The 110,402-nt window shown below is 45.3% G+C and carries 83 protein-coding genes, 2 tRNA genes and 2 pseudogenes; 40 read left to right on the top strand and 47 right to left on the bottom strand.

The features are described from left to right. Positions 1–129 precede the first annotated feature (129 nt). From AACR75_RS06435 to AACR75_RS06415, 5 genes and pseudogenes are all read left to right on the top strand, one after another. Positions 130–948: pseudogene (locus tag AACR75_RS06435) on the top strand (DDE-type integrase/transposase/recombinase); the annotation flags it as partial. 227 nt (positions 949–1,175) lie between these two features. Further along, on the top strand, positions 1,176–2,630 hold the full coding sequence (locus tag AACR75_RS06430) for an HD domain-containing phosphohydrolase (protein ID WP_047691856.1): 1,455 nt from the start codon (positions 1,176–1,178) through the stop codon (positions 2,628–2,630). Between the two features lie 291 nt (positions 2,631–2,921). Then, complete coding sequence (locus tag AACR75_RS06425; RefSeq protein ID WP_156117152.1) at positions 2,922–4,112, top strand: amino acid aminotransferase; 1,191 nt, start codon at positions 2,922–2,924, stop codon at positions 4,110–4,112. Positions 4,113–4,381: 269 nt separating this feature from the next. Continuing rightward, complete coding sequence (locus AACR75_RS06420; RefSeq protein WP_047691851.1) at positions 4,382–6,271, top strand: putative nucleotidyltransferase substrate binding domain-containing protein; 1,890 nt, start codon at positions 4,382–4,384, stop codon at positions 6,269–6,271. A gap of 5 nt (positions 6,272–6,276) precedes the next feature. Next, positions 6,277–6,996 (top strand): 3'-5' exonuclease, encoded by a 720-nt coding sequence (locus AACR75_RS06415; RefSeq protein WP_069571721.1) that lies wholly within the window; start codon positions 6,277–6,279, stop codon positions 6,994–6,996. A gap of 125 nt (positions 6,997–7,121) precedes the next feature. Here the strand turns inward: AACR75_RS06415 and AACR75_RS06410 are convergent, their stop codons facing one another. Continuing rightward, on the bottom strand, positions 7,122–9,005 hold the full coding sequence (locus AACR75_RS06410; RefSeq protein WP_047691848.1) for a methyl-accepting chemotaxis protein: 1,884 nt from the start codon (positions 9,003–9,005) through the stop codon (positions 7,122–7,124). A 235-nt stretch (positions 9,006–9,240) separates the two neighbouring features. Further along, positions 9,241–10,818, bottom strand: a complete 1,578-nt coding sequence (locus AACR75_RS06405) for a BCCT family transporter (RefSeq protein WP_047691845.1) — start codon at positions 10,816–10,818, stop codon at positions 9,241–9,243. A gap of 392 nt (positions 10,819–11,210) precedes the next feature. On the opposite strand from AACR75_RS06405, the gene AACR75_RS06400 reads away from it, so the two are divergent. Continuing rightward, entirely contained in the window at positions 11,211–11,687 is a 477-nt protein-coding gene (locus AACR75_RS06400; RefSeq protein ID WP_047691862.1) for a MarR family winged helix-turn-helix transcriptional regulator, read from the top strand. A 78-nt stretch (positions 11,688–11,765) separates the two neighbouring features. On the opposite strand, the gene AACR75_RS06395 is transcribed toward AACR75_RS06400, so the two are convergent. Next, positions 11,766–12,155, bottom strand: a complete 390-nt coding sequence (locus tag AACR75_RS06395; protein ID WP_026028296.1) for a hypothetical protein — start codon at positions 12,153–12,155, stop codon at positions 11,766–11,768. Positions 12,156–12,354: 199 nt separating this feature from the next. Here AACR75_RS06395 and AACR75_RS06390 point away from each other — a divergent pair, with 199 nt between their 5' ends. After that, positions 12,355–13,020: a DUF2982 domain-containing protein gene (locus AACR75_RS06390; RefSeq protein ID WP_047691842.1), complete on the top strand. Its 666-nt coding sequence runs from the start codon at positions 12,355–12,357 to the stop codon at positions 13,018–13,020. 47 nt (positions 13,021–13,067) lie between these two features. Here AACR75_RS06390 and AACR75_RS06385 read toward each other — a convergent pair whose 3' ends face one another. From AACR75_RS06385 to AACR75_RS06350, 8 genes are all read right to left on the bottom strand, one after another. Further along, on the bottom strand, positions 13,068–13,724 hold the full coding sequence (locus tag AACR75_RS06385; protein WP_013856747.1) for an MBL fold metallo-hydrolase: 657 nt from the start codon (positions 13,722–13,724) through the stop codon (positions 13,068–13,070). A gap of 75 nt (positions 13,725–13,799) precedes the next feature. Beyond that, positions 13,800–14,342, bottom strand: coding sequence for a YcbK family protein (locus AACR75_RS06380; protein WP_047691839.1), 543 nt, complete (start codon positions 14,340–14,342; stop codon positions 13,800–13,802). 220 nt (positions 14,343–14,562) lie between these two features. After that, entirely contained in the window at positions 14,563–16,116 is a 1,554-nt protein-coding gene (locus tag AACR75_RS06375) for a L,D-transpeptidase family protein (protein WP_047691836.1), read from the bottom strand. Between the two features lie 143 nt (positions 16,117–16,259). Next, positions 16,260–17,357: a DUF1513 domain-containing protein gene (locus tag AACR75_RS06370; RefSeq protein WP_197056825.1), complete on the bottom strand. Its 1,098-nt coding sequence runs from the start codon at positions 17,355–17,357 to the stop codon at positions 16,260–16,262. Beyond that, positions 17,347–18,384, bottom strand: a complete 1,038-nt coding sequence (locus AACR75_RS06365) for an imelysin family protein (RefSeq protein WP_047691830.1) — start codon at positions 18,382–18,384, stop codon at positions 17,347–17,349. The genes AACR75_RS06370 and AACR75_RS06365 overlap by 11 nt, the downstream gene beginning before the upstream one ends. Positions 18,385–18,393: 9 nt before the next feature. Then, positions 18,394–19,776 (bottom strand): di-heme oxidoreductase family protein, encoded by a 1,383-nt coding sequence (locus AACR75_RS06360; protein WP_047691827.1) that lies wholly within the window; start codon positions 19,774–19,776, stop codon positions 18,394–18,396. A 78-nt stretch (positions 19,777–19,854) separates the two neighbouring features. Then, on the bottom strand, positions 19,855–21,117 hold the full coding sequence (locus tag AACR75_RS06355; protein ID WP_047691824.1) for an imelysin family protein: 1,263 nt from the start codon (positions 21,115–21,117) through the stop codon (positions 19,855–19,857). A 166-nt stretch (positions 21,118–21,283) separates the two neighbouring features. Then, a complete protein-coding gene (locus AACR75_RS06350; protein ID WP_013856740.1) occupies positions 21,284–21,931 on the bottom strand; it encodes a GTP cyclohydrolase II in 648 nt (215 codons plus the stop codon). 223 nt (positions 21,932–22,154) lie between these two features. Between AACR75_RS06350 and AACR75_RS06345 the strand changes: the two genes are divergently transcribed. Further along, positions 22,155–23,051: an ROK family protein gene (locus AACR75_RS06345; protein WP_047691821.1), complete on the top strand. Its 897-nt coding sequence runs from the start codon at positions 22,155–22,157 to the stop codon at positions 23,049–23,051. Between the two features lie 212 nt (positions 23,052–23,263). Next, a complete protein-coding gene (locus AACR75_RS06340; RefSeq protein ID WP_047691818.1) occupies positions 23,264–25,402 on the top strand; it encodes a TonB-dependent hemoglobin/transferrin/lactoferrin family receptor in 2,139 nt (712 codons plus the stop codon). Between the two features lie 191 nt (positions 25,403–25,593). Here the strand turns inward: AACR75_RS06340 and hutZ are convergent, their stop codons facing one another. Both hutZ and hutX read right to left on the bottom strand, forming a co-directional pair. Then, positions 25,594–26,124: a heme utilization protein HutZ gene (gene hutZ, locus AACR75_RS06335; RefSeq protein WP_017044790.1), complete on the bottom strand. Its 531-nt coding sequence runs from the start codon at positions 26,122–26,124 to the stop codon at positions 25,594–25,596. 54 nt (positions 26,125–26,178) lie between these two features. Continuing rightward, positions 26,179–26,688 carry a heme utilization cystosolic carrier protein HutX gene (gene hutX / locus AACR75_RS06330; protein WP_047691815.1) on the bottom strand — a complete coding sequence of 170 codons (510 nt, stop codon included), beginning with the start codon at positions 26,686–26,688 and terminating at the stop codon, positions 26,179–26,181. A gap of 300 nt (positions 26,689–26,988) precedes the next feature. Here hutX and AACR75_RS06325 point away from each other — a divergent pair, with 300 nt between their 5' ends. From AACR75_RS06325 to trhO, 7 genes are all read left to right on the top strand, one after another. Next, positions 26,989–27,699: an energy transducer TonB gene (locus AACR75_RS06325; protein ID WP_026028299.1), complete on the top strand. Its 711-nt coding sequence runs from the start codon at positions 26,989–26,991 to the stop codon at positions 27,697–27,699. Beyond that, positions 27,699–28,406: a MotA/TolQ/ExbB proton channel family protein gene (locus AACR75_RS06320; RefSeq protein WP_047691812.1), complete on the top strand. Its 708-nt coding sequence runs from the start codon at positions 27,699–27,701 to the stop codon at positions 28,404–28,406. Before AACR75_RS06325 ends, AACR75_RS06320 begins: the two co-directional genes overlap by 1 nt. Then, positions 28,403–28,813 carry an ExbD/TolR family protein gene (locus AACR75_RS06315; RefSeq protein ID WP_017048630.1) on the top strand — a complete coding sequence of 137 codons (411 nt, stop codon included), beginning with the start codon at positions 28,403–28,405 and terminating at the stop codon, positions 28,811–28,813. The genes AACR75_RS06320 and AACR75_RS06315 overlap by 4 nt, the downstream gene beginning before the upstream one ends. A 51-nt stretch (positions 28,814–28,864) precedes the next feature. Further along, the gene (locus tag AACR75_RS06310) at positions 28,865–29,713 is read left to right on the top strand and encodes a heme/hemin ABC transporter substrate-binding protein (RefSeq protein ID WP_047691809.1); all 849 of its coding nucleotides are present in this window, start codon (positions 28,865–28,867) and stop codon (positions 29,711–29,713) included. A 10-nt stretch (positions 29,714–29,723) separates the two neighbouring features. Further along, a complete protein-coding gene (locus tag AACR75_RS06305; protein ID WP_081989915.1) occupies positions 29,724–30,758 on the top strand; it encodes a FecCD family ABC transporter permease in 1,035 nt (344 codons plus the stop codon). Then, positions 30,755–31,537, top strand: coding sequence for a heme ABC transporter ATP-binding protein (locus AACR75_RS06300; RefSeq protein ID WP_047691804.1), 783 nt, complete (start codon positions 30,755–30,757; stop codon positions 31,535–31,537). The genes AACR75_RS06305 and AACR75_RS06300 overlap by 4 nt, the downstream gene beginning before the upstream one ends. 90 nt (positions 31,538–31,627) lie before the next feature. Then, positions 31,628–32,611 carry an oxygen-dependent tRNA uridine(34) hydroxylase TrhO gene (trhO, locus tag AACR75_RS06295; RefSeq protein ID WP_047691801.1) on the top strand — a complete coding sequence of 328 codons (984 nt, stop codon included), beginning with the start codon at positions 31,628–31,630 and terminating at the stop codon, positions 32,609–32,611. Between the two features lie 92 nt (positions 32,612–32,703). On the opposite strand, the gene AACR75_RS06290 is transcribed toward trhO, so the two are convergent. The 4 genes from AACR75_RS06290 to AACR75_RS06275 form a co-directional block, all read right to left on the bottom strand. After that, entirely contained in the window at positions 32,704–33,435 is a 732-nt protein-coding gene (locus tag AACR75_RS06290) for a transporter substrate-binding domain-containing protein (RefSeq protein WP_013856728.1), read from the bottom strand. Between the two features lie 25 nt (positions 33,436–33,460). Then, the gene (locus AACR75_RS06285; protein WP_017044797.1) at positions 33,461–34,999 is read right to left on the bottom strand and encodes a methyl-accepting chemotaxis protein; all 1,539 of its coding nucleotides are present in this window, start codon (positions 34,997–34,999) and stop codon (positions 33,461–33,463) included. A 249-nt stretch (positions 35,000–35,248) separates the two neighbouring features. Then, entirely contained in the window at positions 35,249–36,928 is a 1,680-nt protein-coding gene (locus AACR75_RS06280; protein ID WP_047691798.1) for a glycoside hydrolase family 32 protein, read from the bottom strand. 118 nt (positions 36,929–37,046) lie between these two features. Continuing rightward, positions 37,047–38,033: a LacI family DNA-binding transcriptional regulator gene (locus tag AACR75_RS06275; protein WP_010319758.1), complete on the bottom strand. Its 987-nt coding sequence runs from the start codon at positions 38,031–38,033 to the stop codon at positions 37,047–37,049. A 273-nt stretch (positions 38,034–38,306) separates the two neighbouring features. Between AACR75_RS06275 and AACR75_RS06270 the strand changes: the two genes are divergently transcribed. From AACR75_RS06270 to AACR75_RS06260, 3 genes are all read left to right on the top strand, one after another. Beyond that, positions 38,307–39,746, top strand: a complete 1,440-nt coding sequence (locus AACR75_RS06270; protein WP_026028729.1) for a sucrose-specific PTS transporter subunit IIBC — start codon at positions 38,307–38,309, stop codon at positions 39,744–39,746. Between the two features lie 84 nt (positions 39,747–39,830). After that, entirely contained in the window at positions 39,831–40,751 is a 921-nt protein-coding gene (locus tag AACR75_RS06265) for an aminoimidazole riboside kinase (protein WP_047691794.1), read from the top strand. Positions 40,752–41,005: 254 nt separating this feature from the next. After that, complete coding sequence (locus tag AACR75_RS06260) at positions 41,006–42,394, top strand: EAL domain-containing protein (protein ID WP_231564236.1); 1,389 nt, start codon at positions 41,006–41,008, stop codon at positions 42,392–42,394. 46 nt (positions 42,395–42,440) lie between these two features. Here the strand turns inward: AACR75_RS06260 and AACR75_RS06255 are convergent, their stop codons facing one another. Continuing rightward, complete coding sequence (locus AACR75_RS06255) at positions 42,441–43,208, bottom strand: potassium channel family protein (protein ID WP_017044802.1); 768 nt, start codon at positions 43,206–43,208, stop codon at positions 42,441–42,443. Between the two features lie 463 nt (positions 43,209–43,671). On the opposite strand from AACR75_RS06255, the gene AACR75_RS06250 reads away from it, so the two are divergent. After that, a complete protein-coding gene (locus AACR75_RS06250; RefSeq protein WP_047691785.1) occupies positions 43,672–45,303 on the top strand; it encodes a methyl-accepting chemotaxis protein in 1,632 nt (543 codons plus the stop codon). 68 nt (positions 45,304–45,371) lie between these two features. On the opposite strand, the gene AACR75_RS06245 is transcribed toward AACR75_RS06250, so the two are convergent. From AACR75_RS06245 to AACR75_RS06235, 3 genes are all read right to left on the bottom strand, one after another. Beyond that, positions 45,372–46,364 carry a cytochrome d ubiquinol oxidase subunit II gene (locus AACR75_RS06245; protein ID WP_017042970.1) on the bottom strand — a complete coding sequence of 331 codons (993 nt, stop codon included), beginning with the start codon at positions 46,362–46,364 and terminating at the stop codon, positions 45,372–45,374. After that, the gene (locus tag AACR75_RS06240) at positions 46,361–47,701 is read right to left on the bottom strand and encodes a cytochrome ubiquinol oxidase subunit I (RefSeq protein ID WP_047691782.1); all 1,341 of its coding nucleotides are present in this window, start codon (positions 47,699–47,701) and stop codon (positions 46,361–46,363) included. The genes AACR75_RS06245 and AACR75_RS06240 overlap by 4 nt, the downstream gene beginning before the upstream one ends. 354 nt (positions 47,702–48,055) lie before the next feature. Continuing rightward, entirely contained in the window at positions 48,056–50,860 is a 2,805-nt protein-coding gene (locus AACR75_RS06235) for a BamA/TamA family outer membrane protein (RefSeq protein WP_047691779.1), read from the bottom strand. A gap of 309 nt (positions 50,861–51,169) precedes the next feature. Between AACR75_RS06235 and AACR75_RS06230 the strand changes: the two genes are divergently transcribed. The 3 genes and pseudogenes from AACR75_RS06230 to cydX all read left to right on the top strand — a co-directional run bounded on the left by AACR75_RS06230 (position 51,170) and on the right by cydX (position 51,762). Next, on the top strand, positions 51,170–51,361 hold the full coding sequence (locus AACR75_RS06230) for a hypothetical protein (protein WP_047691776.1): 192 nt from the start codon (positions 51,170–51,172) through the stop codon (positions 51,359–51,361). After that, a pseudogene (locus AACR75_RS06225) lies at positions 51,319–51,648 on the top strand (cytochrome d ubiquinol oxidase subunit II); the annotation flags it as partial. The gene AACR75_RS06230 and the pseudogene AACR75_RS06225, both read left to right, overlap by 43 nt. Positions 51,649–51,660: 12 nt before the next feature. Then, a complete protein-coding gene (gene cydX, locus AACR75_RS06220; protein ID WP_013856710.1) occupies positions 51,661–51,762 on the top strand; it encodes a cytochrome bd-I oxidase subunit CydX in 102 nt (33 codons plus the stop codon). Between the two features lie 113 nt (positions 51,763–51,875). Here cydX and AACR75_RS06215 read toward each other — a convergent pair whose 3' ends face one another. The 4 genes from AACR75_RS06215 to AACR75_RS06200 form a co-directional block, all read right to left on the bottom strand. Continuing rightward, a complete protein-coding gene (locus AACR75_RS06215; RefSeq protein ID WP_047691770.1) occupies positions 51,876–52,238 on the bottom strand; it encodes a RidA family protein in 363 nt (120 codons plus the stop codon). 12 nt (positions 52,239–52,250) lie between these two features. Further along, positions 52,251–53,303, bottom strand: a complete 1,053-nt coding sequence (locus AACR75_RS06210; protein WP_047691768.1) for a lactonase family protein — start codon at positions 53,301–53,303, stop codon at positions 52,251–52,253. A gap of 309 nt (positions 53,304–53,612) precedes the next feature. After that, positions 53,613–53,689 (bottom strand) — tRNA-Val (locus AACR75_RS06205). A 37-nt stretch (positions 53,690–53,726) separates the two neighbouring features. Continuing rightward, positions 53,727–53,803: transfer RNA gene (locus AACR75_RS06200), tRNA-Val, on the bottom strand. 272 nt (positions 53,804–54,075) lie between these two features. Here AACR75_RS06200 and AACR75_RS06195 point away from each other — a divergent pair. Beyond that, a complete protein-coding gene (locus AACR75_RS06195) occupies positions 54,076–55,137 on the top strand; it encodes a GGDEF domain-containing protein (protein WP_047691766.1) in 1,062 nt (353 codons plus the stop codon). On the opposite strand, the gene AACR75_RS06190 is transcribed toward AACR75_RS06195, so the two are convergent. The 6 genes from AACR75_RS06190 to AACR75_RS06165 form a co-directional block, all read right to left on the bottom strand. After that, a complete protein-coding gene (locus AACR75_RS06190; protein ID WP_013856668.1) occupies positions 55,125–55,796 on the bottom strand; it encodes a DUF2726 domain-containing protein in 672 nt (223 codons plus the stop codon). The genes AACR75_RS06195 and AACR75_RS06190 overlap by 13 nt on opposite strands. Positions 55,797–56,115: 319 nt before the next feature. Then, positions 56,116–62,157: a pullulanase-type alpha-1,6-glucosidase gene (gene pulA, locus AACR75_RS06185; RefSeq protein WP_047691764.1), complete on the bottom strand. Its 6,042-nt coding sequence runs from the start codon at positions 62,155–62,157 to the stop codon at positions 56,116–56,118. A 488-nt stretch (positions 62,158–62,645) separates the two neighbouring features. Then, positions 62,646–63,620 carry a chemotaxis protein gene (locus AACR75_RS06180; protein WP_026027355.1) on the bottom strand — a complete coding sequence of 325 codons (975 nt, stop codon included), beginning with the start codon at positions 63,618–63,620 and terminating at the stop codon, positions 62,646–62,648. Between the two features lie 24 nt (positions 63,621–63,644). Next, positions 63,645–64,424, bottom strand: coding sequence for a substrate-binding periplasmic protein (locus tag AACR75_RS06175; RefSeq protein WP_013856665.1), 780 nt, complete (start codon positions 64,422–64,424; stop codon positions 63,645–63,647). 157 nt (positions 64,425–64,581) lie between these two features. Next, entirely contained in the window at positions 64,582–65,262 is a 681-nt protein-coding gene (locus tag AACR75_RS06170) for a response regulator (RefSeq protein ID WP_013856664.1), read from the bottom strand. Beyond that, a complete protein-coding gene (locus AACR75_RS06165; RefSeq protein ID WP_017044817.1) occupies positions 65,259–66,878 on the bottom strand; it encodes an ATP-binding protein in 1,620 nt (539 codons plus the stop codon). Before AACR75_RS06165 ends, AACR75_RS06170 begins: the two co-directional genes overlap by 4 nt. Before the next feature lie 360 nt (positions 66,879–67,238). On the opposite strand from AACR75_RS06165, the gene AACR75_RS06160 reads away from it, so the two are divergent. From AACR75_RS06160 to AACR75_RS06140, 5 genes are all read left to right on the top strand, one after another. Then, a complete protein-coding gene (locus tag AACR75_RS06160) occupies positions 67,239–67,493 on the top strand; it encodes a hypothetical protein (protein WP_013856662.1) in 255 nt (84 codons plus the stop codon). Between the two features lie 144 nt (positions 67,494–67,637). Then, positions 67,638–69,074, top strand: coding sequence for a TolC family protein (locus AACR75_RS06155; RefSeq protein WP_047691761.1), 1,437 nt, complete (start codon positions 67,638–67,640; stop codon positions 69,072–69,074). Beyond that, complete coding sequence (locus AACR75_RS06150) at positions 69,071–70,045, top strand: HlyD family secretion protein (RefSeq protein WP_017042989.1); 975 nt, start codon at positions 69,071–69,073, stop codon at positions 70,043–70,045. The genes AACR75_RS06155 and AACR75_RS06150 overlap by 4 nt, the downstream gene beginning before the upstream one ends. A 5-nt stretch (positions 70,046–70,050) precedes the next feature. Beyond that, positions 70,051–71,199: an ABC transporter permease gene (locus tag AACR75_RS06145; RefSeq protein WP_047691759.1), complete on the top strand. Its 1,149-nt coding sequence runs from the start codon at positions 70,051–70,053 to the stop codon at positions 71,197–71,199. Next, positions 71,192–72,328 (top strand): ABC transporter permease, encoded by a 1,137-nt coding sequence (locus AACR75_RS06140; protein ID WP_013856658.1) that lies wholly within the window; start codon positions 71,192–71,194, stop codon positions 72,326–72,328. Before AACR75_RS06145 ends, AACR75_RS06140 begins: the two co-directional genes overlap by 8 nt. A gap of 4 nt (positions 72,329–72,332) precedes the next feature. Here the strand turns inward: AACR75_RS06140 and AACR75_RS06135 are convergent, their stop codons facing one another. Beyond that, positions 72,333–72,707, bottom strand: a complete 375-nt coding sequence (locus AACR75_RS06135) for an ATP-binding protein (RefSeq protein ID WP_047691756.1) — start codon at positions 72,705–72,707, stop codon at positions 72,333–72,335. Positions 72,708–72,844: 137 nt separating this feature from the next. Between AACR75_RS06135 and metA the strand changes: the two genes are divergently transcribed. Both metA and pilW read left to right on the top strand, forming a co-directional pair. Further along, positions 72,845–73,786: a homoserine O-acetyltransferase MetA gene (gene metA, locus AACR75_RS06130; protein ID WP_013856656.1), complete on the top strand. Its 942-nt coding sequence runs from the start codon at positions 72,845–72,847 to the stop codon at positions 73,784–73,786. A gap of 145 nt (positions 73,787–73,931) precedes the next feature. Further along, positions 73,932–74,645: a type IV pilus biogenesis/stability protein PilW gene (pilW, locus tag AACR75_RS06125; RefSeq protein WP_017048652.1), complete on the top strand. Its 714-nt coding sequence runs from the start codon at positions 73,932–73,934 to the stop codon at positions 74,643–74,645. A gap of 22 nt (positions 74,646–74,667) precedes the next feature. Here the strand turns inward: pilW and AACR75_RS06120 are convergent, their stop codons facing one another. The 3 genes from AACR75_RS06120 to AACR75_RS06110 form a co-directional block, all read right to left on the bottom strand. Further along, on the bottom strand, positions 74,668–74,889 hold the full coding sequence (locus AACR75_RS06120) for a hypothetical protein (RefSeq protein ID WP_017042994.1): 222 nt from the start codon (positions 74,887–74,889) through the stop codon (positions 74,668–74,670). Positions 74,890–74,951: 62 nt separating this feature from the next. Then, positions 74,952–75,986, bottom strand: coding sequence for a 23S rRNA (adenine(1618)-N(6))-methyltransferase RlmF (rlmF, locus tag AACR75_RS06115; protein WP_047691753.1), 1,035 nt, complete (start codon positions 75,984–75,986; stop codon positions 74,952–74,954). After that, positions 75,986–76,489, bottom strand: a complete 504-nt coding sequence (locus AACR75_RS06110) for a M48 metallopeptidase family protein (protein WP_047691750.1) — start codon at positions 76,487–76,489, stop codon at positions 75,986–75,988. Before AACR75_RS06110 ends, rlmF begins: the two co-directional genes overlap by 1 nt. 165 nt (positions 76,490–76,654) lie before the next feature. Here AACR75_RS06110 and AACR75_RS06105 point away from each other — a divergent pair, with 165 nt between their 5' ends. Then, positions 76,655–76,882, top strand: coding sequence for a glutaredoxin family protein (locus AACR75_RS06105; protein ID WP_010318599.1), 228 nt, complete (start codon positions 76,655–76,657; stop codon positions 76,880–76,882). A gap of 23 nt (positions 76,883–76,905) precedes the next feature. Here the strand turns inward: AACR75_RS06105 and AACR75_RS06100 are convergent, their stop codons facing one another. Beyond that, complete coding sequence (locus AACR75_RS06100) at positions 76,906–77,775, bottom strand: LysR family transcriptional regulator (RefSeq protein WP_026027359.1); 870 nt, start codon at positions 77,773–77,775, stop codon at positions 76,906–76,908. A 154-nt stretch (positions 77,776–77,929) separates the two neighbouring features. Here AACR75_RS06100 and AACR75_RS06095 point away from each other — a divergent pair, with 154 nt between their 5' ends. The 3 genes from AACR75_RS06095 (at position 77,930) to AACR75_RS06085 (ending at position 80,499) form a co-directional block, all read left to right on the top strand. Beyond that, complete coding sequence (locus tag AACR75_RS06095) at positions 77,930–79,144, top strand: MFS transporter (RefSeq protein WP_047691747.1); 1,215 nt, start codon at positions 77,930–77,932, stop codon at positions 79,142–79,144. Between the two features lie 69 nt (positions 79,145–79,213). Continuing rightward, positions 79,214–79,780, top strand: coding sequence for a DUF1415 domain-containing protein (locus AACR75_RS06090; protein ID WP_026027360.1), 567 nt, complete (start codon positions 79,214–79,216; stop codon positions 79,778–79,780). A 143-nt stretch (positions 79,781–79,923) separates the two neighbouring features. Continuing rightward, the gene (locus tag AACR75_RS06085; protein WP_010318603.1) at positions 79,924–80,499 is read left to right on the top strand and encodes a nucleoside triphosphate pyrophosphohydrolase family protein; all 576 of its coding nucleotides are present in this window, start codon (positions 79,924–79,926) and stop codon (positions 80,497–80,499) included. A gap of 228 nt (positions 80,500–80,727) precedes the next feature. On the opposite strand, the gene btuD is transcribed toward AACR75_RS06085, so the two are convergent. The 10 genes from btuD to rtxH all read right to left on the bottom strand — a co-directional run bounded on the left by btuD (position 80,728) and on the right by rtxH (position 101,022). Then, a complete protein-coding gene (gene btuD, locus AACR75_RS06080; RefSeq protein WP_047691744.1) occupies positions 80,728–81,483 on the bottom strand; it encodes a vitamin B12 ABC transporter ATP-binding protein BtuD in 756 nt (251 codons plus the stop codon). Continuing rightward, a complete protein-coding gene (btuC, locus tag AACR75_RS06075; RefSeq protein ID WP_047691741.1) occupies positions 81,470–82,465 on the bottom strand; it encodes a vitamin B12 ABC transporter permease BtuC in 996 nt (331 codons plus the stop codon). The genes btuD and btuC overlap by 14 nt, the downstream gene beginning before the upstream one ends. A 139-nt stretch (positions 82,466–82,604) precedes the next feature. After that, the gene (locus tag AACR75_RS06070; RefSeq protein ID WP_047691738.1) at positions 82,605–83,633 is read right to left on the bottom strand and encodes a succinylglutamate desuccinylase; all 1,029 of its coding nucleotides are present in this window, start codon (positions 83,631–83,633) and stop codon (positions 82,605–82,607) included. A gap of 222 nt (positions 83,634–83,855) precedes the next feature. Beyond that, on the bottom strand, positions 83,856–84,458 hold the full coding sequence (locus AACR75_RS06065) for a histidine phosphatase family protein (RefSeq protein ID WP_047691735.1): 603 nt from the start codon (positions 84,456–84,458) through the stop codon (positions 83,856–83,858). Next, on the bottom strand, positions 84,455–85,054 hold the full coding sequence (cobU, locus tag AACR75_RS06060; protein ID WP_019282573.1) for a bifunctional adenosylcobinamide kinase/adenosylcobinamide-phosphate guanylyltransferase: 600 nt from the start codon (positions 85,052–85,054) through the stop codon (positions 84,455–84,457). The genes AACR75_RS06065 and cobU overlap by 4 nt, the downstream gene beginning before the upstream one ends. Next, positions 85,054–85,854 (bottom strand): adenosylcobinamide-GDP ribazoletransferase, encoded by an 801-nt coding sequence (locus tag AACR75_RS06055; protein ID WP_013856643.1) that lies wholly within the window; start codon positions 85,852–85,854, stop codon positions 85,054–85,056. The genes cobU and AACR75_RS06055 overlap by 1 nt, the downstream gene beginning before the upstream one ends. Beyond that, positions 85,854–86,882 carry a nicotinate-nucleotide--dimethylbenzimidazole phosphoribosyltransferase gene (gene cobT, locus AACR75_RS06050; protein WP_047691732.1) on the bottom strand — a complete coding sequence of 343 codons (1,029 nt, stop codon included), beginning with the start codon at positions 86,880–86,882 and terminating at the stop codon, positions 85,854–85,856. Before cobT ends, AACR75_RS06055 begins: the two co-directional genes overlap by 1 nt. 192 nt (positions 86,883–87,074) lie before the next feature. Beyond that, entirely contained in the window at positions 87,075–100,187 is a 13,113-nt protein-coding gene (gene rtxA / locus AACR75_RS06045) for an MARTX multifunctional-autoprocessing repeats-in-toxin holotoxin RtxA (RefSeq protein ID WP_047691729.1), read from the bottom strand. 22 nt (positions 100,188–100,209) lie between these two features. Then, positions 100,210–100,671 (bottom strand): RTX toxin-activating lysine-acyltransferase RtxC, encoded by a 462-nt coding sequence (rtxC, locus tag AACR75_RS06040; RefSeq protein ID WP_047691727.1) that lies wholly within the window; start codon positions 100,669–100,671, stop codon positions 100,210–100,212. Between the two features lie 15 nt (positions 100,672–100,686). Beyond that, positions 100,687–101,022: a protein RtxH gene (gene rtxH / locus AACR75_RS06035; RefSeq protein ID WP_013856638.1), complete on the bottom strand. Its 336-nt coding sequence runs from the start codon at positions 101,020–101,022 to the stop codon at positions 100,687–100,689. A 303-nt stretch (positions 101,023–101,325) separates the two neighbouring features. Here rtxH and AACR75_RS06030 point away from each other — a divergent pair, with 303 nt between their 5' ends. From AACR75_RS06030 to AACR75_RS06020, 3 genes are read left to right on the top strand one after another with little or no spacing between them, the layout of a single operon-like run. Further along, positions 101,326–103,434 (top strand): peptidase domain-containing ABC transporter, encoded by a 2,109-nt coding sequence (locus tag AACR75_RS06030; protein ID WP_047691724.1) that lies wholly within the window; start codon positions 101,326–101,328, stop codon positions 103,432–103,434. Continuing rightward, positions 103,431–104,783: an HlyD family type I secretion periplasmic adaptor subunit gene (locus AACR75_RS06025; RefSeq protein ID WP_010319619.1), complete on the top strand. Its 1,353-nt coding sequence runs from the start codon at positions 103,431–103,433 to the stop codon at positions 104,781–104,783. The genes AACR75_RS06030 and AACR75_RS06025 overlap by 4 nt, the downstream gene beginning before the upstream one ends. 1 nt (position 104,784) lies before the next feature. Continuing rightward, entirely contained in the window at positions 104,785–106,920 is a 2,136-nt protein-coding gene (locus tag AACR75_RS06020) for a type I secretion system permease/ATPase (RefSeq protein WP_047691721.1), read from the top strand. A gap of 46 nt (positions 106,921–106,966) precedes the next feature. Here the strand turns inward: AACR75_RS06020 and AACR75_RS06015 are convergent, their stop codons facing one another. Further along, positions 106,967–108,925: a methyl-accepting chemotaxis protein gene (locus AACR75_RS06015; protein ID WP_047691718.1), complete on the bottom strand. Its 1,959-nt coding sequence runs from the start codon at positions 108,923–108,925 to the stop codon at positions 106,967–106,969. Positions 108,926–109,141: 216 nt separating this feature from the next. Between AACR75_RS06015 and AACR75_RS06010 the strand changes: the two genes are divergently transcribed. Both AACR75_RS06010 and AACR75_RS06005 read left to right on the top strand, forming a co-directional pair. Next, positions 109,142–109,825, top strand: coding sequence for an NAD(P)H-binding protein (locus tag AACR75_RS06010; protein WP_047691715.1), 684 nt, complete (start codon positions 109,142–109,144; stop codon positions 109,823–109,825). Positions 109,826–110,045: 220 nt separating this feature from the next. Then, positions 110,046–110,402: cation:dicarboxylate symporter family transporter (locus AACR75_RS06005; protein WP_047691712.1), on the top strand; the 357-nt coding region annotated here is incomplete at its 3' end.

The following is a 110,402-nucleotide window of genomic DNA, read 5'->3' as shown; positions in this document are numbered from 1 at the left end:
TCTATGCAATGAGTGGGAGCTTAATACTTGAGCCAAGGCGAGAAAGAGCCTTCCCTAGAGTCGTGAAGAAAAAGCCAAGCTGATACCCTAGAAAATACAATACCGCTCACTTTAAGTGAACGGTATTAGAGCAAACGCTCTCATTCTTCTCCAGATGCCAAGATCACTGATGAACTAAGAGTATTGATCCTTGAGATGCGTGAGAAACGCAATTTAGGGGCGAGGCGTTTACAAACAGAGTTAATCCGACTTCACCAAGTACACCTAAGCACAACGACACTCCATAAAGTTTTGTCCGAAGCATCAGTCAAACCCATCGTAACTTACCGACGCCAAAAAGATTTCCAAAGATACGAGCGCCCAATCCCTGGTGATAGAGTCCAGATGGACACCTGTAAAATAGCACCTGGAGTCTACCAGTACACAGCTATCGATGACTGCTCTCGCTATCGAGTTCTGAGGTGCTACTCTCGGCGCACAGCAGCAAATACAGTCGACTTTATTGAATGCGTAGTAGAGGAGATGCCATTTCCTATCCAGCGCATTCAGACGGACAGAGGGCGTGAATTCTTTGCAGAGAAAGTCCAGAAAGAACTTATGACTTATGGAATCAAGTTTCGCCCCAACAAGCCAGGTTCGCCTCATTTGAATAGCAAAGTTGAACGCTCACAGAAAACAGATAAAAGTGAGTTCTATCCAACTATAGATGTTTCTGTGAGGCTGGAAGAGCTGGATCTGCTACTAGCTGAATGGCAACACTACTACAACTGGGAACGGCCTCACTGCTCGTTAAAGGGTCTAACACCGATAGACAGGATTACTGAGACCTCTGATCAAACACCTCTGTCTGAAGAGGTATCTCAGCACTACCAGATCAGAAAAGAGAGGTTTCAAGAGCAGAATTACAAGCTCGATCTCCAGCTAAGAAAATTGAAACCATCTCTATGAATCACACAACTGAGTAACGTCATTGAGCCCTCTCCTCTGTTCTCATAACATGACGCACTGATCGGATCACATGGGCTTCATTTAATTTAGCTATCTTTCCTAGAAATACATCACTAGAATCCATCGCTTTTCTGATCCTCCGCACATCGGTTAATCACGAAAACACAACATCGAACAAATTTAATCACCTAAACTTAAGCATCACATACTGTAATGAAATCAAATTCATGAATAATACCAAGCGAAACAACAGCCAACTCACCGCACTGCTCTACCTCTTAGCTGCGCTGCTATTTGCCACCTATGGCGGACGAATCTGTCCGATGTTGTCCAGTTTAAGCGCATTAGAAATCACAGCCCATGTGACGATTAGTGTATTTTGTGCATGGGTAATGCGTCGATATCTCTTTATTCACCACCAGTGGGCAAAAACAGAACAGTATGCGAAACTCGATAGTGTTTTGTTTTTTCTTGTCAGTATTCCACTCGCTCTTTATTACAATCAGCACTATCAATTCACTATCGATAGCAATGTAAAAATTCTATTTGGTTTAACACTGTTTGGTTTCTTTACCGGAAGCTTATTACAACTCATCGCTAAACGAGCTCAATATCGCCAGCACGCAGTACAATTGAATCGTCAACAACTCCAAGGTGAAAGGCATTCGATTGTTAAGCAGATGATCGGGTTAATGATGCTGATGATCATCACTCTGACAGCCACACTCACGATGGTCGCGGTGAAAGATCTTTTTTGGCTTGAACATAACCCTGCCAGTTTAATCAATGGGCATGGCAAGATAAGTATTATTAAAGAGTTTATTTATGTTTCTTTGGTTTTGGGCGGTTATGTGATCGCTATCCTCTGGCAGTGGGGAAAGCTAATGAAGCAAATATTGCACGCTCAAGAGCATTCGCTATGCCAAGTAACTCAAGGTGATATAGCGCAACGCTTACCGATTTTTGAAAATAACGAGTTAGGTTCTGTAGCTTGGTTGACCAATCAAATGTTGGATAGCCTACAAAACTCACAGGATGAAGTAAAAACCACGCGTGATGTCGCCATCGTCAGCCTAGCCGCTTTAGCTGAATCTCGCGATAATGAAACTGGCGCTCATATTTTACGTACTCAAGAATATGTCAAAGTACTCGCGCAATATCTAAGCCAAAAACCGAAATATCAGCCTTTATTAACGCCCACTTATATTGATTTACTCTACAAATCAGCCCCATTACACGACGTCGGCAAAGTCGGTATCCCTGATACCGTCCTACTGAAACCCGGCAAGCTCACCGATGATGAGTTCATTATTATGAAGGGGCACCCAGAGATCGGCGCACAAGCACTGTCGATTGCCGAGCAGCACCTTGGCACAAGTTCCTTTTTAGCAATCGCGAAAGAAATCGCCCTCACTCACCATGAAAAATGGGATGGTTCGGGCTATCCAAAACAACTCAAAGGGGAAGAGATTCCACTCTCAGGCCGTTTAATGGCACTGGCTGATGTATATGATGCGCTCATCTCAAAGCGCGTTTACAAACCCGCGTTTTCTCATGATGAAGCAAAAGCCATCATCCTACAGGGCGAAGCGACACATTTTGACCCACAAGTCGTAGAGGCTTTTTTGAGTGTTGAACAACAATTTGTCGCCATTGCCTCTCGCCATCAGGATAAACATTAATCTCTTGTTACAGTAACTCCTCCGCTCAATGGCAAAATATCGTATTTGATGATGAATTTTGCCGTTGAGCTGACTACTTCTCAAAGTAAAACCTATTTAATCTCCCCGCCTGAAAACGGTGGATGATAGAGTTTTTTTAAAAAAATCGCCTTTTTGTTCATGATTCTTAGCCAACACAAATTATTTTCAGTTTTTCTGTTTTGTGTGTTGTAACGGATATTTCATAAAGGTATAAATACCTTAATTTTATGTTTCTAAAATCCCTTCTAACACTTTACATGGATGATGATTATGTTTGAAAAAGTTGTCGCAGCTCCGGCTGACCCTATTCTTGGTTTAACCGAAGAGTTTAAAAAAGATCCTCGCACTGAAAAAATTAACCTCGGTGTTGGTATCTACAAAAATGAAGCAGGTGAAACACCTGTTCTTGCGACAGTAAAGAAAGCGGAAGCGGCGTTGCTTGAGTCTGAAAAGACCAAATCTTATCTCACCATTGAAGGTACTGCTGAATATGGGCTCGCGGTACAAAAACTCCTGTTTGGCGATGAATCTGAGATTGTGACGCAAAAGCTCGCAAAAACGGCGCAAGCGCCGGGTGGTACTGGTGCACTGCGTATAGCTGGTGAATTTATTAAGCGTCAAATCGGCAACGTGAAAGTGTGGATCAGCAACCCAACATGGGCAAACCATCACGGTGTTTTTAATGCGGCTGGTTTAGAAACCACGCAGTATTCGTACTACAATGCCGAAACGAAAGATAAAGATTTCGCAGCGATGCTTACCGATCTTGAGCAAGCTCAAGCGGGTGATATTGTTCTTCTACACGGGTGCTGCCACAACCCAACTGGCATTGATCCAACCGATAAAGAGTGGGAAACGTTAGCAAAATTAGTCGCTGATAAAGGGCTTCTTCCTCTGTTTGACTTTGCTTATCAAGGTTTTGCGAAAGGTGTTGAAGAAGACGCACAGGGCCTACGTACTTTTGCGAAATACAATAAAGAGATCTTAGTGGCGAGCTCATTCTCTAAAAACTTCGGTTTGTACAATGAGCGCGTGGGTGCGTTTACTATCGTTGCTGGCTCAACAGATGTCGCTGAAACAGCTTTCTCACAAATCAAAGCGATCATTCGTTCTATTTATTCAAACCCACCAGCGCACGGTGCTGCGGTCGTTACTTATATCCTCAACAACGCCGAACTGCGCGCGGAATGGGAAAACGAAGTGACAGAAATGCGTGAACGTATTCAAGAGATGCGTGAGCTGTTTGTTACCACCCTAAAAGCCGAAGGTGTGAAGGCTGATTTTAGCTTTATTGAACGTCAAAATGGCATGTTCTCTTTTTCTGGTTTGAACAAGGAACAAGTTGCTCGTCTGAAAGATGAATTAGCAATTTACATCGTCGGTTCCGGCCGTATCAGTGTGGCAGGCATGACGAAATCGAATATGGGCCCACTGTGCAAAGGTATTGCAGCGGTTCTATAATCGATAATGATAAGAAATAGACAACAATAGCCGCCACTTGTCGGCTATTTTTTTATCTTCAATTCACTGAAATGGCACTTGATTCACATCGAAGCGCGTACACTTTCCCCTCTTGCCTGCAAAGCACGTTCTTTTCATGTACTATAACTCTCTGAATCCTATGTCCAATGCCACCGATCTAACCGGATCCCTTTGACAAGTTACATCGTTTAGCTGGCTCACGACGTCAGAATCCCACAATATGAACTCCGAAACACAAGGAAGCCTCCATGGAAGCAGAATTAATTGAAATCAAGAACTTCCTTGCTCAGTATCCACCGTTCAATGAACTACCTGAAGAAACACTGATCGAAGTGACGCAGAGCGTAGAAATCTCCTATTTTCGACAAGGTACACCCATCATTCATTTTGGTGATCATATCCAGGACTTGTATTTGATCCGCAGCGGCGTCGTCGAGGTGTACCGTCGCAAAGGCGAATTATACAACCGCCTAACCGAAGGCGGTTTATTTGGTCAAATGGGGCTATTGACCAATAACCGTGTTCGTTTTCCGGTCACAGCGATTGAAGATACGCTGGTTTATTGTATTCCAGAGGCAAGGTTTCAGGATTTATATGACAACTATGATTCCTTTGCTGATTTCGTTGAAGTGCAAGATAACGCACGCCTTCGCCAAGCCGTACTGAGTAAAACAGAACAGAATGATCTCACCACCTCGAAAGTGCGAACCTTACTCAGCCGAGAAGCCCCTTTCGTTTACAAAACAGAAACCATTCAACATGCGGCGATCAAGATGGCGGAAGAGAGTATCTCTTCGCTGCTGGTGATTGACCCTGATATTTTGCAAGAGAGTGACGACGATAACAGCCCGGTAATCGGCATCCTGACTGACCGAGATCTCTGCACGCGTGTATTAGCCGTTGGCATCGATCCTAATCACCTCGTCACGGAAGTGATGACAACGGAGGTTATCTCATTAGATCATAATGCTTATGTCTATGAGGCCATGCTGAAAATGCTTCGGTACAATGTTCATCATCTTCCTATACTCAAAGAAAAAAAGCCGATCGGTATCATTGAAGCGACCGACATTGTTCGCTACGAATCACAAAACTCATTGCTGCTCGTCAGTCGCATCTTCCAGCAACAAAGCGTTGAAGAGTTAGCCACACTGTCGCACCAAGTCAAAGACAGTTTTGTTCGTTTAGTCAATGAAGATGCGAACTCACACATGATCGGCACGGCGATGTCAGTGATTGGCCGTAGCTTTAAACAAAGAATCATTGAACTTGCCGAAGAATTACTAGGCTCACCGCCTATTCCATACTGCTTTTTAGCCTTGGGTTCTATGGGCCGTGACGAACAGTTAATTGTCACGGACCAAGATAACGCTTTAATTTTGGACGATAGCTATGAAGAAACACAACATGGTGCTTATTTCGAAGCGTTCGCCAAATTTGTCTGCGACAGCTTAGATCAATGCGGTTACAGCTACTGTACGGGGGACATTATGGCCAGCAACCCGATGTGGCGTATGACTCGTAAAGAATGGGAAGCCTGCTTTGCCGATTGGATAGATGACCCTAACCCTAAAGCGCTATTGAATGCATCCATCTTTTTTGACTTATACGGAGTGTGTGGCAGGACCAAATGGGCAGAACAACTGAATGGGTTTATTGTACGGCGAGCACGCAAAAATAATCGATTTCTTGCATGCCTTGCACGAAATGCACTGAACCGCACGCCACCATTGGGGTTTTTCAAAGACTTTGTGATGGAAAAAGATGGACGACACAATAACACCATCAATTTAAAACGTCGCGGCACTGCACCGTTAGCGGATTTAATCCGTGTGCATGCATTGGCTGTCGGTTCACGTTCTACCAACTCGTTTGAACGTTTAGATGACATCATTGAAGCCGGAATTCTACCCAAAGGACGGGCGCAAGATCTGCGTGACGCAATGGAGTTTATCGCGATGGTACGCATTCGCCACCAAGCGGCTGACGTTGAACAAGAAATAGAGCCAGATAACAATATCGAGCCAGAAAACCTATCTGATTTTGAAAGACGTAACTTAAAAGATGCGTTTCAAATCCTAAGCAATGCGCAAAATTTCTTGAAATTCCGTTATCAAGCCAGCAATAACTTTAAGTGAGAGTGATGATTAAACAATGGTTTCAAAAACCGAGCATCGATTGGGTAGCAAAATATGCCAATAAGCAGTCGTTGGTTAACCATCCGTTACTCAAAGATTTTTATTCAAGGCCGATTGCTAAGGGTAGCACGCCAATCGATGAAATAGAGTTTGTCGCTTTAGATTTGGAAACAACGGGTTTAAGTGCGCAGCATGATGACATTATCACCATTGGCTTGGTGCCTTTTACCTTAAACCGTATCTATCTCAACCGCTCTAAACATTGGATAGTTCGGCCGCGCCAAGCGTTAAAAGAGGATTCGGTGGTTATCCATGGCATCACACACAACGATATTTTAGATGCGCCAGATTTGGCAGAAGTGCAGGAGTCGATACTGAAGGCCTTATCTGGAAAAATTGTTGTGGTTCATTACCGTCATATTGAACGTAGCTTTCTCAATCAAGCATTAAAAGTGCGATTGGGTGAAGGTATTGAGTTCCCTGTGATCGATACTTTGCAATTGGAGACGGAAATTCAACAACGGTTGCATGGAGGTTTATGGAACCAGTTAAAAGGGCAAAAACCACAATCAGTGCGTTTAGGGCAAGCGCGGGCGCGTTATGGGCTACCAGCGTATACTCCACACCACGCTTTAGTTGATGCTATTGCCACCGCGGAATTATTCCAAGCACAAATCGCTCATCATTTTGATCGGCAGCAAAGTGTCCGAACGTTGTGGCTATAAACTTTTTGATTATCCTTTCAAGGGATTCTTTCAAGGTTTAGTACCGTGATCGACACGAGCAAAAAAAGAGGAACCCATGTTAGGTTCCTCTTTTTTAATCACATCTCGGCTTTTACGCTTAGAACTTACAGCTTAAAGCGACGAATTTCATTTTCTAACTGATGCGAAAGCTCAGAAAGTTGTGATGCTTGTGCTGCTGCTTCATGCGCTTCTTGTGCAAGATCGTTAGACACATCGCGGATCCCTTCCGTGTTGCGAGTAATTTCCGACGTCACAGAAGCTTGCTCTTCAGCGGCCGAGGCAATTTGCGTCGCCATGTCACTGATGCGCTCAACTGAATTATGAATTTGCATCAAACTTGCTGCAGCGGCGTTCGCATCATCTACGCTGGTTCCAGCAAGCATACGGCTATCACCCATAATGCCAACCGCTTTACCCGTCGTTGATTGCAACGTTTCGATCATCTGCTGAATTTCTTTTGTCGAAGCATGTGTACGTTGGCTAAGCACACGAACTTCATCGGCAACCACGGCAAAGCCACGACCTTGCTCACCAGCACGTGCAGCTTCAATCGCCGCATTCAATGCTAGCAGGTTAGTTTGCTCTGCTATGTTTTGAATAGTCGCCAGAATCGTATTGATATGTTTACCGTGTGCTTCCAGCTCAAGGATAACATCAGTGGCCACTTGAACTTCTTGAGCCAGATTTTGAATCGAACCTTGTGTTTGTGAAACTTGATTCGAACCATGTACGCAAGCCGTTACCGCTTCGCCAGAGTTTTGAGCTGTATGATCCGCGTTACCGGCAATCTCTTGTGTAGCTGCGGCCATTTCATTGATGGCCGTAGCCACCATATTAATTTCATCTTGTTGTAAACGGATACGCGCACTACGCTCTTTGGCTTGAGCGGCCGTCTGTTTTGACTGTTCAGACAACGCAGCAGAAACAAAGCTGAGTTTAGAAACCATAGTGTGCATGTTACCGACAAAGGTATTGAAGTTTTGTGCTAATTGCCCAACTTCATCATCGCTTCTTGGTTCAAGACGTTGAGTTAAATCACCGTCTCCGGAAGCAATTTCCTCTAAGGCTTTGGATACTCGGCTAAGATCTCTAAACAAAAAGCTCACTAACCAAGAGACGATTACAATCACAGCAATAGTAATCACAAGTGCAGTCACAATTAGGTCAATGAGCAAGGATGTATGCGCTGCTTCTTCCGTTGCACGATCCATTTGGATAGCGAAAATCCAATCGGTTTGCGGCACTTTGACGAAGTAAAATAGCTTATCAACACCTTGTAATGACGCGTCTTCAACGGTACCTGAAGCCACTGCTTGCTCTATCATGTTCATCGTCAACGTCTTCGACAATGACGACACTGGTTTTAATAAGAAATTTTTATCTGGATGCGCTAAAAAGGTTCCATCTTGCGCATCAATTAACATCGCGTAGGCGTTTTTGCCCGCATCTAAACTGATGACATCTTGGATGAGCTGATCGATTAACACATCGGCACCAACGACGCCGACAAATTGCCCATTGCGACGCACAGGCTCTGCAATTGTCACCAACAGTGCATTGGTGATCGCGTCTTTATAAGCGGGGGTGATAATTTGTTTATTCGCTGAAACGGCATCTTTATACCAAGGGCGTTGGCGAGGATCATAGTCAGCACGGTTACGCTCAGGGTGTGAACGATACATCTCACCTTGCGGTGTACCAAAGAAAATATCATCAAAGCCACCCGCTTTGCGAGCTTGCTGTAAGAAAGGGACGACATCATCTTGAGCGGTGTAGTCATTAAAAGCAGTTGAGATCTCTTTACGGACCACAATCCAGTCCGAAATGCCTTTCGCAGCGGCAGCTGACAAGCTTTCTGCCCGCGAATATACGCCATTTCGAGTTTGTTCAAAGAGTTGATCAGCGGCTAGCCAAGTCAACGCGCTCGCCATAACGACGACGGCAGAAAGACTGGCACCGATTAGCTTTTGCTTTAAGGTTAATTTCATTGGTTTGCAGAATGTTAGATACAGGAACGGAGGCGAATATTAACCAGATTTAATACAAGATGCACGAAATATATGTCGAATTCTGACACAAGATAACCATTTGCTTTTCTTAGTATTTTAGTCAAACAATCTAATGACGATCGTCAAAAAAACATCAAAAAAGGCGACTAAAAGTCGCCTTGATGATTGAACGTCCATACCCTTCCCACTTAAAGCAGCCTTGGGTGTATCTGAATTAGTGCTTAGATAATTCGGTTCGCATACCTAACAGTAGGCTCACACACATCAATAGTAAGACGATGGTAAATGGCAGCGCCGTTGATATTGCAGCAGCCTGCAACGCTTCAATAGCATTGGTGCCACCAATCCATAACAAGGCTACGGCGATAGCGCCTTCCATCAACGCCCAGAAAATACGCTGTAGGACAGGGGCATCCACTTTGCCTCCAGCAGTAATACTATCAATAACCAGTGACCCTGAATCTGATGAGGTGATAAAAAATACCAACACTAACACAACCGCAATCACTGAAAGTAAGGTGCCATAAGGCAGCGCATCAAACATTTGGAACATCGCCAGTGGCACTTCGGTCAAACCATTCGCGCCTAATTGGCCAACATTGTTGATGACTTGATCAATCGCCAAACCACCAAATACAGACATCCAAATCAAAGTAACAGCAGTAGGTACTAATAATACGGCGGTAAGGAACTCACGGATAGTACGGCCTTTTGATACTCGCGCAATGAACATTCCAACAAATGGTGACCATGAAATCCACCAAGCCCAATAGAACACTGTCCAACCTTGGAACCAAGCCTCATCAGTTCGACCGTGCGGGTTACTGAGTGGGATGATATTTTCAATATACGCCATTAATGTGGTTGGAATGGATGAAAAGGTTACGGTATAGCCAATCAGTGCAACCAAAATCAGCAGCAAGAACGCAACGATCATATTGATGTTACTGATGACTTTGACACCACCATCAATACCACGCACCACGGAGACCACCGCTAATAAAGTAACGACGGTAATCACGACAATTTGTAAGCCCATTCCGGCATCAATGCCAAACACATGATGGATACCACTAGCCGCTTGTTGCGCACCCAGCCCTAATGACGTTGCTAAGCCAAATAATGTTGCTAATACAGCCAGAATATCAATGATATGCCCTGCCCAGCCCCAAGCACGATCGCCAAGCAACGGGTAAAAAATAGAGCGAATAGAAAGCGGAAGCCCTTTGTTGTAAGTAAAGAACGCAAGGGAAAGCGCTACCACACCGTAAATGGCCCAAGGGTGTAGACCCCAATGGTACATGGTTGCACCTAATGCTAGTTTAGCCGCTTCGGGTGTGTTGGCTGCAACACCTAAGGGCGTCTCATACCAATCGGTAAAATACGCCACAGGTTCAGCGACACTCCAGAACATGAGACCAATACCCATCCCTGCGGCAAACAGCATAGAGAGCCAAGAAATAAAAGAGTAGTCTGCTGTCGCCTCTTGGCCACCTAAACGTATTTTACCAAAGGGAGAAACAATCAAGCCTAAGCAAAACAGCACAAAAAGATTACCCGACCAAATAAACAGCCAGTCAAAAGTACCAATAATTTTCCATTTAACGCCATCAAGCACGCTCTTCGCAACCTCAGGATCAACGACTAAAGCGGCGACTAAAAATAGCGCAATAAATCCGGCGCTAAAGCCAAACACTGGGTTATGAACATCAAACCCCCACTTTTGCACGTTATCTTGCCCGACAGTGTAGTCAGTACTGTCGATACTGTACTTATCAATACCTTTTGTCATTTTACCTCTCTAGAAATCTAGACATGATTTTTCAGTTGAGATTAATAACCATGAGAACGAAACAATTTTAAGACAAAAACCAAAAATAACTTCGTACTCATAGCAATTTATTTTTCAATATGCTGAATACCCTACCAAAATCACAGAAAAAATCCACTAAAAAGCAACATGAAATGCCATGAAAGGCAAAAAATAAGCCTTAAAGGTTAAACTTCAACCAATTTAGGGTAAAAATCGAAAACAAAAACATTCGAGCACTAATCATTTTACATCTCAGTTTATACACTCATCATCTTAGACCAAAACAAAAGAGGTCGAATGCTACTTTTCAAGTGAAAAGAACTGCGCTATGGTCCCCGCTTATTAATAACTTTCTTTTTGGGACAATGAGTTTGGAAAAACATGAAGAAGTTTTGATCTCAATTCGACAAATTATTCGCGCAATTGATCTGCACTCTAAAAAACTTAATAGAGACGCTGGGCTTACTGGTCCCCAGCTTATTTTAATGCGCTCAATTCAAACCCTTGGTGAGGTGACTATCCGCACATTGTCGGATCATACGAACATGAGCCAGGCCACTGCCACCACCATTTTGGATAGATTAGAGCGCAACGGATACGTACAGCGAATTCGCAGCAATACCGATAAACGAAAAGTGCACGCCCATTTAACGGTCGAAGGTAAGAAGCTGCTAGAAAAGGCACCGCAACCATTGCAAGAAAGCTTTGTCGAACAATTTAGGCAGCTTCAAGAGTGGGAGCAAAGCTTGTTGCTCTCATCAGTACAACGTTTATCTTCTATGATGAATGCTGAAAACATTGATGTCGCACCGATGCTCGAAATTGGCTCTATTACCAAAGAAGAGTAGCTTTGATTGCATTTTAAAATTTGATCGTAAAAAAGCCTCGGGGCTACCGAGGCTAATTCATTCACAACGAACAGCAGATTAAATGGCTTTATAGATAACTTTGTTGCCTGCTAACTGCTCTTTCACTACCAGATTTTCTTCTACTAGTTTCTTGAGTGCGCCAGCGGCCCAAGCAGCGGCTTTCGCATCTTCTTGACCAGCACTTAAGCCGATCGATTTAGGATTCATACCTTCTGCGTGGTTAGCGACGATATCTAAAACCTGTTGCTGTTTTGGCGTTAACGCGACATCCACTTTTTTAGAGTTCGCCGCAGCTTTCTCCACAACTACTTTTGTTGCAGCGGTTTTTGCTACGGTCGATTGCGCTGTTACAGGCTTTGCTGATTGAGAGGCGATCAAGTTTGCAACAGTCGCTTTAATACGCTTTTGCAATTTTGCCTGCACCTTACGCTTATGAGCAAGTCTCATCGAATATTTCTCCATTTCACTGCGTTTCAAGCAGTGGTGAAAATTTGAAGCGCGTTTTATATCAAAAATCGTCCTCGATTTGTAGGGCATAACACAGATTGAGGGGCAAAAACGCATTTTGATGCGGTAACTGACTACAATTTATACAGGTCTCAACAGCCAACAACGATGCTGTAGCTCGAAGGAGTTTCACTGTTTTATGCACACCCAACATTTGTCTAATACGCGCTTTTCTCTGCAATCACCTGTGGTTAAATGGATCAATACGACTTGTATCATCGCTTCAATTTGCATTGTCATGTTCTCATCCAACATTATTCATGCGCTGCTGTTAGTAAGTGCACTGGCAGTGACTCTAATCACCTTCTATCTTTTGATTTTGAAAGGAAAAGTTAGCTACACCCTAACCGCTACCCATTTTCAGCAGCATCTCTTTAAAGGAGGTTGGGTCGTAAAATGGAACAATATCAGCCGCATTGGGGTATGCAGTTATGAATATCATGGTTGGCACCAACCTTTGCCTTGGATTGGGATCAAACTGAAGGATTATTCACCTTACCTTGAGAGTGTGTGTCCCAGAATCGCTAGTGAGATCTTGCTCAGCCAGCGCGCGCTGCTCTACTTAGGAGCAAAACAACAGCGCAAAGAGACTCAATTTGAAGATTTGGTACTCGACAGCGCACCTTACACTGCGCCAAACGGTAATTACTATCATGGCCTTATGGCAATGTTAGCCAATCGGATGCGCTATCAACGGCAATTTTTTGATTATGATATTTTTATCTCAGCGCACGATCTGGATCGTGACGCCGAAGCGTTTGTGGGGCTGATTCGGCGCTACCTCGCGGCGGCCGAACCAGACTAAGACATGGTTTAATGAGCGCAGAAGGAACACTCTGAGCCTAATCAAGATCAATACAGGGGCATTTCATCTGCGACATAAGGGTTATTGGCACGTTCACGGCCAAAAGTCGATTGCGGACCATGGCCGGGCACAAACGTCACATCGTTGCCAAGTGGCCATAGCTTAGTTTTGATCGAGTGAATAAGGGTATTGAAATCACCTTGCGGGAAATCCGTACGGCCGATACTACCGTTAAACAATACATCACCAACAAACGCCAATTTCGCCTGCTGGCTAAACAGCACTACGTGGCCGGGCGTGTGGCCGGGCGTGTGTAATACTTGTAGAGTTTGAAGGCCAAACTTCACTTCATCACCGTCATTAAGCCATTGGGTAGGTTCAAAGGCTTCCGTCAGTGGAAAACCAAACATTTTGCTTTGACCTTCGAGGCCTTGTAGCCAGAAGTTGTCCGCTTTGTGTGGTCCAATAATATCGACGCCGCCCAATTGCTGCGCCAGCGGTTCGGTTCCACCGACATGATCTAAATGACCATGAGTAAGAACCAAACTGACCACTTTTACCCCGAGTTCATTGATTAACATCACGAGCTGTTTCACATCACCGCCAGGGTCAACCACGATCCCTTCCATGGTGTCATCACACCAAACGATAGAGCAGTTTTGAGAGAAGGAAGTCACGGGCACCACTTGATACTTTAACGACATACTAAAACCTTGTTCGAATTCGCAGTTGGCCGAACTATGACATTGACACTTTCATTTGACAAGTCACGAACAGCCTTATGACCAATGACGTACAGGCCCAGTATCAATGTGCACAAAATCACTGCTAGGATAATAACCAACACCGCCAGCGCCCAATTCGATCGCCGCTTCGCGTACTTGACTCAACTGAATACCATCTAACCGAAAATCAATTGCTTGGCCTAGCATATGGAAACTTTTCTTAGCAACCCCAGAGGAGTGAGTGCGCAACCTTTCATTGGTGGCAGGAGATCGATAACCAGAGATGATTTGTACTTCCGCTTGAGTGCCAAGTAGAGATTGAATTTTCGATATTTGGTCAAATAGATTTTTGTCCATTGGATGGACTTCGTTGCGGCGGAAATCACGGCAAATATGGTTGAGCCGATCAAGCTCAGATCGAACATAGCGAACACCGTTGAAATAACAGGTTTCAAGTGTTTCACCGGTATGTAAATTATTCATCGCGAGTATGCGAGAGGTTTCAGGGTACGATGCCAATACTATCTGGGGAGCACACGCCGCTACAACTACACCACTACCAGCCAATTTTATAAAATGACGACGAGAAACTAACAAGGTTGGATACCTTCACAACTGAATTTATTTTCAACAAGCCCGGACACTACCGGACTCCATTGTGAAGATCAAATGCATAAATTGTGCTCGAAATGCTCAAGAGAGAGCTACAGCATCGTTACTCTTTGAACATAAAAGAGATCTTTATTAAGTCATTTTTTGGTAAATTGAGAGACGCATCCCTGCTTACTTAGGTGACCACTGTTTTAGCGGTATCCATTCACCCATTACTGGTGCTGAATGCATCATAACGATAGATATCATCTCGGTAGTGCAGTTCCCCACCTTCATACCAAACGGTTTGATAGATGATGTGTACGGGGATGCGCTGCTTTAATGGGATCGTGCCATTCGCAGGCCCTTCTTTACCCGTTAATTTATCACCATTAATACCTTGGGTTTCTAATATCATCGAAGCAAACTTATCGGCATTTTGTACTCGAATACAACCCGAACTAAAGGCTCGCGACGTATTATTGAATAGGTATTTACTCGGCGTATCATGTAGGTAAATCGCTCTACGATTGGGCGTATTAAATTTATACAGACCTAATGCATTATCTTGCCCGGCTTGCTGACGCATTCGGTAGGGAAAAGAGGCCGGATTCACTGCAGACCAGTTGATGTTGCTTGGGTCAATTTGATCGTTCGAGCGCCAGCTCGAAACAATATCAATATTGTGTTGACGCAAATAGTTTTGATCTTTTTTTACCATCGGCAGAATATCTTCAACCATGATTTTGTGTGGCACATTCCACGTCGGGTTTAGGATCAAAGAATCTAATTTAGTGCTCATGAGTGGCGTTTTGCGTGAAACTCGGCCCACCACCACTTTAGACTGAAAGACTTCTTTACCTAAATACCAGTAGCGCATATCAAAACTGGGAACGTTGACTACGATCTGTGTCTCTTTTGATTCTGGCCACAAACGAGTTCGCTCTGCATTTAATGCCAACATAGACAGGCGTGCCTGCAAAGACAAATTTAACCACTTTAAGGTCTCGGGGCCAATCATGCCGTCAGCTTTTAAACCGTGCATCGCTTGAAACTCTTTCACAGGTTTGACCAAGCTGTTGTCATACCAAGTTACGTCGTCACGCACTGTGCTAACATCGATATTAACTAATGATAAGCGGGCAATAAGCACACTACGTTGTGAGAGCTTATCGCCAGGTTTTTTTAACCCTTTTTGGGTGTACAACGAGAGCGCTGCATTTTCAGTACTGAGCAGAAAATCATAGGCGTGTAGCAGTTGATCATAAGCCGCGTTGTTGGGCGCATAGCCATTGAGCAGATCTCCGATACTGTTAACTTCCACCGCAACATGAAGGGCGAACAAGGCTTCTTGGCTTGGTGGAGCAATGGCAGAGTTGAGCTTACGTTCAAAGAACCAAGCCATACCGACTTTGGGAGCTTGCTCGGCGTAACTCAAATACAAAAGTAAAGTATCGGTCGCCAGCAGATCGTATTCGTTGAACGCTTGCTGATTCCGGTACGCTTTCATTTGCGCTAACTGGCGTGAAAATAAAGGGCTAAACCCCGCTCGGCGAATCACTTCCAATTGATGTTCAAATTGACGAACAATCTGCTCATCTTGCCAAATGCGCCGATTCTCATTCTCTTGGTAAATTCGTTCGACTAAATGCGGATATTGGATAAAAGATTGCAACGAGGCATTCTCTTGCGAGACAGCAAAAAGCTGTACCTTCTCGGCAGAGTAAAGAGAAAAGCTACTAAAAATCAATAATAAAGCAAATAGGATGCTTTTACTCATTCCGATCTATCCAACAACGCTGATTCACGTTTCAGTATGGCAAAAGAAACGGCTATCTGCTAAACGTTGTTGTCGATATCAACAATATATTCATAAACTCTCATGCAATGAGAATTATCATTAAACAAATTTAGTTCGCTTACTCAGCTTTTTTGGCGAGAGTAATTAATGGCAGACCAGTGATTGTCCCATTGGACATTACTACGCGTGCGCATTTCAGGTTGAGGATAGGGTGAATTAACGACCAAGCCAGCTCCTGAGCTGACTTGGAAGTGCTGATCTTGCACTACCACGCCAGAAGCATCCGGCAAAGAGGCCAACTCAACCAGTTGCAGTGTCTCTTTTGACCAAATCCCGTAACAGTTACCTCGTGGAGAAGTCGCTAAAATCCATTGGTCGGTCGCCGCAACACTGGCAATGTAATGGTTGAATCTTGCCCATTGTTCAGGCTCTGCAAAGAGCGGAATTAGTTCGCCACCTTGGTGATGTAGCGCTACCAAAGGTGGGTACTCTTCCGGCTGACCTCGGTATTGTTGGCCACACAGCACAGTATCTGCACCATCATGAGCAAGATGGCGGATGCTCAAGTGGTGGTCGTTCAATATCCGTTGCTCAAGCACTTCTCCTTGATGAGAAAGGTAGGTCAAGCTTGGCATCATGCTCTCTACGTTGAGTGGCTCGCGGCCGAAGGTATGCACCCCACCCACCCCAATCGCGAGCCTGCCACCTGGCATCACAATGACTTCGTGAGGGCCAATACCAAAACCACTGAACTCAGCCACTTTTTGGTAACTGTGCTGCACATCATACACACCAATAATGCCGCGACTTGTCGCTTTCTCGCCTTCAGTTGCATAAAGCCACGCACCATCATTTGAGTAAACGCCGTGCCCATAAAAATGTCGCGTGGGTTGCGCCAGTTGCAATTTGATGAGTTCTCCATTTTGATAGTTAAACACCATCAAAAACTCACCGGGACGACGGGCAAAAGCGACCGCATGCGTCAAGGTGGGATGAATAGCAACACCGTGTCCCCTTGCAGGCAAAGGTAATTGGTGAATCGCTTGACCTTGGGCGTCGGCTACAACGGCGCGAAACTGCGAGCCTTTATGAATAGCGCAACCAATCAAAGCGGGTTGTGGGCCACGGCGCGTAGTGGCGCACCCCAGTGGCAGCAGAGGCGCTGATGTGCTCAATAACGCCGCTTTCAGCAGCGTACGTCTTGTTAGATCAGTCACCATCGGTTGCATTAAACCCTATCACTACGCCTAGCTCTACCGCAACTTCATCATGCAGTAAATAATTGAGTTGTTGGAACTTGTTATAGAGCGCAAGCACTTCACGATAGCCTGCTTTCGTTTGCAATAAATCAAATAAGCTGGCTGTTTGCGGCCACGTTTCCAACATCGAGGATAAATGTGCTTTTACGCGCTCGGCCATAGCGACTTGATCTCTTTCCCGCAACATCTGATCTAAACCGTTTTTTGCTAAATAGAGTGCTTGCATCGCTTGCACATTCTTTTGCAGGTTATTCAAAGAGACTTTGGCGCGCCACGATTCTGAAAAATAAGGGCGTGGCTGGCCGATATTGGCTAAGGGGCGGCTCAGTTTTTTCATGCTGTAATCAAGCTGGTTGGAGAGCAGCGCAATGTATTCGGCTTGCCAAGCGCTCAGATCCAGCATCAACCATGGATTCTGTTGCCATTGCTCAGCAATCAAATGAGATTTCGTCGCCAAATTCGCGCTGATCGCTTGTCCAATCATACAGCCCGTTTCTAATTGCTGGTTTTTCAGAAGCGGCGATTGAGCATCGTAGAGTAACCATTCCAATGCGCCAATCCCCTGCACTGTGACACTCTGGTTTGCAATCTGCTCCTCACTCCAGTGCTTGCCACTGCTCGCTAACAGGCTCATTTTTCGCCCGGTAGTGTCTTTTTTATCTGGCCAAAATTGTACGTTCCAACTTTGCTCTAGTGCTTTAGCTGGCCCTCTCTCTTGCCCTTGTAAAAACATCCACGCCCCAATAGTTTGCTGCCACTGTTCTTTCAGCAAGGGCAATGCAACATCGCCCAGCTGACATTGCTGATCAAATAATTGAGCAAGCTGGTGCGATTGTTGAGCAAAACGCTGCGCCGCAGCAAATTCAACCTCATAAACACCTTGGCTAACATGATTGGTCTTTTGCGGCTCAAGCGCTGATTTCGGCGTGGGTTGGCAAGCCGAAAGTACGCTGGTAACTGCTATCGAAAATAACAGAGGAAATTTCATGCTCGCACCCTATAAAGAATTAAGAAAAGCGATCAACGCGTTGCGTTCGCTGGCATTGAATTGACGTACTTTCTCTTTGGCACTTTGCGCTTCACCACCATGCCAAAGTACCGCTTCCATGAGATTACGTGCTCGGCCATCATGTAAAAAATAAGTATGGCCGCTTACCTCTTGCGTATAGCCGATCCCCCACAAAGGCGGGGTACGCCACTCTTGTCCATTAGCTAAGGCTTCTGGACGATTATCGGCTAACCCTTCGCCCATATCATGCAGTAGTAAATCACTGTAAGGATGAATTTCTTGCTCTGACAAGGCTGGGCGATCCATTCTTTTTACCGTTTTAAGGTCAGCGCGGTGGCAACTCTCACAGCCAACTTGTTTGAACAATGATTGACCCAGCTTCACTTGTGGATCGTCGACATTGCGACGCACTGGAACGGCTAAATGCTGAGAATAGAATTCGACAAAATCAAGAATGTTGTCACTGACCTCAGGGTTGCCGCCGTTAGGTAAGGTTTGACAGAGTGTTTGCTTCTCGGTGCAGTTCTCTTTTGGGAATAAACGGCTGGTCAATCCTAAATCGCCGTTGAACGCCGCGGCATTCTGCTGCATTAAACTAGGCTGCCCGGCTTTCCAACCAAAACGCCCGATGGCAAAATCTTTTTTTTCTACATCCCAAACACGGTTCACTTTGCCAGAGATACCATCGCCATCACTATCTTCAGGGTCTGCCATTGCTAATAAGCTGGCATCCGCGATGCTTTCAAGCAGGCCAAGGCCAATCATTGGCGGAGCGACACGCGCCGAAAACTGAGTGTCAGGATGCATATCGCCATAACCAAGTTCAGTAATTTTTAAATTGGGTTTGCGTAACATCACTTGGTGGCCATCCGTAAAAGCAACCGCAATCTCTTGATAAGTGATGTGGATTTGCCCTTCTGCTTTTTGATCGGGCAAAGCGAAATCTTGTAACTGTCCACCATAAACGGGTTCGGGGATCCCCCCTTCTTTGGCGTAGATCGCTTTTTGTCCATCCGTAACCGCTGGAATACTCAGGCGAACCAACATCGAAACGGCATGCGTGTCATTTTTTTCTGGCGGATGGCCGCGACCATCTTTGATGTGACAATTTTGGCAACCATTGGTGTTAAAAAGCGGCCCTAAACCATCTCTTGCATCGGTAGATGATGGCGCTGGCACCCAAGGGTTACGAAAGAAACTGTTTCCCACGCTAAAATCGAGCCGTTTGCTCATCGGCAAATTGGCCGCAGGAAGCGAGTAAGCATTCGGCCCAGCTTTGGTTGTACTGGTTTTGCCACCCGATTTCACCTCATCGGCATAAACGGGGTTGGTAAGCAAGGCTAGGAGCGCGACGGTAAAAAACGATCTCATTGGGCTTTTCTCAACATCTTTATTCAGTGTAAACGTGGAAAAGGGCTCATCTGAGCCCTTGGATCTTTCATCTTATTATTAGAATTCGTGGTCTGCAGTATCTGGATTAAGGTTATCAATCCCAATCACTGAAGCGGTACGTTCTATCGAAGCGGTTTGAGCCACTAAAGCCATAATGGCTCCATTGACTATCGCGTTGCCTTGAGGATTGTTAGCCGCGATCAATTGATCGAAATGCTGATTATCTTTTTCAGCCGACGTGACTAATTTACCGACTTCAGCGCGCGCACTGTCAAACTGCTTTTGAATCTCTTTGGCTGCTTGTGCATCCTTTTGTGCCACTAAATCATTCAGGCTTGGGCCTGTTAGTACCTTTCCGTCTTGACGCTGGTAAGAACCCGTATAAAGGTTGTAAATACCTTGTTCATTATAATAATGAGAGTTATGAGTATTATCCGAGAAACAATCGTGCTCATCTTCAGTTGAGTTTGCTTCTAGCGCCACTTTCATACGCTCGCCCGCTAATTCGCCCAGTGATAAAGACCCCATACCAAATAACATCTTACGCAAACCATTGTCTGCTGATTCCGCAAGTAATTCGTGACGGTAATTGGCTTTTTCATCCGCAGACCACTGTTTTTCCATCCATGCCAAATCTTGCACGAGCAGCTGAGCTGCCGCTTTTAAGTATTGAGCACGGCGATCACAATGGTTATTGGTGCATTCGCTACCCACGACAAAATCCGTGTAAGCACGAGCACCAGCTCCCGCATTGGTGCCATTTAAATCTTGGCCCCACAGTAGAAACTCAATGGCATGATAACCTGAAGCGACGTTAGCTTCAGAGCCACCGATTTCGTTTAAGCTGGCAATCAGCTCTGGTGTGATAGTGGAGACATCAATCGTTGTCGCACCAATTTTCAACGTTTGGTTGGCAATGATGTTAGCGCTGGCGCCTTCATTGCCCAGTTCATATTGGTAATCAGTAGCGACGTAGTCAATCAGCCCTTCATCAAGAGGCCAAGCATTGAGTTGCCCTTCCCAATCGTCAACAACGGCATTGCCAAAACGGAAGACTTCGGACTGCTGGTAAGGCACTCGCGATGCTAACCACGCTTGTTTCACCTCTTCCAATTTAGCCGCCGAGGGAGTCATCAAGAACTGATCGATTGATTTTTCTAATGATTGAGCGGTCGTCAGCGAATCAGCAAACACGGCATGGGCAATATTGGCATAATGTTCAACCACCTGCTCCTTAGTGACGGTAGCCGCAAATGACGCACTACTTGCGATGGCAAGTGAGGCAGCAATTGACTGAATAAGAAGCGTGTTAACTTTCATGGGAGCATCCTTGTTGAGGCGATTTGAGCGTTATTTTATGGTAGTGCTAATTATTATCATTTGCACTTTTAGTCGCCGATAATACAAATTATCCATTTTTTTGCAAGGTAAAAACGCCAAAAACCTCACCGAAATGAGGTTTTTGGCTGTCATCTATAAGTCTGAATTATAGTTTTAAGTTGTGTTTGCCATGGGAAACTTTGGCCTTGAGGTAATTTTCATTACCCGACTTAATATGTGCCGCGGTATTCACGACCTCTACAATTTCAATACCATGCTCCTTCAGCTCACGACTTTTTTTAGGGTTATTAGTGACTAAACGAATCTTGGTCACATTTAACGCTTTCAACATCTGCGCCGCTTCAGTGAAATCACGCAAGTCGTCACCAAAGCCAAGATGATTGTTGGCTTCATAGGTATTCATCCCCGCACTTTGTAAGCGATAGGCATCAATTTTGTTGTACAGACCAATGCCTCGACCTTCTTGACGCAAATAGAGGATAATGCCGCCAACTTCGCCCATTTTATTAATGGTTTCTTCTAATTGTTCACCACAATCACAGCGTGATGAGTGAAAAACATCGCCCGTTAAACACTCTGAATGCATACGGACTAAAGGAGTTTCCTGAGTAACATCAGCGGATTTAAAAATGACCGCAACATGTTCTTTGTCTGTTTTCAGTCCTCTAAAAGAGAGTATTTCGGCGTCAATATTGCTTTTTAGACCGACTTTGAAATCCACTCTGGCTCGTACTTCCGCCATATCTACACTCACTTGAATAATTGCTTGTTGCAATGCTGAATTGATTTGCATTCGAATTGACCCATTGATGACCTAACTATGGGGATAGATACTCCCCTTTTCAATAAAAAGATCACTTGCTGAGAAATGTTATAATATAACAATTTTCAGCAATCAAAAGAAAAAATCTCACCACTTCACGTTATCTTGTTCGGTTCAAAGACAAAACACGTTGATTATTAGACTATATTCCATAGTCAGGACTCACACTCAACATCCAAAATAAGGAAAAATCATGCTGATAGGTTTCGACATTGGTGGCACCAAAATTGAAATTTGCGTACTGGATAAATCAGGAAACACCCTCTTTAAACACCGAACCCCTACCCCACATGAGTACGAGCTTTTTCTAAGCACCTTATGTCAACTGGTTGCAATGGCCGAAAGCGAAACGCAAACTCACTGCCAAATCGGGATTGGACTTCCCGGAGCCATCAGCCCAGCGACAGGGCTTATCAAAAATGCCAATTGCACTTTTTTAAATGGTCGAGATTTAAAAGCCGATCTGTGCGCTCGCCTGCAACGCAATGTTGTTATTGCCAATGATGCCAATTGCTTTGCGCTGTCTGAAGCGGTCGATGGAGCCGCCAAAGATGGCAACGTAGTCTTTGGCGCGATTTTGGGCACAGGTTGCGGTGGCGGTATTGTGATCAACAAACAGGTATTGGTCGGTGCTAACGCCGTATGCGGTGAGTGGGGGCACAATCCGCTGCCAAGTTTTACCAGTGAACGGGATGGGCCTACTCGCCACTGTTATTGCGGACGCGATAACTGCATTGAACTCTTTATCTCCGGTTCTGGCTTAACAAAGAGTGCTCAGTTGATTGGTCAACAAGAGTGGAATGCAGCCGAAATAATCACTCGCTACCAGCAGCAAGACCCACAAGCAACAAAGCTTTATCAACAATTGATTGATCAAATGGCGCGCAGCTTTGCTTGCATCGTCAATGTGTTGGATCCTGATGTGATAGTGCTTGGCGGAGGATTATCAAACGTAGCATCGCTGTATGTTGATCTACCTCGGGCAACAGCGAACTACGTTTTTTCTGATAGTGCACAGATTGTGTTTACCCAAGCGAAATATGGTGACAGCAGCGGCATCCGTGGTGCAGCTTGGCTAGGTTTGAACTAGCAGAAAGTGATTAAAGTCACAACTTTAGTCATCGAAAAATTAAGTAAAGCAAGTGTTTTACATATTAACTAACTGATATTTAAAACATACACTCCTAATTCTGTTTATATTTCACATCAAAACACAAATACAAATGATAGTAATTACCATTTAGATCCAATATCATTGCGCACAGCTTAAATCTGTTATTGATGAATAAGGTAATAACTCAGATGTACACTAAAACACTACTATCAGCCTCCATATTACTAGCGCTTTCCCCTGCAGCTCTCGCAGAAGAAGTTTCTCGATTCGATGAGGTTGTTGTTTCGGCAACGCGAACCGAGCAGAGTAAAAAAGATGTATCGTCATCCATTGAAAGTATCTCCTCTTCTGAGATTGCAGAAGTAATGGCTGATAATATTCAGCAAGCTCTAAATTCCACCCCAGGTGTTGAAGCGGAAGGTAATGGCCGCTTTGGAATAGCAGGATTTAATATTCGCGGCATGGATGGAAGCCGTGTCAAAATGATGGTTGATGGTGTACAGCAACCTGTACCTTATAACCCTGGCGCAACTGAGCAACGAAAATATCCAAACGCAATAGAGATTGACACTCTACAAGCTATTGAAGTGAACAAAGGTGCGTCATCTACACTGTATGGATCTGACGCTTTAGGTGGTGTGGTATTGCTACGCACTAAAAATCCAGAAGACGTTCTCGTCACAGAAGAAAATGAGCAACGCTTCGGTATCAAGTCTGGTTATACGTCCGCCAACGAGCAATTTAAAACGACATTAACGTGGGCAATGCGTCAAGATAAACTGGAAACCTTACTGATGGCAACTTATGCCAATGGCAGTGAGACCCAAACTCATGGCTCAGGTTCAGAAATCGAAGGCCCTGATCGCGGCGCTCAAAACCCGGCTGACTCCAAACTTGGCAACCTGTTGGCAAAAGCATTTTATCAAGCCAATGATAACCATCGACTTGGGCTAACCGCCGAGTATTATAACAAACGGTATGATGAAGACGAGCTAAACTATAACGGTTATTCCATTATGCCCGGCTTTACCTATACCGATAACTACAACCAAGATACCAATGAGCGTCTTCGTGTCGGTATAGAGCATCAATGGTTGATGAATACCCTGCTTGCTGACTCTTTAGATTGGTCATTGAATTTCCAAGATTCTAGCGCTCTCGCTAAGAACTACGACACAACGCCATCTAATGGCCGCCGGTTACGTGAACGGGAATCATCAGATCAATCGATTCAATTTGATGGACAGCTCTCCAAAGCCGTAGATCTCAATGGCAACCTTCATGAATTTACCTATGGTGCCAGCTACATCAACAACGACTTCGACCTCGATAATACTGACTATAAATTAGATGCAGGTACATCGACCCCGGGTAGCTCTGGCATTCCTGATGCGACTATCGTGCAATGGGGGCTATTCCTACAAGACCAAGCCTACTTCATCCAAGACCGTTTAATATTAACCGCTGGTCTTCGATACGATTCTTTTGAAGCGACACCCAGCGTTGATGCTGGCTACACTCAGTCTTATGAAGCCAATAAAGACAGCGCATTCACTGCTCGATTGGGTTCTGTTTTCCACGTCAATCCTAACCTAGCGGTATTTGGTCAAATTAGCCAAGGATTCAAGGCACCAACTGTTTACGACCTTTACTACTTCTATAATCAGGGGGCAATCATTGATGCGAATCCAGATCTTAAAGCAGAGAAAAGTTTGTCCTATGAACTTGGGCTACGTGGTCAAAATGACTCAACTAATTTTGAAATCACCACCTTCTATAACGAGTACACCGATTTTATTACTCAGTCAAAGACAGGCAAACAAGGTGGCAAGGATATCTTTACCAAAGAGAACTTGGATGAAGTCACGATTTATGGTGCGGAATTTAGCTCTCGAATTGATTTAGATAAAGCGTTTAATGCCCCACAAGGGACTTACACCCGTCTAGCCATTGCTTATGCAGAGGGAGAAGATAAGAAAACAGGTGATGCTTTAGATTCAGTCGCGCCTCTAACCAGTAATGTAGGCTTAGGGCTGGATCGCGACCAATACGGAGCACTGCTTAATGTTAAGATGGTTGCAAGTAAGACGGACTGGCAATCAAATACAAATGCAGATACCGCTGGTTATACACTTATCGATTTAACGGCCTACTATAAACCAATGCAAGACCTAACCATCCGCGCTGGTCTATTCAATGCACTCGATAAAAAATATTGGCTGTATAGCGATCTCACGGGCCGAGATGCTACTGGCGAAACCTTTAACATCGATAGCAAATCACAGCCTGGGCGTAACTGGGGTTTAAATGTAGATTATCAATTCTAACGTTCTCTCATCCAAGCCACAAAGCCAAGCTCTACGCTTGGCTTTGTTTTATCTACATTTCTCATACTCGATTAACGATCCCACGAAGTCACAGATAAATCATTAACTCGTAACAACGGTAAATCACGATCAAAAAAGGCTAGATAACTAGCCTTTTCTTCCAATGTCCAATGTATCTTGAGCGATTAAGATTACGCGTTGGAAATTTTCTTATGCCCTTCATCAAGGTGCACAAAATCAACCATGTCATCACCAGACACTTGATACGCCTGGCCAAAGCCTTTCACATAAAGACCTTTTTCTACTTTCAATTGGAATAAAGCAAAGTCTTGCAGCTGGCTTAAGCCGTCAATGATCTCGCCAAAACGAGCTTGCATTTGACCAATGACTTGCTGCCATAATGCCGTTTCACGTGGTACGACACTCGCAACGGCGTCAAACGTCAGCCGTTGACGTGCAAAAATCTGTTTTGATGAGCCTTCGTCTGCAATCATCATCAAGGAGACGTGTGGGTTCACCTCCAAGTTACGCGCATGACGAGCGATGTGCGAAATCAGCACAAAGTAACCTTCTTGGTTTTGTACAAATGGCGCGTAGCTCACATTCGGACGGCCTTCAGCGTCCACTGTAGCCAATTGCAATGTACGACGTTCTTGACGAAACTCTTGGATTTCAGGTTCCAATCGTCCTTGTAATCGCTCTTGTTTGATCTGCTGATCCATGACTTTCTCCTCGACCCTTTCGCACTGCGTTCAGGGCTTATCGTTATATCAATATTATTGGTTGGAATGAACGTCTTGTTGTAATGCTCTAAAACGTGCGACTTGCTCTGCAATCAGTTCGCGCTTTTCATCTCGGCCTAGATAAATTTTAAAAATGTTATCGCCTTGCTCACTAAAGAAACCAAAGTAATGACTTTCACGTCCCATAAAAGGCTTGCTGACTAAAGCAACGTGTTGGATGGATTCCAACTTTAAGTGGCCGTGTAACTCGCCCTCTTTACCCATCAAGTTATAATAGCCACGAGCCAACTTCCCTTTTGGAAAAGGCGCTTTCACTTCAAATATAGAGCCAAAAGAGTGGACAATCGTTGTGACCATTCCCCAATCCGCTAATGATTCCAACAGCGATTGAGCTTGAGCTCCATCAACAATCGCAACCATCTCTTTAGGCAATGCCTGCACCACTTCAAATTCAGTCACATTCAACTCTTGCGCCATCGCTGCCGGCAATAAGGTCGGTTGTTGCTCTAATAAAGAGGCCACTTTCTGTTCAAGTAAATCCATATTCATTTCCAGTTCGTTCTTCGCTTTAAATCGCCTTACGCTGGCTCAGTACATCACATTAATCGCCACTAAAAACCCGATCTAGTAAGTAAAGTTATGGCAAGGGTGAATTAATTCAGATTGTTTATGATTAATTGTGGTTGATGGAAAACCCTGTGCTAACAAGGCATTTCTAACCCAGCTTTTAAATTCGTAAAATCATAATTTGATGCAAATGATAATGCAATTGATAATTGATCTTATTTGAATGATAAGTAATAATCCTCTCTCTGAACGCTTTGTTTTTATATGGAGTACAACGTGAATTTCACTAGATATCTTGTCGCTGGCAGTCTATCTCTCGCGATTCACGCGGCGATCTTGTTTGTTGATGACGAATCAAAAGTGTTTGCCATGCCTGCGGGAAATCAATCCACCTCAGTGTCGATTAACTTTGTGGCTCAACCTCAAGCTCAGGTAGTACAAGAGCAAGCAACAAAAACCCCACCTCCAGAAAAGAGAGCCAACAAACCCAAACCAGCAAAAAAAGAGCCGCAAAAAGTGGTGCAGAAAAAGAGCCTGTCAAAACCGGTAAAAGACAAGCCGGCTCCTAAAATACCGACAAAATCAGCACAAGTGCAAACTCCTGTAAAGGAAGCTGTGACATCCTCTGTAGAGAATGAAAATAGCGCTGAATCGACACCGAAAACCGCCGCCGCCCCAAGCAGCAGCGGCGCAACTAATCAACCGAAATTAGTCGATGCGCCGTCTTTTGTTACTCGCCCAGCCCCTCCTGTTTATCCAAGGCTTGCACAAAAACGAGGAATTGAAGGGGTCGCTATGTATGAGGTGTGGTTAGACGAAAACGGCCGCCAAATCAAACAGGTTTTGCTCTCTTCGTCGGGCGCGGCGCTGCTGGATGAATCGGCTCTTAATGCCATCAAACAATGGAAATTCTCTCCTCAAGTGGTGAACGGTGAAAAAATAGCCCACCGAGTGCAAATCCCAGTACGTTTTAAATTGGAAGGATAATGGAACTACTTACTCAACTAGAACAACAACTTGGCCTGATGGCCTGGCCTCTTTTTGTCTGCTCAGCACTTGCGACCATGATCATTACTGAACGGCTTTTCCAAGTACTGCTTAGCCTTGGTGTTGGAAAAGGTGCGATCGGTAGTGCGCTCAACCAAATATCACCGACCCATACAGCGCAAATTGAGGCGTTAGCCAGTGAATTTTCCAGCAAGCGCCCATTGCTTTATAAAGGGGTTGCCATGCTACTTGCTCATCACGATTTCTCTAAAGGATTACGTGAAGATGCGGCGGGCATTTGGTTGCAAGAAAAGCGTCATCAACTGCATTCAGGACTGCGTATTTTATCTTTGATTGGTGTGATCAGCCCGCTGCTAGGCTTACTTGGCACTGTGTTAGGTTTGATTGAAATGTTCAAAGGGGTGGCGCTCTCTTCTGGCAATATTACGCCAAACGACCTTGCGGATGGCCTAGGCATTGCGATGCGAACCACGGCTGCAGGTTTGCTGATCGCGCTTCCCGCAATTACCGGCGCTCAATTGCTTGGCGTATGGGCTGACAGAGTGATGGCAAAACTTGAGCACACACTAAATTATGTCAACTTATGGCTCGAAGGTGTTTCTTTACAGCATGATTGCACCACCAAACAAGAGCGTGTAGCTAAGTATGAAGACGTCTCTGACAATGATGTGGTTAATGCATCATGATTAAGACACCGCACTCTAACTCATCCTCATTAATGCCAGATTTAACGCCATTGTTGGATATCATTTTTATTGTCATGGTGTTTTTACTGCTTACAGCCGCAGTTAAATTTGAGTCATTAGACGTTTCACTGCCAACAACCGACTCACCCACCGTGAGTGAAGTGAACAAGCAGTCAATCACAGTGAATCTTCTGGCGCACGAACCTTACTGGGCTATCGATGGCAAACAGTATATCGATTGGAATAACTTCACATTGGCGTTGTTAGAACAAAGCAAAGCGAGTGATCGCCCCATCGTGATTGGCGCAGACAAAACCGCTGAAGTGCAGCAGTTGGTTAAATTGCTGGCGTTCTTGCAAGACAATGGCATCGCTGCCACGCAGTTATTAACCGATCATCCCCAATAGCCTATTCATACGCGCTTTTAAAAACCGTATGATTTTCATGAGTACAACACGATGACACACAACTCTCTTTCTCATTGGCTTGTTGCCATAACGCTCTTCATCTTCTCACCTTGGCTCTGCGCGCAAGAACGGATTATCAGTGCGGGCAGCGCGGTGACCGAAATCCTCGTTGCGTTAGGCGCACAAAATAAACTTGTTGCGGTCGATGTCACCAGTGAAATTCCAAACGATCTTGCTCTCCCAAAAATCGGTTATCATCGCCAATTATCCGCAGAAGGATTATTAGCCTTAGCACCAACACAATTGATTGGTTCTAGTGAAATGGGGCCAGAAAGCACATTGCAACAGCTTAAAGGCGCTGGCGTTAACGTCGAGGTGGTGAATGATGAATCCACACCACAGGGGTTGTTGGCACGCATTGACCAAATCGCGACGCTCACTGATGCAAAGCCTCAAGCTAAAGCGCTCAAACAGCAAGTTCAAAGCACAATAGCGGCGTTAATCCACCATCAATCTACCCACAAGACTCCGAAAAAGGTGCTATTTCTTCTTATCCACGAAGGAAGAGCAGCTAACGTGGCGGGCAGTGACACCACGCCAAACAGCATTATTGAGTTGGCTGGCGCGGTTAACCCAGCCGCTGAACAAGTGACGTCTTATAAACCACTGTCGATGGAAGCGATAATTGAGATGCAACCAGACGTGATTTTAGTCAGTGGCCGCAGTTATGAAAAACTCGGAGGAGCAGACGCCATTTTGCAATCCATACCGACGTTAGTAGCAACTCCGGCTGGGATAAATAAGCAGATCATCACCATCGATGGCCACGCTCTCGTCGGCGGGTTAGGCCTTAAAAGCTTGGCTGAAGCGCAACGTCTAAACGCATTGCTCTATCCTTAAGGAGCTTATTTTGTTACGTCATCTCTCAAAAAATGTGGTGAATGCGACGCTGTTAGTTTTGGTAATCTTAGTGAGCCTTTATTCTGTCACCGTTGGTCCAATGAATATCAGCTTCAGTGACAGCATAAAAAGTCTCGTGCTGCACTCCAATGACATTGCCGCGCACATCAATTTAGTCATCCACGAAATACGCTTTCCGCGTACCCTGCTCTGCTTGTTGGTCGGCGCAATTTTGGCGCTGTGCGGAACGGTGATGCAAGGCTTGTTTCGTAATCCATTAGCTGAGCCTGGCATTATCGGTGTTTCGGCAGGTTCAGCCCTCGGAGCCGCACTTGCGATTGTGCTATTCGCCAATTTAGCGCTGTTTTCCAACCCGTGGATGAGCGCTGTGGTGGTACCTATTTTTGCCTTTTTAGGCGGTGCATTGACTACCTTGTTGGTTTATCGATTAGGCACCAGTAAATTTGGTACTTCCGTCACCATCATGCTACTCGCAGGCGTCGCCATCAGCGCGCTATCGGGGGCGGGTATTGGCTATTTGAATTATGTTGCAGACGATCAAATGCTACGCGATCTCTCATTGTGGTCAATGGGATCACTGGCGGGTGCAAACTGGCAAAATATTCTCTTGTGCGCTGTGACCTTACTGCTGCTGCTCGTCTGTTTCTCCCGTCAAGCGATGGCGCTCAACGCACTATTACTTGGCGAGTCTGAAGCGCGTCATCTAGGCATTTCTGTGCAACGGCTTAAACGTTCAATGATTTTACTCAGCGCACTCGGCGTTGGAGTGACCGTCAGCGCGGTGGGTATGATTGGTTTTATCGGTTTGGTCATCCCTCATCTAGGCCGGATGCTGGTTGGCCCCGATCACCGTAGTTTGATCCCCATTTCGGCTTTACTTGGTGCACTCTTACTCACTGTCGCCGATATGTTTGCCCGTATAGCAGTTGCACCTGCGGAGCTGCCTGTCGGGATTGTGACTGCGCTGGTGGGTGCACCTTTCTTCCTTTATCTTCTGTTTCAACAAAAAGGCAAAGTATTTTGAGTACAACGGCAGCGATCCAAGCCAGTAATATATCGGTTAAATTTGGCCATCGAACCATTTTGGATAAGATTGATATTGAGATTTTTTCAGGTCAAGTCACAGCGTTACTTGGCCCCAATGGTGCTGGAAAAAGTACCTTGCTGAAAATACTCAGCGGTGAAATCTCATCAACAGGCAAAATGGCTTACTTCGGTGTTCCGCAAGCACTGTGGCTACCGAATGAGTTAGCAAAGCACTTGGCTATTCTTCCGCAGCAAAGTACGTTGAGCTTTCCTTTTATCGCTCAAGAAGTGGTGGAATTAGGCGCACTGCCATTAAATTTAAGCCACCAACAAGTCAGTGAAGTCGCGCTACACTATATGCAACAAACCGATATCAGCGATAGAGCGAACAATCTCTACCCAGCTTTATCGGGTGGTGAAAAACAACGTTTACATCTGGCGCGGGTATTAACTCAACTTCACCACTCCGGTGACAAAAAAATCCTGATGCTGGATGAACCAACGTCAGCGTTAGATCTGACTCACCAGCACAATACACTGCGCATTGCACGTTCATTAGCACGCCAAGAGCAGTGCGCTGTTGTAGTCGTGCTGCACGATCTCAACCTTGCGGCTCAATATGCAGATCGCATGGTGATGCTGCACAATGGCAAACTGGTTTGTGATGCGCCACCTTGGGAAGCGCTCAATGCAGAAAGAATTGAGCAGGTGTATGGCTACTCGTCGCTTGTCGCCGCACATCCAACCATGGATTTTCCAATGGTCTACCCCATCTAATATTGTCCTTAATAATTGTCCGTATTTGTGGGCGCGTCCCTTCGCTATAATGCGCCCCAATTCTTTATATCGTTTTTTAAAAGGTACCCCATGAGTCAGTACGTCGTCTGTGCACTCTATAAGTTTGTTGAACTCAATCACTACCAAGAGCTGCAAGCACCGCTTCTTGAACTAATGGAGGAAAACCAAATTCGTGGCACGCTATTATTAGCCAGTGAAGGAATTAACGGCACTGTGGCATCAACACGTAAAGGGATAGATGTGCTACTGGCTTGGCTTGATGCAGAACCGAACTTGAAAGGCACGGTTTACAAAGAATCACAAGCCTCAGAGCAGCCATTTAACCGTACCAAAGTGAAGCTAAAAAAAGAGATTGTCACTATGGGCGTTGAAGGTATTGACCCTCGTCACGTTGTGGGCACTTACGTGAAACCAGAAAACTGGAATGCGCTAATTTCAGACCCTGATGTGCTGGTTGTCGATACCCGTAATGATTATGAAATCCAAATCGGCACCTTCAAAAATGCGCTTAACCCACACACTGAAACCTTTCGTGAGTTTCCTGATTATGTGAAGAAGAACCTCGCACCAGAGAAACACAAAAAAGTCGCGATGTTTTGTACTGGCGGGATTCGCTGTGAAAAGTCCACGGCTTATTTAAAAGAGCAAGGGTTCGATGAGGTGTACCATCTCGAAGGTGGCATTTTGAAATACTTAGAAGAAGTGCCGCAAGAAGAGAGCTTATGGCAAGGTGACTGCTATGTGTTTGATGGCAGAGTGGCTGTAGGGCACGCTTTAAAAGAGAGTCACTACGATGTATGTAACGCTTGCCGTTTGCCGATTACCTATGAAGACAAACAGAGCGAAGTCTACGAGCAAGGCGTCAGTTGCCCATCCTGCTTCGGTACTCACTCTGCGGAACAACTGGCCCGTTTCCGTGAGCGAGAAAAACAAGTTCAGCTCGCAAAACAGCGTGGAGAAGCACACATTGGCGGTGATACCGCATCACTGATCGAGCAAAAGCGTGCGCAAAAATTAGCACGCAAAGCTGAGCAGCGCGGCTCGAAGCGCTAATATTTACCCCAATGCTTACTTCAAAGGATTCAAATCCTATTGGAATAGAAAAAGGCCGCAGCGTTAAAACTGCGGCCTTTTTTTTAAAAAAATCACTGAATACCGTATTTCGCTAAAATGGCATCAAATGTTCCGTCAGCTTTAATCGTGGCTAACCCTTTGTTATACGCATCAATATATTTCTGCGCATTAGGGTTTGCTTTACCTGAGGTAACATGTAAAGGATTTTTAGACAAAGATGCAGTGGTAAACTGAAAATCACTGCTATTTAAGCCCGCCTCTTTCATGGTCGATAACGCAACCAACTTATCTTCAAGGGTAAGATCGATTCGTTTGGCTTGCAGTTTCTTCAAGTTAGTCGTGAGATCATTAGCGTCTGGTTTGTTGAAATTAGTGGCGGATAAAAAGTCATCCCCATAACCATAGCCCCTAACGATGCCAACTTGTTTGCCACTCAAACTATTTAAACCTGAAAATTCGAAAGCATCGCCTGCTCTTTTAATAAAGCTCAGTTCATTCTCTAAATATGAATCACTGTAAAGTAAATAAGCCGTTCTCTCCTGCGTATACCAAGTTGCAGGCAACAGATCAATTCTGCCTTTACTCACCTCATCTAATGCTCGTGACCAAGGCATGATTTGAAAATTGACGTCATAGCCCTGTGTTTTCATAGCCGCAACAGCGATTTCTACCGATAGCCCCGGCATGCTTTTATCCGGTGAAATAAACGGTGGCCATGGATCTTGCGCAGCCGTAATAGTAGCAGCAAAGCTACTCGGTAAGGCCATCATCATACTGAAAATAAAGATCAACAGACGCTTCATACTTTCTTCTCCTTGAAGGTGGAACTTATGTTTTGAACTTACGCATATGAGTTTTAATGTTTGAGCTCAGTTGAAGAACTTCTTTCGTTCTCTGAGCATTATCTTGACCACTACTCGACAGCTCATTAGTGGCCTCTGATGCTTCAACAATCGCCTGACTGACTTCATCAATGGCTTGTTTCTGCTCTTCTGTAGCATGCGAAATCTCGCCATTTCTTTCAGAAATTTCAGAGATAGTATTTTTCACCTGCTCAACAGAATGTTGTGACTCTGATACTCGCTTAGCGGTGCTTTCTAACAAATTAGAGATGCGAATAATTTCTTGCTCAACCGATTCTGTTGCACTGCTAAGTGAGCGAATATTGGTTTGGATTTGTTCGGTGGATTGGCTAGTTTTGGTCGAAAGGTTGCGCACTTCGTCAGCCACTACTGCAAAACCACGGCCATGCTCACCTGCGCGTGCCGCTTCAATAGCAGCGTTCAGTGCCAGCAAGTTGGTTTGCTCGGAAATGTCATTAATCACCCCGACCACCGTTGATATTTTTCGCCCTTCATCAAGCAGCTTATGCATTTCCGCGTTTACCGAACCCATTTCGGAACGCATGTTTACAATCTCGGCAGCAGAGCGTTCTATTGATTGGTAAACATTATCGACCAGTTGAGAAGCCTCACTTGCTTGCCTTGCGGCGTCATTAGCGGTTTCAGCCACTGTTGCCACCGACTGACTCATCTGTGTGGAAGCGGCAGCGACGGTCGATAAACTGTGTTTTTGTTGATCAATTTGCTGCGCATTTCTCATGGCAACCTGACCACTCATCTCTGCGGTGTCTTTTAACTGCACAGAAGCATTCGTTACTTGTACAACTATCTCCCTTAGCGACTCCGTAAAATGATTAATACTGCGGATGATCTGCGAAAACTCTCTATATTTGGGTTCTGGAATGATACGACTTAAATCTCCTTCACCGGTTGCAAGATCGGCCACTCGCTCTGTTAAATCGTTGAGCGGGCGAAGGACGGTTTTCGTTAACGCCAAAATTAGGAATACAATCATTACGCTATCTAAAATCAGCAACTCAATCAGGCTATATTGCAGACTTTGTAACAAGGTTTTTTCTAGCCTATCTGTGTTATAGAAAAGCTCTACCTGACCAACTTCATTTTCCTTTTCATACTCAACAAAGGTGAGCTTTTGCACCGAAGAGAGCATGGATTCGTATTGTTTCCCCTCATTGGGCTCCATCTCTTTCACATCTTGAGAGTCGGGTGATGTACTCAGGAAAAGAAGCGGTGTACCACCCGCATCTTTCACTCTAACCGCTTGTATGTCTGGGTTATTTAACTCTGCTGAAATAGTGAGTTTGGCGGCATGTAAATCAAAATCCCAAATTGCTTTAGGTAGGCTGTAGCTCAAACGCTCTTTTGCATTCAAGATTGATGTATCTAGGCTATGCTGTAGCTCCGCTTTCTTTGACTGGTAATCAATGTAACTAGAAATGCCCAACACAATGGACACTGCCAGAACAACTTGGGTAACAAAGATCACTTTGACACTTTTCCACATACTTCATTTCGCCTTAATCAATGGTATGAGTTAAGCACTGTGCGTTGGCTTCATCGCACCGCATGATAACCATCTGACTCTTGTGTTTAATGAATAGGACAATGCAGACCAGAAGAGAGGTCAATATCATCTCTGCTATTGTCTGAACTCATACCGATCATGTTGATCTCACTTATCTTTTACTTAAGGATAGACCAAGAAAGAAAAAGGCTATTATTTTTCAAGCCGAAAGTTTACTTTCGGCTTAATTTAGAATTGAGTAGCGAATGAAGAAGCGCTGACGGGCTGGATAGAAGAGTATTTGGCCGTGGTCAACGCATTCAATAGCGATACCCCTGTCGCTTCTTGATCGGTAAAAACTCGCGCAGTCATCACAGCTTTTCCGCCGTTGATGAACACTTCTAATGAAGAATTATCCGCGAGAATCTGCAGCTCAACCTGTTCACACTCTAAGGCCAATTCACGAATCACATCACCTTGACGTATCAAAGTATGGGAACGATCAAAGCGTAATACTTTTTGCTGGGCATCTAAACTCAATTCAACGTATTGCTCATCTTTTTCAAACAAACGTAAGCTTGCCCCCCAAGGCAAAGTGATGCACATTTCAAAACTTTTGGTGTTGAGAATGGTGCATTTATCGCTCAACTCCAAACTTAACGGGTGGTGGCATAACTGCTCTAGCTCCCTTATAGGCCTTTGAATAATTTGACCATTCTCAAGACTCAACTCTCGCAGTGCCGTAAGTTGATGCAGCCAGCCGTTGTCACTACTAGGATGATTAATTTCGTCAGGCAGCCCCATCCATGCACACAAGACGCGCCGCCCGTCTGCCGTTTGCATTGTTTGAGGGGCATAAAAATCAAAGCCGTGATCCAGTGGTTGCAGATGACAAAAGTGAGGATGATCATTTTCATCCCATAAGACTTTTGCAATACGATTTTGATGGACAACTGTGTGGTTCACGTTATCTGAAATAATCCCTTGAGGGCCAAAAACAAAATAACTTTGGCCCGCAATTTCAAACATATCAGGGCATTCCCACATGTAACCTAGCGGTGCGATTTCTTCACCAAATAGACCATCGAAATGCCACTCTTTAAGATCATGTGAATGATAAATAGCGAGCCGACCTTGCAATTGCGTTGTTTGCGCGCCCAATAACATGAGCCATTTGCCTCGGTGGCGCACTATTTTAGGGTCGCGAATGTGTTCCGTGACACCCGTTGGCAAATTACGGATCACTGGGCCACGTTTTTCAAAACGGAGACCATCTTGCGACACGGCTAAACATTGCGTTGTTTGACGCAATCGCTGGTCACCTAACCGAACATTGCCAGTATAGAAGAGCATCAACTCATCGTTGTGACTTAAAGCATGACCAGAAAAAACCCCATGGCTGTCGTACCAATCTGATGGAGTCAGTGCAATACCTTGCCATTGCCAGTGAATAAGATCAGTACTCGTCAGTTGTACCCAATATTTATCCTTGTGCTCACACCCATAAGGATACCACTGATAAAAAAGATGATATTTTCCTTGGTGATAAATGAAACCGTTTGGATCATTGAGCAGACCTTGCGGCGGAGAAATATGCCACGTTGGACGAAAGGGACAATCGTTTGGCGAGGAATAGGCGTACGCATTAAGCCGCAGCTGAGAATCAATCATTCGACCTAAACTGTTGATCAGTTCATCGGCATATTCATTGATGTTATCTTGTTGAATCAAAAATGAAAGCTGCCACTCACCAAGCACTTCTCGCAAGCGCATATAGCTCGACAAAACATTGACTAAAGCTGGATCTCGCAGCGCAATAACGATTTCGCCTCTTGGTGCGAGTACTCGCTGAATATTGGCCGGGCCGCCAACTAATCTCACCATCTCTTCAAATGACATTTTTTCTACTGGCACTGTTTCTAATGACATGACTTACACTCAATTTTTGGGAACGATTGCAAAATATAAAAAAATAAGCCAGCTTGCAAGCATTGGTGAAATATTGCCCTCAATTATGCGGGCTTCCCCTCAGCAAGTACCTTCAGTCTTAGCCGGTTTCACGTTCGATATTTTGGAATGTTAACACGACTTTACTCATCTCCTGCCCACGACCAGCAATACGTTCAAGCAACATCTTGGCTGCATTTTCACCTGCTTTATCAAAGGCATAGTTGAATGTTGATAAGCTTGGGTTACTGACAAATGCGAGCTCATCATTGCCAACTCCTAATACTTTTATTTGCGATCCAACCTGAACTCCAGACTCTTGTAGTGCTTTCACCGCTCCAACCGCAATTCTATCGGTTGCGCAAAAAAGACCATCTAATTGTGGGTATTGCGTGATTAATGTTTTAGCTTGTAAGTAACCAGATTCAATCGAAAAATCACCACGCACATGAAACAACAGGGTTAAATTGTTGATACCCAGTGCTTGCTCTAACCCTTGAGAACGCAAGCAATCCACCGCTACGTCATCGCTCTGAACACCAATAAAACCAATGTGTTGACAACCTTTTGCTATCAACCGTTTACCCGCTTCGAATCCAACGCGAAGATCATCATGAACAATACTTGGGATATCGTGCAGTGAGCCATCTTGCCCAACCAATACCACCGGGACATTAGATTGTTGGATTGCTTTCACTAATGGCATATCAAGGTGTGTGGCGTAAAGTACAATGCCTTCTACCCTCTTTTGATTAAATATTTGAATATATTCCAACTCTTTAGCGTGATCTTGATGAGTATTGGCAAGCAACACGTGTTTGCCCGCTTGTTCAAATATGGCACTTAAACCATCAACGCCTTGTGCTGTCGCATGCGAAGAGACTCGCGGAACGATGACTCCAATTAAATTGGTTTTTTGTGATTTGAGATCTTTAGCGACTTGGTTGACCATATAGCCGCATTCGGAAATTGCCTTTAACACTTTGATTTTTGTAGACTCTTTAACACCATACTCATCATTTACAACGCGTGAAACCGTCGATTTAGAAACTCCGGCCAGCTTAGCGACATCGTGCAAACTCGACATACATAACCTTACTCATTCTGTTTTGGGATTGTTTGCAAAACTCAGTGCTGCAAACGCTCGAATAGTGTGATTCTAACGCTGTTTGTAGAATTATCGATCTCTCTTTTACTGATCTAATTCACAGAATCAATGGTTGGCTTTTGACTACTTTGAATTATTCATCAAAAATCCATTCTGCAAACGTTCCCAAAAATACTTATTTTAATTTTATCCACCATGCTTATCTTAAAGAGATCAAGTCATCTGGATACCAAACAACAACCGGGGTGGGTTATGAACTATCCAGTCATAGCAAAACAATTATTAGAGCAATTAGGTGGCAGAGAAAATATCCAAGCCCTTGCTCACTGTGCAACACGTTTAAGATTAGCGCTAAAAGATGACGCATTGGTTGATGAACAAGCCATTGATTCACTTGAAGGTGTCAAAGGACAATTCAAAGTCGCTGGCCAATATCAAATTATTTTTGGCTCCGGTATCGTTAACCAAGTTTATGCGGAAATGGCCAAGCTGACCGGCCTTGCTGAAATGTCAACCAATGATGTTGCAAGCGCGGGAGCACAAAAGCAGAACCTAGTGCAGCGCGCTGTTAAAGGGTTGTCTGACATTTTTGTCCCTATTATCCCGGCCATCGTTGCTGGCGGTTTATTGATGGGGTTGTTCAATGTACTGACAGCCACAGGGCTTTTTATCGAAGGGCAGTCACTGATTGATGCCAACCCGGGCTTGGCTGATCTTGCCAGCATGATCAACACCTTCGCTAACGCCCCTTTTGTTTATCTTCCTGTTTTGTTGGCATTTTCTGCTTCAAAAAAATTCGGCGGCAACCCATTTCTTGGCGCTGCATTAGGTATGTTGATGGTTCACCCAGACCTGCTTAATGGTTGGGGATTTGGCGGCGCGTCTGTCGCAGGCACCATCCCTACTTGGAATATTTTTGGCTTTGAGATCCAGAAAGTCGGCTATCAGGGTTCTGTCTTACCCGTTTTAGTCTCCGCCTTTATTCTTGCAAAAATCGAAAATGGCCTGCGCAAAATTATCCCTTCTGTACTGGATAATTTACTGACGCCTATGCTCTCGATTTTCATTGCAGGCTTTTTAACCTTCACTCTGGTAGGCCCGATTACTCGCGATATCGGCTTTCTATTGGGTGATGGGCTGAACTGGCTATACGATTCTGCTGGCTTCATTGGTGGTGCACTGTTTGGCTTTATCTACGCACCGTTTGTGATTACTGGCATGCACCACAGCTTTATTGCTATCGAAACACAGCTATTAGCTGACATCGCCATTACTGGCGGTACGTTTATTTTTCCTATTGCGGCCATGTCAAACGTCGCACAAGGTGCAGCAGCTTTAGCGGTTGGTATGAACACCAAAGATATCAAATTAAAAGGCATTGCGATTCCATCAGGTGTGACCGCCCTTCTGGGCATTACCGAACCCGCTATGTTCGGTGTAAACCTGAAACTTCGCTACCCATTTATTGCTGCGATCATCGGTTCAGCTTGTGCCAGTGCATTCATTACCTTGTTTAATGTCAAAGCACAAGCGTTAGGCGCGGCTGGGCTTCCAGGAGTGATTTCCATTAACCCAGAGAAAATCAGCTACTACATGATTGGTATGCTGATTTCTTTTGTCATTGCCTTTACCTTAACACTTGTTTTGGGTGCCAAAGAGCGCGCAAAGCTTGATAAACAAGCAACAGCGTAACCCCCAAGGCTGTTATGCTCCTAAGCCCGCTCGATGTGAGTAGGCTTATTTCTTCAGCGAATAACACGGATATTGGAAGAAAAAATGAATCGAGTTTGGGTGACAGGCGACGCGGTCGTCGACTTAATTCCTGATGGTGAAGCACACTATCTAAAATGTCCGGGCGGTGCTCCGGCGAATGTGGCTGTTGCCATCGCAAGATTGGGGGGTAATAGCGCCTTTTTTGGCCGTGTGGGTAATGACCCTATGGGGCGCTTTATGCAATCCACATTAACCGAAGAGAAAGTGGACACCCGATATTTGCAGTTGGATGATCAACAAAGAACATCAACCGTCGTGGTCAATTTAGACTCGCACGGCGAACGTAGTTTTACCTTTATGGTGAAACCGAGCGCGGATCAATTCGTCCAATGTTCAGACATTCCCACCTTTTTAGCGGGCGAATGGCTGCATTGTTGCTCCATTGCACTGGCCAATGAACCGAGTCGCAGCACTACCATTGAAGCGATTAAACGCATCAAAGCCAACGGGGGATTTGTCAGTTTTGATCCCAATCTACGAGAAGAGGTTTGGCCTAACTCCGAAGAGATGATCCCAGTGGTGATGAGCGTGGTGGCAATGGCGGATGTGATTAAGTTTTCCGATGACGAACTGCTCTTACTCACGCAGCGCCCTAGCCTTGAGCAGGGATTAATCTCAGTGAAAGAATTGAACATTCCGCTGATTGTCATTACTCAAGGTGCAAAAGGAGCGCTGGTGATCACAGCAGAGATGCAAACAATGATTACGGGAAAAGCCGTAAAACCTATCGATACAACAGGTGCCGGAGATGCTTTTGTCGGTGGATTACTTTGCCAGTTGTCATTACATAAAGAGTGGTTTACTAAGGGTACTATCATAAACGCAGTGCAATGGGCTAATGGCTGCGGAGCATTAGCCACCACCCAAAAAGGGGCAATGACAGCGCTACCAGATAAGCACATGCTTGCTCGATGGATTGGCTAAAATGATGGCTTGTACTTACAAGGGCGTAAGTCGTGTTGAAGTTCAAGCAAACTGCGAAATAAACGGATGATTTTCAGAGGATATTTGCTACGCTTACTGCATGATTAAACAAATAGCACTCGGACCAGATGCAGACATTTGTAAAATATGAACGATGTAGACGGTGGGTAGTTAGCTTACTATTTTGCTTACTGCCCATCGTTGTAGCTAGCCCAATTATCGCTTGGCAGACACGAGCTGATTTGAATCATCACATGCAAAACGTTCTGGTAAAAGGTATAGATTACATTAATCTACTGCTAAGAAATGCTCATGTTGCCAACGAGCGTGCGGCGCCCTACCTTAATATGGATTGCCTAGATGCTACTCGTTATTTGCGCGAGCTAGTGGCGACAACTCCCGATATCCGGACCATCAATTTAGCCAAACAAAATACGATTTATTGTAATTCGTTAACCGGTCAAGTAAACGATCACTACCAAATCGACAGCTATGTCAGTGGTGAGCTCTATTTAATGGCTGGTAATCGACTCACACCTCTCCGGCCTGTGTTGGCTTTTCACAGAACTTACGAACAGGGTATGGTGATCACTGGTGTTAGTTCCTATTACCTAACTAACATGCTTATTTTACTTGATCGCTATGGCAAACTTTATTTTCACGTTGGCAAAAATCACCTCGACGAGACTGGCGTTGTAACTTCCGAACCGTTATTTCCCACAATCATTAATACTTCAGAACGCTACCCTTATTCACTATCGACCCTATTAACTATTGATGACTACTGGCTTTATTTTAAAAACACCAAACAAACCAGTGCGATGTTAGCTCTCTTAATGGGAATCGGTTTAGGAGGATTTGTTTTTTGGAAACTCGGCCAAGCTTCGTCAATGCAAGGAGAAGTGAAACGCGCTATTCAATCCAACGAGTTCATTCCGTATGTACAACCGATTGTTGATGGTAGTGGCCAGCTCAGCCATATTGAAGTGCTTGCTCGTTGGCAACATCCTGTTCATGGATTAGTGAGGCCCGATCTTTTTATTCCCTTAGCGGAAGAATCTGGGCTAATCATTCCTATTACGACTCAGTTAATGTCCCAAGTAGAGCATGAACTTTCATTACACCAGTCACAATTTCCAGAGCATTTCAGTATTGGATTTAATATTTCAGCCAAGCACTGCGTAGCTTCCAATTTGTTTGATGATTGCAAACACTTTATTGAAACCTTCGACAATCGTAAGCATATTTTAACGTTAGAGCTCACTGAGAGAGAGTTGGTTATTGATAGTGATGAAGCAAAAAAGCTCTTCCAGTCATTGGATAAAATAGGTGTGTTGCTGGCAATTGATGATTTTGGTACGGGTCACTCTAGTTTGAACTATTTGCAAGAGTTCAAGTTTGACATTTTAAAAATCGACAGAAGCTTTATTACCATGATCGGTAGTGATGCGATCTCTAGTCATATTGTTGAAAACTTAGTCGATTTAGCTAAGCGACTTGGGTTAAAAACCATCGCAGAAGGTGTGGAAACCCAAGGCCAGATTGACTTTTTGAACGAAAGAGAGATTGACTATTTGCAAGGCTATTTCTTTTATAAGCCTATGCCGCTCAGTGAGTTTATCACTCTGCTTAAAACCACCTAGATCAATCTCTGGCATTCCAATACGATGATAACTAGAACTTCAGTGGTTATTTCTTATGACGAGAGGCCAACTGAGCACGGTAGCGAGCTAAATGAAAACGCTTGCGAACAGGTTGTTGAACAGAAAGTTGTTTTAACACTTTATTAAGCTGTTTCGTGTGATGTGCACTATTATGCTCTGCTGATTGCCCATCTTCTTCAATGAAAAATGAGGCGACACTCGCGGTCAATAAACCGAAAAGTGTAATACCCGTCAACATCAGAAATACGGCAACACCACGCCCAAATGGAGTGATTGGATACATATCGCCATACCCTACCGTAGTAATCGTGGTCATTGCCCACCAAATCGCATCAGAAAAATCATTGATTGGGCTATCCGTGCCTTTTTCGACCAAATAGACAAAAGCCGCAGAAAGAAGCACTGTCGATAAGCTGGTTAGCCCAATAAAGCTGAGCGTTTTTTGTCTCAGTACCGCCTTTGTTTGACGCCATGCTCTTGGCAAGATCAGTAAAATGCGTAAAAAACGGAGCGGACGTAGGAAAGGCATGGCAACAATCAACACATCTGGCCAGTTTTTTACCATGTAACGCACTGGATGTGGGCTGAGTAAGACCTTAACCAATAACTCCGTTGCAAACAATGCCCAAATAATCCAAAGCAGATGCTCCAGAAAATCAAGCTCTTCGGGCTGTAAAGGTGCAATATCTGGTAGTAAAGCGACGATCACATACACTACCGATAGTAGCAGCATCGGAATTTCAGTTTTATGTTCGATCGCAGACAGTAGCTGTAAACGTGTTTTTAATTTCATGATTCAAATACCTTTTTCCGTTTACCTTAACGCCAAAAGTACCAAGTGAACAGTACAACCATCCCTTTCGTTACCCAATTAGCACTCAATTCGAAATGGAAATCACTATAAACTAGGTGGTTGAGATGTAAAGAATTGTGACCTTAACAGAGCTTAAAATAACCGTCTTGAGCGTTATTCTAAGCTCTTCACACCCAATATCTCATTCATAAAAATTTCAAAAACACCATAGGAGCCAAGTTTCAATTGTGATACGATGCACAACTTTATGGATATCTCTCTATTTTCATATGGATGTGACCCGATACCCAAGCCACTTAGGATGCTGTCGATGACCAGTAAGTGAGGCCGAAAAAACATCAATAAAATGGTGGAATTGGCGTCAATGAACATGATCAATACAGCAATGCTGCAAGTGGGACAGGTATAACTCCGTTGTTTTACTCCGAGGTCACTTATTACCATGTCTTTTTTAAAAGATTTAGCCATTCGCAAAAAAATTGCGCTTGCCTTTACTATTATCGCGTTAGTCAACATCGCCTTCGGTTATTACCTATATCGTTCATTGAACGAAATACAAAATGACCTACTCAATCTAACGGATGACACACTCCCATCAATGATGATGGTCAATAACGTCAAATACAATATGGCTTCTGTGCGACGTGCTCAAATCAGTTTGCTTTCCGCAACCGATCAAGCCGAAATTACGGAAGACATTCGTTGGATGCAAGAACGGTATGAGGAAATTGATAGTGCACTAGCCACCTATGAGCGTGCGGTTTGGACCGATCACGAGCGTTCGATTTTTATGCCTGTTAAGAATCTGTGGCGCGATTATTTAACCGCATTAGGCTCTTTTAATGATGATATTCTCAGTCAAAACAAAGTAAAAGCTCAAGGGGACATTTCAGCCTCTTTAGTTACATTTGAACGCCTAGAGAGTGCGATTGACGATCTTCTCAATTTAAACCAAACCTTTGTTGCCAAAAATCGCTCTGAACTGATGACGCTTATTCAAGCTATCACCTCATTTTCCACAGGCAGCATCGTTGCGCTGATAGCGTTTATGGTGTTCATTACACTATTACTTTCTCGCTTAATCTGCCAGCCACTACAGTTGGTTGTACAGCAAGCGAACGCCATTGCTGGAGGTAATTTAAGCCATCGATTAGCACGTCAGCATATTGGGCAAGATGAGCTAGGTGAATTGGCCGATGCGTGTTCAAGTATGCAAGAGAATTTACGCTCAATGGTGGAAGAGATCATCGCCGGAGCGACTCAACTATCTCATGCTGTCGATGAAGTTAGCGCCGTCTCTGAACAGACATCACAGGGCATGCAAGAGCAACAGGTCGAGGTCATGCACATTGCTACGGCCATGACGCAAATGAAATCAACGGTTGCAGAAGTGGCACGAAGCACAGAAGTCGCTTCTGACGCCGCTCGTGAAAGTAACCAACAATCCATCCTTGGATCAAAACAGATGGATTCCGTCGCGAATGCTATCTCTCTTGTGACTCAAGAAATTGATCAAGCAGAACAACGCGTATTAGAGCTTGAGCAGCAAGCGCAGCAAATTAACGTTGTCGTTGACGTGATAAGCAACATCGCCGACCAAACCAATTTGCTTGCACTTAACGCAGCAATTGAAGCAGCGCGTGCTGGTGAACAAGGGCGTGGTTTTGCGGTTGTGGCTGATGAAGTCCGTGCTTTAGCTGGCAAAACTCAGCAATCAACGGGCGACATCGTCAATATTATCCAAAGCCTACAAACATGCGCACTGCGTGCTCGTGAAGCGACGTCACAAAGCAGTGCACTTATGGGACAATGTGTGGAGCAAAGTGGCCAAACTCAAATCGCGATTGACCACATTAGTAATCAAAGCGCTCATATTGCTGATATGACCATTCAAATCGCCAGTGCGTGCGGAGAACAAGATTCGGTTAGCGAAGAGCTCAGCCGCAATATCGAACGCATTAGTGAATCAGCCAAGCAAGTTGCACAAGGTTCTTCCAGCGCCGCTCAAGCGTGTGCAGAGTTGAGTCAGTTGGCAGCAATGCTACAAAATACGGTACGTCGCTTCCAAGTCTAACTCTCATATCGTGGGTTTAAAAATAACGGCCTCTTTTGAGGCCGTTATAGTATCCATTCTCTTGCTATTTATTTATAGCTTAAATCTGTCGCTTTACCTTTAAAGATTCGGTAAACCACAAAGGTGTACAGCAAAATCATCGGCATCACAATCACGACACCAATGCCCACTACCAATAAGCTAGCCGTAGAGGCGGCTGATTCTTGAGCCGTCATTATCCCGGGGACGACATCAGGGAAAAAGCTATAGGCTAATCCAAGAAAGCTTAATGCAAAAATTAGCATCACGCCAAAAAATGGCCATTGAACGCCCATATCATTCACTACAGGCACTCTTTTTAAATAGCGATCAACCATAAAAATCGTGACTAACACCACCAGCGGAACAGGAGCTAATAACAGCATTTCAGGGAAACTAAACCAACGTTCCGCGACCAGTGGATTAAATAACGGGTTAACAATACTGACTGAGAAAATACCCAGCGCGGCCAACCAACCCGCGCGGCGTGACCAGCGCGCCGCTCGAATTTGTAACGCGCCTTCGGTCTTTAACACCAGCCAAGCTCCACCGATATAAACATAAGCGGCCGTCACGCACAGCGAACTGAGTAGTGCAAAGCCATAAGCCTGCATCGACTCCTCAAAGCTCATCACATACCGTCCAATCATGTAACCTTGGGTTAATGCGGCAAGTAAAGAACCGGTTTTAAAACACAAGTCCCAGTGGTCTTTATGATCCGCTTTCGCTTTTGCACGAAAATCAAACGCTACACCACGCATAATCAATGCGATCAGCATCAGTGCGGTGGGCAAATACAGCTCTGTCAAAATCAAGCTATGTGCACTTGGAAACGCAATCAATAAAATACCAACGCCTAGCACTAGCCATGTTTCATTGGCATCCCAGAAAGGACCAATTGAGGCGATCATTCTATCGCGCTGTTGCTCATTATTTTGGGGTAATAAAATACCGACACCCAAATCATAACCATCAAGTACCGCATACATGAAAACGCTAAAACCAAGCAGTAAAAGATAAATTTCCGGTAGATAAGAGATCATAATGGTGCCTTTTGCTCGTCAATCGGTTGAATCGTTATGCTTGTAGAGAACTGCCTTGCTAAATAAAACAGTGTATGAATATAAGCAACTAGCAATACGGCATAAATGGTTAAATACATGGCTAATGACAGCACAACAGAACCACTTCCAATCGCAGTAACTGCATCAGAAGTACGTAATACACCACTGACAAGCCATGGTTGACGGCCAATTTCAGTAACATACCACCCTGCTAATGTGGCTACCCATCCCGAAAACGTCATCGCGACAACGGTATAAAGGTAGAACTTGGGTAAGGTTTTTTTACGAACTAAACACCATGCACCAAACCAGCTCACTAGCAGCATCAGCACGCCAATTCCGACCATAATTCGAAAGCCAAAGAACAGTGGCTTAACCGGGGGATGGTCCGGTGCAAATTGATTTAAACCCACAATTTCACCGTCGAGGTCATGCGTGAGTATTAAGCTAGCTAATTTAGGAATGCCGAGTTCAAAGTGATTGCTACGTGTGGCTTCATCCGGCCAAGCGAACAAGAGTAACGGTGCTCCTTGCTCCGTGTCCCACACCCCTTCCATCGCGGCAATTTTAGCGGGTTGGTGTTTTAACGTATTTAAACCGTGTAAATCGCCAACAAAAATTTGTATTGGTATAGCAATGGCCGCGAGAATAATGCCGACTCTAAGGCCCACTTTCGCTGCTTCCAGTTGTGAATTACGCAAAAATTGGTAAGCAGAGATCCCTGCAATGACAAAACTTACGGTGAGTAAAGAAGCCAGCAACATATGTACAAGCCGATACGGCATAGAAGGATTGAAAATAACCTCTTTCCAACTGGTGACATGAACAATGCCTTCGATCACTTCATAACCAGCAGGTGTATGCATCCAGCTATTTAAAACTAAAATCCAAAAAGCAGAGAGTGATGTGCCTATCGCCACCAGCACGGTTGCTAAAGTATGCACCCATTCAGGTACTCTTCCACGCCCAAAAAGCATCACGCCAAGGAAGGTCGCTTCCATAAAAAAGGCCGTCATCACTTCATAGCCTAACAATGGCCCAGCTACGTTACCGACGCTCTCCATAAATCCTGGCCAGTTAGTCCCAAATTGAAAACTCATCGTAATACCAGAAACAACACCGAGCGCAAAAGTCAGGGCAAATATCTTGACCCAGAAATAATATAAGTCCAACCACAACTGAGCTTGCGTTCGTACAAAACGCCACTTAAAAAACACCATCACCCATGCAAGCGCAATCGTAATGGTTGGAAATAAAATATGAAAACTGATATTGGCGGCAAACTGGATCCGCGACAACATGAGGGTCTCTAACATCACTCTTTCCTCAATCAAAAAAGACTAGGCAATCAAATAACAACAATTTACTTAATTGTTAATTACGTTGTTCGACCTAATTAAGTTCACTACCTGAGGATTCTCTTACTTAAAGTCACTAAGGCTCCTCGTCGATTGAGGGGAATGAAAATCCAGAACAGCGCAGCCAATGAGTTGTACCAATCATCAGCTGTAAGACCGAGGAAAAAGATGTATCAAATTACGGAAGAATTATGACAAAAAATAACCGTGCCCCATAACAAGCGTTAGGTTTGAGTAAGCAGTAAGCCTTGTTTCAGCTTACAACGCAAAAAGGGTCGCATTTGATGCGACCCTTTCCTCCTCAACAAACGGTTAAAACTGAGCCGTTAGCTTGATATACACTTCATCTTTGCCTAATTTACTGTCTAATCCATGAGCGTAACCAATCCGTACTGGTAACGTGCCGCCATAAAGTACGATGGTATCGATCTGCACTTCAGCACCAATCCCCGTCAGGGCTTGGTAGTTTTGGTTATCGTTCCAGCTTGATCCTGAGTCGACAAATACAGAACCTGAAATATCCCCCAAGCCAATTGGCCACAAATTCCAGTTTCGTTCAGCGCGATACAATAAGCGGCTTAGTTCAACACTTTGTGTCGCGTAAGCTTGCCCTACTTGGGCTGCAGAGCTGTAGCCACGCAACGCTATCTGTTGGCGGCCATAGAGCTGCGCGCTTTCACCTTCGTAACTGCCCAGCTCAAACGCTTTGGCTTTTGAGTCCGCATAACCTGCCGCAAGATGAGTGGTAAGGTTGAAGCTCCCCGGGAGATCCCAATGTGCTTGCCACTGCGCCTGCCATTTTTGTCCAGAGTAATCACCGCCAACATTGGACTCCCATACCAAATCAGCGTAATGACCCCACGCGTAACCGGGAACATTCAATAAGCCTTCACGGTTATCCCATTGTAGCGCAGCCCCTGCTAGCCACTCATCACTGGCTTGTGTATAGCGCGTACCTTGAGGCGCTTTGATCAATGACTCTTTCTGCCAATAAGTTCCGATACCAAACGTTAAGTTATCATCGAGGCCATGCCACAAATAATTACGTTGTAACGTCAAGTCATCTTGACGGACAATACGATCGTCTTTATTGGTCAATGGGTTTAACTTAAACTCATGCTCTCGGCTGAGCATCGCTTGCCAACGGTTGTCATATTGATACCCCAATTGGTACGCCGCCAACGCGTTTTTTGTATCCCAAGCCGCTTGTATCTCATATTGATGTCGCCCTAACACATCTGAACCACTGGTCGAGAAACCAAGTAACGATTGGTTCTCATCCCCTTGCCAAACGGGAACCCAATAACGTGGCGTTAAAGTCGACAACGGTGAGTAGTCGGTAGTGTCACTTTTTTCGACCTGAGATATCGGCGTCGAAGCAACGGATGTCACCTTGGCAAAGGAAGACAGCGGAGTCTCATTGAAAGCCGTCACCGTCGGAATGTGGCGCAAGTGGTAACCATCATGCTCATAAGCTTGGTAGATAAGCCCTTGCGATTGATTCCATTGCGGAGAAAAAGCACCACCAATTTCATTGGTTAACTGCTCCAGCTGCAAACTGGCCAAGTCCATTCGGTAGATCTGATAACGCCCCGTGTAATCGGCGCTGAACAGCAACTCACCCTCTTGGGTAAAACTCAATTGATGCTCGGTTGCTGATGTTTCAGTCACAGCAAACCAGCGCTGCTCTTTGGCGACAAAACGCATGATATTCCAAGCGCTAGACGGCTGCTTCACGGAAGCATAAATGTCGCCTGTCGGAGACAGCGCCATATCACCAATGACCCAACCATATGTGCCTTGCCATAAGCGAGTTTGCTGTCCATCCAGCGTCACCTGCCATAATTCAGGCAACCCTTGTTCATGACGGGTAGCGAAAACACTTTGCCCATCTCGGCTCCAACGTACTTGGGTAAAGCGCTGTTGCTCGGTTAAACGCTGCCACTGCCCATCAACGTAGCGATAAAGATCATTCAACACTCGTCCATCAAGATAACTATTCACTTGTGACGCGACGATACCTTGCTGGGGATGAACATCGAGGCTAGTTAAGCTTTTTGTAGTCAATAAACGCTGCCATTGATTTTGCTTACTATCCCACATCGCTAAATTTGCTCGATCAACCCCATCACGACGCCAAGCCAGTAATTGCTCTGATCCACCATTGGCTAATAGATATTCAAACGGCTGGCTATCAAGAGATTGAGCCTCCGAAGACTGTTCCTTACTTTGCACAATTTGATCTGAAAACTGCGTGATTAGATCGGCACGGAACTCTTGCCAAAGCGCAAAAAAGTCTTTACCAAAAGCACGTTGAGCGCTTCGGTTTAAGAAAATGCCCGGAATTAGGTAGCCACTGTAATCGCTTAAAAAATGTTGGAGTGCGTCTTCGCCATACGTTTTGGCTAAATAATCAATAAAATACGCGCCGTAGAGGTAATTACTGCCAAGCGGTAAACGTTTGTTCGCTACCACGATTTGGTTGAGATCAGCTAGTTGTCCGCTCGCCACTTCCATACGCATTTGCATCGCAAAATGGCTATTGTGCAAACGTCCATAACCTTGTTCATTCTGGCTTTCCATGTAAACCGCTAACCCTTCTAACAGCATCGAGGGTGTCATTGCATGCGGGAAAAGCAGTGTGTGACGGCCAAAAATACGTCGAGCTCCGGTGACCGCACGCTCATTTAATTCCATATGAACAATGTGAGTGTACTCATGGCGGATGAGCATGTGCAACCATTCATCATTGCCTTCCAATCCATTAACATCGCTGGGAGGATTTAAGATCAAGCGAATTTGAGCATAAGGCAGCGGCGTTGCCCAACCGTTGGAATAGTCGTAGTCATCCACCAGCGTTAGGTGCGTTTTTTCAGCTGGCATCTTTGAGAATTGACTGTCAAGGTCTTGATGCACTTTCTCGGCAATATCTAACGAACGCGCCGCGTACTGGGCCAATTCACTGCGAAAGTGCACGACAAAATGTTGCGATTGTTGAGTCTGCCATTGCTGACCAGCTTGATCCCAAGCGACTGACTCAGCCAATACTGTTGGTGTATGCATACCCAAACAAACCATCAAACCCATAATGGGTGAGAGTACAAATTTTGCTGACATCGTTACAACAACCCTTTTCAATAATTAAGTGCGGCGATTGTACGTTGAATGAGAAAAGGATTGGGTATCGAAATGTATGGCTTTGTCAGAATAACTCTTCTAAATAGACCGCCTTTATTTTCTGCTTGTTCAATTGTTCAGTTTTAATTAACCAATGGGTAAGAAAATCAAGATTGACCAAACACTCTCGTAAATCATATCTTTCACCTACGCCTTGACGAGAATCAAAAAGCTTGCACTTTTATCGCAAGTCTCTTTTCGCCCTAGGTATCCACATATCATAAAAAAGACAATCAAAAGGTAGTCAGCATGAAACAACCACTCAAGGCGCTGGTGCTCGCAATCAGTTTGTCGTGCGGTGCCATCGGTACTTACGCAAACTCGTTAGAACCGCTCGACAAAGAATTCACTTTACAAGTTTTAGGATCGGGAGGGCCAATTTCAGATGATCTGCGCTCGTGGGCATCGCGAGCTTATTGGCGTGCATATGGGCAAGCCTGAAAAGAGCATCTGGCGGGGCATTCTTATTCTCTAGCCTTGCTATTGCATGCATTATTTTTACGGCAGGCGTGGCGCTATTTCCGATGATCATGCCATCAAGCTTAATGCCATCACACAGTTTGACGATTTGGGATGCCACATCCAGCCAAAAAACACTCAATATCATCACGCTTGTCGCCATCTTAGTGGTGCCAGTCATCCTCAGTTACACGGCTTGGGGTTACTACAAAATGTTCGGTCGATTGAGTGATGATTATATTCGCAACCACAGCGTATCGCTGTACTAAAGGAGATGACTGATATGGTATTTCTGTTGGGTTCTTGGCGTATTACTCGCCTGCGCATTTGGCATAATCAATGGATTGTGGCTTGAGCAAGCAGAGCACTTCGATGAATCGTAACTCACTCATATGCAAGCAGATAACCTGCTAAGAAGCGTTAAGATCATCAAGCTTTAAGATAAAAAATGGCGCTGTTTTTAGCGCCATTTTTTATCACATCGTAAGAAACGTATTTACTGAAATTTTGGGCCAGCCGCGGCAACAAAAGCCATCTCAACCAGATAGTCAGGGCTTGCCAATTGCGCTTGAACGCAGGCTCGGCTTGGTGCGCATCCTTCTGGAAACCAGCTATCCCACACTTCATTCAAAGCGGCGAAATGAGCAAAATCTGTGACATAAATCGTCACCGATAACACGCGACTTCTGTCGCTGTCGATCGCCGTCAACTGCTGCTCGGCTTGGGCTAAGATCTGCTCAACCTGCCCTTTTATATCGGCTTTTGTATCGCTATCAGCCACTTCCACAAAGTGGGCAATGCCGTTGAATACGGTAATGTCAGACCAACGTTTACTTGGATTAATACGATGAATAGTCATTAATTTCTCCCTTTATGGTAAAGATAACTCGCAACAGTGCTGTTCGATCACACAGACTGGCGCGCCGACTTTGCAGCTAAAGCCGCTGGCAACCAACCTGCCTGTGGTTTCATCTCGGCGATAACTGGCGATTGTGTGTGAATGTTGGCTAGCAACCAACAACCAATCTCCATCCGCAGACAAAGTGAAGTCACGCGGGAATTGGCCACCGACATCAAATTCGGCAATCCATTGCGGTTGTGGCTGGCATAGTTCAAAAAGAACGATTTTATTTTGCTCTCGGCAGGAAGCATAGAGAAAACGTTCATCGGGCGACAACTTAATCGCCGCAGCCGCTCCACTTTTCGCCTCATTCGGCAAGAGATCGCACTCAGCCTCTATTTGCCATTGTGTCCCGGAAAATACTAAGGTGACCAAAGTCTCCGACAATTCACAGACCACAAAAGCTCGGGTTTCTGCGTGATTAAACACCACATGGCGCGGCCCACTCCCCGCAGGCATCTCTACAGTTTGCGCCAATGAAAATGCCTGATTATCACTGTTGATGGCGAAAAAATGAATTGCATCACTCCCTAAATCGACCACAACCAGTTGCGACGACTGTTTAAGGAAAACCACCTGATGAGCGTGAGGTGAGGTTTGGCGCTCTGCATTTGGCCCCTGACCATCAATCCATAGATCAGCGATGCATGACTCAGGTTTGCCAGTGTCGTCCAAACGAACAATGTTCACATTACCCGACCCATAATGCGCCACGGCGCAATAGCGCTGCTTGGCATCAATAGCAAGATGACAAGCATAGCTACCCGACAATGGCATTTGAGAAACCGAACCCTTGTTAATGTGTATTAATTGTGGGTTGTCGCTCGCTTCTACCTCATTAAAAGTGTAAAAGCCTTTCGTTGTTTCGAGAAGGTAGGAAGGGTTACGCGTCGCCATTACCTCTTGCAAAACACTAAGTTCACCCGTGATGGTGTTAAGCTCAATCAGCTCAACGCCGTTACTATTGCTTGGTGCATCCGTATAAGTACCAATGTAAAAACGCGCGGCATTGTGTGTGCTCATTTTCCACCTATCATCAAAAATAAAACACTATACCCAAATTTCACCTTAATCTGGGATAATTTAATTAAGCTGCCTGTGTGGCAGTGATGAAAACCGCCATACAGTCCAAACTTAAATCCAATCGGGCGATTGCGGAACATAATCAATGAACAACATGCTCGGAATAATGTTTATTTTTCCTAGAGGATAAAATCCATCTTCGCTGTTAAATAATTTTCCGCTATAACGTTGCGTGGGTTTTTCGTCTAATACTGATTTGGTATGTCATAGATACAACAAAGCCCGCACGTGGCGGGCTTTGTTTGAATTTGGTGGGTCTTATTGGATTCGAACCAACGACCTTCTGGATGTCGACCAGACGCTCTAACCAACTGAGCTAAAGACCCAAATTTTTGTTCTTGAGCATGATACATGCAACTGAAATGGTGCGTCCGAGTGAACTCGAATCACCGACCCCCACCATGTCAAGGTGGTGCTCTAACCAACTGAGCTACGGACGCATATCTTCAGAACGGAGTGGATATTAACGGCTGTTTTTGCTGTGTGCAAGTCTATTTTCTTTGTTTTTGAGCCAGTTGGCTTATCTATCACCAGCTTGTCTGTTTTTTATTCACAACTCTGGGTTTAAGCACAGTAACCGGATCAATAATAGGTGTAAGCCGTCCAATTTATTTCATTGTATAAGTTATGTGAGATTATCCATTGATTCGGACCAATTATCTCGTACTATAACCTTTATCAATATCTTCGATATGCAATACGGTGACGTAACATGGATGCGCGATTATTCAACCATTCTCATCATTTGAGAGCCTCTGTACTTTGTGGGTTAAGCTTACTGCTAACCGCTATTGCATTTTTCTTCGTCCTATTTAACGTTTTTTACACTTACAGCTACGGGCTAGCAGCGTTAGAATTTATCTTCATGTGCTACTCCTATTACGTTTACTTGATTGCAAAACAACAAGCACATTCAGTCACTCACATTCGTGCCTACGTTTATTTTCTGATCTTTATCATCAGTGTAGGGACTTTTATCCAGCCTTTAAGTAATGGTCTATTTTTATGGACAACGTTTTTCCCAGTACTTTTTTACCTATTGCTAGGGGTTAAGCATGGCCGCCTCGCTACAGGCATCGCACTCATTCCGCAACTGTTCAATATCCATTCTCAAACCTCATGGAATGCGGCTTATGACCCAACCCCGTTGATGATCAACTTACTTCTTTGCTATTGCGGGATTTGGACGGTGGCTCATCTTTTTGAATCTAGCCGTAAGAAAACCGAAAACTCGCTACGCTACCTCGCTTCTCGTGATGCGTTGACGGGCTCTCACAATCGTTTGGCACTCACTCACGCCTTCGCTCACTTTGTGCAAAATAAGGTGGATACGACGTTGTGCCTTTTAGTCATTGACCTTGATTATTTTAAGCAAGTGAATGACACCCATGGGCATGATGCCGGTGATAAGGTGCTGATCGATACGACGCAGGTAATGTCTCAAATTGTGGGCGACGATAACCTCTACCGTATTGGTGGTGAGGAGTTTTGTGTGACTTTGTTTAATAACAGCATCGCGCAAGCCGAACATGTGGGAGAAAAATTACGCGAGGCGATTAATCAACATTTGTACGCTTATGGATCGAAGCGAATCCAACTGACCTTAAGTGTCGGTATTTGTGAATACCGTGAAGGTGACAAGTTGGATGTACTACTGAAATTAGCCGATGTTGAGCTTTATAAAGCGAAGAAAAATGGACGTAACCAAGTTCGTATTTGCCAAATCAATGACACAGTGGATGATTCGACACTTTGGATTTCTCAGAGCTCTTGATCCTCGCCTACTTCATACACCACATTATAATTTTCAGTATAGGTACACTGTGGTTGACGGCTACACGTAAAGAATCGTCGACCTTTGAATTCGCCTTGGCTGGCAATTTTTATCACCATTGGGCTGCCACATTTTTTGCAAAAACGCACTTCTTTATCGGTTTCGATCAAATCAATATGCGCGGCCAGTAACCTTCTTAGTTTACTCACTTGATAGCTGTGTTTGATGTTCGCACCAATCAATGGAATGTTGGCAGACTTACACACATGCATCAGCAATTTTTCACGCTCTACCTTGCCTTTATGCAGTTCTTTTCCGTTATCCAACTCGATGATAACTCGCGGCTCTAGGGTTCTTGCATCACACACCACAAAATCAAAATAGTTTTTGGCGATTCGGTTATTGGCGATAAACCACTGCTTTTTATTCAAGTTCGCCGCTGGGGTAACCACGTTGGCCATTGAAACTTTAGCCAACACCACACCGTGTTCCCCTACTGCAGATTTCAGTGCGTTATGAAAGGCGCCTTCCGACATATTGAGTAACGCCCCTTTCTTCTTATAAGCGTAATCTTTGGTATCGTCGTGTTTGATCACGTACTTTTGGATAAAGACAAAAAACAGCACCAGCAGTGCAACAATGATAAAAATGTTGGTCATACGATAAAAACCATTTTGAAGTAATTAGCTAACTCGCTAATTAATAAACGAAGTACCGCCCAAAGGCCAGTTTATTACTATGGATTTGTTGAAGAGGGTGACCTAATCCACATGGCAGCAGGCTCTCTTGTAAGCTGAATCTAGAATGTGTACCAGAGTGTCATTCAGGTTGATAAGCTACGCCAATGAGTGAAATGTCGCAACTTGTGTTTTCTGTCAATGGACAATGACCAAACGAGAGGCTCATTAATGAGAGCCTTGGTAGGAAAAAGTAGAGAAAGAAAAAGCTCGCCGCAGCGAGCTTTCATTGCTTTAACGATTAATCCAGTCGAAGTAAGCGACCAGTTAAAGCCGGAACGATGATTGTCGTTGTACCGATTTGCGTGGCGATCGTCTCTTCAGTCATTAAATCCTTCAATTGAGTCGCAGCTTTTACGCTTCCCATATCAAGAGATAATCTCCGCTCCGCGGTGCTGGTGTTAAGCACATAGAGGATCTGCTCATCACCGTACACTTTAAGATCCGCGTACAAACTCTCGTCAATCCACACATTACGCCGCTCCCCTTTAGCCAGTGACGGGTATTGGCTGCGCAGTAGCATTAGTTGACTGACGCTGTTTTTCAGCGCTTGCTGTTGTGGTGACAAGCTTGAACCATCTACTTTGCCACTAGAACGAGCAACGTGATCATCACACAAACCAACAGCGGCACAATTTTGTGTCACTTGCGCTGCAAAGTTTTCGACTTCATCCCCAATCTCTTCACCATAGTAAAGCGTGATTGGCCCAGAATAAGCGGCAAGGAAACTGAACGCAGCAAGATGTCGCGCATAATAATCGCCTAAATTACCTCGTTGGATCAGGTCACCAAAGCGAACCAAATCATGATTACCTAACATTAGATTTGGCATGGCGTGATAAGGCGATTTCGCTCGGTTATTCCAACTGGCTTCTAGACTCAGAGCGTTACCGCTTGCGCCAGATTCTTCCACTGCTAGTGCTTGCATCACACCATAGCGTAAAGGAAAGTTGAAGGCAGAGGAGAGCGCTGGGTTTGCATCACTGCCATACGCAGTTAGGGTAATGTCATCAGCCCCTTGCCACACTTCACCGACCATATAACCTAATGTGCCCCATGATTTCCCTGCATTGAGGTTATCTTGCGATGCTTGTTCAACCGCGACGCGCAGCGAACGCCAGCTCTCAAGCGGAACTTGATACGCTTGGTCTAAACGCCAGCCATCAATGCCAAACTCACGGATCCAGTAGCTGGCAACTTCAGTGAAAAATGCCTCACTCGCTTGGCTAGGATAAGTGACCAACTTGCCCGGATAACCACTTTCCCCATCATGAAGCTGAGGCAACTTGCCGCTCGGTGACGCTTTCACGCCAACAGAGCTTGTGTGACCAAATACACCATCCAATAACACGTACAGCCCTTTGTCATGCGCACGATCAATCAGCTCTTTTAGTTTAGCGTTGCTGCCAAAGTTAGGATCTACGTTGAAATAATCACACGCAAAATAGCCAGTAGCGTCAAGCTTATCATCGCCATTTTGACCCGCACAGGAATCAAATACTGGCGTTAACCACAACGCATTAACGTTCAAGCTAGCAATGTAATCCAAGCTATTGATGATGCCTTGCAAATCACCACGGTGGTGCGAGTTGCCGTAACCAACGCCGTAATCAGCGTTTGAATCTCCATCAACAAAGGATTCCACCATCACTTGATAAATTCGCAAATCACAAGCGGGGTTATTGTCTTGATAACACGCGTAGTCAACACCTGTATCCACAACGCCAACCACCAGTTGCGATGTGTTGGATGCATCCAGTGTGAACTTCCAAACACCTTGCTCTGTTACGGTAAGCTTGATATTGCCATTTCCTGCATTTTCCAATGTCGCGGAATCGCTAGCTATATTAAAGCCACCAAAACCCAGGTTTAGTGTGCTCCAATCTTCAGAAGCAATTTTGAATTCATACACTCCGGGAGTCAGATAACCTTCAAACGTGTAGAGACCATTTTGCTGATAGGATAATGGATTTGAAACTCCCCAACCGTTCATCGAACCACGCACGTACACCGTGGTTGAACCATAAGGTGCAACATCAATTGGTGGCGCATCAATGCTTAAGCCAGCACCCTGCTCGCCCTGCTGCGGCATCACAAACACTGCCGCCGTTAAGGCTGGAACGGTAAAGCGGCCATTGTTAAACTGGCTCTCTTTGACGCGCACATCTTGTGCTGTGCGTAAAACAGGATGTAATTCAAAGCGCTGCGCATTCGGGATCACGACACTTTGCTCAACGCTATTGGCGTTGATGGCGACAACGATGGCCTCAACGTTAGGGTCGAGATCCGTTCCAGCTGAAACACCATCATTCACCGACATCACTATCATGCCAGGCTGCGCATTTGGCCCCGTATTATGGAAACGAACACGATTTAACACTTCTTGCTCAGAGATTAACTTAAGCAACGGTGTTTGCGCACGAATCGCCAGCAAGGCTTTGAAGGCATTGTCTGTCCATGCGATATCTTGCGCGGAAGCCACCGTATTGGGGTTGGCTATCACACTTTGAATCGCACTCCAGTTAGCCTGATCTTTATCTGCTCTTGGCAAGCCGACATTCCAGTTGTTGGTCTGCTTGCTAAAGTCAACACGGTTGTACCAATCACCACTGTCGTAACTGTCGCGCGCCATCGATTTTGAGCGAAGTAGTTCTGAACCCATATGGAAGAAAGGAACACCTTGCCCAAGCATTACTGGCGCAAGACCAATGATCTGCATGCGCGCTCTATCCGCTGAGCTGGTTTCTGCTTTTGCTTTATATTGGTTGAAGTCCCACAGGGTTTGATTGTCGTGTTTAGAGACGTAGTTAATCGACTCTTGTGGGTCAAGTGTATAGGCCGCGCCTTGACCACCGTATTGGAAATCACGGCCAAGCACTGTCATGCCGCTGGCGGTTTGCAATGGATAGGTTTGTAAATTGCCAGCCATGCCATAGCGAATTAAGTCCATTTTCGATTTCAGCTCATCACTAAATCGATCACCTGCATTAGCAAAACCCGGAGTGGTTAATAGCGCCTCACCGCTATCAAATGGACCACCGCCACGCACACCGTCACGTAAGCGATCGTTATAAGTCCCTATTCCCGTTCCAGCCATTGGCCATTGCGTGGCATTTTCACCTCTGGCACCGTTGGCGACTTCACCAAAGTTCCAGCCTTCACCATAGAACCAAGTGTCAGGATCAACCGTTTTCGCCGCCTCATAAATCTTGAGCATGCTTGATTTCATCAGGTGTCCCATCAGATCGAAACGGAAACCGTCGATTTTGTAATCTTGCGCCCACATCGTGACGCTATCGGCCACCAGTTTCTCGAACATACGGTTTTCTGAAGCGGTATTGTCACAGCAGCTAGAATTTTCAACCGCACCTGTGATGGGGTTCAAGCGGTGGTAATAACCGGGCACGGTTTTATCCAGTACTGATTTGTCATACAAACCTGACGAGTAGGTATGGTTGTAGACCACATCTTGCACGACTCGAAAACCAAGCTGATGCAGTTTTTGCACCATTTGGCGGTACTCTTTCACCCGTGACACACCATCACTTTGCACCGCATAACTGCCTTCTGGCGCGCTGTAATGGAATGGATCATAACCCCAGTTGAAGCTGTCAAGCGGCCGCACATCCGCAAGTAATGCTTGTGCTTGCGGTGTATTCGGGTCGGTTTTTTCCAACAAAGAAAGTATGGTCGCGCTCATCGACGTGCCATCAGAACAAAGCGACGCTTGCGAGTTAATACCACACAGTTTTGCGACCGTATCATTAAGATCGACCCGCTTTTGCTCATCTTCCGGAATCGACGCTAAATCATAGCTTGGCAGTAAGTGAATGGTGGTTAAACCCGCTTGTTTTAAACTTTTCAGGTGCGCAACACTGTCACGTTCTTCTTCCAAGAAGGCGAGGTATTTACCGTTGTATTCCGCTGTTCCTTTGTTATCACTGTTGCTGAAGTCACGAATGTGTACTTCATAAAGAATGTTATCTTCAGGATGACTCAATTCAGGAATAATTTGAGTATCCCAATCGTCCGGTTTTGACTCTGCTGCGGTTAAGTCCACCAATTGAGAATAAAGGCTGGATGTACTGAGCGATTGCGAATACGGATCGGTCGTCATCATCCATTCAAGTTGCGCCGTTTTAGGATGGTAGGCCTGCACGCGGTAACGATAGAAACTGTTTTTCAGCGAGCGCTCACCTTGATAGTGCCAAACTCCGGTGTTGAGATCTTCAACCATCGGCTGAGGGGAGGTACTGCGAAGGGTTTTATCTTGATCATACAGATACAACTCCACTTGCTGCGCGGTCGGAGCCCATAGCGCAAAATGCGCGCTATCACCGTCTATCCAAGCGCCAAGTTTCGCTTCATCGGCATCATCGCTGCCAGCCGTGTAAAGATTATCGACTATTCCTGGGATCTGTACTTTTGTTGCAACCAGTACTTTGCCTTCAGCATCTCTCGCCACTGTCAGTAGCTGCGTTTTCAACAGCGCTTTAGCTTGTTCGTTGCTCACATCCAATGTGAAGGCTGCTCGACCCGCTAAATGTGGGAAATGCGCATTATTTGTCACGCCTGACAAGGCTAATGGGTAATGGATGAATTGTTCAGGATGTGCGATATCACCATTGCCTTGCGCGCGGCTCCAAAGCTCATAGCTTGCCGCTTCGCTGTGATCGAACCACGCCAGTTGATTTACCGCAAGCCAATGTGCAGCTGCGCCCTCAATGGCAACTTGAATTTGCTCATTAGGAGAATAGTTCAACACAGCACTACCGTGGCGCGTATAAAGCGTATTGCCTTTGACAAAATCCAGCACTAAATCATCGCCGCCCAGCGCTTTATCATTGCCACTGTGCACAAGAAAGTTCATGCAGTTGCCATGTTCTGCTTTAAGTGGAATGCGATATATCGCTCCATAAATCGGGTCGATTTCTGAGGCTAAGTAAGGATTTCCCCAATCCACACCATTAAGCGCAGATTCAGAAACAGAATCACAGCTACCGTTGTTCCAAAGGTGTAGTCCCCATCCGTCATAATTATTGTCATCACGCAGGTAGTAAATGATCGCTTCTTGATAAGTTGGGGTCGGCTCGGTTGTCGAGTTATCCGCCTGTTTCGGTTGTGGATCAATGCTGTCGGGGATGCCATCACCGTCATCGTCGCTTGAGGCAAAATCCCCTAGCCCATCGTTATTGGTATCAAGGCTTTCTAAGCGATCTCGTGGGAATACATCCTGCGCGTTGCTCACGCCATCACCATCAATATCGTCATCTTCGCTATCGGCAATACCGTCACTATCAAGATCAGCAGGAACGCTTGAAACATCATTGGCGTCCGTTCCTAAACGCGCTTCATCGGCGTTGCTCCACCCATCACCATCAATATCATCATCTTCGACATCCGCAATGCCATCGCTATCGAGATCGGCAGCAAAGCTTAAGGCGTCATAAGGATCTGTCCCTAATCGCCATTCAGTTTCATCAGGCCAGCCATCGTTGTCATCGTCTAGGTCTGCGTGATCGCCAATGCCATCATTATCGGAGTCAATACTCTCTTGGATGTCGTAAGGAAAGTGGTCAATCAAATCGGCTACGCCATCTCTATCGCTATCAAAGCCAATAACAGGCTCACCATGTTCAAGCATCAGTGTTTTATCGCGAATATCGCTCTTTTCTCGCTGCGCTTTTTTGATCTCATCGCCAAACAGTTTACTGCCTTTTTTCAAGGTATTGGCCAATTCAGGCAAGCTGGAGTCATCGATAGTAGCAGGTAGCAGTTGCGCTAGCGCTTTAGCAGATTGAGCAACCAAGATGTGGTTATCGACATAATCCGCTTTGACATCCAGAGTTGGAATACGCAGCGCCTTTTTCAGCTCAGCCAACGCTTTACTCTCTCGCTTACCATTTTGCATCTGCACGCTGAGGTAAGTCGTAAAAGGGCTGATCACCGGATAATTTGCTGGCGCCATCATTAAATAATTGCGCGCCGCTTTGACGGTGGGAATATCTTGGTCAACGGTTTTTCCCTTGATAGCAGAAGCCATCAGATAATAATTTTTTACGTCACCACGCAGCCCCGCCACGTTAATTTTTGCGATACCTTTTTGGTCGGTATACGCTTGAGGTTCGTTTTGTTCAAATTGACGATTGCCGTTCACATCCAGCCAAACTTGGGCATTGGTTAAATACCCATCCATGACTTGAACGTCTAACGAGTCATTACAACCCGCTAGCATACCAATTGAAGCAAACGCTAAAGTCATTCTCGTTAGGTTTGTTTTCATTATTGTAATCCGTTTTATAACGTTAGTGCTCGTCCTGCTCTCACTGCTGGCAGAAAACCTATAAATCAGTAGACATATGCCTATATCTACCTAAGCTAACGTTATAATTTTGACACCGCCAATTACCTCCCCCTTGCCATTTTGCTCTCAGGGCGTAGAGCCAAGGGAGGAGAAGAAAAACACAGAGTTCACTCACGCTCAGGGTAAATGAGATGAAAGGAAAGCAGCGAGAGCAAGATAAAAACGTGATCGGAAAGACAAAGCGTAGAATGAGGAATTATAAAGTGTGAAAGAATATTACATTTTGACCAATCTAATAGAGTTTGATCTTCCTCCCATCTCTCCTTACTCATTGCTCGCTATTCGCGCCGCTGAGCTTAACGTTCAGAATTGTGGTAAAACAAAAAGAGCCTCAAATGAGACTCTCCTTAATTGGTCGCAGACTGACCGCTATACCCAAACAACTCTAAGTGGGAAGAGTATAAAGGTTAAGCAAATACATATTTATCCATCAGGGTGACCATTTTGCCAATTTCGGGTTTGGTCAAGGTATCATCAGCACCCAGTGCTAAGGCTTTTGCTCGGTTATCATCACTCATGATCGAGGAGAACATCACTATCGGCGTTGTTTTATAAGTTTCGCTGTCACGCAAGCGCTTCAACAAGTGCATACCATCCATGCGCGGCATTTCTACATCCGTTACGATCGCATTCACTAACTCTGTCACGGGTACGTTTTCGGACTTGGCTACTTTTTCAATTTCCATCAATTTCTCATAGGCTTCACCACCGTCTTTACACGCAATAATGTTGTAGCCTGCAGAGCTTAATGTGTCTTGTATTAAACTGCGGATAAACGCCGAATCATCCACCACCATGATGGTTTTCGCATTACGTTTGCTGATCATTTTTTGGTTGAGGTCGACCGATCTGTCCACCGTGACATCGTATTTTTCCATACTCAATTCAGGGTTGATGTCAGCGATGATTTTCTCAAAATCCAAAATCATGATCAGGTTGCCGTCTTTGCGAACAACCGCCACGACGCAATCTTGCTCACCCGCTTCTAAAAACTGACTCGGCGATTCAACGTCGTTCCAAGAAATACGGTGAATACGACTAATGCTGTCAATCAAAAAGCCATTGGTCATGCGGTTAAAATCCGTCACGATAACAAACTTTCGATCAAGGCTTGGATTAGTAGGCACACCAAGCCAACCGGCAAGATCAACTAACGGAGTCAGTACATCACGTGACGAAAATACACCGATCATATGCGGCTGAGCATTGGGATAATCGGTGGTATCAGGAACTTGTATCACTTCCCTAACTTTCGCAACGTTAATGCCGTAATAGCAGGTTTTCGTGCGTCCATCTGGCAGTACCTTTTCTAAATGGAACTCAATAATCTCAAGTTCGTTGGTACCACTCTCTGTCAAAATTGTACTACTTGGGTTGCTCATACTGGTCACTAATCTTAAGAATGGTTATTGGTATTTGTTTAATATGGCTTGATATCGATTAACACCGTCTTCATTAACCGTGTTCTTTACTTTATCAATACCCATTTGTAAATCGTCTAATAGTGTTTGGTCTATATTTTTATTAAAAGCATAGTAAAGTAATCCCTGCTTTAACACATAAAGTGTTTCAAATTGATCGGGGGCATATCCTGCTTGTTTTATCCACCAATGGGCTGACCGTTCATCGTATGCAATCAAATCAATACGCTTTTTCACTAACTGCTCTGCCAACATAGTGACATCCGTTGCTTCTTGCATTGAGTCTCTCGGAACACCATATTGCAACAGCATTTGTTCGCCGACGTCATCTTTTATCACCCCGATCTTATAGGAGGTAATTTCTAAAGGTTCCCCAAGTTTGATATTACTGCCTTTACGTGCAATTACCGAAACTTTGATGTCATCAATTGGGCCTACCCAATGAAATAATTCCTCTCTGTGTGACGTCCTTGTTGTCGAGAAAAGTACTCCGTCTTTTTTCAAAATGGTAGAGCGGTAAGAACGAGCCCACGGTTGCAATACGATCTGGCTCAATAATACGTCATGTCCTGAGAATTTAGCGGCTTCTTGAAGTAAATCAACCGAAATTCCAGTGATTTTGCCCTGATTCATAAAATTAAAAGGGGGATAGGCCTCTGTATAATACGTTAGTGTTTCAAGACTAGCGGGATAAGCAGGTGATGATGCCAACACACTGATTAGCCACATAGGTAGAATAGTACGCAGATATTTGATTACGTTCATCCTCTCTCCTACATGATGTTATCTGCCTTTTGTTCTTAAACTTTAGATGGGGTTTGAAACGCCGTCTAGTTCATCGCAAGCATTCATCATCAACAATACGAACGACGTGATTAAATAGCATTAAATTTCATGCGGTTAACTCATTAAATCTCTCGGCCTAACGCACAACTTTTTTATAGCAACGCTCCGGGCGACCAACCGTGCCGTAATTTAAGTCGGCGGTTAGCTCACCACTGCTGATTAAATATTCCAGATAACGCCTTGCCGTGGTTCGACTTGCGCCAATTTTTTCTCCCGCTTCGTCCGCGGTCAAACTGCATGGTGTATTAAAAAGATGGCGTATTTTGTCTAGCGTAACCCCATCAATTCCTTTGGGAAGACGCAGATGAGTGGGAAGCTCACTGGTATTAGCTGTCAACATTTTATCAACTACGTTTTGGTCAACATCAGCCACGGAGCCCAGCTCTAATTGTTGGGTTTGGTATTTCTTCAATGCCGATTCAAGACGGGGAAACATGACTGGCTTGAGCAAGTAATCAACTACGCCACCACGCATTGCCTGTTGTAGCGTCTCAACATCGCGCGCTGCAGTAATCAAAATTACATCACAGCCTTGGTTATTGCCTCGAACTTTCTGTAAGAGATCGAGCCCCGTACCATCCGGTAGATAAACATCCAGCAATACTAAATCGGGTTTGAGGATATCTAACTGCAATTGGGCATCGGCGTGAGTCGTTGCAATGCCAATGACTTCAAATCCCTCAATTTGTGTCAGGTAACGATGATGTAATTGCGCAATCGCGATATCATCTTCAATGATCATGACACGGGTATTCATACTTGTTCTTCCTTAGGCAGATAAACCGTAACTCTTGTTCCAACATCTTGATTACTTTTCATTTCTAGCTGCCCTTGATAGCGATCAGCTAACTGTTTTACCAGGTGTAAACCCACACCTCGGTTATGTTTTGCTTTGCTAGAGACTCCCTTTTGCCATAATTGCTGTGGCGACATTTGTTCGGGTAAACCACACCCTTTATCATCCACTTCAAGAATAATTTCGGCACCATAATCGCTGAGTGACACTTCAATGATGCGTCGTTCTTGTGTCACCCGTTTTTCATTGCGGATCATCGTGAGTGTCGCATCAAATGCATTGTCAATCAGGTTACCCAAGATAGTGACGATATCTTCGGCATTGATACGCTGCGGCAAAGGTTCTAGACGCGATCCCTCTTCAACGACTAACTCCAAACCAAGTTCACGAGCCCGCTCAGTTTTACCCAGCAGCATTCCGGCAATGAGTGGATCTCTAACTGTCTCGCGTAGAAATTCAATGAGCGATTGGTAATGAGCCGTTTCTTGCCCGATTAAATGCTGAACCGCTTCCAGCTCTCCCATCTGTACAAGCCCACTGATGGTGTTGAGTTTGTTGCGATGTTCGTGAGTTTGAGAGCGCAGCATTTCAGCATACTCTTTGGTTTGGGAGAGTTGCTCGGTTAACTCGTTGATTTCATCTCGGAGGCGGAAGCTGGACACCGCCCCAACCACTTTACCGTCAACAATAATCGGACTTCGATTGGCGATCAGACGCTGCTGATTGAGGTACAGCTCGATGTCGTGATCAGGCGTGCCACTTTCAATAACACTCATGAGATCACTTTCAGGCAGAAAAAGAGAAAGTGGTTGATTCAGTGCTTTCTCTCGGTTAATCGCCAAAATCTCACACGCACTTTTATTAATGGAACGAAGAATACCCGCCTCATCAATACTTAAAATTCCTTCCTTTAAGGTACTCATGGTGACATCGAGTTCGACATACAATCGGCCAATCTCTTCTGGTTCAAAACCGAGTATCGCTTTCTGAAAACGGCGTGAGGCGTAGCTGGAAAGTACAGCATTCGCCAGCACTACCAGCAGTGCCATCCCAATTAGGTAGATGAGAAAAGGTTCAATTTTATCTTGTAGTCGTTCTATTAAGTAACCAACTGACACCACACCAACGATTTGTCCTTGGGCATTTTTTACCGCCGATTTTCCACGCACGGATTTACCCAATGAACCCTGAGCAAAAGAAACGTATGACTCACCATGTAGCAAAGCTTGATCGTTATCTCCCCCTTTCATGGGAAGACCAATTCGTTCATCAACAGGATGGACTAAGCGGATCCCATGTTGATCGCCGATAACAATGAAGGTTGCACCGATTAATTTTGTTAACTCTCGATAACGCTGTTGGTGATCCACCCCACTACCAGATTCAAGCATATCGACCACTGATGGAGTTTGTGCAAGAAATGAAGCAACCCCCAAAGCCTTTAAGCCCATCTCTTCTTCTTGAGAATGTTTGATGTACACAAAACCAGCGGCAACTAACAGCAGTAATTCAATCAACCCTGAAAGGGTCATTATGATCAGCATACGCTTACGAAAACTGATACTACTCCACACCATAAATCCCTCTTTAACTCTGCATACAAGCTAACACTTATTTAACATTTGAGCGAAGAGAGAAACGAATAACTGTGAACAATACTACGCATTCCACGCACCATTTTGGTTCGTTTTATTGCAATCTATTTCGAAGACTTGCCAAGCAGAATATGCACAAGGTTTTATAAAAATTTATCATAGTTATTTCGTGATCTATATCACGCCTATTTTAGAAAAATTTTATCTTATAATGCCAAAGCATTTGTATACTAATTGTGCAGTGAAGAAGATGATGAGGAAACCTCACAAAAAGATAGCCCTATAATAACCATACCAATTGCTATCGATTCCATTCATAACATTGTCAGAAGGACACTTACAATGAAACGCGATGCCTTTGGAATTTGCCTTTCCCGAGATATGCTGTTTAACCATTTACAGTCTACCTTTACTCATGTTCGGGCTTATGAAGAAATAGCGACTGAGTCAAATGATGACCTGAGAGTGCTGCTCGCTTTCCCGCAGATGTCGGGTAAGGACGTGCTGACCACGATGCAAGGCAGTACAAACGTGAGAGGTAGTAAAAAATTGGTTTGGCGGGCCGATTATCTCTGCCCTTCTTACCATAAGTATTAAATTTAAATATTGAATTTTGATGATATGCGCTTCATGCTAGCGCATATCACTTGCTGTTGTTTCGACATTTCAACCCATCACACTGTTGACTTCCGCAGCAAAAAACTAGAGCATTAACTCTAATTATTATTACTCGAGCTTAGCATGAAAGCGAAAACACTCAGCCTATTCGTCTTTACTCTGCTTGGTGCAGCCCCTTCTTTCGCCGCGCCGATTTCCTTTCAACAAGCATGGGATCTTTTGCAACAGAGCAATAATTCACTTGCCGCTGGGCGGGCAAATGTCGAACGCTATCAGCATATTGAAAATTCCACAGACAGTCTCAATTTGCCTGCTGTTTCTATTGGTGCAAACTACACGCGTTTAGACCAAGATGTTACTTTGTCAGGAAAGCAGATATTCGATAGCACTGGGCAATCTATCCCATCATCTTTAGGTTTAGGTTTAGGACCGATACTCGCCAGTGCTGGCTCCATCACATCAACCATCACCGAACGTGATATTTTCAGCTCTTCGATTCGCGCTATTTGGCCCATTTTTACAGGCGGACGGATCAGCGCCGCACAAGCCGCTGCGGAAGGTAAAAAAGAAGAAGCACAAAGCCAGCTCGTAATGGAAACACAAGCGCGCTATGAAGACTTGAGCAAATATTACTTTAGTGTTCTTTTGGCAAAAGAGGTTTTAGTGACTCGCCAAGCCGTTGAGCAAGGGTTAACCAAGCACCGTGATAATGCACTAAAGTTAGAGCAACAAGGACAAATTGCCCATGTGGAACGGCTACAAGCTGAAGCCTCATTAGATAAAGCAACGGTTGAACGCAAAAAAGCACAAAAAACCTTAGATATTGCCCAAAGCGCACTAACCCAAATTCTAGGTCAAACAGAAAAAGTCGAGCCAAGTGGTTCACTGTTTGTCAATGACCGTTTACCGCCACTCTCTGTTTTTGTGGAGCAAACGCTCAATACCTATCCGGGCTTGGCACTACTTGAAGCAAAAGAAAAGCAAGCAAGCAGCTTGATCAAAGCTGAACAAGGCAAATACTATCCAGAAGTCTACCTTTACGGTGATTACAGCCTACATGAAGACGATTCGCTGGCCAGCCAAATGAAACCGGATTGGTTAGTGGGTATTGGGGTCAACATTCCGTTAATTGAAACATCGGGTCGCAGCGATCAAGTCAAAGCAGCGCACAGCGCGGTCTCACAAGTACGTTACTTAAAGGCGCAAGCTAAGCAAGACTTGAGCGTGTTGGTGGAAAAAACCTATTTGGAAGCCGAACAAGCATTGGAAGAAGTGATGGGACTAAACTCAAGTCTCACACTGGCTAATGAAAACCTGAACCTACGCCAAAAGGCATTCAGTCAGGGTTTAGCAACGTCTTTAGATGTAGTGGATGCAGAGCTCTACCTTGCTAGTATAAAAACGCAACAGTCATTAGCCAGCTTCAACTACTTACTTTCTTTAAATAAGTTACTGGCATTGACCAGTGAAATGAATACTTTCCCTATCTACACACAATCAGCGATTTTGTTGCACTCATCAATGACTCACGAATCACCTGCTCAAAAGGATGCCTTATGAAAGCCGTAAAACCAACACTGATTGCTCTTGCTGCTGTGGTGGCGATCTCTTGGGTAGGCTATCGCTTTTACCAAGCATCTCAACCTAAACCTGTCCGCTTACAAGGTCAAATTGAATCTCAACAATACAGTATTTCCTCAAAAGTTCCCGGCCGTATTGATCAGGTACTGGTGCGCAAAGGCGATAGCGTTGAACGTGGCCAGCTCATTTTCACGCTGCACAGCCCTGAAATTGAAGCTAAATTAGATCAAGCGATTGCGGGTCAAAAAGCGGCGGGCGCACTGGCTAAAGAAGCAGAAACAGGCGCACGCGATCAGCAGATCCAAGCGGCAAAAGATCAATGGCTTAAAGCCAAAGCCGCAGCGGATTTAATGGAAAAGACCTATTTGCGTGTCAATAATCTTTACCGTGATGGTGTCGTCGCTGAACAAAAGCGTGATGAAGCGAATACCCAATGGCAGGCCGCTAAATATACTGAAAGCGCCGCTTTTCAGATGTATCAAATGACCAAAGAAGGCGCACGCTCTGAAACTAAACTCGCTGCCGCGGAAAAAGAACGTATGGCTGCTGGTGCCGTAGCGGAAGTTGAAGCTTATGCCGCGGATACTAAAATTGAGAGTTGGTTTGACGGTGAAGTGTCCCAAGTACTTCTGCAAAGCGGCGAACTGGCTCCACAGGGCTTCCCTGTCGTCACTGTCGTGGATACCCAAGACTCATGGGCGGTGCTCAACGTACGCGAAGATCAACTCAAGCATTTTACGAAAGGCACAACATTTACGGCTTACTTACCTGCTTTAGAAGCCAAAGTAGAATTTATCGTTTCCCACATTGCAGTGATGGGTGATTTCGCCACATGGCGATCAACAGACGCCTCACAAGGGTTTGATTTACGCACCTTTGAAATCGAAGCTCGCCCTACCACACCTGTCGAAGGTTTGCGTATGGGAATGAGTTTAGTGGTTGAGCTATAAGCCTTATGTCGATTCAGGTTCGCCCTCAATGGCCTGTGCTGCGCCATGACCCTTGGCTATTGTCTAGCCTAAGCTGGATACCAATAGTATTGGCATTCAGTATTTGGTGGATTTTCTCACAAGGGATAGTGCGCGATCTGCCGATTGGCGTGGTCGATTTGTCTCACAGCCAATTGTCACGTCAATTGATAAGAGATTTCGATGCAACCTCGACTATGGCAGTCACGCACCAGTTCCAAGATGTCAATCAAGCCAAAACTGCGTTAATTGAAAGTGACATTTATGCGTACGTTGTCATTCCGTATCAATTTGATAAATCAATATTTCGTGGTGAGCAGCCACAAGTATCGACCTTCTTCAATAGCCAATACATTTTGGTTGGACGATTGATCAACTCTGCTATTGTTCAAGCACAAAGTACGTTCAATGCCCAAGTGGATGTCGTAAAAAACCTAGCGACTAGCCAACAAACCACATTGAGTGCGATGGGGCGAGCCGTACCAATCAGAACACAGATTACGCCCCTGTTTAATCTCAATACAAACTATGCGCAATTTTTAGTCTCGGCGGTTATACCCGCTCTTTGGCAAATCGTGGTCGTGGTCAGTACCATTATGATTTTGGCAGCAAACCATCGTCACTTTGGTTTGCAAACGTGGCTTGGAGAAAAGCCATTACGAATTTTAACGCTAACATTGATGCGTTATCTGCCGATTTTTATGTTGCAAGGGATTGGTTTTTTAATCTGGTTTTATCAAATATTAATGTGGCCAATGCACGGCAGTTTTGCTCTATTGATTATCGCACAACTTGCAATGACGCTCGCCTGTATGATCATGGGCGCACTCTTTTTCTTTCTAACACTCGATCCGGCAAGAGCAATGAGTTTTGCTGGCGCTTTTACCGCACCAAGTTTTGCGTTTATGGGCATTACGTTCCCAGTGACGGATATGAATACTCTAGCGCAGTGGTGGCGAAGCCTGCTACCAGTGAGTCACTACATTGAAGTGCAAGTAAGCCAAGTGAGTTATAACGCTGAATTGCTGTCATCACTTAAGTATTTAGTGCCAATGCTGGGCTATGCATTGCCGCTGCTGCTCACTTTGATTCTTATCCGTAAACACAAGCAAGCCGAGCGAATCAACCATGACTGAAACTACGCGATTCATTGCTCTACTTAAAGCAGAGCTAAAAGCGCTATTCACTAACCCTGTGGTGCTGTTGACTGTCTTTGGTGGCGTGGTTTTTTACTCCTTTTTATACCCTTTGCCTTATACGCAGCAAACTCCACGCGAGCAGACACTCTCGATTGTCAATCTCGATAAAAGCCAAGCTAGTTACCAACTAGAACGCATGGTTGACGCAACGCCACAAGTCAAAGTGATTCAACGAGACAGTACCATTGAAGATGCCAAGCAGGCGTTTCTTAACCGCAAAGTTAGCGGTATTTTAGTGATTCCTGAACATTTTTATAAAGACCTACTGCTTGGGAAAAGTCCAACACTGGCCTACGCTGGCGATGCCTCTTACTTTCTAGTGTACGGCACCATCGTTGAGGGCTTATCGCAAGCTGGTGGAACCTTAGCCGCGAAAAGTAAAGTGTCACGTTTAGTGATGGAAGGAGAACCGCTTTCTCTGGCCGCTCAGCACTATTCCGCCACAAGCATCAACCTAAAACCGACCTTTAACCCACGCATGGGTTATGTTGATTACGTTGTCCCAGCGGTGTTTGTTTTGATCTTACAACAAACCATGATCATGGCGGCAGGATTAATGGGCGGAACACAAAAGCACGGAAATGGCTACTGGAGCCATACCACACCGCTACGATTAATATTGGTACGCAGCATTGTCCTTGTTGCTGTTTATTATCTACTCAGCATGTACTACTTTGGTGCCAGTTTTACCTCACATGGTGTCAACACCCTCGCCAGTGCGGGGCATTTATTGCTACTTCTACTGCCTTTCTTACTGGCCTCTTGCCTATGCGGCATTTGGCTTGGTTCAGTTACACCGCGGCGAGAATTGGTGACGTTAGTGGTATTAATCAGCTCAATGCCACTGATTTTTTCAGCTGGTTTTATTTGGCCGTTAGAAGCAATTCCACGCCCTATCATTTGGATATCCAACCTCTTTCCAAGTACGCCTGCCATTCAGAGTTTTCTCAGTTTGAACCAAATGGGCGCATCATGGGATCAAATCAGCACTCAGTGGGGGATCTTGTGGGTGCAAGTGTTTGGTTGGGGAGCCCTTGCTTTTTACCAACTCCAGCGGAAGCGTTAATTAATCATTCCTGCCACTGCTGACGCATACGCTCAACAGTGGCATCATCGATACCATGAACATTCTGGTACTGCGCACGGCAAACATTAATCACTAAGGTTGCATGGTAATGTTTAGCCAACTGGCGGTAAGCTCGCATCTCCCACTGTCGAACAAAAGTATTCGCCACAACAACGTCCTCACCTTGCGCTAAACAGCGCTCCACTTGCTGTTGACACCACCGATGAGCTTGCTCGATTTTATCTGGCTGATAACAATAGTTGCCTTTCTCATTGATAAAATACATATCCGCTTCAAAATGTTTTGCATGTAGCGTCCTTGCTAAGGTGCTTTTGCCTGAGCCGGGTAATCCCCTGATCAAAGTTAAGGTTAGCGCCATGTGTATCCAACAGGTAAGTAAACGGATATCCAATAGTAACCAATTTCACAGCAAGATTCATTTTGCTATCGACATCTGGTTTTGATTGAGTTAAGTTCGGCAGTATAGACGTCCAAAAATAGCTTAGGGAGAAAGCTGTGCCGATTAAGATCCCCGACCAACTGCCTGCCGGTGATGTACTGCGTCATGAGAACATTTTCGTGATGTCAGAAACACGTGCCGCCACACAGGGCATCCGTCCACTGAAAGTTTTGATTTTGAATTTAATGCCGAAGAAAATCGAAACCGAGACTCAGTTTTTGCGCCTGTTATCCAATACTCCGCTGCAAGTGGATATTGAATTACTGAGAATTGATGAGCGCCCAAGTAAAAATACCCCCACTGAGCATTTGGAGAACTTTTACCGTCAATTTGAGATGGTAAAAAATCGCAACTTCGACGGGCTCATCATCACCGGAGCGCCTTTGGGGTTGGTCCAATTTGAAGATGTGATTTATTGGGAACACTTAAAAAGCGTGATGGAATGGGCTAAAAATCACGTCACTTCCACACTCTACGTTTGCTGGGCAGCGCAAGCGGGGCTAAAACTGCTCTACAATCTGCCCAAACGAACTCGCAAAGAAAAATTATCGGGCGTTTATCATCATGAAATCCACCATCCCTTTCATCCGATATTACGCGGCTTTGACGACACCTTTTTAGCGCCCCATTCTCGTTATGCTGATTTCTCACCAGAATACTTAGCCGAACATACGAATTTAGATATTCTCGCCACCTCTGATGTGGCGGGTGTGTACTTAGCCTCAACCAAAGACAAACGTAACGTGTTTGTCACAGGTCACCCTGAGTACGACGCACATACACTGCATGGTGAATATATTCGAGATTTAGGTGAAGGGATGGAACCCGCAATCCCAGTCAACTACTACCCCAATGATAATCCAGATAATAAACCAGTCGCCAGTTGGCGAAGCCACGGTCACTTGCTGTTTGCAAACTGGTTAAACTACTGTGTTTACCAACAAACACCTTACGACCTTGAACACTTTAGCGAAGATAAATTTACCAAAGACGATTAGTGTTTCATGCCTGATCATCTCAGTAATGAGGTGTTCAGGTTTTCATCAAACATAGTGCATACTGACTCGCATTCTTCTCTGCTCTTTCCCCCTCGATCTTCTGATTTCCTTATCATGCGTCTAAGCGATTTAGGAGCTGCAGATAATGAAAAAAGTACTGATGATATTGATAATGTTCACGTTATCGGCCTGTGTCACCGTGAACGAAAAAGGTGAGCCTGAAGTAAAAGCGGATCCGGTTGAAATGGCCGAATCTCGCATTGCGCTCGGCCTAGGCTATTTAGAAAATGGCAACATGAGCAAAGCGCGTGAGAACCTAGAAAAAGCCACACAACATGCGCCGACTTACTATCGCTCGCAACTTGCGATGGCTCATTACTACGAAACTGTCGGTGAAACAGAGGCCGCACGTAAAACCTATCAAACCGCGCTTCGCGCTCATCCCAAAAACGGCAATATTCTCAATAACTACGGCACATTTTTGTGCAAGCAGGGCGAATATCAAAAAGCCGATGAATATTTTAACCGCGCCATTGCTCAACCCTATTATTACCTTGTCCCTGCAAGCTATGAGAACGCAGCCTTTTGCGCGTTAAAATCTGGCGATAAAGAACAAGCGCGCTACTATTTTACAAAAACATTAGACCATGACCCTAATCGAGCTCGTTCATTGCTGCAATTAGCTAAATTGGAAATTGACGCTCAACAATACACGCAAGCTCGCATTCGCTTGATGCAATTTAATCAGCGCTACGGTAACCAAAAAACATCGCTTCAATTATTGGTAGAGTTAGAGAAAAAGGCAGGAAATAAAGCGTTAGAGAAAAAATATCAAGCGGCGCTCGATATCTTTTCCTAACATCGTATTACTAGGGCAAGGGTTATTTGATATTGGTGGGTCTACCGTCTTTGCCACCATTACGGTCACGATAGTGGATACGGCGAAGACGTCTGACTTTCTGAGCGCGCTGAATTTTTTGATATTCGCGATAGATAATACGAATAAAAAACCCAAGCCCAATCATCGCAAGCAAGGCAAACAGATAAGCGAAGGGCTGGCAGATCCAGTCAGGTTGGCAAGGTAAATAAAGGTCAAAGTCCATACCTTACTCCTTCTATTGCTATCTCAACTCACTGACCAATATAGTCAATCAACGAAGTCAGCCTAGCACTTTGCCGCTAACCATTGTTTGCGTTGACTGTCATTTTGGAAACTCCATGCGATGAATCGACTCACTTTTTGCCCTTGTTGCATTTCAACAACCTTCACCACTGCAGCACCCACTTTATCTAACTGTTTTTGCATCCAACGTACATTCTCTTTTTTAGAGATCAATGTGGTGAACCACAGCACTTGCTGAGCGTAGTGTTGACTTTCAAAGGCCATGTTTTTAATAAAGGCAGCTTCACCACCGGGGCACCATAACTCAGCTTTTTGTCCACCAAAGTTGAGCGTGACCGCCTTACTTCTGTTAGCGTCTTGCCCCGCAATTTCTTGACCTTTTTTGACTCGATTACGCTGTAAATTTTTCAACTTACGTTCGCTGCCTTGCTGCGCCTCTACTTGTGACGCGTGGAAAGGCGGGTTGCACGTGGTGAGATCGTAACGCTCATTTTCTTGAATAATCTGCTTAAAAATGTGTTTTGCATCACTCTGCAAACGGCATTCAATACGCCCATTGAGTGAAGCATTGCCATTAACCACCAGATTGGCGGATTTAATAGAGATAGGATCAATATCGCTACCAACATAGTGCCAGCCGTACTCTGCCACGCCCACTATCGGATAAATACAGTTCGCTCCGACCCCAATATCAAGTGCGTGAACCTTCTCATGCTTGATTGCTGAGCACTCATCTAGCAGCAGATCGGCCACGCGATGAATATAATCAGCTCGACCGGGGATCGGCGGGCACAAATACCCAGCGGGAATATCCCAATGGGTCACATGATAATGATGTGCCAATAACGCTTTGTTGAGCATTTTCACCGCCATCGCATCGGAGAAATTGATGCTCGGTTCACCATTCGGGTTGCGAATAACAAAGGGCTTCAAAGCAGGCAGTGTATTAATCAGCGCGGGGAAATCGTATTGTCCTTGATGCTGATTACGAGGATGTAACCCCTGCTTTGCTTTTAACGCAGGTTTTTTATGGCTCGCTTCAGGTTGGCTTTTCTGCGACTTCGCTTTGGCTGACATTACTGCTCCTCTTTTAAATCGAGATACATCATAAACAATCGTGCATCAAACTCGAGCTGATGATAATTCGGTTCCATATGGCAACACAGTTGATAGAAGGCCTTGTTATGCTCTTTCTCTTTGATGTGAGCCAGCTCATGTACCACTAGCATGCGCAACAGCGGCTCCGGTGCTTCTTTAAACATGCTCGCTATGCGGATCTCATTTTTAGATTTGATTTTCCCACCATGCACTTTGGCAACATAACTGTGCAACCCTAGTGCGTTATTGATAATGTGGATTTTATTGTCGTACACCACTTTACTGATCGGCGCCGTTTTCTTCATGTATTGATTTTTGAGATCAATCGCGTAGTTAAACAACGCTTTTTCACTTTGAATCGAATGGCGCTGTGGGTAGCGTTGCTCAAACCAGCTAACGAATTTACCGACCGTGATCAACTGTTCAACTTGTGAAACGAGATGAGGCGGATAGTTTTGTATGTAACGAAAAGATGGATGCATAGCCCAGCAACTGACTCATAAAAAAGGCGCTAAGTGTAACTGAATCAAGCCTGCGTTTCATCTTTCCAATCACAAGGAGCAAGGCTTCGTATCCGAGAGAGTTGAAACTCAGCGCCTCGGTGGGTAAACTTGCCGCCCTTTATGTTCGGTTAATGAGTGAATTGGATGAAACGTATTGTGCTCTACGTCAAAGATAAATGCCCGCACTGTAAAGATGCTCAGCGCTATCTTGACGCCAAACAGATCCCCTACCGCTTATGTAACGCAAAAATGCAACGCGGCCGGAAGGAACTAGATGCGATCGGCGCGCGCAGTGTACCGGCTTTAAAAATTGGTGATCGAATTATGATTGGCTGGAACCCAAACAACTTTGAAAAAATCTATCAAAGTTAATCGAACGATACACATAGCCCCTTTCACACGTACTGTTTCACAAATTCAATAAAAGTACGGTCGGCATTAGACAAATAGCCCTCTTTGCGCCATGCGAGGGCTAAATCTAACCAGACTGGCGGTTCAAAAGGGATCGCTCGTACATCCGGTTCATGCTCCGTTACAAGCTCTAATAACGCAGTCACTGCGTACTCATGTTTGACAATACTTAAAATCATTGGCAACAGATTGGTTTCAAAAGAGAAATGTGCGCTGAGCTTATGCTCTTTACACACTTTATCAATGAAGTCGCGGTGGAAATAACCGGGCTTAAACATTACCAATTCATGCTCAAAAAAGGTCTTAAAATCTATCGATTCTCGTTGTGCTAACTCATGTTCTTTCCCCACTACCGCCACCATTTGCGATGATAAGAGGGGATCAACCTCTAAATCCGGAGGAAGATCATGATTGAGGATCACGCCAATATCTAGCTCACCACTGAGCAACATTTTCCGAATCGACTGAGTTCCTGCTTCTATCACCGTCATTTTTAGCAAGGGAAAGTGACTTTTAAAAGCCATTACAATTTCTGGAAAGAAATAGGATCCCATCATGCTCGGCGCGCCCAGCCTCACTTCGCCTTTGACGAGCCCTTTAAGCTCATCCATCGCCAATTGTGCATCTTCAAGTTGCTGCAAAATACGAGTGGCGTGTTCATATAACACTTGCCCTTCATGGGTCAGCGTCACTTTTCGCTCATCTCTTTTTAGCAAAACAACCCCTAATTGCTGCTCAAATTTTTTAATCGAAATACTGAGTGCTGGCTGCGCAATGTGCAGTTGCTGGGCTGCTAAAGTAAAGCTGCCGCACTGAACCACAGCCGAAAAATGTTTTAGATGGCGAGTATCCATAGCTTTATGGTTCCACAAAATCAAACGAAGCGAGATTCGTCCAACGAGGTTGGGATATATTTTATATATCACGACGATATTTTTAATATATTTTATTAATCACCAAGCCACTGCTACTGTGATCACAGATACATAACGTAAGTGAAGCGTAATCATGATCGAAATTGGCAGTAAAGAATACCGAAAAGTCACTTGGGGACTAGCGCTCGGCTCGTTCTTAGTCTTTTGTAATCTCTATCTTTTTCAGCCAATGTTGCCCTACCTTGCTACGCATTTTGCGGTTTCGGAAACTCAAATTAACTGGTTATTTGCCGCATCAACCCTCGCACTCTCCGTCAGTTTAGTCCCTTGGGCAATCAGCTCCGAATCCTTTGGCCGCCGCAAAGTGATGTTATTAGGGCTATTCATGATGCCATTAATCGGCAGCTTGATGCTGATCAGCCAACAACTGTGGGTGCTGGTTTTAACTCGTGCACTAATGGGCGTCGCATTGGCCGCCTTTGCTTCGGTTGCCGTGGCTTACATGGCTGAGGAGCTTTCACCTCAAGCTTTTAGCCAAGCGATTGGCGGTTATATTGCTGCCAATTCATTAGGTGGCATCAGCGGCCGAATTTTAGGCGGTATATTGACCGACGCTTTTGGCTGGCAACAAGCCGTGATTGTGATTGCCTTGCTTACTTTCGTATGCGCTATCATTGTGCTGTGGTTGCTGCCCATTCAACGCAATTTCACGCCGCAACGAGGCTTATTCTTTCACCACAATCGTGCGCTAGTAAAACATCTTTCTAACCGCACACTGTGGCTAGCGATGCTGATTGGTGGCACTAACTTTGCGCTGTTTGTTAACCTTTACTCTGTGATGGGCTTTCGGCTTGTCGCCGAACCTTACTCGCTACCGATTGGCTTAGCATCATTGATCTTCCTATGTTATTTGGCGGGAACACTCAGCTCGAAACTGACCGCCAACTGGACAAAACGCTACAATGCCATTTCGGGCATGATGTTGGGAGCCTTACTCAGTTTGTCGGGGATGTGGCTAGCCTTGGTTGAATCAATCCCGTTTATGCTGATCGGTTTAATGTTGATCAGTTTCGGCGCCTTTTTTACTCATACGCTTGCCTATTCATGGGTGAGCCAAAAGGCCAGCAGCGCAAAAGCAACCGCGACCGCTCTGTATTTGGTTCATTACTATGTAGGTGGCAGCCTCGGCGGGTTTTTCCTACTCTATTGCTGGCAAAATGGCGGTTGGCCGGTAGTGGTTTCGGGTGGAATGGTGTTGTATGTGGCGATGTTTTTTCTCTGTTGGAAATTGCGCCATGATGACCACGCCCTTGCGCACCGCAAACCGCTGCATGAATTGATCAAGTAGTGTTATCCACTCACTTTATCAAAAGACTCATGTTATGCTTGCGCCAAATTGACTGTTTTAATAAGCACTATGAGCGTAACGATAAATAAAACCGCCATCACAACTGAAGTCGAACAGTGGCTTAACGATGTGGTGATTGGCTTAAATCTCTGCCCTTTCGCCGCAAAACCACAACGTAACCAACAGATCAAAATTTTCGTCAGTGAAGCGGATACTGAAGAACAATTGCTGCAAGACATTTTGCAACAATTGCTAGAGTTAGAAGGCAGCTCGGCACAGTCTCTTGAGACCACCTTAGTGGTAGTGCCAAACATGCTCGAAGATTTTTTTGAGTACAACTTTTTTATCGATTGGGTCGAAGCATTAATTACGCAACAAGATTGGCAAGGCATCTTCCAAGTCGCTACCTTTCACCCTCACTACTGTTTTGGCGGCACACGCCCCGAAGATGACGAAAACCTAACTAACCGTTCGCCGTACCCGATTTTCCATCTTATTCGTGAAGAGAGCATGGAAAAAGTACTCAAGCACTACCCTAACCCAGAAGCGATTCCCGATACCAATATCGCTCGTGTTAGTGCTCTAAGTGACCAAGAACGCCGCCAACTGTTTCCTTATTTGTTTCTCAATAAGTAACCCTGTTCTTTGACCAAACTGATGGCATGGGTCGCAGCTTTGCCATCAGTTTGTTACTATCCATTTTCTTACTATCAGTTTATTACTATCAATTTGTTACTACGCGTCACAATCCCTGTTAACCAAACCAATGGACCGAGATAATGCATTTATCCAAGCTTACTCAAGAGATTTACGATCATCTTTACCGCGATATTACCGAGTTTCGTAGCACCTTTGATCTCCCCGTTGCTGATGCCAGCAGCTTAAACGATAAAGCTGACACGTTGCATACTTCGCTCGCGATTGAAGAGTTGACTGAACTTGCTGAAGCTGACAATAAAACGGAACAAGCGGATGCGATCATCGATACTGTGTATGTTTTGATGGGTCGTTTAGTCCACCTTGGACATAGCCAAGTGAGTGACAACTTAGCGATCAGCTATTTGATTGATCTTCTGCTCAATGTTGCCGTGAATCGTGGCATCGAATTTATTCCATGCTGGGATGAAGTACACAGCTCGAACATGAGTAAAGTATGTCGCAATGAAAAAGAGTATGCCGATACCCAAGCCTACTATGCTGAACAAGGTATTGAGCTGATGGCCGTACAAAAAGGCGACTACATTATTGCTAAATGCGCACAAGATTTTGTCTCTGAAGGCAAAACGATTCGCCAAGGTAAAGTGCTCAAATCAGTCTATTACCGTCCTGCTGACCTTGCTTCATTGACGCAATAACCTTGCAAAGACTCAGATAAAAAAAACCACCTTGTGGGAGCAAGGTGGTTAAGAGACTTATAAAAAGCCTAACAAGAACGAGAATGTATCGATTCTATTAATGCGATTGGCGTGCCAACTTTCACATAAAACCTAACCATTTGTTTTTAATAGACTTACTATTTTTATCATTCTATCTTCAGCACATTGATGCGCTAAAAGTGTGCTTACTGCACGACAGTTGTGCTTTTAATCAAAGATAAGGTAAGGCTTTCCTTCAACAACAACCTGCTTCACCTGAGTCTGAAACGCTGCACTTAACGCTTGGCTCTCTAATACTTGTTCAACCGAGCCGGAACTTTGCAATACGCCATCTTGCAGTAACAGAGCGCGATCGGCATGGCGCAATGTTCGATTGAGATCGTGATTGGCCATCACTACCGCTATCCCTTGCTGTGCAACCTCTTCAATCAAACGATAAAGCAACCCTTCTTGAGCAATATCAAGAGGCGCCGCAGGTTCATCTAATATCAATAACTGCGCGTAAGGGTTTAAGGTTGGCCAAATTTGCAAACAAATACCGGCCAAGCGGACACGTTGCCATTCGCCGCCTGACAGTTGGTGAATGGAACGATGCAATTTGTCTTGAATATTCAATCGTTGAGTGAGATGAACCACGGCTTGATTAACAGCCTGAGAATGTAAATCGGCGCAACTGGGGATCGCTAAGGCAAGATATTGATAAACATCGACATTAAAAACAGGCTTGTCGTTTTGCGACAGATAAGCTCGGTGCAGTGACAGCGCCTCTAACGATGCGCTTGAAAGCTGAAGATCACCAATGTAGACCTCACCTTGGCTCTCTGTCACGCCAGCTAACGCCGAGAGTAAAGTGCTTTTTCCGCTGCCATTAGGCCCAATAACATACAGCACCTCTCCCGCTTGGCAGGTAAAAGAGAGTGGTAATAAGCGTGATGAAACCTGCAGGCTATTAACGTGAATCATGGTTTTTCAACAACATCCAAATAAAAATCGGCGCACCAATGGTGGTAGTAACGACACCAAGTGGAAGCTCAGCAGCATTAAGCGCCGTTCTGGCAACGGTATCCGCGCAGACCAGTAAAAGTGCGCCGAACAGAGCCGACATAGGTAAAAGGTAGCGGTTTTCAGAACCAAACGCCAAGCGCAATAAATGCGGAACAACCAACCCAACAAAACTGATCACACCGCCCAATGCCACCGCAGCTCCTACCAGCAGCGACACGGCAAAAATCAATTTCCAACGTAGTCGATGCACATCCACACCTAACTGCTTTGCATGAGTTTCGCCCAGCATCAGTTTGTCTAACGTTTTTCCTTGCAGAGCAAGCCAGATGATCACCGGAAGCGCAGCTAATGAAAGCGTATGTTGATACCAGCTTGCACCACCAATACTGCCCATCAACCAGTAAACCAGTTGCCTTAAACTGAGATCATTACTGAAATAAAACGCCCATGTCACCACAGCACCAGATAAAATACCCAGCGCCACACCGACCAGCAGTAAGCGGGTTGTACTTAAACGCATCGCTTTAGCCATGCTGACCAGTAAAAGAGTAAACACCATCGCACCGACTACGGCACAAAGCATGAAAATTTCAGGGGAGGCCAAGGCAGGGAAGAAAAACAGCACCACTACCATCGCCACACTGGCGCCACCAGAAATACCAAGCACGCCCGGCTCTGCCAAAACATTCCCTAATAGCACTTGCAGCGCCGCGCCTGATACGGCTAGTGAAGCACCAATGATGACGGCAGAGAGCAGACGAGGAGCACGAAGTTCAGTCACTAACTGCCATTCCAGTGGTGACCAAGCGTGAAATGGGCTGATAAAGAGTTCACCCACCATCAAATAAAACGCACTCATCGAAATCAACAATGCCATCATAGCGTAGAGGGCGTAATGCCAGCGACGCTGTTTTTTTAAGAGTAACTGATTGAACGTCATGCGCTTATATGTAAGTAAGAGAAACAATAATGGCCTAACCTTACCGTTAAGCCATTTAAATAGAAAGTGATATACCAAAGCAATCGCCTGTTAACCTTGTCAACAGGTCAAAAGATTAACAAGCCAAAAGTACCATCGGTTAATCGTATACCAATTGATCGTCTTCATAGCGTGTCGCCACTTTGCACACCATTAACGCGGCGCGCTGGCCTAATGCCACTTTTCGGTTAGGAAATACGATCGCTTCATCTTCATTTTTCGCCATGAGTGGCTTTTCACCATCATGACCAAATACCTCACCATGTTTAAACGCGGTGAAGTTTTCGACGTTATCATCAAACATGAAATCAAAATCGTCATGCAAACGGACGATGGTACGGCTGACACGATAAATGGTTGGCTTTCTTGGCAAGTGTTCAGGTGTCGCATTGGCTACCAAATCGCGCATGGCTAAGTCAAACGCGACTAATCGCTCTAGGTTGTTTTGACCAAGAGGTGCGACTTGCCCCAGCTCAAGCGTTAAAGCTTGCGCGGCAAAATTCTCTGCACTGTACCAACTGAAGGTACTCGAGGGTGAATTTGAAAGCAGCACCGCTTCGATATGCGCACTTTCAATCAATGCCATCAGTGCGCGGCTGCGGACAGGATGACGAGATTTGGGGCTGACGGCAAACGAATAATGTTTGGAGTGACGAATCGCACAGTGCAAATCAAGATGCCACCGGTTTTGCTCAGCGGTGTGTTCGAAAAAGTCTTTCACTGTCTGTTTGAGATGCTGTGCAATCTCTCTTTCTAGGGAGGTATTGCCCTTTTTATCATCAAATAAACGGTTCAAATTTTCTTGCACGAAACGGGTATGTTGATTCGTCGCCTGAGGATGAGCCACAATAAATAAGCAGCGGTGTTGGACCGCTTGAAAACCTGACTGAATATCATCCACCAGCTTATTTACTAATTCCATTGGCGCAGTTTCGTCACCATGAATACCGCAAGAAATAATGATGTGCTTACTCTCATCGTTGAGATGAGCGGGAATCACTTCGAGCACTCCACGCGAGAGCACTTTAAGCGTAATACCAGCTGCCGTTTTGATTTCGCCAGTGACCATTTCTTGGTCTAAATCCAAACTATCAAATAGGAAAGATTGGCGGAAAAGGGACTTCGTCATGCGTTACTCCTTTATTGCACAGCGGTATGTTAATGAATTGTAGAAGCAATTTATGTTGAGGCGATCCCACTTATCAAGATGGATAAGGGTAAACTTAACTCATCAACGATCGTCTCAATACCTTATACAAAATACGCTTAACCAGAGGCCGGCGTTAATTGCCGGGAATTCTATCATTAAATCTGATAGTTACTCCATACTCTACTGCATGCTCACCCGATGCTAAATTTGAATTCCGATGCTCTTCACACTCACATTCTTAGCGTTATCTTTTCCTATTTGGATATGAGTTAATGATTGATAGTCGATATTCAACACACTATACCAATATTGGTTTTGCCAATCAGTGCCTAGAACATTGGCAAGTATCATTCTGATTGTTCCACCATGAGCGATGATTAAAGTGTCTTGCTTGATCTCTTTAATCTGAGCCTCCCAAGCACGAGTTACACGCTGATGAAAATCGGCCAAGTTTTCTGCATTCGGTAGTTGATGTTGGGCCGGATTGGTCCACAAAGTTTCCACTACTGGCCACATCGATTGCAGTTCATCAAAGGCCACGCCATCGACGTCACCAAAATCCATCTCTTGGAAATCAGGCTCAATTTGGTAATCCAATTTCGGCTGCTGTAAAACCAGTTGCTGCGCTAAATCATGGCAACGGCGTAGCGGCGAAGTAATGATGTTTGAGAAGGAGTAAGGGGATCTCAGCAAAGTGTGAGCGATCTGCTCTTGCCGATGCGCTTCAACGAGCACATCTGTTTTACCATTGAGCGCAGGCCGACCGACGGTTTTACCGTGGCGCATCAAATAGAGATTGATCATTGTGAGCCTTTTAAAGCGATGTCGTTTAGAGCAGTGTTTTTTAAAGCGATGTCTTTTAAAACAATCGGTAAGCCCGCCGCAATAAAGCTCACTCGGGTTGCTAACTTGGCTAGCGCTTGGTTAAGCCAGCCCGCGTTATCGACAAATAAGCGCGAAACCTCCCCCATCGGGATCACGCCAAGGCCCACTTCGTTAGCGACGATAACCAAAGTGGCGGGCGTTTGCTCAACGGCAAAACAGAGTTGCTCGACTCGCTTTTTTATCTCCGCTTCGTGAGCTTGCTGGCCATGGTTATAGATAACGTTATTCAGCCACAGCGTTAAGCAGTCCACCAATACCACATCATGTGCCGAAAAAGTGGCAATTAACTCAGGTAGTTGTTCAGGGCATTCGTGCTCTTGCCATTCCGACGTTCTTTGCTGCTGGTGGTGAGCAATCCTTGCCTGCATTTCATCATCAAACGCAATCGCGGTGGCAACATAGTTAAGCTGAGCCTGCGGCAGCCGCATTAGCAGGGCTTGGTGTTCTTGCTTTGCGGCCTGTTCAGCGAAACAAGACTTACCGCTACGCGCGCCACCCAAAATCAAATGCACCATTATTCAATCATTCCCATGCTCAAATAACCCAACCCAGCGAATACAATAAGCAGCAGATAGATCAGCAGTTCCATAATCTGTTGTGCAGCGCCAAGGCAATCACCCGTGAAGCCACCAATACGCGCCATCAACCAAGCTTTGAAGAAAATACGAAAAACTACAGCAACCAATACCAAACTTAAGCTTACCTGCCAACCAAACCATAACGCAGGCGCTAAGCCGCACAGCAGTAGAAAAATGAGCTCTGGAAGGGTTTGTTTATTGGCTAGCGGCTTACTTTTGCTGCTATCGAGATCGCTTACATACGGCATATCGAAAATCAACGATGCCGCTATCGCACGGCTAAAACTGTAGCCTAGTACCCACACCATTAATACGTTGCCATAACCAAGTAGCGCCTCTAAAAAGAGAAACTTACACAGTAGCGCCATCACTAAACTGGCCGCACCATAAGTGCCAATCCGGCTATCTTTCATGATGCTCAAACGGCGCTCAGCCGTCATTCCTCCGCCAATGCCGTCCGCCATGTCAGTTAAGCCATCTTCATGAAACGCCCCTGTTAATAGCAAACTAACCACCATCGTCAGTGCGATGCTTACCTCGTTTGGTAAAATCAGGATCAGCACACTGTAGATGGCACCGCAGATCGCGCCGAGTAATAGACCAACCAAGGAAAAATAGCGCCCAGATCGGTTCATTCGTTCACTGCAATAGGGCGTATTGTTAGGAATAGGAAGGCGCGAGAAAAAACTCAACGCCAACCAGAACAGCTCTAATTGATAAGCGAAAACGCGCAGCATTACACTGTCACTCCTGCGTCGGCAAAACTGGCCATGGTGTTGTAAAACTCGGCGGCCGCTTTGACCAAAGGTACCGCTAATACAGCACCCGTTCCCTCACCCAACCTCAACCCTAAATTAAGCAGTGGTGTCGCGTTTAACAGTTCCAGTACGCGTTGATGGCCCGATTCATGGGACTGATGAGCAAAAATCATCAACTCGCGGCAATCTGGTTCAATAAGTGTGGCCACATACGCGGCTACCGTGACGATAAATCCATCCACCAGAATCGGCGTTTGCTGCTGGTAAGCGCCTAAAAATGCTCCGACCATTTGCACAATTTCAAAGCCGCCTACTTCCGCAAGGACCGTTTCTGGATCCAAACCACGGCAGCGTGTTACGCCTTGCTTCACCAACTGTATTTTTTTCTGATATTGCTGTGTTGAAATGCCAGTGCCGTAACCAACGCACTGCTCAACAGAATGTTTAGAAAGCGCTGCTAATATCGCAGAAGCGCTACTGGTATTGCCAATGCCCATTTCACCAAACATCACTATATTGGACTCCGCACGGATCACCTGCTGCACGGCCTGATTGCCTAGCAGTAGCCCTTGCTTCACTTGCTCTACAGACATCGCCGCTTGGCGAGCAAAGTTCTCCGTTCGGTTACCTAAGCGCTGCACAAGAAAGTGCGGATTGTCGCTTTCTACAGGGAGTAAGATCCCGCAATCTATCACTTTCATCTCGACTTGATTGCTGCGACAAAAACAGTTGATGGCCGCACCACCCGCCAGAAAGTTAAGCACCATTTGCTGAGTCACCGCGCTTGGCGCAATGCTAATGCCTTCATCTGCAATGCCGTGATCGCCAGCAAAGATCAGTACTGTAGGCTTATGAATGGTGATCTGCTGAGTGGGCTGAGGCTGATTTTGACTTTGGATTAAGGCGAGCTGGTGTGCTAATGACTCAAGTTGGCCCAGCGCTCCTAACGGTTTGGTTTTTTGATCGATTCTTTGTTGTATTGCTTGGCTATGATCTTGTTTTAACATTGCTTCTGGGCTCTTCCATGAAAAGAGAAGAGTTTACTCGTATTCGCTAGTATCGGCTAGGTTTTGCCTATTTGAGCCTAAAAAAACACCCCCTGTTTTCTATAAAATCAGGAGGCGTTTTTAGGTTTATATGGGCACTATTGTCAAACAGACACGCCCACAAAGGCTGGTTTTAACCCGTGAAAGACATGATTACGACAAGCTAAACTTCCCGGTATTCACATCCGACCATGCGGCCATAATCGCTTGCTGAGGCTGAGAAGCTAATCCATCCATAAAGTTGCTTTCTCCCACCTTAGGCGCGAAGGAACTCATCGCTTGAATGAGGTTGTCTAACGCATTATCAGTCAAGCAGGTATATTCCTGCTCGCCTTGAGCGTCTTTTTCACCTAAACCGATAATAAGTTTGGCTCGATTATTTGCAAAATAATCATTGAAAGTAACACAACCTAACGCATCAAATAGCGTTTGATCGGAAGAAGTATCAGTATGGCGTGCCATAGAGATTTTCAGATCGTAACCACTACGCTCAAACCATAAACGGTTCCAATCAATACCGTTGAAGATGATGTTTTCACCTTGGCGAATATCTTCAACCACGTTATCGATCACCTGACCACTGACCACAAAACTGTCTACGCCAGCACCGCCTTTGAACGTATTTTGGTAACCCCCAAGCACCATGACATCGTTACCTTCACCACCGTTTAATGTGCTGAATTTTGAGATGGCGGCGGCAATTAAGTAATCCTCGCCCTCGCCAGCATTAATCGAAGCATGGTAACCCATCAGTTTGACTTCATCGTTTCCTTGGCCAGCATCAATTCGGTTGTGATTGCCAAAGACTCTCGCAAAGTCATTGCCTGCACCAAGATCAAGTTGGTTGTTATTACCGATGGTTACAGCAAAGTCTTGATCGTCTCCCATGTCCACACGGTTGAAGTTACCTGAAGTGACTGCATAGTCATTACCTGACCCCATGGTGATCTCACCACCTTCGCCAAAGACAAAGGATTGATCATCACCCGCGCCCATAAAGACGTGGTTAATGCGTCCGGCCACAACCGCCGTATCATTGCCATCACCGCCGAACATCATGTTCTCGCGACCCATTAAAACGCCCATATCGTGGCCTTCACCGCCGGTGAAAATATTGGAGACTCCCGTTGCGTAGAACACATCGTCTCCACGTCCTCCCCAGAAGTTATTATTGTCGCCTAGATAAGCGCCGAGATCTTTACCGTCACCGCCCCAGTTGAAGTTGTAATTACCCAGAGAAACGTTCATATCGCCATCCCCTTGCAAATGCCCACTGTTACGAAGGAAATCAAACGTTTTATCCTTCATATTGAGCAAATCGGCGGTGAGATTCTGCTTCAGATTACTGACCAATGATGCCATCTCTGCCTGCTTATCTTTGCTAAACATGGTGGCAAATAAATTGGGCAAATTGAGCGCATTAAAACCAAATGCGCGCTCTGGTTTGGTTTCTTCAACAGTGGCTGATACGTTTTCCGTTGCCGCAGGCGCGCCATTGAGAGTCACTTGCGCTGTATCGTTTTCCTCTGGTGCTTTCTCTTTCAGTCCATGACTTTCAGCAAAGGATTGAAGACCATCAGCCCCCATATCGATTCCCGCTTTGAGGCTATCTAGCAATTTTTCTGGGTCAGTAAATGCGCTGAGCTGCTCACCACCAAACTCGCCAATCACTTCTAGCATCTCTTTTAAGATGGCAACGCCATCTACCGCTTCATCAGTACGAGAGACTATTTTGCCATCAGCGGTGTAATTGACACCGAAGATGTCACCTAAAGTCGTCTCTGCACCGACCTCTGCAAATTTACCCAGCAGCTTATTCTTAAGCTGACGAGGCAAGTCTTGCGGATTATAGGTAAAGGTCGTTTGAGCCATTCCCGTTGCTGAGAATTGCTGGGTTAACACGCCAAACAATGAACCGAGATTGGTATCCAAAATCGCTTGGATGTTGTCTCCGAACATAAAGTTCCAGTTGCCCGTGGTGACCTGAATATCGGCTCCTTGACCACCGACCGCGAAGTTAAAGGCCAACTTCTCGTTCATTTGACGGAACTTATCCGCACGGCTCATCTTGCCAGTATCATTATTACTATTGCCACTTAGCCACTGGTTGTACTTTTTATTCAACGTTGCTTCAGCGTCAGACTTCAAGCCGCAGCTGCTGCGCTCATTCTGAGAGTCCAAATCAACCAAACTGCTGTAGTCAACACTGCTAGTTTGATCGAGACCGGACATCTCTTTGACAAATTTTTTCGCACCAGAGAGTGTCCACTGCTGTTCTTGAGCCGCTAACCAATCGGCACCCTTTCCTGATTGTGCGATGCTTTGTAATACTCCTGAAATACGTGATGCACCATCAAATGGATTGACCAGTGGCGGTGTCGGGATCGACTTATCCATCATCACGATAAGGTCATTACTGCGACCTTTGTTGAAGCTAACGTTGCGATTACCGATGAACATTTGCGCACCTTCTAGTGCCTGATAACCACCAATATCGAAGCTGTGCTTGCTCTCACCATTACCAATATGAACCATGACATTGTTGTCACCAAAGGCCAGCGACTTAAAGCCCCCCGTACCCACTTTAATACCAACATTTGACGTACCCCAGTTAACTGCGGTGAACTCACCATCACCGACGTTGACCTGAATATTACCCGAGTAGCTGAGCTTATTGTCACTGCCCGCCGATGCCGTAGTATCCGTTTCCGGTTTACGCTTTTCAGGTGCTTCAAACACCTCACTGTTGTCGCCGATGGCACCACGTGCTGGCTCATTAACCTCACTCGCACCAACACGAGAAAGATGGATATCCCCTTCCGCCACACCGTTACGAATGATCTCGTCACGTGCGGTAACTTCGCCTTGCGTATTCCAAGTCAGTGAGGCTTTATTGTTTGCAGCCTTTTTTACCCAATTTCCATTGGCATCTTGAGTATGTTTGCGCCCTGTTGTGTCTACCGCTACATCAGAGTTGCGAACAGACACATCCACGCGAAGACCATTGGCATCCATGGCATTGATAAATTGATGGCCAAAGCCTTTCTGCTTGTCATCACTCACTAAAGAGCAACCGACAATACTGATATGGTCAGGCTTGTTGCTGATATTTTCCGCTTGGCCGAATGCCTGCTGGAACTTCGCCAATTTCACTGCAAGTTCATCGGCACTGTAGCCACTTAAGCGAGTGTTGTTATGTTCTGAATCATCACGCCCATGGCCAACCAATTGCCAGCGCAGCTTTCCATCCAGTTTCGATGGGTCACCATACACCACGCGATAATTCCCCTCAGAATCGAGCTGAACGACCACACTGTTTTCAGGATGCTTGCCAGCTAGATTTGCCGCCGCTTTTGCAACTACTGAATCGTTTTCCATTTGAACAATCACTTGGCCATCAAAGCGCGTTTCACCGCCGTCATCTTTAGGCACAACCGCTATCTGACTCCAATCGTCGACGTTTTGATTGTCTAAAGCCATCACTGATAACGTTGATAAAGTGCTATCGACTTGATGATCACCGAGTCTATCCAGTTGAACTTCTTTTTCAAAATCAACAACTTTTGCTTTCAATTTATGAGCGAGTTCATCTCTCACATCTAAGAACTCATGAGACAATTTGCGCTCTGGTGTAAAGAGTTGGTCATCAAGGCCAGCATTCCACTTATCATTGAGTGATGCTCGGTAACTGACATTAATCGCTACCTGCTGGAAATTAGAAAACTCCTGCGGATCACGAATCACCACCGCACCTTGCTCATTCACATTGAAATACGTTTGGATAGAGCCCTTTCCTTCGCCTAAACCATCTTCCATAAAGAAGCTTTTAGGTACAAAGAAAGTCGCAGGGAAATTGTCCGCCATTACCGCATAAGGGTTTGCGTCGTCTGCACCATGATGCACCATCTCTAGGCCATCGGTTCTGCCCAAGCTGGTATTGATCACATCTTTCAGAGTTTTTAAGCGATCGCTCACAACACCAAGGCTCGCCCCATCCTTCTTGTTATAAAGCACCTCACTGTCGTATAGCTCTTGATACTTAGGCGTTAAGTCTTCGTAAGTAACAGACTCTTTCCACTGCTCCCAAGTTAATGGTTGCTTGACCTTATCTTGCGGCCCTAGATCAGCGTAGGAATACATCACCGTCAACAAATCATAGTCTGCTGTCATCGGCTGTTTAGATACAGGATCACCAATCACTTTGAACGGCGCTAGCTCGCCATCTTTCATGTAATGAACCTGCCACAGATCTTTACTCTCAACAGTCACTTTATTCAGGAAGAAAGTGACTGTTTGATCACCATTGGTTGCCGTTGTTTTGTACATACCGCTTTCTGCATCAAACTCAAGAGCTGTCAGTGACTGATATTTAGACACCAACTCATCCATTCGAACCTGATTCAGATACAAATCGGCACTTACCGCATTACCAGACTCAATGGATTGTTCGGCATAGCCGTTAAATTTATTGAGATCTCTTCTCGCAGATGCTTTGGCAAATGACTGATCTACAGGAATAAAACCAGACATTGGCCCCCAATCAGAGCTTTTCGCCTTAACGAATAAACCTTTACTGCTATAGAGCTTAGAATCAATCAGTGACTTCGACTTCTCATCAACTGGTCGAACACCGATAATGACATTTTCACGCTCAGCAACCTCCGCCAATATTTTCTGATCGATATCAGGCATACCAAGCTCGATGGTTTCTGGTTGCACGATTGGCTCGAGAACTAAATCTCGGGATTGATAATTCTTATGGCGAGAATCTGCGTTTGATATCGTCTCCGCATTATCCAATACAGGCTTGTTTTTCAGTAATGTGGTGATTTCATCGTGATCATTCACATCTTGGTTGTGAAGTATCTTTCCATCAGCCAATGCTTCTTTCGTGTCATCTACAACTTTTGCATCGACATCTGAAGTACCTGGTTTTTTAATCGGCGTTGCGTCAAACACAGGTAAATCGAGGATCCCCTGCATAGTGGTTTTGTCACCGAAGGTTGGCTTGTAGCTTGCTAACGTGTTGCCATCCATTACCACCACGCGGTTGAAGATTGCTTCACCTGCGTCGTTTTTAGCCAGCTTATAGCTTTGAGCCATGTTCAGATCGGACTTGCCGAAGAAACGCGTTAGGTAGGCGCCAAACTTCTCTGCTGACGAGAACTCAACGATGCCAGCATTTGGATCGTAGAAGCCGTAAACTCGCTCGTCACCTGAGCCTTTTGCCCAAGCCGCCATCGCATGTCCCGGAGCATCAAGTTCCAGCAACACCGATTTACCGTTAGCCGATGCATCAGTGATTTTCTCAACCACACTGTTTACGGTCAGCGCTTGCTTCCCTTCCAGCTTTTCCTGCCACACTTTCATCGACGTATCATGCATTGGGTTCTTTGCATGAATGGCCGCCAAGCTGCTGAGCAGTTTGCTAGCGTTGGCTTTTTCACTGTCTGAGTAAAGCGTTGGATTGCTCAGCACTGCTGCCGCAGAGTACATCTTCTCTAGCAGTTGTCTTGCAACGCCAATTTGGCCATCGTTTTCGAGCTGCTTTGCAACCAGAACGAGTTTAGAAAGTGGATCACAACGACCACCAAAACCGTCGTTCGATAGGTTCAACAGCATTAACTGTGGCGCAAGTTGCTCGGTCGCTTTCGCATCCACGACGCCAGCAGAGGCAATCTCACGGAACAGTCGGTTGTACTTCTCAGACTTGTTCTGGAACGTCACTTTCAGTGCACGACTTTCAATTTCCCAAGCAAGCGCACCTTTTTGCTCTGCACTCCAGTTTCCTTTAACAAACAGATCCACCAGTTGCTTGATGTTCATGTTTGAACGGAAGCCGTCAACGATATCCTTCGCATGGTCGTTTTTATAACCATTCAAGAAATCTTCGGTTGTCCGAATGTCTTTCAATTTGCCCGGTACGCGAGTATCCGGTTGCAGCGCTTCGCCATAAAGTTTGAAATCTTTCTCGAGTCCTTTAAGCACTTCGCCCGTTTCTACCGTCGTTTGTGTTGACGTGCTCGTCTCATTACTTTCGATATAAGGCGCTGTCACTTTCGCCCATTGCTCGGCATGCTGCGTCATCAACCATTCTGCTTTATGATTTGCAGAAGCACTGGATTTAGGGTTTTTAACTGGAGGCTGGCCTTTGCTTGCCCGATACTCCTGATACCAGGCATCGAAATCATCACTATCGCTCACCAGAGCATTCACTTCAGTAATGATGGCTTTGCGGCTAGCAGAGTCAAAATGATCGAGTGCCTTAACATCAACTTTTGCGGTGGACTCTGTTTTAGGCACAAATTTACTTAAAACACTCGGCACACTGCGAAACTCAAACAAAATCGCGGGTTCAGGCTGCTGCGAACTTCCTGTCGTTGCATTGTTGATTCCATGCCCCGCCACTTCTCCGCCATACTGGAAGTATTCAAACACGTTCTTAGCAAGGCTTTCTGAATGTGAACCTTTCAGCTTCTCAATAATTTGTTGTCGCACGTATCGTGAGTCGTCTGCGCTCAGAAGCTCCAGCATTTTTACTGGCTTAGTTCTCGGCAAAATCTCCCAAGCATTTTTCACTTTCGGATCGGTTAACCCTTGAGCATTCGGCGAGAAGCCTTCAGATGCAGGATCCCAATCATTAATATAGATACCGTACTCTTTCGCCAGATTTGCTGTTTTTGAATACACCGATGTTAGATAGGCATACACATTTTGCGCTGCCACTGGATCATCTAATTTAGCTTCGTTCGCATTTACTAAAAATTCATCTCTCAGTCCTGACTGATACCAAGGCGCAGATTCTAGAAGTCTCACTTCCAATGACGAGCTTGAACCAAATTCTTTCGCACTGATGGCCATCGTGGCTTGTTGCCCACTAGGGGTCATTCCTATTGTCTGCCCTTGAGCTTCAATAGAAGTACCGTTACCCGCCGCGATGAAATGCTTCGAATTCGATATAACCAGCGTAAAACGCCCGTCATCACTAACCAAACTAGGTAAGCTATGGTGGTTCGATTGATTGATATGGCCTGTAAATTCTTTCGCTAGCCATAACATTGCCTCTTTGCGACTTTCAATCGCAACCATATCACTGGTTTCACTAGGATATGTAACCAATTCAATGGTATGAGTCTGCCAGTTGTTCACCCCTTTGATATCAGTGATACCAACTGGGTTACTGTAACCACCTTGATTCATATCTTTGGTCAACATAAACAATGGGTTACCTTGTGAATCATGCACATATCCAAACGTCTGTGCTGAGTTCTTAGGTAAAACAACAACTAGGCCAGATAGCTCATTTTCTATACCAATGGATGTCGATGCAAAATGGCTTTTAAACCCGGGAACGCTTTTAGAACCAAGTTGACCAGTCGGTTGATTTCCCTTAACAGCGCTTAGCCCTTCTAGGTTCACCCCTGAAATGTGAATCTCTTTTCGGCTCACATCCTGAGAGGCCGTTGTTGACACAACAATGCTGTCGGCGTTTGTCTCAGTGAACATAGAAGTGACAGAACTACCCGTATTTTTCGCTCGAATTCCTGCGTTAATTTGCAGGCGGTTGACTGCATTGGTCGCACCTTCTAAGGCTTCTAGCTCTTGCTCGCTCAAGCCTTCGCTAAAGCGGCCATCAGCGTTTGTTTGACTGTCAGCGTTGATATGGCGGCCCGCAACACCAGCGGCTTCGACGCTATGTGCTTGACCCACAAGGCCGCTGCCCGCAACACCTTGACGATCAGGTCGATCGCTTTCGTTTTGCTTAGCCCCTTTCGCATCATTCTGCACTTGGTTGGCTTTATGTTCCGCGTTCATCGCATCGCGATCACCACGCGATTGCGCGTCGTTTGCTGCGCTGTGTGCGTCAGATTCGGCTTGTTTCGCGTCATTGCCTTTTGCCAAAGCATCAGCTTTACGTTTTTCAGCATCAGTTTTAGCATCAGCAATGCCTTGCTCTGCACCCGCCAGGTTTTGCTCACCTTTTGCGACGCCTGCTTCCGATTGTGCAACCGAATCTTTGACTTTGTTTTGATTGTCCGCGTGCGTCTGTTTCGCGGCAGCAATCTGCTCACCAGAAACCTGTTTTGCGTTGTCCAATTGGGTTTGAACACCATCAAGCAAGCCACCGGCAAAATCGTTGCGCCATTGGTCGCCCGACTCACCCGTATGCGTGGCTTTGTCATCGAGCACATCGAGACCTTGTGCCAGTTCGGTCAACTCAGCCGTCACGGCTTCCGACTCTTCTTTCACTGCATCACGTTGAGCTTGACCATTATTTTCCAGAGCTTGTTGGTCGGTAGATTCCAGTTGGCTTTGCGAACCTGCGACAGCATCGAGCTGTTTCTGCTTTTCTTGTTCTAGACGCTGGCGATCCGCTTCTGCGCGCTCTTTATCTGATAGGGCATTCTGCGACGCTTGATTTTGCGTTGCATGCTCACTCACCGCATTAGTTTGCTGTGGCGTTTCTGATTTCGCAACTACGTTATCTAAGATATAGCCCAACCCATCATCGTGGCCTGTGCCTTTGAATTCGATACGATTACTGCCGGCATGAGCGGTCAGCTTTAAGGTTTTTTGCTGCCAAGCAGAGGCGTCACCAGACGATGAGAAAACCACTTCGCCGTTCCAGAGAACGTCAATGCCTTCGTTATTAGAAATGCCTGCACGTTTTGCAAAATCAAAGCTCACAGCAATGACCTCGCCTTCCGTCAGGTTCTGAATATCTTGGTAGATAGTCGTGCTTTGATCTGTTGCCAATTCAGACACATTGTTACCGTGCCCATCCCGCTCCAAACCATATGAACTTGCAGAAACATAAGCTTCGACACCATGCGTAGAACTCCAACCGAAATCACTCTGCTCAAAATCGCCATTAACAATGAGATTTGGCCCTTGAACTTGGTCCGAAGAGTCATCAACGCTGAGCGCATTTTGCATTTGATTGAGATCAGGTGCGTCTACCTTGGTCACACTACCTGTTAGGCTGTCTCCCAAATCAGAGCCCACTTCTTCAATCGCCTCCATTTGGAAGCCATCAAGCTTGGTGATTTCTGGCGTTGCAATTGCACCACGTCCTTTATGAGTCCCAGATGAGCTTGCTTCATCGCCTTGCACTAAGTAGTTGATTGCTTGGCTGCCACCGACACCAAGTACGGTTTGCTTGATGTTATCAAACAGGGCGGAGAGCTTGTTGCTACTGGTGTTGCTCGATGCGACCGCCAAACTGTAGAAATCACCATTACCGATTTTGATCGCCACGTTGTTTTGAGCGTAAGAAGCATTAACCCCTAAACCATCACCAACATGAATATTAGCGTTGGCTTTACCTTTCATGACCGCGACGTTCAAACCATCGCCGATTTTGGTATTGACGTTGTATTGGCCCCAAGCAACATTGACCGAAATACCGTCACCAACCACGGTGCTAATATTGGCATCACCATAAGCGGCAGTGACGTTTAGGCCATCTCCCACTCGAGTCGTTACGTTCGCTTTACCTTTCGCGGCGGTCACCTGCATACCATCACCGACTTTGGTGACGATGTTGCCCTTACTCCAAAGTGCGTTAAAGCTATCGCCATCACCCACTTGAGTCACGATGTTGGCTTCACCTTTGGCTAGCACAACATTTCGGCCATTACCCACTTTGGTGATAACGTTAGCTTTGCCCCAAGCACCGGTATAATCATCACCATCACCCACATGGGTAATGATATTGGCTTGACCTTGCACGACAGAGACTTCTTGACCATCGCCCACTTTGCTGATGACGTTGGCTTCACCTTTGGCAAAGTTATAGCGATCACCGTCGCCCACTTGGGTAAACACGTTTGCTTGACCCCAAGCCACGTTAACACCCAAACCATCACCGACTTTGGTAATGATGTTTGCCTTGCCCTTGGCAATACCAATGGTCGTGCCATCTCCGACATGAGTCATCACGTTGCCGATATCGGAAATCAACAACCCTACCGTGGTGCCTTCGCCCACTTTGGTGAGGATATTGCCTTTACCAGCCAATACCGCTGCGGTGGTTGCATCACCGACATGGGTCACGACGTTGGCTTTTGCTGCCGCCACAACCCCCATGAAATCATCACCCACTTTGGTGACAATATTGGCTTCGCCCAGTGCTAACACGCCCGTTAGACCATCGCCGACGTGTGTCATGATGTTGGCTTTACCGAACATCGCAGCCAAGGTTGTGCCGTTACCAACCTTAGTCATCACGTTCACTTCGCCTGCGAATATTCCTAGGCTAGTTCCATCGCCGACATGGGTATAGATGTTGGCTTTACCGACCATCAGCGCAGCGGTGAGATCATCGCCCACTTTGGTCATGATGTTGGCTTGGCCAATCATCGCCGCAAACGTGCTGCCATGACCAATATGGGTAAAGATATTAGCGTTACCCACCATAGCCGCAAGTGTGGTTCCATTACCGACTTTAGTTGCTATGTTGCCTTTGGCTAACATAAGCGCCACCGACATACCATCACCGATATGGGTGAAGAAGTTAGCTTCGGCCACCATTAACGCGAGAGCATCACCGTTGCCCACTTTGGTAAAGACGTTACCAAGGCCGCCCATCAGTGCCCAAGCATTGCCTTCTCCCACATGGGTAAAGATATTGCCTGCACCAATCATGGCCGCAATGGAGGTTCCATCGCCCACTTTGGTGAAGATGTTGCCTACTGCGCCCATTACACCAAGGGTTTGGCCATCACCAACATGCGTTAGCACGTTGCCAACACCAAGCATAATGCCTGTCGTGTCGCCATTCCCGACTTTCGTTAGGATGTTCGCGCCGCCTACCATGACACCAGTTGTGGTGCCATCACCGACATGGGTGAGTACGTTAGCGCCTCCGCCCATCACCGCAAGGGTGTTGCCTTTGCCTTTTTTGGTGAGAATGTTTGCGCCGCCGAGTGCCACCGCCGTGGTATTCGATAATTGATCATCACTGCTGATATGGGTAATCACGTTCGCACCACCCAGCATGCCCGCCGTGAGTTCACCATCACCCATTTTGGTCAGTACGTTTGCGCCACCAGCCAGTACCGAAGCCACATCGCCTTGACCGACTTGCGTCATGACATTGAAACCGCCAGCCGCTAGCCATAGTGCATCACCACTACCGATTTGCGTGTGCGTGTTATAGCCGCCCAGCAGAGTAACTCGACTATTGCCTTGGCCTTTCTGTACCGAGATGTTGCCGTAAGCCAATAAGTGAGCCAGATAGTCGCCGTTACCGACACGAACCAGCACGTTCAACGCACCACCCGCGTAAACATCCATCTTGCCTTGCTGACTTTGGTGCACTAATACGTTTGCCAAACCTGCGCCGCGGAAGGTGAGATCCCCTTCTTCGCCACTTTTGACAATCACGTTAGCCGCGCCTGCACCGTTAAATTCAGTGTTACCGAACTGAGAGCTATGCAGGATCACGTTGGCAAGACCGCCACCGTTAAAGTAAACATGACCGCGTGTTACGTTGGATTTAATAACGTTACCGCCACCGACACCATTGAAATGAATATCGCCAGAGCTTTCGCCGCTATCGCTTACGGGTTTGAATAAGGTTTGATCCGTGTATTCGTCGATATCAGCCACGGTTTCGCTGGTACTTCTTACCGCGTTAACGCTGTAATGCAAGTCGCTGAGCGAGTAACCCCCTTTGCCCATTGCGTGATATCCATACGCAGACGAAATATCTTGGTTAGCTAAATTGGCCGTGTGATCACCTTCTTTATACCAAGAACGAGCTTGATATTTCAGCGCGCCAGTTTCGGCATCGTTCGCCAGTTCAACCACAACGATTTTCGTGTGTTGTCCCAGCATTTTAGCGTAAACATAAGTGTTGGGTTTGCGGTTTGATTTCACCGCTTTGACATCAACCTTAGTGCCATCAGCATAAATCGCGTGACCACCCATTTTTGCATCCGACAATGACACATCTTTCGCATCAATCACCGCACCATTGGCGTAAGTCACCCACTCATATTCAGTCAGGCTTTTTTCAACGGCATGAACAGTGACAGATTGTTGATGTTCAACTTTGAGATCAGATAACGTGTAAGCACCATTGATATTAACGGCTGTGAAACCACCGTTGTTGGAAATATCTTGATTCGCTAAGTTGTTTAAATGGTTACCCTCTTTATACCAAGCCGAAGAGTAATATCTCAGTTCTCCGGTTTGAGGATCATTACGCAACTGTACTTTGTTAATTTTGGTATACGAGGAGTCTGCGAAAGCAAAAAGATAAGTATTAGGCTCGTTAGCTGATTTTACTGCCGTGACTTGATGATTTTGTCCTATCCATGAACCACTCATCACTGCCTTAGTTAATACAACTTTATCAGCCTTGGCATTGGCCATTCCTTCTTTCGCAAAGTCATCCCCAGAACCTTTACGAGTAATGGTGTTATAAGCACCGCCGCCCGAGAAGTGAATATCACCATGTGCCACATCAGAGTAAAGGCTGTTGTAACCACCCACACCTTCGAAGCGAATATTACCGCGTGTTTCGGTATACACATCGTCCGCATTGTGCGTACGCTCAATTCGGTTGGATGCCCCGGCACCCTCTAGGGTAATATCCCCAACCTTGCCTTTGCGAACCAAATGGTTATCCGCACCAGCGCCACTAAAGTGCAGGTTACCGCTTTCAACACGTGAGCTAATACTGTTAGCAACCCCCGCGCCGACAAAACGCACATCACCTTGAGATCCTTGATACTGGTTAAACCAAGTACGATCGATTTTATTGCCCGCACCTGCACCTTCGAAACTCAAGTTTCCATGATTGGTTTCATGCCAGATAGCGTTGTAGCCACCAGCACCTTGGAAAGAAACATGGCCTGATGACCCTTGACGCTTAATGTGGTTGTAAGCCGCAGCACCTGCGTAGCTGATGTTGCCATGCTGGCCGTCATGACCAATGTCTACACCACCAGCAGCACCTGAAAATGAGAGATTACCGTCTCCGTTTTTCTTGATATCCGCATAACCCGCAGCGCCTCGAACGCTCAGGTTCCCCGTTGTATCCTCAACTTTTAGATAGCCGGCCCCCGCCGATACCGTATCGTTACCTGAACCGGTATATACCGTGGCTCCGATCGACCCCAGATGAATATGATCATCTCCACCATAAGCATGAATTTCGCCGCCAAAACCGATGGCAACAATGTCGTTATTTCCATCGTCGGCGGAATAATTTCCGGTGAAGAAGTATTCGACACTTCTCCAAAATGGTTTTCCCATAGACTGTGGCTCTTATTATTATTTAAATAGAAAACCACTGTACCTTACGGATACAGCGGTCGTTTTGCGTGTCGATTTTGCCGCGGACAGTACACACTTTTTGCCCTTTCCAAGGTAAAAAAACACGCTGTCGTAAGTCATTGACGATTTGATGCCCGTGACCAAAAGGAGCAAGCATTTCAGGAATGTAGATATGATCACCAGAGCGCCAGTCAGCGGCTTCGATTTCTCGTTCACCGGACAATAACAACTCTCTCACTTGCTCAGACAAAAACGCCCAATTACAAAATGCAATTGGACGTCCTTGTTCATCTTCGTAATAGCAAAACTGATTTAACTCAAATGATGGCATAATCCGTTGCTGCCATTCACTGATAAGATACCGCTGATGCAGAGGAGAATATTGGCTGAGCAAAAGAATCCCACCCATCATTTTCTGCATCATTGCACGATCCAGTTTCGCCGCGTGATGTTGAATCAACATACGCTAAGCCACCTTTTATTTTTTCGTGCGTGTCACGCGTTTTTTAGCAGGCTCAATACCACTCTCGTTCTCTTGAGGTGCTTCACTCGGTGATGGTAGAAAACCAGCGGCAATTAATTTTTCTAACTCTTCGTTCATACGAGGATCTTCAAGCATATTCTTAACCATCGAAACCATATACATAAAACCAGAAGCAGGCATATGAATCACTTCTTTTAGCTCTAAGTCCGTATCACTTTCCGCCATAATACCGTTCGCCATGTTGGACTGATTCTGTCCAACAAAATAGAGAGAAAAAACACCTTTATTATAATTAACACTCGATACAGTTTGAACGAATTTCTCAGACATAAATAACTCACCTCATAATTTAAAAAGAAAATAAAAAAAGATTAAATCCACTTATAAAAAAGTAGCGATAACCCAAAAATGATTTTTAATGTTATACAGCATTTCAATGGCATGCAACCATACAATAACGCTAAGTCATGAATAAATTAACAAAACCAAAATATTACCGAATACAAGCAACTGATAATTAAAACCTTTAAAAACCGCAATTAACTAATCAGACCAGATAATATTTGAGCATCTATTGATATTAATGATATGATCCGCCCCCTTTCTTTTTCTGGCCCTTGAAGAATCAACTATATGACTGATTTAAATGAAAAAAAAGCCATGCTACATTGCTTATCAGTCTACTTACCGCTGATCGGAATTCGTGAGATAAAATTAGACATCTCTAATGAAACGCCATCCAATGCAATTGATTCAATAATAAAAGATTTAAAAGGAAGAAATTATTTAGTCACTGCTAATAAAGTGAAGTCTTTTGCTGGAATTACTAAAATAAAGAAACCGATTATTTTATTTAACAAAAATAATCGCCCATTTATTTTAGCTAAAGTTGAACAAGATAAATGTTTAATTCATCCATGTAATTCAGATACCCCAAAAGTAGTAGACGCAAGCTATTTAAAACAGAATTGGAATGGAAAAACGCTAGATATCAAAAAAAAACAATCCTCTTTTGATATTCGTTGGTTCTTACCTGAATTATCGCAACATAAACATTTAATCGCTGAGATTGTTTTATTCTCTTTCGTACTGCAAGTTATTGCACTTATTACACCGCTATTTTTCCAAGTCGTGATGGACAAAGTATTAGTGCATCAAGCCCACTCGACACTCGATGTTTTAGTGTTCGTCTTAGTTATTTCTGGAATCGCTGAGGTATTGCTGCGCGGTTTGCGCGAATATCAATATGCTCATACCGCTAACCGCATTGATATTAAGCTTGGCATTAAATTGGTTCATCATCTGTTTGGTTTGCCGCTGCTGTTTTTCAAATCAAGGCAAGTTGGGGCGATTGTGACTCGAGTAAGAGAGCTCGATACCATACGCGAGTTCATCACAGGCTCGATGTTTACCCTCACGATTGATCTCGTTTTTCTCGTGATCTTTTTCTATGTGATGAGCTTACTTTCTGGCGGGCTAACCTTATTGGTATTGGCCACACTGCCGTGTTATCTCTTTTTGGCTTGGTGGCTAACCCCAAGGCTGCAACAAGCGATTGAACAACAATTTACCCATATGGCGCACAACACTTCGTTTCTAACTGAAACCGTCGCGGGGAGTGATACCATTAAAAGCTTAGCGACTGAACCTCGCTTTATTCGACGTTGGGATACTCAAACCGAACAGATGATATCGAGCAACTATGTGGTTCAGCAGTGGAATAACCGCTCTAGCCACGCAGTGCAGTTCATCCAAAAAATAGCGAGCGTCTTTCTACTATGGATTGGCGCATCAGAAGTGCTCGCGTTACAAATGACCATAGGTCAACTGATCGCTTTTAACATGCTCGCCAGTCATGTTGCACAAACTCTTGCCCGGCTCGTCGAGCTGTGGGGACAATTTATACAAGCGCAAATTGCAGTCGATAAACTTTCCGACCTACTCAATTTGCCCACCGAACAGCAGCAAGCTAGCCATCCCCTACAACTGCAAGGTACGATCACTCTCAGTAAAGTGAGTTTCCGTTATCAACCCGATTTACCGCTGACCATCAATCAGCTTTCACTCGATATCCAAGCGGGTGAGAAAATTGGTGTGGTCGGTGGCTCGGGTTCGGGAAAAAGTACATTGGCTCGGCTTTTACTCAAGCTGTACAGCCCTGAATCAGGCCAAATCATGTTCGATAACACCCCACTCAAACAGATCGGTGTTCATGAATTGCGTCGCCAGTTGGGGGTGGTATCACAAGAGAACTTTCTCTTTAGTAAAAGTGTCAGCGACAACATTGCCCATTCAAAGCCACAAGCCAGCTTGGATGAGATTGTGCAAGCGGCCAAATTAGCGGGCGCTCATGAGTTTATTTTAAAGTTGCCAATGGGCTACGACACGATTTTAGCCGAAGGGGGACAGTCACTTTCAGGCGGACAACGGCAACGTTTAGCCATTGCCCGCACACTGCTTGCAGACCCTAAGATTTTGATTCTTGATGAAGCCACCAGCGCTTTAGATGATGAATCACAAGTCATCATTCAAACCAATATGGAGCAAATTGCCGCCGGGCGTACCGTTATTACCATCGCACACCGCCTCTCTACGGTAAGAGAGTGTGACCGGATTATCGTACTGGAAAAAGGCGAGATTGCAGAGCAAGGCACGCATCTACAACTTCTCGCAGAACAAGGCAAATATTTCCAGCTGTGGCAACTGCAACAAGCATTAAAACAAGAGGATGAGCGAGTATGATCTCTCAGTTAAAGAAGCTTCGCTCTAAGCGCTCGAAAACGAACGGCTACTTTGAGTTTTTACCCGGCCATCTTGCTCTACAGCAGAGCCCGCCCTCTCCGTTTGCTCGCATCACAGCCATCACGCTAAGCTTAGGGTTACTGCTCACCTTACTTTGGACCTATTGGGGAAAATTGGATATCCAAGCAACTGCAAACGGGCGGCTGTTAGTCCCTGGGCGCTCACAAGTGATTCAGTCTTACGAACAAAGCCGAGTAGCACAAATCCATATAGCAGACGGCGAACGTGTCGAAAAAGGGATGCCCTTACTGACTCTGGACACGTTAGGCGTTAGCCAAGATATTGAACGTTTGCGTCATCAAATACGCTATCAAACCCATGAATTTCTCAAGTATCAAGCTTTGCGTGGTAAGGCTGATCTAGCTCAACATCCCCTGTATTTGGCATTGGCACCTTCGGCACAGCAAGAGGTCATCGACAGCTTTGATACTGAAAAGAACGAATTCACATCGGTGTTGGAAAACTTGCGTGCTGAAATGCAGGTCAATCTTGCTTCCCAGTCCTCACTTGAAGTCGACATCAGAGGCTTAAAACAGTTAGTGAGTAATATTACTCAGCGCCTTGATGCTCAAAAAAAGCTCAAGCAACAGCGTTTGATCGGTCAAGTGCAGTATCTGGAGCAGGAAAAAGAGTTATTAGAATCCGAACGAGCGTTAGCCCAGCAAACATCACAACAACATGTGCTGCAAAAGCAATATCTCAACCTAGAAGAGCGTTTAAAAGCGCTGCGTGCGCAAAAAGCCAGAGAGTGGCAAGACAAAAGTCAGCAAGCACACCTACAACTCTCAGCGCTGCAACATGAACTGGACAAAGTACGCGAACATGAAGGATTACAAGTGGTTCGCTCTCCTGTCACTGGCACTGTACAGCAATTGAGTGTTCACACCCTTGGGGCGGTCTTACAACCAGCACAAAACTTGATGATTATTGTGCCTGACGATTCGGTACAAGTCGCCGAAGTTAAAATTCTCAATAAAGACATTGGCTTTATTTATGCTGGCCAACCCGTGACGTTGAAAATTGATGCCTTTCCCTATACGCGTTACGGCACCTTATCGGCAACATTGGTCCACGTTTCTAGAGACTCGACAATGGATGAGCAACTTGGGTTGGTTTTTCCCGCTCAAGTTCAATTGTTAAACCACACAATTGAAGTCGATGGTACCTCTGTTGCCTTATTGCCCGGTATGTCTGTCGTGGCTGAGATTAAAACCGACCAACGTCGGATCATCGATTATCTACTCAGCCCAATCCGAGAATATCAAGCTGAAGCATTGCGAGAAAAATAGAGTGGATACCTTAACCAACACCGTCTCAACGGTTCATGATCAAGAAAGCCATGGCGCATTAGCGGCCCTCTCGTTTGCCAGCCTTTCGTTTGATAAGAAAGTCACGCCATCACAACTGATTCATACACTAGGCGTTGCCGAAAATGAGCTCAGTGCTCTCGACATTCAGCGGGCCGCTCAATCTATTGGTCTGAAAAGCCGAATGATCACCGTCAGAGGAAGCGAGCCGATCCCGCTACCTGCATTGGTCAAAATCCGTCAGCAATGGCATGTCATTCATGCGCTAAACGAGTATGGTTGGACCTTGTACGATCCCATTAAACAGCGCTATTTCGAGTTTCCGTTGGCGCAAGGATCTTCAAGTTCCTGTTATGAGGTCTTATTACTGATTGAGCAGAGTATAGAGCCAAGCGATGTCGCTTTTGGCCTCCGCTGGTTTATGCCTTCGGTACTCCGTCAGTCAAAACAGCTACGTGATGTGTTTCTGTATTCGATTGTGCTGCAACTGTTTGCCCTGTTTGGTCCCAAACTTTTTGAAACCGTTATTGATAAGGTTCTTGTGGGGCGAAGTTTGTCGAGTTTGCACGTTTTAGCGCTGGCTATGCTTGCGCTGGCTATTGCTGAACCTCTTTACAGTTATTTGCGCAATACGGTTTTTGGTCATCTTTCTAGTCAAGTCAATGCAGAACTATCAGGGCGATTGTATCGGCATTTGATTAATCTTCCATTAAGTTATTTCAAGCAGCGTCAAACGGGGCAAATCATCGCCCGCGTACGGGAAATGGGGCAAATACGTCAGTTTTTGACGGGCTCAACCTTAATGCTGCTCTTGGATCTCATTTTTATCACCCTCTTTATTGGTGTGATGTTTCATTATGCGCCAGCGCTCACCGGGCTGATTATCGGTTCATTAGTGATTTATTTTCTGCTGTGGTTAGGTATTGGACCTTGGGTTCGTCACAAGGTAACGACAGAGTATGACGCAGAAGCAGAGACAACCACCTTCCTGACTGAATCTATAACGGGTATCGAAACAATCAAGACAACCGCAACGGAAGCTCGATTTTTAGACCGGTGGCAGCAAGTACTCAGTCGACAAATTGAATGCGCGTTTTCAGCCCAAAAAGCCAGTTTAATTGCTGGGCAATTGATTGCCTTAGTGCAGAAAATAGCCGCTGCCATTTTACTTTGGTGGGGAGTCAACTTAGTGCTCAATGGGCAGCTCACCCCCGGTGAATTGGTTGCCTTCAATATGCTAGCAGGGCATGTTACTCAACCCGTTTTGCGACTTGCGCAAGTGTGGCAAGATTTCCAGCACACCTTAGTAGCCTTGCGTCGCGTTGGCGACATTCTTAACGAACCGGCTGAAAATAGTAAAGATGGCCTTGCTTCCATCCCTTCTGTTCAAGGAGGCATTGAGTTTAAAAATGTTCGCTTCCGTTATCATATCGATGCACCGGAAGTCTTAGCGAATCTCTCATTGACCATCGCTCCGGGGCAATTTATTGGTATTACTGGGCCTTCCGGATCTGGCAAAAGTACATTAACGAAACTGCTACAGCGTCTTTATGTACCTTTGCATGGGCAAGTCTTGGTCGATGGTATGGATCTCGCCATTGCAGATCCGGTCTCGTTAAGGCGCAGCATGAGTGTGGTTCTGCAAGAAAGCATGCTATTTGCAGGCAGCGTCGCCGACAATATTCGTCTTTGTAAACCCGATGCAAGCGATGCAGAGCTGATAAACGTTGCAAAGCTTGCTGGTGCGTTAAGCTTTATTGAAGCGCTGCCACAAGGGTTTGAACAACAAGTAGGAGAAAGAGGTGCCAACTTATCTGGCGGGCAACGTCAACGCATTGCACTGGCTCGCGCATTGTTAGTTAACCCAAAAATCTTACTGCTTGATGAAGCGACTTCAGCGCTCGATTATCAGTCAGAGGCGGCCATCATGAGCAATATGGAAACCATTTGCCATAATCGAACGGTGATCAGTATTGCACATCGGTTATCGACGATTCGTCATGCCGATAACATTATCGTCATCGAAGATGGGCAAGTGGCCGAGCAAGGTACTCACGAAGCGTTGCTCGCACATGCAGGACTTTACGCACGCTTATGGAAACAACAAGTCAGTGGTTAACTTTCTCTCCTTCAAATGGGTTAGGTATAAAAAATCTCCCCAGAAATTACTGGGTCTTAAACTTACTCACTAAATTATTCAGATCATCAGCTGAACTCGCGAGATTTTGTGAGTTAAGTAGAGCTCGGCTCGATACATCATCAACTTTCTGAGTATCTTCTTGTACTTGATGAATATTACGATTAATTTCTTCTGCGACTAGGTGCTGCTCTTCGGCAGCCGTTGCGATTTGAGTATTCATATCGTGAATCGACAATACTGACTGATAGATGCCAGTAAAGCTATCGTTGACCGACTCAGTCATTGTCACGGTTTTCCGTGACGCATTTAAACTCACGGTCATCTGTTCTGCGACTTCTTTGGTCCTATTTTGTAAACGTACCACTAAGCCGTTGATTTCTTCGGTTGAATCTTGCGTACGTTTTGCGAGCGCACGAACCTCATCCGCAACAACAGCAAAACCTCTTCCCTGCTCCCCTGCACGGGCCGCTTCAATCGCCGCGTTTAAAGCCAACAGGTTGGTCTGTTCAGCAATGCCGCGAATGGTATCTAAAATTGCAGTAATACCTTGGCTATCATTTTCTAACTCTTGAATCGTGGTTGAAGAGGTTGAAATATAATCAGCTAACTGATTGACACTAGAAACCGCGGTGTGGATATTTTGCTGGCCTTGACTCACTAATTGCTGACTGTCATCAGCGGCCTGGGCTGCCGAGCTGCATAGCGTTGCTACTTCATTGGCAGTAGACACCATTTCATTAAACGCCGTTGATACCATCTCAACCGCTTGTTTCTGTCGTTGAGAAACGGCTGACAAGTCTTCCGATATTGTTGCCGCTCTTTGCGCCGATTCCCCCATCTGTTCTCCTGCATGGCCTATTTGCTGTACAAGTAATCGAATGGCTTTCAAAAATGCGTTGAAATACACAGCCAATTGACCCGTTTCATCGTTCGAACGAATGACCAATTCCTTGGTTAAATCACCTTCCCCTTCAGCTATCTCTTGTAAGCCGCTTGAAACTAAACTAAGCGGCTTGGCGATCAACCCCGCTAAAAAAAGTGCGCCAATGATGAAAATCACTGTCAACACAAAAACAATCGCTAAAATGTATTTGATCAAGCTATTGCTTTCTGCCATAACTTCTTCGGTAGTAATCAGGCCAACGAACTTCCAACCTAACTTTTCGGAATTCATGACATTAGCCATATATTCCACACCGCCAATTTCGACATTGATAAAACCAGAGGATGTTTGACCTATCGTTTTGTATGCAGCAGCTAAGGAGTCAAGGGGTTGAAAATTGTTCTCTGGGTACTTAGCATCCACCAATACGTTACCGCTATCCTCAACCATCATAATGTATCCGGTTTCGCCTAGTTTTATCTTCTTCACGATATCCGTCAGTGTTTTTAGCGAAACATCAATCGCAACCACCCCAGCATTTTGGGTACCAGCAGCATTAAAGGACAAAACATTGCTCACAATCGTGGCGTCATCAGGCTCCCAATAATAGGCTTGAGTGCGTTTTATCTCGCCTGGACTAGACATCGCCGTTTTGTACCACGGGCGAGCTCTAGGATCATAATTGTCTGACGCCTTACCCGTCGGCCATTGTATATATCCGCCCTCTTTGGTTCCCATGTAAACGTACGAATAACCTTTGTGCGCCTCACCCATAAGGTAAAGCGCTTCATAAATTCCACGCTCCACCATTCCATTGCTATCTGGGGTCATCGGTTCAGCTATTTTGTCGATATAACGGGTAATGGAACTGTCCACTTTTTGCAACGCGGGTGAGTTGGCTAACATTTTCACATTTTGTTCAATGCCAGAAAAATAGATGGCAATGGCATTATCAACCTGACTCATTTCTCCATGACTTTGTTCAATAAAATCACTAACGGCTTGTGAACGTAAATTCGTCACCATTACCGTTGAAACAATAGTAACAGGGATAATGGTCGCCGAAATCAAGCTGAGCAACAGTTTAGATTTTATTTTCATTGTTATTACGCCTTATCTCTGTATTTGACAGCAGCTCATTTCTTTTAGTTACCTACACTAAAAATTTAGTTAATAGCGATAAAGATGCAATGTCACTAAAGCATTATTTCTAAAATAGGTGCTTATAAATGGTTGAATACGATGAAAGCGAAAGAATACACTGCCATAAGTAAGCAGCACTGCATACAATCACTGCAAGGTAAAAAGGAGAAAACGATGGATAAGCGACACAAAACTATTATTATTGCTGGCGCTTCCGGTCTCGTTGGGCAGCATGCTTTAGCCATTATGCTAGAAGAGCAAGCCGTCTCTCAAATCTATTCTTTAGTCAGAAAAAGCACCGAAATCCAACACCCAAAGTTGCAAGAAATCATTCATCCGCAGCTGCAAATCACGCACTGGGATGAAAGTTTTGTCCCTCCCCAGCTTGGTCTCATCGCACTAGGGACTACCCGTAAGCAAGCGGGTTCAAAGCAGGGGCTGGAGAAAGTAGACTATGAGTTGGTTTGTCAAGTTGCTCAAACAATGAAGACATTGGGTGTCAAGCGCATTGCCATCGTTTCGAGCTTAGGTGCCAAAGCTCGCTCTCGATCTCATTACTTACAATGCAAAGGGAGAATGGAAGAAACCATTCGCCGAATGGGTTTTGAACAAGTGACCTTCGTCAGGCCTGGGCCTCTAACTGGCATTCGGAAAAACAAGCGAACGGATGAAAAATGGGTACGAGTGATTCTGACTCTATTGCACCCTCTGCTACTAGGGCGCTTACGCAATTTTATCCCCATTTCCGCGCAAGATGTTGCAAGCGCTATGCTCTATTGCCTCTTTCAGATACAACCACACGCCATAGATATTTTGCACTCTAGCGACATGCTTGCCTTGCTCAAGAAGTATCAATGACTTGCTTAAATAACTCACCGATCGGTTCATTTACCAGCACAATAGAAAGATTGATAACCATTTGTTCTAAATCATGCTGATTTTGTCTTTGGATTAACCTACGTTAAAAGATATGGTTGCGTTTCATCGCTTTTATTCCCCTTTTACCTAGCATTATCGACTACATCGCTCATCGGCGATCAACGTAATCATGGGTACACAACTTTTAAGGTGTCGCATCATGTCAGTTGCAGCCATTGCCGCACTCGCAGTATTTATTGGCATTCTGTTTTTTCTCTTCGGACAGCAGAAAAAGTCTCACACTCTTTCACGCTTAGTGCTACTTGGGTTAATCCTAGGCAGCGCATTTGGCCTTGCTCTACAAGTAGTTCTTGGTGAAGGACATGTGGCCATCAAGGAAACATTAGGCTGGGTCAACGTCGTCGGTAACGGCTATGTTGGTTTGCTAAAAATGGTGATTATGCCTTTGGTGCTGGTGTCGATGATCGCTGCGGTTGTGAAGCTCGATAAAGGTGGCTCGCTCGGTAAAATCTCTGGCCTGACCATTTCTATCTTACTGCTGACGACCGCTGTCTCG

This window comes from Vibrio sp. ZOR0018 (assembly GCF_963865925.1).
In the GTDB taxonomy this organism is placed as follows: Bacteria; Pseudomonadota; Gammaproteobacteria; order Enterobacterales; family Vibrionaceae; genus Vibrio; species Vibrio anguillarum.
This window is presented reverse-complemented; position numbering and strand designations above follow the sequence as displayed.

Excerpts from the sequence above, each read along its gene's own strand:
- AACR75_RS06430 (WP_047691856.1), top strand. The coding sequence starts at position 1,176 with ATGAATAATACCAAGCGAAACAACAGCCAACTCACCGCACTGCTCTAC.
- AACR75_RS06425 (WP_156117152.1), top strand. The coding sequence starts at position 2,922 with ATGTTTGAAAAAGTTGTCGCAGCTCCGGCTGACCCTATTCTTGGTTTA.
- AACR75_RS06420 (WP_047691851.1), top strand. The coding sequence starts at position 4,382 with ATGGAAGCAGAATTAATTGAAATCAAGAACTTCCTTGCTCAGTATCCA.
- AACR75_RS06415 (WP_069571721.1), top strand. The coding sequence starts at position 6,277 with ATGATTAAACAATGGTTTCAAAAACCGAGCATCGATTGGGTAGCAAAA.
- AACR75_RS06410 (WP_047691848.1), bottom strand. The coding sequence starts at position 9,005 with ATGAAATTAACCTTAAAGCAAAAGCTAATCGGTGCCAGTCTTTCTGCC.
- AACR75_RS06405 (WP_047691845.1), bottom strand. The coding sequence starts at position 10,818 with ATGACAAAAGGTATTGATAAGTACAGTATCGACAGTACTGACTACACT.
- AACR75_RS06395 (WP_026028296.1), bottom strand. The coding sequence starts at position 12,155 with ATGAGACTTGCTCATAAGCGTAAGGTGCAGGCAAAATTGCAAAAGCGT.
- AACR75_RS06390 (WP_047691842.1), top strand. The coding sequence starts at position 12,355 with ATGCACACCCAACATTTGTCTAATACGCGCTTTTCTCTGCAATCACCT.
- AACR75_RS06385 (WP_013856747.1), bottom strand. The coding sequence starts at position 13,724 with ATGTCGTTAAAGTATCAAGTGGTGCCCGTGACTTCCTTCTCTCAAAAC.
- AACR75_RS06375 (WP_047691836.1), bottom strand. The coding sequence starts at position 16,116 with ATGAGTAAAAGCATCCTATTTGCTTTATTATTGATTTTTAGTAGCTTT.
- AACR75_RS06370 (WP_197056825.1), bottom strand. The coding sequence starts at position 17,357 with ATGGTGACTGATCTAACAAGACGTACGCTGCTGAAAGCGGCGTTATTG.
- AACR75_RS06365 (WP_047691830.1), bottom strand. The coding sequence starts at position 18,384 with ATGAAATTTCCTCTGTTATTTTCGATAGCAGTTACCAGCGTACTTTCG.
- AACR75_RS06360 (WP_047691827.1), bottom strand. The coding sequence starts at position 19,776 with ATGAGATCGTTTTTTACCGTCGCGCTCCTAGCCTTGCTTACCAACCCC.
- AACR75_RS06355 (WP_047691824.1), bottom strand. The coding sequence starts at position 21,117 with ATGAAAGTTAACACGCTTCTTATTCAGTCAATTGCTGCCTCACTTGCC.
- AACR75_RS06350 (WP_013856740.1), bottom strand. The coding sequence starts at position 21,931 with ATGCAAATCAATTCAGCATTGCAACAAGCAATTATTCAAGTGAGTGTA.
- AACR75_RS06345 (WP_047691821.1), top strand. The coding sequence starts at position 22,155 with ATGCTGATAGGTTTCGACATTGGTGGCACCAAAATTGAAATTTGCGTA.
- AACR75_RS06340 (WP_047691818.1), top strand. The coding sequence starts at position 23,264 with ATGTACACTAAAACACTACTATCAGCCTCCATATTACTAGCGCTTTCC.
- hutZ (WP_017044790.1), bottom strand. The coding sequence starts at position 26,124 with ATGGATCAGCAGATCAAACAAGAGCGATTACAAGGACGATTGGAACCT.
- hutX (WP_047691815.1), bottom strand. The coding sequence starts at position 26,688 with ATGGATTTACTTGAACAGAAAGTGGCCTCTTTATTAGAGCAACAACCG.
- AACR75_RS06320 (WP_047691812.1), top strand. The coding sequence starts at position 27,699 with ATGGAACTACTTACTCAACTAGAACAACAACTTGGCCTGATGGCCTGG.
- AACR75_RS06315 (WP_017048630.1), top strand. The coding sequence starts at position 28,403 with ATGATTAAGACACCGCACTCTAACTCATCCTCATTAATGCCAGATTTA.
- AACR75_RS06310 (WP_047691809.1), top strand. The coding sequence starts at position 28,865 with ATGACACACAACTCTCTTTCTCATTGGCTTGTTGCCATAACGCTCTTC.
- trhO (WP_047691801.1), top strand. The coding sequence starts at position 31,628 with ATGAGTCAGTACGTCGTCTGTGCACTCTATAAGTTTGTTGAACTCAAT.
- AACR75_RS06290 (WP_013856728.1), bottom strand. The coding sequence starts at position 33,435 with ATGAAGCGTCTGTTGATCTTTATTTTCAGTATGATGATGGCCTTACCG.
- AACR75_RS06285 (WP_017044797.1), bottom strand. The coding sequence starts at position 34,999 with ATGTGGAAAAGTGTCAAAGTGATCTTTGTTACCCAAGTTGTTCTGGCA.
- AACR75_RS06280 (WP_047691798.1), bottom strand. The coding sequence starts at position 36,928 with ATGTCATTAGAAACAGTGCCAGTAGAAAAAATGTCATTTGAAGAGATG.
- AACR75_RS06275 (WP_010319758.1), bottom strand. The coding sequence starts at position 38,033 with ATGTCGAGTTTGCACGATGTCGCTAAGCTGGCCGGAGTTTCTAAATCG.
- AACR75_RS06270 (WP_026028729.1), top strand. The coding sequence starts at position 38,307 with ATGAACTATCCAGTCATAGCAAAACAATTATTAGAGCAATTAGGTGGC.
- AACR75_RS06265 (WP_047691794.1), top strand. The coding sequence starts at position 39,831 with ATGAATCGAGTTTGGGTGACAGGCGACGCGGTCGTCGACTTAATTCCT.
- AACR75_RS06260 (WP_231564236.1), top strand. The coding sequence starts at position 41,006 with ATGCAAAACGTTCTGGTAAAAGGTATAGATTACATTAATCTACTGCTA.
- AACR75_RS06255 (WP_017044802.1), bottom strand. The coding sequence starts at position 43,208 with ATGAAATTAAAAACACGTTTACAGCTACTGTCTGCGATCGAACATAAA.
- AACR75_RS06250 (WP_047691785.1), top strand. The coding sequence starts at position 43,672 with ATGTCTTTTTTAAAAGATTTAGCCATTCGCAAAAAAATTGCGCTTGCC.
- AACR75_RS06245 (WP_017042970.1), bottom strand. The coding sequence starts at position 46,364 with ATGATCTCTTATCTACCGGAAATTTATCTTTTACTGCTTGGTTTTAGC.
- AACR75_RS06240 (WP_047691782.1), bottom strand. The coding sequence starts at position 47,701 with ATGTTAGAGACCCTCATGTTGTCGCGGATCCAGTTTGCCGCCAATATC.
- AACR75_RS06235 (WP_047691779.1), bottom strand. The coding sequence starts at position 50,860 with ATGTCAGCAAAATTTGTACTCTCACCCATTATGGGTTTGATGGTTTGT.
- AACR75_RS06230 (WP_047691776.1), top strand. The coding sequence starts at position 51,170 with ATGAAACAACCACTCAAGGCGCTGGTGCTCGCAATCAGTTTGTCGTGC.
- AACR75_RS06215 (WP_047691770.1), bottom strand. The coding sequence starts at position 52,238 with ATGACTATTCATCGTATTAATCCAAGTAAACGTTGGTCTGACATTACC.
- AACR75_RS06210 (WP_047691768.1), bottom strand. The coding sequence starts at position 53,303 with ATGAGCACACACAATGCCGCGCGTTTTTACATTGGTACTTATACGGAT.
- AACR75_RS06195 (WP_047691766.1), top strand. The coding sequence starts at position 54,076 with ATGGATGCGCGATTATTCAACCATTCTCATCATTTGAGAGCCTCTGTA.
- AACR75_RS06190 (WP_013856668.1), bottom strand. The coding sequence starts at position 55,796 with ATGACCAACATTTTTATCATTGTTGCACTGCTGGTGCTGTTTTTTGTC.
- pulA (WP_047691764.1), bottom strand. The coding sequence starts at position 62,157 with ATGAAAACAAACCTAACGAGAATGACTTTAGCGTTTGCTTCAATTGGT.
- AACR75_RS06180 (WP_026027355.1), bottom strand. The coding sequence starts at position 63,620 with ATGAGCAACCCAAGTAGTACAATTTTGACAGAGAGTGGTACCAACGAA.
- AACR75_RS06175 (WP_013856665.1), bottom strand. The coding sequence starts at position 64,424 with ATGAACGTAATCAAATATCTGCGTACTATTCTACCTATGTGGCTAATC.
- AACR75_RS06170 (WP_013856664.1), bottom strand. The coding sequence starts at position 65,262 with ATGAATACCCGTGTCATGATCATTGAAGATGATATCGCGATTGCGCAA.
- AACR75_RS06165 (WP_017044817.1), bottom strand. The coding sequence starts at position 66,878 with ATGGTGTGGAGTAGTATCAGTTTTCGTAAGCGTATGCTGATCATAATG.
- AACR75_RS06160 (WP_013856662.1), top strand. The coding sequence starts at position 67,239 with ATGAAACGCGATGCCTTTGGAATTTGCCTTTCCCGAGATATGCTGTTT.
- AACR75_RS06155 (WP_047691761.1), top strand. The coding sequence starts at position 67,638 with ATGAAAGCGAAAACACTCAGCCTATTCGTCTTTACTCTGCTTGGTGCA.
- AACR75_RS06150 (WP_017042989.1), top strand. The coding sequence starts at position 69,071 with ATGAAAGCCGTAAAACCAACACTGATTGCTCTTGCTGCTGTGGTGGCG.
- AACR75_RS06145 (WP_047691759.1), top strand. The coding sequence starts at position 70,051 with ATGTCGATTCAGGTTCGCCCTCAATGGCCTGTGCTGCGCCATGACCCT.
- AACR75_RS06140 (WP_013856658.1), top strand. The coding sequence starts at position 71,192 with ATGACTGAAACTACGCGATTCATTGCTCTACTTAAAGCAGAGCTAAAA.
- AACR75_RS06135 (WP_047691756.1), bottom strand. The coding sequence starts at position 72,707 with ATGGCGCTAACCTTAACTTTGATCAGGGGATTACCCGGCTCAGGCAAA.
- pilW (WP_017048652.1), top strand. The coding sequence starts at position 73,932 with ATGAAAAAAGTACTGATGATATTGATAATGTTCACGTTATCGGCCTGT.
- AACR75_RS06120 (WP_017042994.1), bottom strand. The coding sequence starts at position 74,889 with ATGGACTTTGACCTTTATTTACCTTGCCAACCTGACTGGATCTGCCAG.
- rlmF (WP_047691753.1), bottom strand. The coding sequence starts at position 75,986 with ATGTCAGCCAAAGCGAAGTCGCAGAAAAGCCAACCTGAAGCGAGCCAT.
- AACR75_RS06110 (WP_047691750.1), bottom strand. The coding sequence starts at position 76,489 with ATGCATCCATCTTTTCGTTACATACAAAACTATCCGCCTCATCTCGTT.
- AACR75_RS06105 (WP_010318599.1), top strand. The coding sequence starts at position 76,655 with ATGAAACGTATTGTGCTCTACGTCAAAGATAAATGCCCGCACTGTAAA.
- AACR75_RS06100 (WP_026027359.1), bottom strand. The coding sequence starts at position 77,775 with ATGGATACTCGCCATCTAAAACATTTTTCGGCTGTGGTTCAGTGCGGC.
- AACR75_RS06095 (WP_047691747.1), top strand. The coding sequence starts at position 77,930 with ATGATCGAAATTGGCAGTAAAGAATACCGAAAAGTCACTTGGGGACTA.
- AACR75_RS06090 (WP_026027360.1), top strand. The coding sequence starts at position 79,214 with ATGAGCGTAACGATAAATAAAACCGCCATCACAACTGAAGTCGAACAG.
- AACR75_RS06085 (WP_010318603.1), top strand. The coding sequence starts at position 79,924 with ATGCATTTATCCAAGCTTACTCAAGAGATTTACGATCATCTTTACCGC.
- btuD (WP_047691744.1), bottom strand. The coding sequence starts at position 81,483 with ATGATTCACGTTAATAGCCTGCAGGTTTCATCACGCTTATTACCACTC.
- btuC (WP_047691741.1), bottom strand. The coding sequence starts at position 82,465 with ATGACGTTCAATCAGTTACTCTTAAAAAAACAGCGTCGCTGGCATTAC.
- AACR75_RS06070 (WP_047691738.1), bottom strand. The coding sequence starts at position 83,633 with ATGACGAAGTCCCTTTTCCGCCAATCTTTCCTATTTGATAGTTTGGAT.
- AACR75_RS06065 (WP_047691735.1), bottom strand. The coding sequence starts at position 84,458 with ATGATCAATCTCTATTTGATGCGCCACGGTAAAACCGTCGGTCGGCCT.
- cobU (WP_019282573.1), bottom strand. The coding sequence starts at position 85,054 with ATGGTGCATTTGATTTTGGGTGGCGCGCGTAGCGGTAAGTCTTGTTTC.
- AACR75_RS06055 (WP_013856643.1), bottom strand. The coding sequence starts at position 85,854 with ATGCTGCGCGTTTTCGCTTATCAATTAGAGCTGTTCTGGTTGGCGTTG.
- cobT (WP_047691732.1), bottom strand. The coding sequence starts at position 86,882 with ATGTTAAAACAAGATCATAGCCAAGCAATACAACAAAGAATCGATCAA.
- rtxA (WP_047691729.1), bottom strand. The coding sequence starts at position 100,187 with ATGGGAAAACCATTTTGGAGAAGTGTCGAATACTTCTTCACCGGAAAT.
- rtxC (WP_047691727.1), bottom strand. The coding sequence starts at position 100,671 with ATGTTGATTCAACATCACGCGGCGAAACTGGATCGTGCAATGATGCAG.
- rtxH (WP_013856638.1), bottom strand. The coding sequence starts at position 101,022 with ATGTCTGAGAAATTCGTTCAAACTGTATCGAGTGTTAATTATAATAAA.
- AACR75_RS06030 (WP_047691724.1), top strand. The coding sequence starts at position 101,326 with ATGACTGATTTAAATGAAAAAAAAGCCATGCTACATTGCTTATCAGTC.
- AACR75_RS06025 (WP_010319619.1), top strand. The coding sequence starts at position 103,431 with ATGATCTCTCAGTTAAAGAAGCTTCGCTCTAAGCGCTCGAAAACGAAC.
- AACR75_RS06015 (WP_047691718.1), bottom strand. The coding sequence starts at position 108,925 with ATGAAAATAAAATCTAAACTGTTGCTCAGCTTGATTTCGGCGACCATT.
- AACR75_RS06010 (WP_047691715.1), top strand. The coding sequence starts at position 109,142 with ATGGATAAGCGACACAAAACTATTATTATTGCTGGCGCTTCCGGTCTC.